This is a genomic window from Candidatus Methylomirabilis sp. (assembly GCF_028716865.1).
Taxonomy (GTDB): Bacteria; Methylomirabilota; Methylomirabilia; order Methylomirabilales; family Methylomirabilaceae; genus Methylomirabilis.
The window spans coordinates 113469-223777 of record NZ_JAQUOY010000001.1; the positions used below are offsets into that span (position 1 = coordinate 113469).

Here is a 110309-nt window from a genome sequence, read left to right on the forward strand (position 1 = left end):
TCCACATCGGAAGGGGAGGCCGGCAAGCCTGGCGCATCGGCCAGCAGCGCCTTTAGCAGGGTAGTTTTGCCGGCCCCGTTGCGGCCGACAAGCACGATCTTCTCACCCCGATGGACGATGGCGCTGAAGCCGGAAATGACAGGATTATTCGTGAAGCTCTTCGATAGGTTCTCGAACTCCAGCGCAACTTTTCCGGACGGCCGCTTCATCAGAAACTTGATGTACGGACGCTGAATGTTCGAGCGGGCCAGATCGGTCGTCCGCAGCCGTTCGACTTCCTTGCGTCGCGATGTGGCCTGGCTCGCGCGCGTGCCCGCCCCGAAACGCTGGATGAAGTCCTGCAATTGCGCGATCTTCTTTGCCCGTTGCGCGTTCTCGGACTCGATCTTCGACCGTATCTGCGTCTTGGCGACTACCATGTCGTCGTAGCCGCCGGTGTAGGTGATGATCGTCTGATAGTCGATGTCGGCGATGTGCGTGCAGACGTTATTCAAGAAATGGCGGTCGTGTGAGATAACGATGAGCGTGCCGTCGTACCGGCCAAGGAGTTCCTCCAGCCAATGAATCGAATCCAGGTCCAGGTGGTTTGTCGGCTCGTCGAGTAGCAGCGCTTCCGGGTGGCCGAACAGGGCCTGCGCCAGCAGCACACGCACCTTCTGCCCGCCCTGTAATTCCGACATCTTCCAGTCGTGGATGTCGTCGGGAATGTCGAGCCCCTGCAGCAGCAGGGCCGCGTCGTTTTCCGCCGAGTAACCGTCTTCGTCGCCGACAATGCCCTCGAGCTCACCGAGGCGCATGCCGGCCTCGTGGGTCATCTCCGGCTGTGCGTAGAGCTCGTCGCGCTCCTGAAGGGCCGCCCACAGGCGTGCGTTGCCCATGATGACGGTATCGATGACGCGGAACCGGTCGAAGGCGTATTGGTCCTGGCTGAGGACGCCGAGCTTACGCGGCCCGGACACCGTACCCACCTGCGGATCGATCTCGCCGGTAAGCAGTTTCATAAACGTCGACTTGCCGGCCCCGTTGGGGCCCGTCAGGCCGTAGCGCCGCCCTGCGGAAAACGTCGTCGTGACGTCTTCGAACAGGATTTTCGAGCCGAACCGCATGCACACGCCGTTCACTGAAATCATAGCGGTGTATTATAGCAGGAAGGCAACTACTTAGGTAGATAGACTGTAGTCTTTTAGACTGTAGGAACACGCACGGACTTCAGCCTACAGCCTAAACACCTGAGTCCGTTACGCGCGTCCGCGTGCGATGCGGGAATCGAGCTCATCCCAGCGGGCGTAGGCGTCGTGAAGCTCGTGTGCCAATGCCTCGAGGCGCGCGAGCGCTTGTGTGATGGAATCGGCCGACTGCCGGTAAAAGAGGGGGTCGGTGATCGAGGCGGTCAATTGCGCGTGCTCGCGTTCCAGGGCTTCGATCTGCGCCGGAAGCTGCTCGAGTTCCCTTTGCTCGCGATAGGTCGGTTTCTTTCGGGTCGCCACCGTCACGGGTGGTTCCGCAGAGCGTGCCGTCCTCTCCGGCTGTGCCTTAGCTGCTATCTCCCGGGTGTCGCGCTGCCGCAGCCAATCCTCGTATCCACCGACATACTCCTGCACGTGTCCGCCGCCTTCGAAGGCGAGCGTACTTGTAACGACGTGATCGATGAACGCGCGATCGTGGCTGACAAGCAGCAGCGTTCCCGGCCACTCGATGAGATACGATTCGAGCAATTCCAGCGTCTCGATATCGAGATCGTTTGTGGGCTCATCGAGGACGAGGACGTTGGCGGGTTGCGTGAACAGGCGTGCCAGCATCAAGCGATTTCGCTCACCGCCCGACAGCGTCTGTACCCGGGCATACGCACGCTCAGGTGGAAATAGAAAATCGCGGAGGTATCCGTGGACGTGCTGCGTACGGCCGTTTACCGTGACCGTGTCGTTTCCGTCGCCGACCGTGTCAAACACCGTGCGCTGGGAATCGAGTTGCTCGCGTTGCTGGTCGTAATACGCCACCTGGACGTTGGCGCCGCGCTTCACATCGCCCGTGTCGGGCGTGAGTTCGCCGATCAACAGTCGAAGCAGGGTCGTCTTGCCCGAACCGTTCGGACCGATCAACCCCACACGATCGCCGCGCATCACGCGTAACGACAGATCACGGACGACGGCCTTGTCGCCGAACGATTTCGTGATGCCGGTGGCCTCGAACACAAGCCGACCCGAGCGCTCGCTGATCTCGGCCTGCAGACGCACATTACCGACCTGCGCGCGCCGTGCGGCCCGCTCTTGTCGCATGGCCAACAGCGCACGAACCCGGCCTTCATCCCGCGTACGCCGCGCCTTGATGCCCTGGCGAAGCCACACCTCTTCCTCGGCGAGCCGCTTGTCGAACGTGTTGTTTTGCGCGGCTTCACTCGCAAGCCATTCTTCCTTCCTACAGAGGAAGGTCGCGTAGTCGCCGGGCCACGACGTCAGTATGCCGCGATCCAGCTCCACGATCCGCGTTGCCAGATTCTGGAGAAACACCCGGTCGTGGGTGACAAACACCACCGCACCTGCGTACGTCTTGAGAAACTCTTCGAGCCAGATCATCGCGTCGATGTCGAGATGGTTGGTGGGCTCATCGAGCAGGAGGAGTTGTGGTTGGGCCACCAGCGCCCGCGCCAGCAGCACACGCCGCCGCCAGCCTCCTGACAAGCTATCGACGATGGCCTCGGCCGGGAGGTCCAGACGCTTGATAACGGTTTCTACGCGCTGTTCGAGGCGCCAACCGTCCCGCTCTTCGAGTTCGCGCTGCAGCCTGCCCAGCTTGTCGAGCGAGATATCGGTGCCTCGCTCGGCTACCTCCACCGCCGCGTGATGGTAGGCGGCCACCAACTCGCCGAGGTTACCGAGTCCTTCCGCAACGACGTCGAACACAGGGCGGTTGGACGACAGGGGAACATCCTGCACGAGCCGCGCAACCCCAATCTCAGGCTGTCGCCACACCGAGCCGCTGTCAGGGGTCTGATCTCCACTGAGGATCTGGAGCAATGTGGATTTGCCGGTGCCGTTCCGGCCGATCACGCATACACGTTCGCCGGCTTCGATCTGCAGGCTTGCGTCGTCGAGCAGCGGGACATGTCCATACGCGATGGAGACGTGATCGAGTGTAATAAGAGCCATCCGTGAACCTACTATTTCAGATTGAGAGAGTGAATGATTATAGACCTATTGCGTGTGTGATGCGCCAAGGCCGGCCGCACGCCCCGTCGCCCACGCCCAGAGGAAGTTGTAGCCGCCGATCGGTCCGAAGGCGTCGAGCATCTCGCCGCACAGAAACAGCCCCTTATGAATCTTGCTTTCCATCGTCTTCGGATCGATCTCCGACAGACGCACGCCACCGCCGGTAACTTCGGCGTTCCTGTACCCCCCGTCTCCTGACCACGGCAGTTCGCAGCGCACGAGAATGTCGATGAGGCGGAGCCGCTCATCGCGGGTCAGTTGCGAGAGCGTTCGGCGGAGATCAATCCCTGCGAATTCGATTAGCGCTTCAGCGAGTCGACGCGGCAACTGAGCCGCCACAGCGTTCAACACCGTTCGAGAGCCGCGCGGTGCGAGAGCCGATTCCCAATCCTTATCGTTCAACGACGTCCAGCTCACAACGAGACGTGCGGGAGCGCTCATCTCGGCGCGTGAGCGTACGGCGACATGAGACACATCGAGCACGGCAGGTCCGCTGTAGCCGTGGTGGGTGAACAGAAATCCTCCTGTCGATGTGGACTCCAAAATTCCTGCGCGGGCGGTCAGTGTGACCGGCAGCGAGATTCCTGAAAGCGCGGCGAACGGCGCGCCACCCATCGTGCCCGGTTTTCGCCGGACCGTCGCCGTCAGCGAGGTCAGCGCCGGGTAGGTTCGGTTGATCGTGTGGCCCAGCGTCTCGACGATGCGAAGCCCAAGACCGTCGCTTCCCGTACCGGGAAAGGAGAGGCCGCCCGTGGCGACAACGACGGCATCGGCCCGTAGAGAGGGTCCTCCGCGTCGTTCGATCTGCCAGCCGTTGCTGACCGGCGTGAATCCGGTGACCAACGCGCCGGCCTCGATCACGACGCCTCTGGCGCGTGCGAGCACCAGCAGCCGGTCGCGAACATCGCGCGCACTCTCGGATTGTGGAAACAGCTTCGCCGACTCCGTTTCTTCCATCAGGGGGATCCCGGCTTCGCCTTCGAAGAACGCGATCTGTTCGCCGAGCGGCCAGGAGCGGAGCATCTTTCGAAGGGTGTGGGGTGAAGAATCGGTGACGAAGCGCGACTCATGAACGACGGCGGGCAGGATGTTGCACCGGCCGCCCCCGCTCATGAGGATTTTGCGTCCGCCGTCCTTCGTGCGTTCGAGGAGCAGTGTCTCGGCGCCGCCGGAGGCCGCAAAGATCGCGGCCATAGTCCCCGCTGCCCCCGCTCCAATGACGACAACGCATTTCATCGGGCCGGGTCGAGCGTCACGTCAGACCGACGAAGCGTCAGCTTCCTGGCGTGATTGAAGGTCACTTGGAAGAGATGGAGCTGGACTTATGCTTCTTTTCTTGTTTCAACTTTCGTTTTGCCTTTGGATCAAGCTGGGCCTTTTTCTGCGTTTCCCTTTTGCCTTTATCCTTTTTTCCACTGTCACCCATTGCTGTGTCTCCTTTCGTGAAAATAAGTTGCGCCGACAACCGTTGTGACTCCGCGCCCCGACTGAAGATGCGCGGCGTCTGGGGTGCGTGCCCGAGTGAACACAGGGTCAGGCCTGGTCACTTGGCAGCCTCATCTGCCATCGTGTCTTGACTGAATATGTTGACCCAGTCAGCACCGCGTTGTTTCCAGACTGACGATACGTACATGGTGTGGACCACCTGTAGATCGGCCTTGCCGGCCGGTGTAAAGGTTGCTCGATAGGCAAGAAGCACGGTGTCCGGTGCGAACACCAGGAGTCGAGGATCCTCGATGGCGAAGCTTTTAACAATAGGGCCGTTGCGCAGTTGCGCCACATGGTTATCTCTTGAACTGAAGCCCGTTGCATAGACGCCGACAAACTGGGGATCGAGGAGACTGGAATCGGCGCCGGCATCGCCATCTGCCAGCGCCTGCCAGACGCGGCGCTCAAGCGCGATGAACAGGTCTATGTCTGGTAACATTTCAGGACACTCCTCCGATTGTACGGCTACGATGCCTAACGCTCACCCCTATTGGTCGCTCATTGGTTATTGTTTGTCACGCGGCCGCCTGTTGCTGATACAGGTACTTCTGGAAGCCTGCGAAGACACGCCCAATCTCATCCGGCCTGCCCAGATCGGCCACGGCGTCGGCGATGGAGTTGTGATACTTCAGCCGCAATAGGGGAGTGAGCTTGTCCTGATCAAGTTCTTCCACCCCGACGCTGACGTAGTGTGACAGCACAAAATCGAGAAACACCTGCTGCTTACTGTTGAAACGCGTGCTGATAACGACCTTGGCCCTTGCGGCCCGTTCTTCAGCGATGAGGAACCAGTTTGTTCGTCCAGCCCTTGCGCTGGCGGCCGCGCTCAGCAAAAAACAATCCTTGTGGCGAGGTGCCATCTGGCCTTTCGGTGCGCGGCTCATCCACCTGTTCGATGACCTGGAAGGGCAGGACGATACTGCAGACCTCGCTGGACTTACCGTTCCAGACAAGTTCCACCTCGCGCTTGTCCTCGAAGAGCAGGAAACGAAACTTGTCCGGCAGCGGCTTGTCGGCCTCGATGTATCGGATGATCTCTTGTTGCTCTTGTTCAGCCAGTCATGGCATGAAACTTCTCTTTTCCCGACGTCCTACCTAGTGTCAAACTGAGGGGTGTGATGGAAAATGTAACGTTAAGCTCAGCGGGAAGGAGCTTTATCCGCATCCGCTGGAACACCTTGTGATACAGCACCTTTCTCGTTTTGTTGTTGCTGTTCAATTTCTCGCTTTTTCTTATTTGCATCGTCTACGGAGCGAATGTGATTGATGACGCCATGAAAATGAGAAACATCTTGAGAATAGAGTAAGCCAGGGAGAGTATCACCAGCGGCTCGGTTTGCCTTATATGCGGAAACAATACCAACAACCTTAACCCCATCGGTGCTGTGAAGAAATGTAACCGGACCTCCGCTGACTCCATTAATAGCGACACCGTCAATGAGGTAGGCTTTCCTGAAGTCTTGCCACGCACTGATGTTACCGGAAAAGAAACAAAGGGTATAGGGCTCGATAGCGGGAAAGCCGAGCCAACTGACCTCATTGCCGATGCTGAGAGGCGTGCCGAGTGGGAGAAGTTCTATAAGCTCACTTGGGAGTTCAAAGTCAGGCTTTTGAAAAAGTATTACAGCGGAATCAGTTTTCCAATCGGTGATGATGATATATTCCGAATCTTTTAAAAATAATTCCCTAGAGGAACTATGATGAGTCAAGCGAATTGGCTGTTTCCATGTATTAGCATACTCAACAACGTGAAGAGCGGTTGCAACGCCGCACCATGTCTTGGCATCATTATAAAGGAAATGGAATCCAGTTCCGTGGCCTGTTGGAGTTTCGATTTTAAAGATGTAAGGCGTAACTTTTTGAACTACCTGCTCCCAATTCACGTTTATCGCCTCCTGCTATACTGCCGCATAACAGAGTCGTACCTTCCTTTAGCGTTGGCCTCCAGTGCCTGATTAGATTTCAAAATTGCGCTCCTTCAGTTCCTCGCAAGCTCCGTCCAACCCCGGAAACAACGAACCTGCTGTGATGCCCATGTAGCCGAGTTCGCGAACCACCTGCTTACGGTCGCGAACAGGTAAATCAATTGCCGAGAGGTAGTTCTTGCCATTGGATTCCTTGGACTTAATGTACGACTCAATATCGTCAATATTCGTAAGCGTGGAGGCCGCCTGCTGTGGAATCATTCGCTCGTTTTCGATTGCCATGAACTCTCCAATCGACAAATGAGGCTCGGCGGCAAGCAACTGCAGCAACTGATTCCAGTCGGTCCTCCACTGTGCTTGATCGAATACCAAAATCCTCACTTTGTCATTGGGATCGGCTTCGGCAGCTTGCTCATTTGAGATGCCACGATATGCAAAGAAGGCGGCTACATAGGGAGAGTATGTCCAGTCCAAGAGCGGGGTAGGATACCCATGGTGTTGGACCAAGTTGAAGAAGGCCCCATTCTCATTTGGGATTTCTAAATTGAAGACATGCTTTGTCCTCGCGCTGAGATGCTTATATAGGACTTGAATATCTTCACTCAGAAATCTTGTCAGGTCAGCCCGCCCGGCGCGATGGAATGACGTGCGCAAGCGCCACGGTTTATTCTGTCCCCGAAATAAGTACCGCCTTCTTTCCAGGCCAGCGACGTACTCTTGATAAGCTCTCCATTCTTTGTTTAGCGCCACAAGCCCAGAAGGCTTATCTGCCATAGACCGCGGCAACACGGAGGTGCCTGTCGCCTCGATGTCCGTCGTCCATGACAGCGTCAAGGAATCATTTCCCCAGAAGCCGGCTACATCGGCATACTTGGAGACAGCCATACTGTCCGAGTAGTGATGCTTAACGCCATCCCACAGGGCGGTTGTTCCGGAAAGCGGATCAATCGGTAGTATAAGGTTGGTGCGAAATTGGAAGGCATTCTCCTTGTTTTCAGTCTTGAAGAACGCAGCGGTGCTGGGGACCGCCTTGTCGCTCTCATTGAGGTAGGCAACGCCTTGATAGTGCGAGGAGCGCTCGTCGATATTGACGATGATCGTACCAGCAGTTGAGCCGGTGTAGCTACCTATCCACTGCCCCTTCATTCCTTAAGCCTTTCTATCACTTGAAATCGAATCACTGCGTATACTGACTGGCATAGTATGCGGCTACAGCGCGAACACGTCCATGTGATTCTCGTTTCGATTCACACACTTGTCAACCATATCCCCAACGCTGGTGTGGGGAGAACGGTCTTTCTATACCCGGTACACGCCTTCTACGGGGTGAGTCACATGCAGGAGATGAATGCTAGCGGACACCGTCAGGAACCACTGTTGGTTCGATCCGCTTCTTCAATCAATCTTTCTACATCTTCGAGCAGTTTGTCCAAGTCTTCTTCGATGATGCCCCATACGATCGTGTGGTCGATGCTGTCGTAGCCATGTACGAGGATATTCCTGAACGATGCGATGTTGCGATGCTCCCGTATTTTGCCGAGTAGAGCGGGATTGTCCTTCCTGATTCTATTCAGTGCTTCTCCAAGAATCTCGAACTTCCGCTCAACACCACTCCGGAGTAATTCATCCTACTCATATTCGTCAAATGTCTTTCCACGGACGAACCGGAGAATGGCCGAAGCAGCTTCTCTGATATCGTAGAGGTATTGAGGAGTTCATCCTCCATAGATGTTCATCCTCTCCTTGAGAACCCTGCGGCGGAAATAGGGATTTCTGAGACCCCTGACCGTGAGTAGGTCAATCTTGCACCCCAAGGTATCTTCGAGATAATGGAGCAGTCCAAAGAATCTCTTGGATGGGTGCAGATAGGGCTCCTCGAACTCAACGAGGAGATCAACATCGCTTCCAGCAGTTCCCGCGCTGCGCGCGAGCGACCCGAAAAGGTCCAGCCTCTTTACTTTGAATTCCCTGCAAGCCGGCACTGCAACACTCTTAATGTCTTGCAAAGTCATCAATGCATCCTCCGAATCGACCCAGGCGCCCTGTAATCGAACTGTGTGGGCTGCTTTAGAGAACGATACAGGCCGATGGCCTATCTTCAAAGGCGGTACCACTATTCACCGGCGAATTTATTCGCAATATCGCACTCGTACCCCAATCGGTCAAGACTCTTCTGGCCGACAATCGCTGGTGGCTTCGGTGACCTTATCTCGGCCGCCCTATAGACGATCAGCGCGGCTATTGACCCCCAAGTCCACCCCGATTCAGGACTTGCGTAGAGATCATGGTCGTGCTGACATCTTTGCCCCAATCATTCCTGCCGGTCAAAGCGCATTCAGGCTGTTCCGTCCAGGCGGTTCACGCTCTCTCGCTTTGTGACACTTTTCTTGGCTTTCCCTGAAGGTACGTGCTTCAGCTTTCGGCGTGTCTGGCCTGGCAGCTTCATGTCTAGGAGCGGCAAAAGTAATTCTCGCCAGTTATCGACCGACCCCATGACACCGTTAATTTCAAGGCTGTCTTCTCCGTAATATACCTGGAGCTTTTCGTTGCAGCAGCCGCATTTAAATAGAAACCTGGGGTCTCGCTTCCCCTGTTTAGTCCTATGAAATACTCGGATATCCCAATAACCATCAGAGCGGGTTTGGGCAATCTTGCGATTCGTTCCCATCGGTTTCCTCAAGATCTTACCCCCTTCTATCTTCCCCCACCCACGCTTTCACGCGGCGCCCTGTCGCCATCGCTGTCCAGGCCGCTTACGGACTATAGCGGAGGTATGGCTCATCACTGGGGTATCTGTTCCCGCCGGCAGTCTTACGCCGCTGTCAGTCGGATATCGAGAGAGCTCCCGAGGACTCGCGGGACCTTCAGCAGCGTCTCGATAGTGACATTGCCTGCATTGTGTTCGATCCGGACGATCGCTACCGCGATCCGGGTCTGGCTGAGCTTTCGTTGCCGACGGAGCGCAGCGAAGCGGCGTCGAGTTCGATGTCCTCGGCCCCAGTGCCTCAAGGCCATGTCGCAAAGCCTGTCGTGAACATGTCGTAAACATTGTCGCAAAAATCAACCCGGCTCCGCCAGGCGGTAGAGCAGGTGGTGCGTTTCACCTTCGGTGACCAGCAGTCCGACATCGACCATGATTTTCAGGTCCCGCTGCAGAGACCGACGGTTGACCTCGGGACACAGACGTTCGAAGCTCTGGATAGTCAGGCTGCCGTGCTCAAGAATGTGTCCGAGGGCCTTGGCCTGGCGCCCCGAAAGATCATGCTGCTTGATGAGCACATCCCATCGGATGGCCTGCTCTCCGTGCTCTCTCGCCTCGGTGAGTTGGATGGTCAATTGCCCCAGTTACAGTATGATTGGCAATGCTGTCCTCCCCACCTGATCTGCCTGTGGCAGACAGGCGGCAGACAGACCCCTCCAAGGAAAAAAGGTGACTGACGATCTATTACGCCAAATCTGGGAGACGGTCAAGCGCTTTTCGTGGCTTTTTGTGGCGAAGCAGGCGTCGGGACTGGCTTTTCGAGGGAAAGCGTAAAGGCACCCAGCAATCCATCACGGTCGAGTAGTCGCCTGGTTGGGCCGTTAATAAATACATGCATCAAGGATCGATAACACCTCTTCAAACACGGCATCAGAAGCGGTGCCTATACGCCTGACCTTACGCGTACGATAATCTATCGACTTGACCTGCTCAACCATGACAAAGCCGGCCACATTCGGATCGTTGGGAACAGCCACATGAAATGGGAATCCTCGATCTGTCTTCGTGACAGGACAGACGATCGCAAGGCCGGTATGTTGGTTAAACAGCGTATTGCTGACCACTAAGGCCGGCCGTCTGCCCCTCTGCTCGTGGCCGGACTGGGGATCGAACGTCACAGTAACGAAGTCGCCTTTTTTTGGTATGTAGTCGGCCATTTACCACGATTCTCTGCCGACTGGTTGTCCCCAATCAATTTCTTCTGTTTCATAGTCGCTAGGGATGCGAGAGACCAGTTTCTGAAGGCTATGTTTTCCACGCACACGCCGCACAGGAGCAATGACGATGACACCATCTCTTGCGCGTACATCAACATCGTCACCAAGCGAGATGTGCGCTTCCTCAAGAACATGCTTGGCTAGGCGAAGTCCTTGGCTATTACCCCATCTTTGGATCTTGGTCACCATAATCGACCCTCCTTAGGATATACGCAGTATAGCCATTGACTTCAATCGTGTCAAGTCTTGTTAGGGTCCAGCTTGCTTGACAAGAACGAGGTTGGTTACTACATTCAATATGAAGGCGGCGATGTGTGAGTTGTGCCCCATGGAGAAGAGGTAGTCCATGGGGGTACGGGAAGTAGAAATGCCTGAACGTTCGAATTCGCAAGAGGTCGAGGTACAGGTTACAGCCCTTCAGGTCCTGCCGCCTACCTGAGGGGCTGTACTGTTTCTGAGGCGGGGTGGTCGGAGGGGAGGAGATCGCCCTTTTCATGTTATCCGGTAGTTGCAAGGAGGGATAGAAGATGAAAGTGCGAGAGGGTATGATGACCGAGTTGGTGACGGCTTCACCGTGGGAAACCGCCGCCGAGGTAGCGCGCAAAATGCGCGACCAGAAAGTGGGATGCGTGCTGATTTCTAACGAGGGTAAACTTCTCGGCCTCATTACCGACCGAGAGATCACGATCAAGTGCGTTGCCGAAGGATGGAACCCGCAAAATACACGGATCGAGGAGATCATGACCCGGAATCCTTACACGATCGCTCCCGATTTTGAGATGGCTGAGGCCGCGCGGCTCTTTGGCCAGCGCAAAGTCAGGCGCTTCCCTGTTGTCGAGGACGGCCAGAAGCTGCTTGGTATCCTCTCCATCGCCGATGTGGCCCCCGACTTTAAGACGTACTTTGACGGGATCTTCCACGAGCTCGTCGAATGGCGGCATGAGCCAAAGGGCCAGCACAGTGGATGGGAGAGCACCTGCACCCACTAGGAGGTCTTAGGTCAAACCGAAGTATCTCTGTTCGAAGAGGGACCACTACCGGCCCCAAGGGGTTGGAAAAGCAGCTATCGGCCATAAGCTGTCAGCTCAGCTTATGGCTGGTAGCTGCTTTTTAGAGGAGTCCAAGATTACACTGGGCGTCATGTTCGAGGAGCCGCCGCATGGTGGCGAAATCCTCCGGGGGTAACACTTCCGGCAAGTGGTGGAGGCAGAGCGGGTTTCGGTCGGCCACGATCTTCCCATCAATGACGTCAGCCAGGTAAAAGAGATGAGCGCCAGCCCCGGCATCGAGCACTGTCCTGACTTCGCACTCCAGGTAGCCGACAGTTCCCTGTAGGATGGGGCTGCCGGTCACCCCGCGCTCAAAGGGAACGGTCGCAAATTTGTTCATCTCTCGGCCGGACCGGAAGCCGAAGTGGGCCACCAATGGCCATTGATCCTTCCCGAGCAGGTTCAGTGCGAACTTTCTGCTAACCTCAATAAGTTCGCGGGTAAAGGTCGTCCGGCCAATCCCGACCAGAATACGAGGGACCTGTGGGACGATCGTCGCCGGCACTACCCAGCATACAATCTGGCCGCTGGATCGGTCCTGATGGGCTGCCGTCAGGACAAAGATCTCATAATCCAGCTTACCGAGTACCGCCGCAATACTGTTTTCGTCCATGGGCACCTCCTTGCTCGAAGGCGTCAAGTCAGCCAACTCTAACACACGTCCTGTTAGAGCCCAAGCCTGAGGATGGATATTACCAGCGACCACCCACCACCTCCCTGTCCGTCTGGAAAAGGAAAGCGAGAAGGGTTTGCTCCCCCTCCCGCTTCGTCAACGAAAGTTTCGTTAAATCCGCATTCCACGAAAATCAGCCCAAACGCCTCCGCGAGAGAACTCATCTCTCGCGGAGGCTTCAGGACACACTGAAACTTGTGTCTTTCAGTCGTCCTCGTCGGCGGCGAAGAGCGCTTGGAGGACTTCGCCGTCCACTTCGCCATACTCAGTGGAATCGGTGGTGCCGGCGTTGAATCCTCCCAAGGAGTTTTGCTGGGTCAAGAGGAACCCGACAGCGGCCTTGATCGCCGTCCTAGTCGGTTTGCCTTGACTGGTCTCGGCGAGACCCATGACTATATAAGCTGTTGTCTGCGTATCGCCTCCCCAGGAGCCATCCAGCGACTGTGCGGCAAGGAGCTGGCCCTTCCAGGCATTGCGGGTACTTCGAATTGTCGGATCGCCCTGCAGCTCGTGGGTGGCTGCGAGGAAGAGACCTTTGGACAGGTTCTCGCAGCCAGGACAATCCGGATCGACAACATCCCAGTCGGAGGCACGCGCGATGACCTGGAGCGCTTCGGCCAATGCATAGGCGCGTTGGTGTACATCCATCGCAGCGCGTATATCCAACGATGCATCCCACGCGCCGAGGTTATTCAAGCCCTGGCTAATGCGGCCGCTGATGCGGTTATCGGCGCGTGCGGCGGCGGACGGGAAGTCGGCCATCACGCAAGCGAACCACGCCTTGGCGACATTCCGATAGTTCTTTTTGCCTGCGGGGCCAACGATGCTCCCCACCCTTCCAAGATGGGAGATGTCCATTAGAAATGATGTATCCACCGTATATGGCCGATCCGCGCTTGTCGAAGGGTTACTGTCGCAGACAGGCCCGGCCGCGTGCTTCGCGATGAGCGCGTCTGCCGCACGCGCTGCAGCAGCCAGTTGAGCGCTGTCGTGCGTGACACGGTAGGCATCAACGAGGCCGAGCGCGGTCACGCCGAAAAGGTTAGGGCAGGATCCGCCGCAATCGGTAAAGCCGACGCGCCAGTCCCATCCTCCGTCTGGATTCTGGATATCGATGAGGCGGTCGGCGCCGGCATCGATTGCGGCCCGGATCGGATCGGGCGGATCAGCCATGACGGGCGTGACCGGCGCGGCGACGAATAGCGAGACCGCTAGAGCAGAAAGCAGTGTCGATTTCTTCATAGGATTCCTCCTCAAATGTTAACCCGCCGATATCGCGGGGCCTTCACCCAAATATCCAGATACACCCAACGGGATACCACCTCCTTTGCGGTCGCGAAAACGTGCCAACATTTGTTGAGAACTGACGAAGCGGCTCCTGTAGGATGAAGGGGCTTTCGTAAAGAAATCCATATGAATGGCTTCTATGCACCATTATAGAGTATTAAAAGGCTGAATATATCACTTTAAGATCCATTGTACCGATGTACGCGGTTAGCGATACTATTTTGGCAGTCTACAGTAGATATGTACTTCAGTCAATACGCCAAATGGCGAATATTTGTGTTGGCATACCTCTTGCTTTTAGCACGGTGAGGCTCTAGATTGTAACAAAGGGGAACATGTCCGTGAGAGCGATAGCCCATCAAAAGACCGGCATGAAGATCGTTCTGATAGCGTGTCTCGCCGTAGCCTTGTGCATGATGCCTTGCGGTATGGCCGAGCAACACGGATCGACGGGTACTCCATCTATGCTGTGTACTGTTGATCTCCCCAAGGTCTTCCAGCTTGTAATCCTGATGAACGTGCTTCTCTTTGCCCTCTCACCATTGGTCATTGTTCCCCAGGCCCCCGCTTTTGCTCTCCTTAAACCCCCTCGGTTTGCTTTACTCTAACTGACGGCTCGTTAGAACTTCAGCTTTACCCATTTATCCATCAGGGCGGCGCATGAGGTGTCATGCCCTGAAGGATTTTTGGGAACTACTCTAAGACCGTAACCCCTAGGGACTCGTCTAGGAGGAGGTGAGCACCATGACAATACGCCGCATCATTGTTGTGACGATCAGCCTACTGATTCTGGTTCCGATGGCCCTCTCTCCAGCGTTCGCCACTGACGAGGAGGTTGTGGTGTTGCTGGGTTCCCTCAGGGAGGCCCATATCACGGTCAATCGAGGGGATCATGTGACATGGAGGAACGCCTCGGGGGAGAAGGCGCACATGGCCTTTACAGAGGGCTTAGGCGCCCCGCACCCCGAAGTCTGGATCGAAGGGACCGTGACGGTGAGCTTCGATCAGCCTGGAACCTATGAGTATCACGTCCATCAGCCCCACGCTAAGATCCTTCATGGAAGGGTCATAGTGAAGTAACGAAGCACCCATCAACGAGAGACAACGGCGTCTCTCGCGCCATTATCATAATAGGATACGCTAGAAACATTAGATATTACTTGAGACATTACTTGATGTCGGATTAATCGGGATTATCGGCTGAGTGGCAGGATTGTGCGTGAAAATGGAGAGGTGGAGATGACCAGACTATTGAGAATCGGGTTTCTCATCCTTGTGACAAGCACTGTAAATGTTGGAGTGGGAGGAGTGGCGGTTGCAGAGGAGGAGATGCTCCGTCTTCAGCCGCTCGTCCAGGAGGCCCTCGCTGCGAATCCGGAGATCAGAGCTGAAGAGAGGAAATGGGATGCAGCGCGAGAACGTCCTTCCCAGGAAGGGTCGCTTGACGACCCGATGCTGAGCTTTGAGATTGAAAACCTCCCCACCCGCTCTTTCGGCTTTACCCAGGACGATATGACGATGAAGAAGCTCAGTATCTCTCAGGCGCTTCCCTTCTTCGGGAAGTTGGACCTACGAAGCGAGGTGGCCCAACGGGAAGCCAACGCGATTGGCTTGGTGTATCGGGATAAACGAAACGAGATTGTGCGGCGGGTCAAAGAGGTCTTCTACGGATTGTACGCCATCGATCGCTCACTGGAGATTATAGAGAAAAACCGTGAGCTACTGAGAGAATTCGTCAAAATCGCTGAGACGAAATACAGTGTCGGTAAGGGGATTCAGCAGGATGTTCTGAAGGCGCAGGTGGAACTGTCGAAATTGCTGGACGAGCAGATCCGGTTGGAACAGAGCCGTCAGGCTGCTGGCGCCAGGCTGAATGCGATTCTGAACCAGCCTCCCCAAGCGCCGCTCGGTCGGACTGAGGAGGTGGCGAAGGGCGAACTGCCGATGGAGCTTGCGGAGCTCCAGGCCAGAGCCGTGGAGAACCGGCCGCTGCTCAAGGGGCTTCAGGAGGAGATCGAGCGGAGCAAGGCGGCCAATGCGCTTGCCAGGAAGCGATACTTCCCGGATCTTACGATGAGCCTGGGTTATGCCTTTCGGGAAGACTCCGCTATCGTTAGGCGATCTGACTTCTTCTCAGCGGGGTTTTCAATCAACATCCCCCTGTACTTCAGAACCAAACAGGACAGGCAGGTTGCAGAGACCTCGGCCTTGATCAATTCGGCTAGGGAGCAGCATCAGGCCGCCAAAAACGAGGTGGTCTCGATGGTGAAGGAATTGGTGGCTGATATCGAGAAGGGACACAAGCTCATTGATCTGCTGGAGACCGGCCTGATTCCACAGGCCCGACTCTCCCTGGATTCTGCTGTTGCCGGCTATCAGGTGGGTAAGGTCGATTTTCTCACCCTGTTGGATAGCCGACTGACGCTCTTTAATTTTGAGAAGGAGTACTATCGGACGCTGGGAGAGTATCAGACAAGCCTGGCGAAGTTGGAGTGGGTTGTCGGCGCCTCGGGATACTGAGGAGGACTCCATGAAAGAACGGATACGACGGATGAGGTGGGTCATCGCCTGGAGTGTTGTGATCGCCGCCGTCGGCGCAATCTTCATCGTGTGGTATGGCGGCGGGATGCGACTCCAGGAGCGGCTGAGCGGCAGGACGCCGCCTCCTCGGGAGCCGATCGCCCAGGCCGTAGGCAATGGGGATCATGCCGGACATGAAGCGGCATCGACCCCTGCTGCGCAGGGCAAGCCGCCGGTTGCGTCCGAGATGCAGATAGCCCCTGGAGCGGTAATGGTCAGCCCGGAGCGACAGCAGTTGATCGGGCTGAAGACCGGCGTAGTCGAATACCGGTCGATTGAGCGGACGATTCGGACGGTTGGGGTGGTGGAGTTCGACGAACGACGCCTCGCCGACGTCAATATCAAGATCGAGGGGTGGATCGAGAGCCTGCTGGTGAACTTTACCGGGGAGCCCGTCAAGAAGGGGCAGCCGCTCCTCACCATTTACAGTCCGGATCTGGTCTCAACCCAGGAGGAGTACCTGCAGGCATTGCGGGCGAAGGAGACGCTCGGCAAAAGCCGCTTCCCCGACATCGCGTCTGGAGGCGATACGCTCCTCAATGCATCAAGGCGGCGCCTTCAGTACTGGGATATCAGCGACGAGGAGATCGCCGATCTTGAGCGAACAGGGACGCCACGCAAGAGTATGACGATTTACTCGCCCATCAATGGGGTCGTGATCGAAAAGATGGCTGTTCGCGGTAAGAAGGTGATGCCCGGTGAGAACCTGTACAAGGTGGCCGATCTTTCCACCGTCTGGGTCCAGGGGGAGATCTACGAATACGAGGTTCCAGTGGTCAAGCTTGGCCAAGCGGCGAGCGTGACACTGGCCTCCTACCCCGGAGAGCTCTTTCGCGGCAAGGTAAGCTACATCTACCCTGTCCTGACGGAGAAAACCCGGACGGTGAAGGTCCGCTTCGAGTTTCCCAACACGAAAGACTGGAAACTGAAGCCGCAGATGTACGCCAATGTAGAACTGAAGATCCCCTTTGGCAAACGTCTCGTCGTGCCGGACGAGGCGCTCCTGGACAGCGGGACGAAACAGCTCGTCTTCATCGACAAGGGGCAAGGGACCTTCGAGCCGAGGGACGTGAAGGTGGGCGCGCGCGTGGAGGGCTATATCGAGATTCTGGCCGGTCTTTCGGCCGGCGAGCGGGTGGTGACCTCCGCAAATTTCCTGATTGATTCCGAGAGCCAGCTTAAGGCCGCCGTTGGTGTGGTAGGGGGCATGTCCGGCATGGGGATGGCTCCGAAGAAGTGAGGAGCGAGCCAGCATGATCTCGAAGTTGATCGAGTGGAGCGCCACTAACCGATTCGTCATCGGCCTCTTCACCGTCTTCGCTGTCGCCTGGGGGGTCTGGGCGCTGCGACACACGCCCTTGGATGCCATTCCCGACCTATCCGATGTCCAGGTCATCATTCAAACAGAGTGGGCAGAGCGAAGTCCGACGCTCGTGGAGGATCAGATCACCTATCCGATTGTGGTTGCCCTCCTTTCAGCGCCGAAAGTGAAGGTGGTCCGCGGGTTTTCTTTCTTCGGGCTCTCCTTCGTTTACGCGATCTTCGAGGATGGTACCGATCTGTACTGGGCTCGATCGCGTGTCCTCGAGTACCTGCAAGGAGTCAAGGAGCGATTACCGCAGGGTGTGACGCCGATCCTGGGACCGGATGCCACCGGGGTGGGCTGGGGCTTTGAGTACGCCATCATGGATGAGACCGGGCGGCACGATCTGGCTCAACTCCGGACGGTCAACGATTGGTACGTTCATCACTGGCTGCAGTCAGTTCCAGGCGTGGCCGAGGTGGCCCGCGTCGGCGGGTTCGTCAAGCAGTATCAGGTCTCCATCGATCCGACAACCCTCTTGGGCTACAAACTCTCACTGGATCGGGTGGTAGAGGCGATCCGGAAAGGGAACAACGATACCGGTGGCAGGGTAGTGGAGTTCAGCGGGCGGGAGTATATGGTCCGCGGATTGGGGTATATCAGATCCCTCAAGGATCTCGAGGCGATCGTTGTCGGGACTGATGACCACGGGACGCCGATCCTGGTCCGGGACATCGGCCGGGTCGGTCTTGGGCCCGACATCCGCCGTGGCGTCGCCGAGTTGGACGGCGAGGGCGACGTGGCCGGCGGAATCGCCGTGATCCGGTATGGCGAAAACGCCCTGGATGTGATCCAGCGGATTAAGGAGAAGATCAAGACGATCACCCCTTCACTACCGGAGGGTGTCAAGATCATTGCCACCTACGACCGATCCGACCTGATTCACCGTTCTATCGCCACCCTCAAGGAGAAGCTGATTGAGGAAAGCATCATCGTCAGCTTGGTGAGCATCCTCTTTCTCTTCCACTTCCGCAGTGCTCTTGTGGCGATCCTCACCCTGCCAATTGCCATCCTCATGTCGTTCATCACCATGTACTATATCGGGCTCGGTTCAAACATTATGTCGTTGGGCGGCATCGCCATCGCCATCGGCGCCATGATTGATGCGGCCATCGTGATGATCGAGAATGCCCACAAGCGTCTGGAGCACGCCGCCCCAGGGAGTGACCGAAACCGGATCATCATTGAGGCCGCCAAGGAGGTGGGCAAGCCGCTCTTCTACTCGCTCCTGATCATCACCGTTTCCTTTATTCCGGTGTTCACCCTGCAGGCTCAAGAGGGGCGGCTCTTCCGACCGCTGGCCTTCACCAAGACCTTCGCGATGTTTTTTTCATCTCTCCTCTCGGTGACCCTCGTGCCACTCCTGATGGTTCTGCTGATCCGCGGGAAGATCCATTCGGAGCAGAAGAACCCGATCAGCCGGTTCCTGATCTGGGTGTACAACCCGATCGTCCATGCCGTGCTCAGGTGGCGGAAAGCGACTATCGCTGTTGCGTTCCTCTCGCTGCTGGCCACCATCCCGGATTTCATGAAGCTTGGGTCAGAGTTTATGCCGCCGCTGTACGAGGGGACCCTCCTCTACATGCCGACGGCCCTGCCCGGCGCCTCGATCACCCAGGTCTCCCAGCTCTTGCAGATCCAGGACCGGATCGTCAAGCACTTCCCGGAGGTCGAGTCGGTCTTTGCCAAAGGAGGCCGCTCGACAAGCGCTACCGATCCGGCGCCCCTGGAGATGATCGAGACGGTGATCAACCTGAAGCCGGAGGCCCAGTGGCGGCGGGGGATGACCGTGGAGAAGCTGATCGATGAGTTGGACAAAGCCCTTCAGGTTCCTGGCGTGACCAATGCCTGGACGATGCCGATCAAGGGAAGGACCGACATGCTGAGCACCGGCATCCGGACTCCAATCGGGATCAAGGTGCTTGGCCCGAAGCTGGAGACGATCCAGCGAATAGGGCAGGAGATCGAGGCATCGCTTAAGCCAGTTGCGGGAACGCGGAGCGTTCTGGCCGAGCGTGTGGCGGGCGGCTACTACCTCGATTTCGAGATCAAGCGGGACGAGATCGCCCGCTATGGCCTCACCGTGACCGACGTAGAAGACGTTATCGAGACTGCTATCGGCGGCAGCACCGTCACAACAACGATTGAGGGGCGTGAGCGGTTCCCTGTCAATGTCCGGTATTTCAGAGGCTTCCGCGATAGCCTGGAAGGGCTCAAGCGTGTGTTGGTGTCGACCCCCATGGGTCAACAAGTTCCGATCACCCAGCTTGTCGATTTGAAACTCTCCAGCGGCACCACCCTGATCCGCAGCGAGGCCGCTGAGCTGGTCGGCTACGTGTATGTCGATGTGGTCAACCGGGATATCGGAGGGTATGTTGCCGAGGCCCAGCGAGTTGTCGCCGAAAAGGTTAAGCTGCCTCAAGGGTATCACCTACTCTGGAGCGGTCAGTTCGAGTATATGGAGCGGGCGAAGGAGCGGCTGAAATACGTCATCCCATTGACACTGCTCATCATTTTCGTTCTGCTCTATTTTAACTTTGGTTCACTGGCCAAATGTCTGATCGTGCTACTGTCGGTTCCATTCTCGCTGGTGGGCGGGATCTGGCTTTTGTATCTTTTGGGCTATAACCTGAGTGTCGCGGTCTGGGTTGGGATCATCGCGCTGGCCGGGGTGGCGGCAGAGACCGGCGTCGTCATGATCGTCTATCTGGATGAGGTCTATGAGCGGCGGGTGCGAGAGGGGAAGATGGCGAGCGCTCGGGATCTGTACGAGGCGATCATTGAGGGAGCGGTCATGCGGGTGCGCCCCAAGATGATGACGGTGATGGCCATTATGGCCGGCCTGCTTCCCATCATGTGGAGTCATGGGGCCGGTGCCGATGTCATGAAGCGGATTGCCGCCCCGATGATCGGCGGGATGGTGACCTCGACCATCCTGACCTTGGTCATTATCCCTGTGATCTACGAGATGTGGCGCAGCCGCCAGCTCACGCGAACTGCTATACTACAGACTCCTCACGAAAGGGAACCTTAAAGTGATCAGACATCTCTCAAGGCTGATGACTGTACACCGGCTTTGCGCAAAGATCGACGTTCGTATGCCGCCCTTGCCTATATAGAAGAGGATTGATGCTTAACTTGCACCGGCGTACTATTTCTGCAAGCGTCAATCTCGACGCGCCAGGGATACGGGAGGGAGCACAAGCCTATGAAAACAACAGCCGCCTCAATCGCAACTCTGGTTGTTGCACTGCTGGCCGTGACGGCCTGCGCCCCGCACATGCAATACCGTACCGTCCACCCGGACGTGTGCATCAGCCCGAAGCCGAACCCCACCCCCGAGTGTGAGACCCACGCACTGCAACGCCTACCCAGCGGTAATGGTTCCAGCTACCTGCTCGGGTTCATTGAATTCGACGACCAGGGCCAGCTTTGGGATCGCACGCAGATGGACGATGTCCTGATGACACTCCGGACCGAGGCCGGAACCCGCGATCTGCTGATGGTGGTGTTTGTGCACGGCTGGAAGCACAGCGCCGCACCCGGTGATGCCAACATCAACACCTTCCGCCAGGTGTTAGCTAATCTGAGCGATACCGAGGCCCATCTGGCCAAGGCTGCCAACACCCCAGCCCGTCAAGTGGTCGGCATCTACTTCGGCTGGCGCGGCGGCTCGTTACCGGTAAAATATCTTGAAAACGTGACCTTCTGGGACCGTAAAAACACCGCCCAGAAGGTTGGGTACGGCGGGGTCGCCGAGGCCCTGAGCCAGTTGGAGGATATCAGGCTCAGCAAGGACAGCATGGAATGTCGCGAACATGCGGAGCGCAAAAACGACGACACGCTATGCAGCAGCAACACCCGGCTCGTGGTCGTCGGTCACAGCTTTGGCGGCGCAGTGATGCACACCGCGCTTGCCCAGATCCTCGAAAACCGCTTTATCAAGACCACCGCCCAGGCCGGCAGCAAGGGTGACGTCGAGGGATTCGGCAACCTGGTGGTGCTGATCAACCCGGCGTTCGAGGCCAATCTGTTCACACCGATGAGCGACATGGCTGCCGAGCGGCCCACCTATTTCCCCTCACAACTGCCGGTGGTACTGGTGCTGACCTCCGAGGCCGATGCCGCAACCCGTTACGCCTTTCCGTTCGGGCGCTGGTTCTCGACCATCTTTGAGCAAGAACATGATCGCCAGCGCCGGAATACGGCGACCGGTCAGACGGAAACGATCAGCGAACATGACGCCAATGTCCGCGCCGTTGGCCATTTTGAACCCTATCGTACCCACCGCCTCTACCCGACGAAGGAACGCAAACGCGAGGAACTCAAGGCCTCCAGCATTGCCGACAGCCTCCGGATGTTCGAGCGCTCCAGAACTGATTGGGTCTGCGACGCCCCCGGCAGCAAGATTACGTTCGGTGACGTGGTACTGGAACGCACCACCAACTCGGCTGGTCGCAACCCCTATCTCGTCGTCTATGTCGACGGGCGACTGATCCACGATCACAACGACATCGACGATTCTCGGGTCATCGAATTCGTCAAGCAGATGATCCTGATCTCGAGCCACAGCGAGAAGCAGGCTGCAGTAAACTGCGAAACACAGTGACGATCAGGCCGTAAAGCCTCGCTGACCGATTCGTGTGACCGTGAGGCGGCTCGTCGTAGTCGCAAGTTGTGGCAAACTGTGAGCCATATTGCGGCGAGCAATCAAATCGAAAGTAGAGTAAAATGTGAGTATGCTAATCTTTGATTGGCGGCAGGAACTGTCAAGGGGATTGTGCAATGTCATTCTTGCGATCACAATCCTGAGTGTCGGCAGGCAATTGAGATGTGTATGTTGAGCGGAGAGACCGGCTGGTATCGATGTATTGAGAACCCCTCTCGGAAGAAGGAGGAATAAGCATGAATCGTGTGAAGTGTGCGGGTGCATTGGCGGCAGCCGTAGTGTTGATCACGGCAGGGGCCGCGTCGGCGCAACAGTCTCAGCCCTGTGCGATGATGAAGGATCACCAAATGGGTGGTATGCAGCAGCAGGGGATGCCGGGTATGGGTATGGGCATGATGAAGCAGGATCAGCAGATGGGCGGGATGCAGCAACAGGGGATGTCGGGCATGGGTATGGGCATGATGGAGATGTGTCAGAAGATGCAGGAGGGGACGGCTCAGGACTGCAAGATGATGGAAGGAATGAAGGGACAGCACCAGTCCATGCTTGAGATGAAAAAACATCTACGCGAGATGAAAAAACATATGAACATGTTGGATGAGATGATGGACGGAATGATGGAAAAAATGATGATGCAGCGCCAGCAGGGGATGACACCCTCGGGATCAGGGTCCGAGCCTCAAGAGCACCACCCTGCCGAGGACAAGTAAGCCGAATCGCTTGACACATGCGCAATGACTCCGGTGTGCCGGCCTTGGATCATGGGTTTGAGAGTGCGTTGGAGGGTGTTGGGGGATTGGTCTAGGGAGTGAGCGCGATGGAAAAGCAGCAACGGCAGTTTGCTCTATGGTACTTCGTGGCTGCCTTCATGCTTGTGCTGGGGATTCACGATTTCCTGATAGCCCGCCGTACTGAGACCCTCTTGTACAGCGATTTCAAGGTCCTCCTGAAGGCCGGCAAGGTGGAAGACCTGACCCTCGGTGAGCGTATCATCTCCGGGCGGCTGAAGCGGGAGGGGCTGGAAGGGCTCCTCCCTAAAACGAAGGTGGAGGAGATTCAACGGTTGGCCGGTGAGGAACATCGATTCGTGACCATCCGGGTCAGCGATTCGACCTTGATCCAGGACCTGGAGGCCTCGAAGGTGCGATTCACCGGCGAGGTGGAGAGCACGTGGTTTATTACCCTGCTCTCCTGGGTGCTCCCTGCCCTGGTCTTCGTTGGTGTGTGGATGTTTCTCATGAAGCGAGTCGGGGGACCGGCGAGCGGTCTGATGGCGATCGGCAAGAGTAAGGCCAAAGTGTACATGGAGAAAGAGACCGGCGTGACCTTCGCCGATGTGGCGGGGATCGACGAGGCGCGCGCTGAGCTGATGGAGATCGTCGAATTCCTGAAGACGCCCGAACGGTACCGTCGGCTTGGGGGGAAGATTCCCAAAGGGGTGCTGATCGTCGGGGCCCCAGGGACCGGGAAAACGCTACTGGCCAAGGCCGTAGCCGGGGAGGCAGGGGTCCCGTTCTTCAGCCTCAGCGGGTCGGATTTCGTTGAGATGTTCGTGGGGGTTGGGGCGGCTCGGGTGCGGGACCTCTTCGCTCAGGCTCAAGAAAAAGCCCCCTGCATCATCTTCATCGATGAGCTGGATGCCCTCGGAAAGGCTCGCGGGCTCAACCCGATGGGCGGACACGATGAACGCGAGCAGACCCTCAACCAACTGCTGGTGGAGATGGACGGCTTCGACACGAACAAGGGCGTGATCATCATGGCCGCGACCAACCGCCCGGAGATCCTCGATCCGGCCCTGCTCCGCCCCGGGCGTTTCGACCGACAGGTGGCCCTCGACCGTCCCGATATCAAGGGCCGGGAGAAGATCCTCCAGGTGCATGTCAAGCCGGTCACGCTTTCACCGGAGGTTGACCTCTCGGCCATCGCCGCGAAAACCCCGGGGTTCGTCGGCGCCGATCTGGCCAATCTGGTGAATGAGGCGGCGCTGTTGGCTGCGCGCAAGGGCAGGGATGCGGTGGTGATGGCGGACTTCGATGAGGCGATCGACCGGATCGTGGGCGGCCTCGAAAAGAAGACCCGGGTAATGAATCCCGCAGAGAAGGAAACCGTCGCCTACCACGAGGCCGGCCATGCCTTGGTGGCGGAGTCGCGCCCTCGTGCCGATCGCGTCTCGAAGATCTCCATCATTCCTCGTGGCGTGGCCGCGCTTGGCTACACGCAGCAGTTGCCCACGGAGGATCGGTACCTGCTCAAAAGGGCCGAGATCCTTGATCGACTTGACGTGCTCCTGGGGGGGCGGGTGGCCGAAGAGATTGTCTTTGGGGACGTCTCTACCGGGGCGCAGGATGATCTTCAGCGGGCTACCGATATGGCACGCCTCATGGTAACCCAGTACGGGATGAGCGAACATCTGGGCTTGGCGACGTTCGAAGAACCGCGCACTTCCTTCCTCAACATCCAGAGACCTCAAAGGATACGGGAGTACAGCGAGCAGACTGCTCAGGCGATTGATGAGGAGATCCGGAAGCTTCTGACTGATGCCCACACCCGAGTCGAGCAGACGCTTGCCGGTAGACGCGGTGAGTTGGACGCGTTGGCCAAGCTGCTGCTGGAAAAAGAGGTGGTCGATCGAGAGGCCCTGACGCAGTTGCTGGCGTCCCAAAGGGTTTAGGGGCCTAGATTCCGTTTGAGGGTATGTCGGATTCCCTTCTGCTACTGGGACATCCAGTTTCTTCCTGGGGCATACGTGTCCCAAATGCCTTTCCTTTAGTTTTCAAGTAGTTACCTTCCTTCTCTGACTTTTCACTGGGACAGTTCCTCCCACCCTGGTACTGGGGCGCCAGAGCATGCCTTTAGATATCAGCGACCTCCTGGAAAAGGGATCTCATCATTTCAATAAGTTAGGCAACGTGCTTGGGCAGCAGAGCTTGTAGAATCGTTGGCCCAGGTATTGCTCCTCAAAAAATGAAAAGGCCGTATCGGATGACTATTATGAGTAACCAGCGAAAAGTTTTGATCGTTACGCCGGAATTATCGGTTCGGCAGCAGATCCTCAGCCGTGTGTCGGCGAAGGGGTATGAGGCCGTTGCTGCCGAGAGAGGTTATGATGCTCTCCTCACTGTTGTCGAGCAGAACGTCGGGTTGGTAATTATCGATCTTTCGATCGACGAGTCCGCCGGCGTCAAGACCGTGGAGATCCTCCGAAAGATTCGGCCTCGCTTACCCCTGGTGGTCGTATCCGGCGACCGGTCGCTCGAAGCGGGTCGCCAGGTTCTCCAGCATGGCGTTTTCTATTATCTGCTCAAGCCTGTTGATCTTGAGGAGCTCGACCAGATTATCCGGATTGCTCTTACCTCCAACAGGCAGCAGACTGCAGGAATGGAGCGGCAGGCTCAAGAATGGAGGCCGGCAGGAGAGAGGGGAGGGGTAGCATGACGGCAGTCCGGCGTGTCGTGACCATCGGTATCCTGGCGATAGCGTCACTGCTGATCGTTCGCTCGGCTGCGCTTGCGCACGGGGCAGGTGTGCGCGGCACGCAGGCGCTCTACGTCGCGAATGAGGGCTCGGATACGGTTTCGGTGATCGATCTTGAGTCAATGAAGGTGACCGGCACCATTACTGTGGGCTCCGGCCCGCAGCATGTCGCAATCAGCCCGGATCGCCGTCGCGCCTTTGTCACGTGTGGCCGTTCGGCTGAGGTCTGGATTCTGGACTTACCCACCCACGCTGTCCTGGCCACGGTGCCCAATGCGACCGGCCCAGAGGGCCAGACGGTTTTTGGAGCTGGCGCGACCTATGCCTACGTCACCAACAGTCTGTACAGCCGGGTTACGGTGATTGAGACTGCCACCGGAAAAAAGGTTGCGATGATTCCGGTGGGAGAAGCACCCACGAAGATCGGCATCTCCCCGGATGGTAGCCACGCCTATGTTCCCAGCGAGCGGTCCCATTCCGTCGCTGCGCTGAACCTATCGCTGAATGTCGTCGCAGCCGAGCTACCGATCGCCGTGAGACCTTATGCCGTCGAGATTTCTCCCGATGGCAAGTATCTGTTGGTCTCCAGTCCTGATTCAAACACCGTCACCGTCATCGAGGCCGCCACTCAGATGTCGTTGCGTAGAATCCCCGTCGGTGACGACCCGCATCACGTGGTGTTCGGCCCTGGTGGGGCCTTTGCGTACGTGCTGAATAGGGGCTCGAATAACCTGAGCGTGATCCAGATGGCAAATCATCAGGTGGTGGCGACCATCCCCGTGGGGAAGGAGCCAAGCGATGCCGACATCACGCCGTCCGGCCACTACATCTATGTGACGAATACGGGTGGGGACGACGTGTCGGTCATCTCAACGCGAACCAGCACTGTGGTAGGGACGATCCCTGTAGGGACCCGTCCGCATGATATCGTCATCTCGGGCGACGGGCGGTACGCCTTTGTGGCCAACACCGGATCGGATGATATCTCCGTGATCAACCTGCTCTCCCAGACAACGGTAGGGCGAGTGCCTGTCGGCAAGCGCCCCCGTGGGCTGGCCTTATGGTGAGGAGCAACAGATGACGCAGCTTTCGGAGATCATGAATCGGACGCTGATCACCGTGGACACGCGCACTTCCCTGCGCCGGGCTCAACGAATGCTGGATCAGCATCACATCCGCCATCTGTTCGTGATGGACGGCAAGCGTCTGGTTGGGATCGTCACCGATCGCGATCTTCGAAAGGCCGCCCCCTCCTCGAAGTCGCCTTTGACGACCAGTGAACGCGAGGAGTTCATGGACGAGTTGAAGGTCGTGGAGGTCATGTCGCGGAAGCTGATTACGGCCTCCCCTACGACGACTGCGCGGGAGGCAGCAAAGGTAATGGTCCGCGAAAAGATCGGCTGCCTGCCGGTGGTGGATGGCAATACACTGGTTGGGATCGTGACCGAGACCGATCTGCTCGAGATACTGGTCCGGGGAGAGGAGGCATCATGACCAGCGAGCGTTTTCGTTTTCCAGGCATCCCGGCCACAGCAGACGGCTCGGCTGCAGTCGTCTGGGTCGACTCGCATATTACGCAAGGCGCTTGCGCCTATCCGATTACCCCCTCCACCAATATGGGAAGCGGGTACCAAGCGGAGGTTGCGAACGGCACACGCAACCTTTGGGGCGAGCCGCTCTTCTTTCTCGAGCCTGAGTCGGAGCATAGTTCCGCGTCCGCGTGCGAGGGGTTTGCCTTGGCTGGTGGGCGGGTCTCGAATTTTACCTCCGGTCAGGGGCTGGTCCTGATGAAGGAGGTCCTCTATACCATCGCCGGGAAGCGGCTCCCGGCGGTCTTTCATATCGGTGCTCGCGCCCTGACCTCTCAGGCCTTAAACGTCCACGCGGGTCACGATGACGTAATGGCCGTGGCGGATGTCGGCTGGGGGATGCTCTTCGCGAAGAATGCTCAGGATGTGGCTGATCTGGCGCTCATCGCCCGCCGCGTTGCCGAGGAGGGGGAGACCCCGTTCATGACGGTCCAGGACGGTTTCCTCACCACCCACACGATTGAGAATCTCCTGCTTCCGGAACCGGAGCTGATGAAGGAATTCATCGGCGACCCGCATGCCGGCACGCGCCTGCGCAATCTCATGAATCCTTTGAAGCCGATCATGAGCGGTGTCGTGCAGAATCAGGACAGTTACATGAAGGGAAAGATTGCTCAGCGGTTCTTCTACGATCGACTGCCGGCGATTGTCGAGCGGGTGATGGAGCAGTATTACTCCCTGACAGGCCGCCGGTATGGTCCGGTGGAGGCGTACCGGCTGGAGGATGCCGACTATGCCATCGTGGGGATGGGAGGGCTGGTCGAGACCGCCATGGCCACCGTCGATGATCTCCGAGCCCGCCGCGGCGTTCGGGCCGGCGCGCTGCATGTCACCTGCTTTCGCCCGTTTCCGGGCCCGCAAATCGTCGAGGCAATGAAGCACCTGAAGGCCATGGCGATCATCGAGCGGATGGACAACCCCACCGCTCAGTCAAACCCTCTCACTGCTGAGATTAAGGCGGCGTTCGCCGATGCGCTGACGGGCACTCCGGGGTACCCGACGATTGACAGGATGCCGATCATCTATTCCGGTTCAGCCGGGCTGGGCAGTCGGGATATCCGTCCCGGTCACTTCGTGGCTGCTATCGAGCATATGCAACGGGACGATGGTGGATCTCGTTACTTTGTTTTGGGGATCAAGCACGACTTGGCGCTTGCGCCATCAGAGGATCCGAAGATCAAGCCGGCCGGCGCCTTCTCAATGCGCGGCCATTCGGTTGGTGGCTTCGGATCGGTGACGACCAACAAGGTGATCGCCACGATTGTGGGCGATCTCTTCGGCTTGAAGGTTCAGGCCTACCCGAAGTACGGTTCCGAGAAGAAGGGCCTGCCTACCACCTACTATCTGACTGTGGCTAAGGAGCGGATCCGCACCCATTGCGAACTCGCGCAGGTCGATTTCGTGCCTCTCAACGACATCAATGCCTTCAATCTTGGCAACCCGTTGGCCGGCTTGGCGGAAGAGGGGATGGTCTTTATCCAGACCGACAAGACGACGCCGGAAGAGGTCTGGGCGCGGATCCCTGACTATGCGAAGAGAATCGTCCGGGAGCGGCATATTCGGGTCCTCGCCCTGGATACCGTAAAGATCGCGCGCGAGGTCGCCAGCTCCGCCGATCTGGAGCAACGGATGCAGGGGATTGTTCTCCTGGGAATTTTCCTCCGCTGTACACCGTTTCTCCGCGAGCAGCATCTAACTGAGGAGCAGGTCTTCTCGGCGGTCGAGCGGTCATTGCGGAAGTACTTTGGCAAGCGTGGTGAGCAGGTCGTTCGTGATAATCTGGAGGCGGTGAGACGAGGCTATACCGAGGTCTTCGAACTCCCAATGAAGCTGATGACGGCGGTTGGGGCTGGTCGCATAGGGTGCTCGTTCTGAGTAGTTCGTCTGTGTAGGTCGGGTTAGCGTAGCGTAACCCGACATCCTCCGGTGAGCCGTCGGGTTACGGCCTTGACGACCTAACCCGACCTACTATACCAAACAAGGAGTGGCAATGGCGGAGGAGCTGGTCAGGGACTGGATGCACCGGGGTGTGATCACGTGTGGACCTGAGACGTCTGTCCAGGTAGTAGCCGATACGATGAAAACGCGCGACATCAGCGCCCTGGTGGTGGTGGACGAGGCGGGAGACGCCATCGGCGTCATCTCTCGCACCGATCTCGTCAACGCCCGGTTTGTCGAGCCGTATCTCAAGCATTGGCGGGGACTCACCGCCAAGCACCTGATGAGCTGCCCGGTCGTCAGCGTTTCGGACGATACGTCGCTTGCTGAGGCTGCGACATGCCTCCGTGACAGGAAGATCCACCGGCTGGTTGTGACCGAGAGGCACGGGACACACGAAAAACCAATCGGCATCCTCTCGGTGACCGATCTGGCCGGGAAGTTGTGACTGCACAGAAGAAAGGTTTCGTCATGGCAGATCAAGAGCGAGCATATAACCCTCTGGATGAGGAGCACGTCGAGCAGGCTGCCGGGACCAAGGCTCGCGGGATTGAGAAGGAGATCCACGAAAGCGCCTTGCCCCCGACCGGGGTTCTGGAGCTTGATCTTGAGCAGTACGTGGGCGACTTCAACGAGCGGATCATCGGGGCGTACGCGGCCGGGACAGGGGAACAGACACTTCCGGCTGATGTGGGGGTGGCCCGCAGTCTGATCCCGCCGGGGACCGGCGCGCTGCGAGACTTCAGTTACATTGCGCCGGAGATTCCGCGGTTCGATCGGGATCGGTGTGTCGGGTGCATGGCCTGCGTCACGGAGTGTCCGGACACCGCCATCCTGGGAAAAGCCATTCCCAAGTCGCGTCTGGAGGCTGAGCTGAACAGCATCACCGACGACCGGGAGCGGGAGGCAATCCGGGCCCAGTGGGGCGAGACGAAAAAGTACTATGAGCTTTACGAGAAGAAAGGGGAGGAAGGTGCCCTCTTCGGCATCTTCGTCGATCCGACCAAGTGCAAGGGGTGCGCCGAGTGCGTCGAGGTCTGCGGGACCCTCGGCTATCATGCCCTCACGATGGTGAAGAAGGACGAGACGACGATCCCACGCTATCGAAACTATTTTAACTTCTTCCGACAAGTCGGTGCCACTCCACGCAAGTATATCAATGAGCGGGCGCTCGCGGATATGATGCTCCATGAGGAGGCGGCGCTCCTTTACGTTGGCGGCGCCGGCTCGTGTATGGGGTGTGGTGAAGCGACGGCGATCCGAATGATGTTGGCCGCGACCGGATTCGTCTATGGCGCGGAAGCAATCGGAATCGTAGCGGCGACCGGGTGCAACACGGTCTACGGCTCGACCTATCCGTACAACCCGTTTCTGGTTCCCTGGACCAACTCCCTGTTCGAAAACGCGCCGGCCATGGCAATGGGTGTTCGCGCCAAATGGAATCAGCGCGGGTGGCAGGACAAAAAGCTCTGGGTCATCGGGGGGGATGGGGCGATGTACGACATCGGGTTCCAGTCACTCTCAAGGATGCTGGCCGCCGGGATGGACATTAACGTACTGATCCTGGATACGCAGGTCTACTCCAATACCGGCGGACAGGCCTCCTCGGCGACCTATACCGGACAGGACGCAAAGATGGCTACGTTCGGCAAGACGGTGCCAGGCAAGCAGGAGCGGCGGAAAGAGCTGGCGCTTATCGCCATGATGCACCCGGATACTCTTGTCGCGCAGACTACGGCGGCCCACGTCAACCACTTTTATCGGGCCATCATGGCGGCCAATGAGTACCCGGGGCCGGCCGTAGTCACTGTCTACACTACCTGCCAGCCCGAGCACGGCGTAGCGGACGACCGGTCCTCGCATCAGGCGAAGCTGGCGGTCGATTCTCGGGCATTCCCCCTCTTTATGTACGACCCACGGAAGGGAGAGAGGATCAAAGAGCGACTCAGCCTGGCAGGTAACCCGGCGATGGGCGAAGACTGGTATAGACTGCCTCACACCGGAGAGGTGATCGACTTTCTGACGTTCGCCAGGACAGAGGGCCGGTTCGCGAAGCAGTTCGACACGGAAGGCCGTCCGTCTGATATCTTACGCTACACCCAGACCGAGCGACTTCAGTACTGGCGGCGCCTGCAAGAGTTGGCCGGAGTGCGATAAAGACGGATTTATGACTCACTACACTGGGGAACTAGTTGAACACCGCGAAACGGAGAAACTTCCATTTTCCCGCTGCTGGCGGGTGGCTAAAGGAGGTTTCAATGATTACACTCAAGAAGATTCTTGTGCCGACAGACTTTAGCGAGACCGCGAAGGTGGCGCTCACGTATGCTCGGGCGCTCGCCTCCACGTACCACGGCTCGGTGCATGTCCTGCACGTGTTGCCGGACGCCTCGGTTCAGCCTTGGGCGTTCGGGGTCGAGACCGAGACCATGGGGCTTTCAACCTCAGAGCGGTTGAAGCGGTGGGAGCAGAAGGCAAACGAGCAGATGAAGAATCTGCTCTCGGAGACGGAGCGGAAGCAACTCGATGTGCGATTTGTGACGCAGGTGGGCCATCCGGTCCAACAGATTCTTCAGTACGCCAAAGACCAGGCGGTCGATCTCATCGTGATGGGGACACACGGTCGAGGTACCCCTGCGCCCACATCGGGCGGGGCGTTCCCATGGAACGTACCAATGGGCAGCGTTGCCGAGCGAGTGGTTCGCCAAGCCCCGTGTCCGGTCCTCACCGTTCGACATCCGGAGCATGAGTTCGTTACGCCCTAAACGTTTTCCGTAAAGTGTGGGCGACTGGCGCCGGGCTCTAGCCGGCGCCAGTGCAGGGCGGAGCGGGACACCGCGGTCTCCTGCCAGCTTGCCGACGTCGCCGCTTGCTCCGCCCCAGCACCACCGGGCGGGCCGGCGAGAGAATGCGTGCAGTGCGGTGATGAAAAGAGGGTTCTTGCGGGCACTGTGGTCCCGGCCATCGGGATTGCGTTAATAATCGGGATGTGCCTGATGGTCGGCAACCCCATACTGACTCTTCCCGGATTGATTGCCATGGCCGTGGGGCTGGTTCAGCAATCAGAACGATTCGGCTCGACTCCGTGGCATCCAGCGTATTGATATGGTATGCTTACATATATGATGCTGCCTTGTTGTGTGGGAGGATGGCGGGTGAAGGTAATGGATCGACCGATCCAGAGTCGGATAGGTAGGGCCCGGACCACGGTCTGGGTGGGAAAGAGGTCAGGCGTCAGTGTGCCGAAGGAGAGTTATGTATCCTGTTATTACTGCATTTGATCACTTGGTCTTTGCGGAGGCCCCGAAGCTGATCTATTGGGAGTTGACGCGGGCCTGCGACTTGGCCTGCACACATTGCCGTGCTGAAGCTATTGCGTTTCGCGACCCGTTAGAACTCAACACGGATGAGGCAAGGGCGCTGCTTGCGGAGCTTCGGGCATTCGGGGACCCGCCCCCACAACTGGTTATGACCGGCGGCGATCCATTGAAACGCCCGGATTTCTTTGATCTGGTGCGACACGGCAGAAGCATTGGGATGCCGGTATCCGTGGCTCCGAGCGGTACCCCGCTGCTCACACCGGACGCGATCGCGGTTTTGGCGGATAATGGCGTGATGAGTATGTCGCTCAGCATCGACGGCGCGACGGCCATGAGCCACGATCGGTTTCGCGGAGTCACGGGTTGCTTCGATACCACTATGCGTGCCATCCAGGCTGTCCGGGCAGCTGGGATCCCGCTGCAGATCAACACCCTCGTCACCCCGGAAACCATGACAGAGCTGCCCGGCGTGTTTCGGTTGCTGAAGGACCTGGGGATCATGCGATGGAGTCTCTTTTATCTGATCGCCACGGGGCGCGGTCGAGTACTGCGCGAGATCAGGCCCAGCGAGGCCGAGGCGTTGCACAACTGGATCTACGACATCGTGAAGACGGCCCCATTTGCCATCAAGGCGACAGAGGCGCCGCACTTTCGTCGAGTGGCCTACATGCGGATGCGTCTGGAAGGCCTGGACGATGCCGCGATCCGGCAGACGCCTATCGGACGGGGGTTCGGCATCCGCGACGGCAACGGGATCATGTTCATCTCGCACACCGGGGACGTCTATCCGTCCGGGTTCTTGCCGGTGACGGCGGGAAACGTACGCCGGCAGAGTCCCGTCACGATCTATCGCGATTCGGACATTTTTACGCGTCTTCGCGACGCTGATCAGTATGGCGGCAAGTGCGGCATGTGCGAGTTTCGCTGGGTCTGCGGTGGGTCGCGGGCCCGCGCCTTTGCTGAGACCGGCGATCCGAATGGCAGTGATCCGCTGTGCGCCTACAGGCCGGAGGCTGCGCTGGTAGGGGCGACGGAAGGCGATCGAGGATGGGCGACGGGCGAAGAGTAGGGGAGGATGGCGGGAGCCCAGGGGGAGGGTTTCATGGGCTCGGAGAGCCGATCTGTCCCTTCTTCGCGAGGGCCGGCACCGACTGGCTCTATCCGGTCACAGGTTATTGTCGAGGTCGGCCGGATGGGAAGCTCATGATTCCCAGCGTTGCCGAGTATCGCGATTTCTGTACAACCGAGCGCTATCGATCCTGCCGATACCGCGGCAATGGACAAGCCATTAAGGTCACAGGACTGGATGGCTGAGATGACGCCCGGCAGTTTTGCCTTCCGTCCCGGATGGATGTAGGGACATTTGTTGACCTGTATATGGAGTACGCCGGTCCATCAGGATCAGATCTGCGATTCTCACACGTGAAGCGCATCGACATCTGAGAGGTAAGGTGATGATGCTTCATCAGCGTGACCCTCAACAACGGTCGGCTCTGATGGCCGTCCGCAAACCCCAATCATTCCCTCAATCGACCTATTTTGGCATTCAGATGCTCTAGCCGATTAGTGGTATCCGGTATAGATTGTGTATAGAAGGTGCAGCGCGATAGTACCGGGCCGATAGTCTGTATGGCGTTTTAGCAAGGGCGGAAGGTCAGTGATTATAGCCGACAGGAGGGACGAATGCAGATCTCACGGATCCTTTTTCCGACCGACTTCTCCCATGATGCCGAACACGCGTTCCAGTATGCGCTGACCCTTGCTCGCCAGTTTGGTGCCGAGCTCTACCTTCTTCATGTCATCTATTTCCCTCCTCAGACGCCGGAGTACGATATCGGGCAGGTCATCGACGGCCTGGTCAAGAATGCGGAGGATAGCTTGGGCAAGCTGGTCGAGAGCGTTAAGGAGCCGAACCTGGTCTTCCACCGTGACGTGCAGGTCGGGGTAGAGCACGCCGAGATTACGAAGTATGCCGAGAAAGAAAAGATCGATCTCATCGTGATGGGGACCCGCGGACGATCCGGGCTGGCACATATCTTTCTTGGAAGTGTCGCCGAACGGGTGGTTCGCCACGCCTCTTGCCCCGTCCTGACCGTGAAGCTCCCGGTGACGAAAGGCGCAGAGGCGGCGAAGAGGGGATGAGTGAGGTGACGGTGCAGCGCCAGGCGTTGGTCCAGTATCTCGAAGCCGCCCTCAGTGGCATCGTACAGGTACAGGCCCTTCGGCCGCTCACGGGCGATGAGCCCACCCTTGCCGTAAAGGAGTCCGGATCTCTGCGAGGTCACGACCTGAAGGCGTTCGGCTATGGCCAGCCGATCCAGATCGACCTGCTCCTGGACGGAATTCCCCGTTCGTATGTTTTCTCCACCATGCGAGGTGGCCGGGGCTTCGGCCACGACCACATGGCCGATAGGGCGGGCACCTTGATCTGGGCGCATGACGCCTACGGGAAGCTCGCTCGCCACGTCAAGAGCCTTGATGTCGGTTTCTTCACGCGCGAGGGGCAGTTACAATCGGCTGGGCGCGCAGAGGAGTACTTCCTCCTCGTAGAGAAGGTCGAGGGGACCGCGTATCGGGTCGATCTCGAACGGATTCGGACCGAAGGGAATGTAGCTGTTTCCGACTTCGACCGCGCCAGGGCGCTCTCGGAATATCTGGCGAAGATTCACGCGGTAAAGGGTCAGGATGTCCAGTTGTACTTCCGTCGGATTCGAGATCTGATTGGCCACGGTGAGGGGATCATGGGGATCCTTGATGGGTACCCAGTCGATTATCCTCTCCTCCCTTCCAAGCAGCAGTACCTTGTAGAGAGCGGATGCATGGCTTGGCGACACTATCTGAAAGCAAAGGCCAAGCGCCTGAGCATCGTTCACGGCGATTTTCACCCCTGGAACATCCTCTTTCGAGAGGGGACTGATTTTACACTGCTCGACCGGAGTCGTGGGGAGTGGGGAGAGCCGGCCGATGATATCGCGGCCCTCAGTATCAATTTCCTCCTCTTCTCGCTCTTGCGGTCAGGACACATGGAGGGGCCATTCCAGGAGCTGTTTGATCTCTTCTACGGCGAATACCTTGAGCGGACCCACGATCTGGAACTGAACTCCGTAATACCACTCTTCTATGTCTTCCGGGCCCTTGTCATCGCGAGCCCGCGTTGGTACCCTGACCTTCCGGAGCAGGTACGCGTCAAACTGTTTCGGTTCGTCCGGGCGATGCTCCGTATCGAGCAGTTCGATCATAAGGATCTCAATCAATACCTGGTGTGAGGAGATCGCGGTGGCGTGGGTGGCGTGGCTCACAGGACTTCCAGGAAGCGGCAAAAGTAGCGTGGGGCGTGAGGTCGCTCGACGCCTGGAGGAACGCGGAATGCGAGTGCGGATGTTGGAGCTCGATGAGATTCGCAGCGTAGTGACCCCCTCACCTCGCTATACAGCCGAGGAACGCGAGGTCGTCTATCGTGCTCTTGCCTACATGGCGTGGCTGCTCCACAACGAGGGGGTGAGCGTGATCATCGATGCGACTGCTCACAAACGACATTTCCGTGATGTCGCCCGTGCGCTGATCCCTGCCTTTGCCGAGATCTTTCTCCGTGCGTCGCTCCCGGCTTGTCGGGCGCGTGCGGGGGATCGGCATGGCGGCCACGCCCCTGCCGATGTCTATGGGCAAGCGGGCCGCAAGGGATCGACCGTACCGGGCGTCGATGAGATATACGAGCCGCCGCTTCACCCTGAACTCGTGCTTGATACCGAGGAGCTTCAGGTGACGCAAGCTGCAGATCGGGTGGTAAGGTTTCTTGAGGCATTTCAGGTTGGCCAGGCGACAGGCTCGTTGAACAGGGGATCGTGAGGATTGACTGATCGCGGAGGAAGGGTGATGAGTGCGCCGTCGAACCTACGAGTGTTGGATGCTGTTGACGAGCAGGGAGAACGAGGCCGGGCGTGCCCTTACCTGCAACGGGCCACTCAAGTTTTCCGGTATCCCATTGAGGGATACTGTTTAGCGCATCCCTATGGAAGACTTCAGGTCGTCACGATTGCGGAGTTTCGCGAGCTCTGCACAACGATAGAACACGTTCAGTGCCAATTGTACCGCAGTCAGCGAAACCAAGCCCTGATCGAGGCGGATCCGGAACGCGCAGCAGCCTGATCTGAAACGGGGTCTCCTCACGCCCTTTCGGAGGGACTGAGCGCTGATTGCTGAACGCTATGTTCCAAGGAAAGGAGGAGCGACGATGGCGCTCGTAAAGTGGACACCATTCGGAGACTTAAGTACGTTCAGGCGAGAGATGGACCGGCTGTTCGATCGGTTTTTGGGCGAGATGCCTCGACTGGACCTGTCCGGGATGGGGTGGACTCCGCATCTGGATGTAACCGAAACCAAAGAATCTCTGGTTATCAAGGCCGAGCTTCCCGGTCTGGATGTCAAAGATCTGGACATCAGCATCTCCGGGAATATGCTGACCCTAAAGGGGGAGAAACGGCAGGCGAAAGAGGAGAAGGACGAGCACCACCACCTTATTGAGCGGTCCTATGGCGCCTTTACCAGGATGGTCGAGCTTCCGGCGCCGGTTGCCGCTGATAAGGTGAAGGCCGCTTTTAAAAACGGAGTACTGAGCATTACTCTCCCGAAGACAGAGGAGGCAAAGCGGAAGGCGATCTCGATTGAGGTTGAATAACACGGCGTTCCAAGGTCCTTGTTCAAGGGTCCACGTTTCAGGTTCTTCGAACCTGGTACCCGACACCTGGAACATGGCACCCCGTTATAGGGAGAGATCGATGAAGACACCCATGGTTGTACGCAGGCGTTACGACACCGCATCGTCTAAGAAAAGCGTGGGTTCCGAGACCGATTCTTACCTGGCCAGGGGCGCTCTTGGCAAGATGGCGGTATGTCACGGGTGCCATGCCATCTCGACGGGGAAGCGATGGTATCAGGATGAGGCGGTCTATGCCAAGCTTCTTAAAGCAGAAACGGTGAGAGAGGTGTTCTGTCCGGCGTGTGAAAAAATACGCGACGGCTACCCGAGCGGGCAGGTGACGCTCAAGGGCCCATTCCTGGCTGAGCATCGGGATGAGATCCTGCACATCATTACCAACGAGGAGAAACGGGCCAGAGAGCTCAATCCGCTTCATCGAATCATGAGCCTCAGTGAGGAGAACGGGCAGCTTGAGATTACGACAACCGATGAAAAGCTGGCCCAGCGGATCGGGCGGGAGCTTCGCAAGGCCTGCGGCGGGACCGTTGCGTACGGCTGGTCACACAATAATAAATTCCTCCGGGTTCAGTGGGAGCGTTGAGGGGCAGACCGATGCCGCCGATTCTTGTTCAGGCATTAGTACACCCGCCTATCGGCGAGCAGCGGATCGAGATTGTCGAGCGGAAAGGGTTGGGTCATCCGGACTCGATCTGCGATGCGGTGATGGAGGAGGTGGCGCGGGCCATCAATGCCGAATATCAACAACGCTTCGGCCGGATCCTCCACAACAATATCGACAAGGGGCTCCTGGTAGCAGGGCGGGTGCGCAGGCGGCTCGGCGGAGGTCGTGTGCTGCGACCGATGGAGTTGGTGATAGGCGATCGCGCCACCTTCCGCGTCGGCAGGGTGAGAGTTCCGATCAAGGAGATCGCGGTGGAGGCAGCGAAGGAGTGGTTCCGCAAGTCGCTGCGTCACGTGGACCCGGACCGGCACCTGCGCTACCGGGTTGTCCTCTCGGAGGGCTCAGACGAGTTGGCCGATATCTTCCGGCGGGAGGGGGTACGGGAAGCGAATGACACCTCAGCGGCCGTCGGCTACGCCCCCCTGAGCGAGACCGAACAGATGGTCCTCTGGGTGGAGCGATACCTGAACTCCCCCGGCTTCAAGGCGGCATTTCCTGAAACAGGGGAGGATGTGAAGGTCATGGGGGTGCGCGCGGATCGGGAACTGAGCCTCACGATCGCCATGCCGCTCCTGTGCGAGGCGATTACGTCTGAAGCGGCCTATTTCCGCAAGAAGGCGGAGATTACGCAAGCCTTACGTCAGGGACTACTCCCCGTCTCGCCAGGTCTGAACAGCGTGAACGTGGTCGTGAACCCGCTTGATCGAGAGGGTCGCGGGATGGGTGGCATGTACCTCTCACTGCTCGGGACATCAGCGGAGGATGCCGATTCCGGGCAGGTGGGAAGGGGCAATCGTGTCAATGGGGTAATTCCCCTGAACCGCCCGGTGAGCGGAGAGGCGGCGGCCGGGAAGAATCCGGTCAGCCACATCGGTAAGATCTACAATGTTCTGTCGCATCGGATGGCCGATCAGATCTATCGACAGGTCGATGGGGTGCGCGAGGTCTATGTCTGGCTTGTGGGTCAGATCGGCCACCCGGTCGATCAGCCGTGGGTAGCGGTCCAACTGATCCAGGCGTCTGATGCGGAGTGTGAGCGGATCAAGCAGGAATGTACGCTGGTGATCGATCAAGAACTGAACCGCTTGGACAATTTTTGTATGGAACTAACCGAGGGGAAGTATCCGGTTTGTTGAGGCCAAGGAAAGGAGCCGACGATGCGAGTGAAGGATCGAATGAGGCGCTCACTGGTGAGTGTCGCACAGTCCGATACACTGGATCATGCGCTGACAACGTTAAAGCGGTTCAATATCCGCCATCTCCCGGTGGTCAAGGGCGACCATGTGGTGGGGATTGTGTCGGATCGTGACGTGAAGAAGGCCGCCCCCTCTCCCTTTGACTATCCGACCGCGGAGGAGTTTCGAGCCTTTACATCCGCAGTGAGTATCAAGGAGATCATGACGAAGGAGGTGATTACGGTTGCTCCGCTCACCCCCATCGAGGAGGCAGCCAGTCTGATGAGCCAGAAGCGTATCGGCGCGCTGCCGGTCGTCCAGGAGGGAAGGCTGGTCGGAATGATTACCGAGACCGATGTCCTTGGTGTCATCACTGAGATGATGGGGGCGACACAGACCGGGTCTCGCATTGAGATCGAGATTCCCGCAAGTCCGGGAACACTCACCGAGGTGATCGGGATCGTCGAAGGGCAGCAGGTGGAGATTGCCAGTCTCGTGACGCTGCCGGCTCGTGAAGGAGCAAGGCGTCTTGTGATCTTGAGGCTTCGGACCATCAATCCGGATCCCGTCGTCAGAGCGTTGGAGGAGCGCGGCTATCCCCAGGTTGTCGGCGAGTTCGTGCACTCGTAGTATAAGTCCCCTCTCCCCACATTTGGGGGGAGAGGGTAAGGGGGACCATAGCCAGCGGATATCCGACGGTGGACACGAGTGTCGTCATGCAGAAGATCTTGATGATGGTAGATGGTTCATTCGCCGCAGAAGCGGGAGCGCGCTACGCCCTCGCCCTCGCCAAGGCCCTTGGTGCGGAACTCGATCTGCTCTTTGTCGCGGGCGACCAATCGGCGCCCGCGATGAAACGCGCCGAGGAGTCGCTGCTGCGCCTGCTTCGGCAGGCGCATGCCCTTGGTCTTACCTCGCGAAGCGTGGTAGAGATCGGTGATCCGATCCGAGTGATGCGGGACTACGTGGCGCGCGAAGGGATTACACTGGCCATGGCGTCCGTAACCGGACCGGAGGTGGCGCGTCGCCTCCTCCGGGAGGTCCCCTGCGCCATGCTGTTGGTGCGGGTGGTCCATCCCGGAAAGATGGCGTCACCGCACGAGATTCTGGTTCCGGTCTACGGCGGTGAGTTTGAAGGCGGTGGCCTCGAGGCGGCGGCCGATCTTCTGGCTCATCTCGGCGAGTTCTGGCATGCCCGCGTCGTTCTCTTCCGGTTGAGGCAGCCGCTGACGCGACTGTTCAATCGCCCGCGCTTTGGCGAGGAGACACCGGAACAGGCGGAACGCACGCTGCATCCGTTTATCACCGCGCTCGCCCGCCGTGGCCTGGCGCCGGGGACTCGGGTTTCGTGGGGCGGTCGCCACGGCCCGGGCATCACGGCTGAGGCTGCCGCCAGGCGCCATGATCTCATCTTTTTGGGAACGAAGGGGCCGCAGAGCTTCCTGCAGTGGCTGCGTCGCGGGACCGTTGACCATCTAGTGCGGAAGAGCCCGTGTGACCTGATGCTCTTCCGTCCCGCCGCGGCCTGAGATCTGAGATCTTACGGGCGGGAGATGAGCGACTATGCAGATTCACCGTCTGTCGGTCGAAGAGGCGCTGAAGGCCCTTGGAACCACCGATCAGGGGTTGAGCGAGGCCGAGGCAGCGAGGCGGCTCAGCGAATTCGGCCCCAACGAACTTCAGGCCGCAGACACAATACCGGTCCTTGCCATGCTGGGGCGGCAGTGTACGCACTTTCTGGCGCTTCTGCTGTGGGCGGCAGCGGCGCTGGCGTTCGTGGCGGACCGGATGAGGCCGGGCGAAGGGATGGATCTGCTCGGCTGGGCCATTATCGGGGCGATTGGAGTGAATGCCCTCTTCTCCTTTGCGCAGGAGTATAAGGCAGAGCGGGCGATCATGGCCTTACGGCGCCTCCTGCCGATGCGCGTAAAGGTTGTTCGGACCGGCGAGATCACGGAGGTTCCGGCATCCGATCTGGCGCCCGGTGATCTCGCGATCCTGGCTGAGGGCGATCGGGTGCCTGCCGATGGGCGGGTGATCGCCGCGGTCCAGTTCCGTGTCGACAACGCGCCGCTGACGGGCGAATCGATTCCTAAGAGCCGCACATCCGAGGCCGCGGCGGAGGGGCCGCTTGTCGAGAGCGCCAACGTCGTGTTTGCCGGTACGACCGTCCTCTCAGGGACGGCGAGGATGATCGTCTTCGCCACGGGGATGAATACGGAGTTCGGCAGGATCGCCCATCTGACGTCGGGGATCGAGGCTGAGATCAGCCCGCTGCAGCAGGAGATCCGAAAACTTACCCGACTGATCGCGGCGGTCTCTACGGGCATCGGGCTCGCTTTCTTCGGGTTCGGGGTGCTGATCGGTCGGAGCTTCTGGGAGAATTTTGTCTTTGCGGTAGGAGTCCTGGTTGCCAACGTCCCGGAAGGCCTCCTTCCTACGGTGACCCTCGCATTGGCGGTGGGAGGGCAGCGGATGGCCAAACGGAAGGCCTTGGTAAAGAACCTGGTATCGGTAGAGACGCTGGGATGCGCTACGGTAATCTGTACCGATAAGACCGGGACTCTTACGGAGAATCGAATGGCGGTGACACGTCTCTATATCGACGGTCGCGAGATTCGAGTCTCGGGCAGTTCCGTGACCACAGAGATAGGCGAACCAGTGGCTCCTGAACTACTGAGGCAGTGGGCGCCGCTCTTCGCCATCGCCGTCGGGTGCAACAACGCCAGTCGTCGTCGTAACCAGGATGACTCGGGATCGACGTTCGTCGGTGACCCGACAGAGATCGCCTTACTGCAGTGTGCGGGTGGGTTGGTGCCGAACGGACCAGATGTAGCGCCTCGAGTTGGGGAGTTTCCGTTCGATGCCGACCGAAAGCGGATGACCACGATTCACGGGGCGTCGTCGTCGAGCAAGGTAGCCTACGTGAAAGGCGCTCCGGAGACAGTGCTGCCCATCTGTCGCTCTATCCTCCACGATGGGCGCGCGGTTCCGCTGGAAGGGGTTGATCGTGAGGCAATCATGGAGCGGCTGAATCTGTTTGCCGGATCGGCCCTGCGGGTCCTCGCCCTGGCCTACCGGGAGTTGCCGGAGGCCGGTCGGCTGCCGTTGATGGAAGAAGCGGAGCGGGATTTGACCTTTGTGGGGTTGGTGGCCATGATCGATCCACCCAGGCCGGAAGTTGCCGAGGCGATGGCCCGATGCAGGAAGGCCGGGATCAAGCCGATCATGATTACCGGGGACAACAGCCGCACGGCGCTGGCCATCGCGCGGGCCATCGGGATGGTCCGGAACGAGCAGGCGTCGGTTCTTGAGGGGAGCCGGATCGAACGGATGCAGGACGAGGAGCTGAAGACCGCCCTTGCCGATCCGGAGATCCTCTTCGCCAGGATGACCCCCACTCAGAAGATGCGCGTCGTAACGCTTCTGAAGGAGATGGGAGAGGTGGTGGCGGTCACAGGCGACGGGGTGAACGACGCGCCGGCCTTGAAGAAGGCCGACATCGGGATCGCCATGGGGATCGCCGGGACCGATGTGGCCAAGGAGGCCGCCGACATCGTCCTGCTCGACGACAACTTTGCCACCATCGTCAACGCCGTCGAAGAGGGTCGGGCGGTCTACGAGAATATCCGCAAGTTCCTCAATTACATTCTGGCCCACACACTGCCCGAGTTGGTCCCGTATCTGGCCTCTGTGGTCTTCCGGCTCCCGCTCCTGCTGACGGTGATCCAGATTCTCGGGGTTGATCTGGGAACCGATCTGCTCCCGGCTCTTGGTCTCGGGGCCGAGCCGCCTGATGCGAACACGATGAATCGCCCGCCAAGGTCCAGAAACGAGCGCTTGTTGAATGTCCCTTCGCTGATCAGATCGTACCTGTTTCTCGGGCCGATCGAGGCGGTTGCGGCCATGAGTGCCGGACTCTGGTATCTCACGTACAGCGGATGGGAGTGGGGCATCGACCTGCCGGTCGCGAGTCCGCTCTACAGGCAGGCGACAACGGTGGCGTTTGCCGCGATCGTTGTGTGCCAAGTCGCAAATGTCTACGCGTGTCGGAGCCCGAGGGGATCGATCCTCTCTGCGGGTCTCTTCACGAATCGACTCATCGTATGGGGTATTGGGGTCGAGCTCTCCATCCTCGGCCTGATTGTCTACAGCCCGATCGGGCATCGGATCTTCGGAACCGACGTTTTTCTGGGAGGGTTCTGGTGGCTTCTGATCGGCTGTGCGATGCTGCTGCTTCTTCTGGAAGAGGCGAGGAAGGGGATCGTTCGCCGCTTCGATCCGGCGAAAGGACTTCGTTATCAGGAGGGAACCGCATGAAACCAAAGGCGACGCCGGCTCGTGGGCAGCGCTCAGGACGGACGCCACAGCGGCGAGAGCGATCGACAGCGGCTGAACCGTCGATGGATGTGGGGACAGAGGCGGAGAGGCCGCTCGATGCCGAGGATGTGGCGTTGGCCTCGCTCGATGCAAAGGTGCGGACAGAAGAGGCGCGGGCAGATCTCAGTTCGATAGAGCCGCACGCCGACTTGAGCGTGCGCCTTCCACGCGCTGTGATCTCCCGCCTCCTGGCAGAGGCTGATCAGTGTAACATTACCCCGTCAGAACTCATCAAGCGGGCCCTCATGCAGTATTTGCCCATGCAGAAGGGCGGGGGCCGCAGGTGATGACGGACACACAGGCATGGGCCACGACAGAAGAACGGCCCCCACGATACACGACAAAGGAGACTCTCTCATGCTAGTCGGATTTCCACAGCAGGTCACACTTCAGACCGGAACAGAGGTTACGATTCGCCCAATGGTCCAAGAGGATGCAAAAAGGCTTCACGAATTTTTCTGCAGGCTGCCGCGTGAGGATCGTCTCTTTCTGCGAGACGATGTGTCCCTCCGGGAGGTAATCGATTCGTGGGCGGAAGAGTTGGACTACGAGAAGGTCCTGCCGCTCGTGGCAGAGGTGGACGACACTATCGTGGCAGACGCCACCTTGCACCGCCGAAAGTTCGGTTGGACCAGTCATGTGGGAAAGGTGCGCCTGGTTGTCGATACCGATTATCGGGGGAAGGGTCTTGGGACGCTCATGCTCGAGGCGCTGATCGAAACCGCCAAGAAGGTGGGTCTTGAAATTCTTGTCGCTGAGATTATGAGGGATCAGACAGGTACGCTGAATGTCCTCAGGCGGTTGGGATTCGAAAGGGAGGCGGTCTTCTATAATTATGTCAAAGACCAGATCGGAGAGGAGCACGACCTCGTGGTCATGATGAAGAATCTGCAGATTGAGCCGGCCATGGTTCCCTTTTGATCCGGATCGTGAGGCATAATCGATGAAGCTGGTGATCAGGCTGAAGCCACCCAAGAGACGGGCCCCCCATCGGCCGACAAAGGTGGAGCCGCAGCGGGTCCGTTACGATCGCAAACGTGGCAGGCAAGCGATTCGGGATGAGTTGAAGAAGGCAGAGGGCGAGATCAACTGAGATAGATATGCCACAATACGACGAGAGTGAGACGCGATGATCGGTCCGTTGACACCTGATGCACTTCGTAAGATCTGCACGCCGGAGAGCCTCCCATTCGAAGGGACTGATGAGCTGAAGCCCCTGGAGGAGGTCGTAGCTCAGGACCGCGCGGTCGAGGCCATTACCTTCGGTGTCGGCATCCGCAGCGAAGGATTCAATCTCTTCGTCCTCGGGCCTGCCGGAACAGGCAAGACCACAGCGATCAAACGCTTCCTCGCCAGCGAGGCGGCCAAGCTTCCTACCCCTCCTGATTGGTGCTATGTCAATAACTTTGCTGATCCGCAACGCCCCCGCGCGCTCTGTCTTCCGTCAGGCCGCGCCCGCCTGTTCCAGGCTGACTGCGAGCGGCTCCTGGAGGAACTGAAGACCGGAGTCCCCAGGGCCTTCGAGTCCGAAGCCTATGAGCAGAACCGCCACATCATCCTGGAGGAGTTGCAGCAACAGACGAGCGACGAACTGGAGGCCTTGCGGAAGCGCGCGGAGGCCCTGGGGTTCGGTCTTGCCAAGGCGGCCAGCGGTTTTATCATCGTTCCCATGCTTCGAGGAAAGCCGCTGAAACCAGAGGGGTTTGAAGGCCTCGATGAAGAGACCAAGAAACAGGTCAACCTGAGAAGTGAGGAGGTACAAAAGGATCTGGCTGCCACGCGCCGCCGAATCCGCGACCTGGAGCGGGAGGCGAAGAATCGCCTCGACGGGATCGACCGGGAGGTCGCAACCTCTGCGGTTGATCACCTGATCGAGGAGGTGAAAGAGCGTTACGCAGATCACCCAACGGTCCAGGCGTACCTCGAGGCGATACGTGAGGACGTCATCGCCAATGTGGATCTGTTTCGTCGAGAGCAAAGCGGGGCACAAGGGCCACCGGAACTGACTGCCATGCTGCGGCAAGGGTTGGACCCCTTGGACCGGTATCGGGTCAATGTCCTGATCGAACATGGGGAAGATGGCGGCGCGCCGGTCGTAATCGAACCGCACCCGACGTGTCAGAATCTGCTTGGGCGAGTCGAACACCAAGTCCACATGGGTGCGCTCTACACCAACTTCCTGATGGCCAAGGCGGGCGCCTTGCACCGAGCCAATGGGGGCTTCCTGGTCCTGGAGGCTATGGAACTGCTCAAGCAATTCTTTGCATGGGACCAACTGAAGCGGACACTAAAAAACCGACGGATCAGAATCGAAGAGCCAGGGGAACAGTTCCGCCTCTATAGTACGGTGACACTTGAGCCCGAGCCGATTCCCCTCAATGTGAAGGTGGTCCTCATCGGCAGTCCCTGGCTCTACTACCTATTGCACGCCCTCGACCCGGAGTTTCAGGAGCTGTTTAAGGTCCAGGCTGAATTCAGCGATCGCGTGGCTCGAACCCCTGACACGATCCTGACCTTCGCCCGCTTGCTGTCGACCTGTTGCGAGGCCGAGAAGCTTAAACCGTTCGACCGAGGTGCGGTGGCGAAGCTGGTAGAGCACAGCTCTCGCCTGGTGGAGGATCAAGAAAAGCTCGCTACGACGTTCAATCATCTCCTGGATGTGGCCCGAGAGGCCTGTTTCCTGGCCGAGCAGAATGGGCATCAGCGGGTCATGGCGGAGGACGTGCGGAGGGCCATTAACGCGAAGATCCGACGCGCCAATCGACTTGAGGAACAGTTGCAGGAACTGGTCATTGAGCGGACCCTGCTTGTCGATACCGATGGGGCCGTAGTTGGTCAAGTGAATGGGATTGCCATTATCCCGCTTGGGGAGTATCACTTCGGCAAGCCGAGTCGAATTACGGCGCGAACCTTCCTCGGGCGCGGCGGCATCATCGACATCGAGCGAGAAGCTCGAATGGGTGGCCGCATTCACAGCAAAGGCGTGTTGATCCTTTCAGGCTATCTCGGCGGCCGCTATGTGCAGCAGGCGCCCCTTGCCTTGTCGGCGAGCCTCGCCTTCGAACAACTCTATGAAGAGGTGGAAGGCGACAGCGCCTCCTCAGCGGAGCTGTACGCGATCCTCTCAAGCCTGTCGGGGCTACCGATCAAGCAGGGATTTGCGGTTACGGGATCGGTTAATCAGCAAGGAGTGGTTCAGGCTATCGGGGCCGTTAACGCCAAGATCGAAGGATTTTTTGATGTCTGCCGCGCGAGGGGGCTGACAGGAGAACAGGGGGTCCTGATCCCGGCAAGCAATGTCCGACACCTCATGCTCAGGGAGGACGTCGTGGAAGCGGTCGCCGCGGGACAATTTCAGATCTTTCCCATTCATACCATCGATGAGGGAATTGCCTTACTGACCGGGCGGCAAGCGGGCGAGTGCGGTCCGGATGGGACCTTTCCCGAAGGAAGCGTGAATGCGCTGGTACATGGGCGGCTGCGCGAGATGGCGGAGCAGGCGAAGGCCTACGGAGCGGAGAGTCCGGCGCCGTCCCGCTCAGATTAGAATGACGAGCAGTCCGATGGATGACTTCGTGCGCTGGTTTGATGAGATCGACCTCACGGACATCTCGCTGGTGGGCGGCAAGAATGTGTCGCTCGGCGAGATGCATCAAAATCTCGAGGTGGATGGTGCCATCGACTGTCCGGTGATGGTCTGATGGTGCAAGTTCCCGAAGTCGAGGCAGGCGACGGGAAATGCTTCACAGAGGAGGTGAGAGATGGCAGGTCAGAAAGTTCCGGTCAAGTCGGTCAAGAAGGTTGGTTCGTTGCTGAGCGAGCTGCTTGAGGTCGAGCGGCGAGTGTCTGAGCGCGCCCATGAGCTCTTCAGAGATCAGGGTTGGCAAGCCGGCCGCGAGTGTGAGTATTGGCTGCAGGCCGAAAAGGAGCTGCTGTGGCGACCGTGCGCGGAGTTGGTCGAGACCGACGGAGAGCTTCGAGTCAGCTTCGCCCTGGCCGGCCTGACTGCCAGGAATGTAAAGGTGCTGGTTGAACCCAACCACCTGACAGTGCGAGCGGCCACAGCGCACGAAGACAGGAAAGAAGAGGGGGCCTGCCACTTCTGCGAGTTTCATCGAGGGGAGCTGTACCGGTCAATGGCGTTGCCGAGCACGGTCATTCCGGAGAAGGCTCAGGCGGAGATGAAAGACGGTATGCTGACCGTTGTACTTCCAAAGGGGAACGGATCAGGAGGCGGGAAGGTCAGGATAAAGAGAGCGTCGGCGAGGACGCGCGTGGAATCCTGACGTGAGCGGACCAACGACCTCATCACATTAACCTGTCGCTATCGGTCACGATCGAGTCGGGTGTAAGACCATCGTAACGGCGCGCAGAGGTCTCGGTACAGAGGCTATCGCCTGCGGGCAGGAGGTGCGATCATGACAATTCCAGCACGGATGCGCGAGTGGTTGGATCAGCAGCAGGTACGGTACGAGATCATTCCCCACAGGGAGGTGTACACGGCTCAGGAGGTGGCCGGCGCCACCCATATCCCCGGTCGAGCCTATGCCAAGGTGGTCATTCTGAAAGGGCGGCAAGGCCTGACGATGGCGGTCCTGCCGGCCAAGTGTCGATTGGATGTCGTTCGGGTGCGGCAAGTCTTGAACGACAGTACGGCGAGTCTGGACCCGGAGGCCGATTTCGCGCAGACATTTGCCGGCTGCGAGCCTGGAGCCATGCCTGCCTTCGGCAACCTCTACGGGATCCCGGTATACTGCGATCAGCACTTAACGAAGGAGACGATGATCGCCTTCCCAGCGGGAAGCCACCACGAGGTGATCCGAATTGCGTCCAAGGACTTTCTTCGGATAACGGGCGCTCAGGTACATGAGATGTGCACGATCGTGCACGAACAGGCCGCGTAAATTGAGTACACAAAGGCTCAGGCGGAAGGTCTTGCTTTCAGAGAGCGGGAAGCCATGGAGTAGTATGATGCACTGAAAGCGGAACAGGTGACGGTTGGCAAAGAGATGCAGGCGAATACTTCCAGCGTCCAGCGTGATGAGTAAGTCTCTGCGGCCCCTTGGGCGAAAGTGCCTTAAGGGGCCGTTTCGCCCTTAGGGACGAGAGACGGCATCATTCGAATGCATAGCTCAAAAGATAAGGCCCGGAAAGTAAGCCCTCTTGCAGGAAGACCCGCCAAACTATCGACGCTTTGGCAGCGTCCCCGCAGCAGTGTGGGATTCTCTCCGAGACACCATTAAAGGAGAGTCTATGGGTAAACACACCCGTACCAGCCATCCAATCTACAACCTTCTCCCTATGGAAGTCGAGGGATTCGATGCCCTTGCCGAGCTGGCCTTGGATATGCGCTGGTCGTGGAACCATGCCGCCGACGAAGTGTGGCGGCAGCTTGATCCCGCGCTTTGGGAACTCACGCATAACCCATGGGTCGTCTTGCAGACGGTCTCGCGGGACCAGCTCGAGCGCGTGCTGGCCGATCCTATGTTCCACAAAAGCGTCGATGAACTTGTACAAGCCAAGCGGCAAGTGGCCGAGGCGTCCGCGTGGTTTCAGCACACCTACCCGCAGTCTCCTCTGACCTGTGTCGCGTATTTCAGCATGGAATTCATGTTGAGCGAAGCGCTCCCTATCTATTCGGGCGGGCTTGGCAATGTGGCCGGCGATCAGCTCAAATCCGCCAGCGATCTGGGCGTACCGGTGATCGGCGTGGGACTGCTCTACCAGCAAGGCTATTTTCGGCAGGTCATCGACGAGGACGGCGCGCAACAAGCCCTCTTTCCATATAACGATCCAGGACAACTGCCGATCACGCCGTTACGCCACCCGAACGGGGAGTGGTTGCGGTTGGAGATCGCTTTACCCAGTTACTCGGTCTGGCTGCGCGCCTGGCAGGTCCAGGTCGGCAGAGTACAACTCTACCTGCTGGACAGCAATGACGCGGCGAACTTTCCCGCTCATCGAGGGATCACAAGCGAACTCTATGGAGGGGGGCCGGAACTGCGCCTCAAGCAAGAACTACTCCTCGGGATCGGCGGATGGCGGCTGCTCAGCGCGCTCGGCATCCAGCCGGAAGTCTGTCACCTGAATGAAGGACATGCAGCCTTCGCCGTGTTGGAACGCGCCCTGAGCTTCATGAAAGAGACGGGGCAGCCCTTCGACGTGGCACTAGCCGTTACGCGAGCGGGAAACCTTTTCACCACCCACACGGCAGTAGCCGACGGCTTTGACCGCTTCGATCCTGCCCTCATCAAGCAATACCTCGGTGGCTACGCCGAGCAGAAGCTTGGCATCACACTCCACGATTTGCTGGCCCTGGGCCGGCAGAACCCGGACGACTCGTCGGAACGTTTCAACATGGCCTATCTGGCGATCCGCGGAAGCGGGGCGGTCAATGGCGTGAGTCGATTGCATGGGAAGGTGAGCCGGCTCCTCTTTGAGTCTCTCTTTCCGCACTGGCCGCAAGACGACGTGCCGGTTGGACACGTGACCAACGGAGTTCATATGCCGAGTTGGGACTCGGCGGCAGCCGACGATCTGTGGACGAAGGCCTGTGGAAAAGACCGCTGGCTGAGGACAACAGAAACCCTGGATCAGGACATTCGCCGTATCTCCGATTCCAGGCTCTGGCAATTTCGCACCGCTGCCAGCCAGTCTCTCATAGAATACGCTCGGGAGCGGTTGTCCCGGCAACTGGCCGCCTCCGGCGCGTCGCCCGAGGCGGTTGACGGGGCGACACATCTATTTGATCCCCACGCCTTGACACTAGGCTTTGCGCGGCGCTTCGCGACCTACAAGAGACCGAATCTGCTGCTGCACGACCCGGAGCGACTGCTTCGCCTGTTAACCAATCCAGAGCGACCGGTGCAACTCATCATCGCCGGCAAGGCCCATCCGGACGACCGGGCGGGGCAGGCCTTGATCCATGAATGGATACATTTCATCCGCCAGCCAGATGCCAGACCCCACATCGTCTTCTTGAGCGACTACGACATGTTGTTAACGGAGCGCCTGGTGCAGGGGGTGGACGTCTGGATCAACACCCCACGACGACCCTGGGAGGCCTGTGGAACGAGCGGCATGAAGGTGCTCGTCAATGGCGGCATCAATCTGTCGGAATTGGACGGCTGGTGGGCGGAAGCCTACACCCCTGAAGTGGGGTGGGCGTTGGGGGATGGTCAGGAGCATGACGAGGATACTGCCTGGGACGCGGTTGAAGCCGCAGCGCTCTACGATCTGCTCGAACGCCAGGTGGTTCCCGAGTTTTACACCCGCAATGGGGAGGGCATCCCCACCGCCTGGGTGGCGCGCATGCGGGAAAGCATGGCGCGGTTGACACCGCGCTTCTCCGCCAACCGCACGGTGCGCGAATACACCGAGCAACACTACCTTCCGGCTGCGTTAGCCTTTCGTGAGCGCGCTGCCGATCAAGGCGCAGTGGGAAGGCAGATGGTCGATTGGCTGCACAGTCTGGAGCAGAAATGGGCCTCGCTACACTTCGGCGAAGTGAAGGTTGAGACTCGTGACGAGCAGCACGTATTTGAAGTTCAGGTCTGTCTCAATGACCTCGACCCTAAGGCGGTGCGGGTAGAGCTGTACGCCGACGACGTCATGGGCAGTGCTCCCGTGCGGCAGGAGATGAAGCGCATTCGTCAACTGGCCGGCGCGTCAGGCGGCTACGTGTACAGCGCGGCTGTATCTGCTGCTCGCCCTTCAGCGGACTATACGGCGCGAGTCATGCCGCACTGCGACGGCGTTGCGATCCCACTGGAATGCGCTCACGTACTGTGGCGGCCCCGGTAACGTGACTCGCACACCTCGTATGCCCTTACAGTTTATAGCCGAACCGGCGGAGCAGTGCCTTTCGTTCGGTGATGTCGGTCTCCTGCTCAATCCCCTTCGACGCCAACCCATCTACGACCCCGACGATACCACGTCCGGTGGCCGTTTCAGCCAGTATCACCTCTACCGGATTGGCAGTTGCGCAATAGATACCGCAGACCTCCGGCACCTGGCGAATCACTGGCAGGACGTTGATCGGAAAGCTGTTCTGAAGGAAGATCAGAAAACTGTGACCGGCCCCGATCGCGTAGGCGTTGTTGCGCGCCAGCTCTACCAGCGCCTGGTCGGTCCCGCTCCATCGCACCAGGCACGGCCCTGACGACTCGCAGAAGGCGAGGCCAAAGGCGATACCAGGCACAGCCGTCACAAGGGCTTCGTGCAGGTCCTCAACAGTCTTGATAAAGTGGGCTTGTCCCAGGATCAGATTGATCGATTCAGGTTTCTGGATGGTCACGGAAATAAAATTGACCGCCATGGTTTCTTCCTCCGGGATGTTGTCTGGCCGATGATTGAGTATGCGATGTCGCCTAGGACTGCTCGCTGGCCTCGTATCAACCTACGCTCGATTGCCGTAGTGAGTTGGGTAGCGGGCTCATGGCGCAAACATCTCTTGCAGAACCGCAAGCGTCCGGCCCAGTGTGGCGGGCGACAACTGTCCGAGTCGGCGCACCAGGCGTTCGCGATCGACCGTGCGAATCTGGTCGAGCACGATGCGACCCACCCGCCCTCCGAAACGGCATGGCACGCGAAATGGGTACGCCTGACCGCCCGTGGTCAGCGGTGCGACGATCACGGTGCGCAGGTGCTCATTGAGTTCGTCCGGGGAAACGACGACACAAGGCCGGGTCTTCTGAATCTCACTGCCTCGTGTAGGATTCAGATCAACCAGGAAGACCTCACCGCGACGGATGGCCTCGAAGGTTACCACCGCCACTCCCACTCCTGCTCATCAAAATGTGTCGGAGTAGGCGGATTAAGTAAACTGTCTTCGTCTCGCTCGCGCAACTGTTTGGCTGCTTCCGCCCATCCTGAGCGTGGGGTTGCTGAGGGCGCGATGATGATAGCCCCCTCTCGTACCCGAACCTCTACCTCATCGGTGAGGCCGGCCTCCTCGATGATGGGCTTTGGCAAGCGGATGCCGCGAGAATTGCCGATGCGAACCAAGCGAGTCTTCATGAGCGCACACCTCCCATCAAGGTAATTACATTATAATCACACCCGCGTAGATGTGTCAACGGTGGGCAGTCTGGCTAACCAGCGGTTGGGTCTGTCGGACTTCCTATAGATAGTGGCCGAGCGTGGAGTCCTGTTGTGGCACAATCTGGCGCAGGCGCTTGCCGACCTCGGCGTACTCCCGCTCCATTGTCTCGGTGACAGACGGGAGTGTCTCGGCAAGAGCGGCCAGGAAGTCGGCGTGTGTGACCGCCTTGGCCTCCAGGTCCTTCCGCAGGGCAAGCTGGGCAGCCCGCATACAGACTAAGGCCAGGTCGGCCCCGGTAAAGTGGTCGGTCCTGCGGACAAGATCCTTCAGGTCCACATCATCGGCGAGGGCCATACGATGGGTGTGCACAGCAAGGATTTCGTGGCGGGCGGCGGCATCCGGGACCGGAACGTACACCAGCGCATCGAAGCGCCCTGGCCGCAGGAGCGCCGGATCGATGAGATCGGGCCGGTTCGTGGCCCCCAGGATGACCACTCCGCGCAGTTCCTCCAGGCCGTCCAACTCGGAGAGGAGTTGGTTCACGATCCGCTCGGTGACGTGCGGTTCGCCTGCCGCCGTCCCACGTCGCGGCACAAGGGCATCCACCTCGTCGAAGAACACGATGGCGGGGGCCACTTGGCGGGCCTTGGCGAAGAACTCTCGAATCCGCTGCTCCGACTCGCCGTACCACTTAGAGAGCAGGTCGCTCCCTTTGGCCAGCATGAAGTTGGCCTTTGCCTCGTTGGCGACCGCCTTGGCCAGAAGCGTCTTGCCGGTCCCCGGCGGACCATAGAGCAGGACCCCTTTTGGTGGCTTGATGCCGAGGCGCTCGAAGGCCTGAGGATGGGTCAGAGGCAGCTCCACAGACTCCCGAAGGGCCCTTTTCACGTCGGCCAGGCCGCCGACATCGTTCCAGGTGACCCGAGGGACCTCGATGAACAACTCCCGAAGGGCAGAAGGGCGGATCCGCCGCAAGGCCTGGTTGAAGTCCTCATGAGTGACGACCAGGCGCTGCAACACCTCGGCCGGGAACGTCTCAAGCCTCAAATCCAGATCCGGGAGAACGCGCCGCAACGCATTCAGGGCGGCCTCACGACAGAGGGCAGCCAGATCTGATCCGACGCATCCATGCGTAAGGTCCGCCACCCAATCCAGGTTTACGTCCGGGGCAAGCGGCATGGCCCGCGTGTGGATCGTGAGGATCTGGCGCCGCCCATTGCGGTCCGGCACACGCAGCTCAATCTCTCGGTCGAAGCGGCCTGGGCGGCGCAATGCCAGATCGATCGCGCCGACTCGGTTCGTGGCCCCGATGACAATCACGTTGCCGCGTGGCATGAGGCCATCCATTAATGTCAGAAGCTGGGCTACGACCCGCCGTTCCACTTCACCCATCACCGCCTCACGCTTGGGGGCGATGGAATCAAGCTCGTCGATGAAAATGATGGCGGGTGGGTTGTCTTGCCCCTCCTGAAAGATGGCTCTCAGCCGTTCCTCCGATTCGCCATAGAATCGCCCCATGATCTCTGGTCCATTGATGGTGGCGAAGTGAGCCTTGGCCTCATTGGCCAAGGCCTGGGCCAGGAGGGTCTTGCCGGTCCCCGGCGGACCGTGCAGAAGCACGCCCTTGGGCGGTGCGATTCCAAGCCGATCGAACAGCTCCGGATGCTTGAGCGGTAGTTCGACGACCTCCCGAATTTCACTGATCACCTCGCCCAGCCCGCCGATGTCGTCGTAGGTGATATCCGGGAGGCGGGTCTCCTTGGTCTCCACGTACTCCGGCAGGAGTTCCACCTCGGTTTGGGGATTGATGCGCACAATGCCGGACGGGACGGTGCCGGCGACGACCAGGCGCACCTCGCCAAGCCCGATCGCCAGGGAGCCGAGTAAGCCTCGGAAGAGCTCCTCCGGATACATCCCGGGTGGGACGATCTCCTTTGAGCGTGAGGCTGTTCCGACCGAGATCAGGTCGCCACGAACCACAGGACGGTAGAGGAGCGCCTGGCGGAGCACCTCGCCCGGAGCGACGGCGCGCAAGCCTTTGCGAGCGGGCGCCAGCGTCACCTTCTGCGCATCCCGCCAGGGAGCCTTTCGCACCTGCACGTAATCCCCTATACTGGCATGGGCATTGGTGCGAATCACGCCATCGACTCGGATCACGTCCAGGCCTTGATCGGCCGAGCGAGCCGCCGCCACCAGGGCAGCCGTTTCCCGCTCTCCGATAATGGAGACGATCTCACCCCGCTCCAGCTCCAGGACGGCAAAGGCCGCATCGCTGACGCGGACAATCCCGCGGCCGACGTCTTCCTGGCCTGCCTCGGCCACCTTCAGGCGGATCCCCTCCGTCACTTGAGCCTGTTGCATCTGTTCTTACGCCCTCCTGGCCTGGAAACGGATCTGACGATTACCGAAATATGCGAACTTGGTAGGCAGTGTTCATTGGATCTTTCCTTGTCTCACGCACGGACTCTACCAAGGGCGGCAAGTTGCGTCAAGGCCGGAGTTATGTGGGCTGTGCCGGAAAGCCTGAGGAAAAGCAAAAGCCACAAGGCGTCAGAAGTTACATCACCTCCGGGCAGAAGCCCGACACCTTATGGCTCTCTCGAGGAAGCCTCACTCGAGCGGGTTCTGGTCCGGGGCTAAGCCCTCTTGCTCTGCAAGCCCACCTACTTAAGGCTTGCTCGCGGTTTCTTCGGCCATTGCCCAACTCACTAGGGCTTCCTCACTATTAATATGGTGCGATGCTCGATTATTTTCAAGGGCCATCCCTTCGACCCCATAAGACCCATCAATTAAGCGAGGAAAGCCGTATCTCAGTAGTCCAGTGACTGTGTCTTCTTCACAAAGGCGGCGATGGAGGTTATACTTGGGAAGCTTTCTCGGATGTTAACCTGACAGGCACGCCAGGAGTCCTCAGGACGATCTTTCTAGCGGATAGTAGCATAACCTGCTTGACGGAAGGAGCCGACATACCATGATACCGAGGTATCGGAAACTGCTGGTAACAACGGATTTCTCGCTCCTCGGAAACGCCGCCATCCCCTTCGCGTATGCTGTTCTCATGGAACAGGGCGGGACTATCATCCTCTGCCATGTGACTGAAGTGCACGGGCCGCCGAACCCCCTCTACGCCCATTACTCGCCATGGAGCGCGCTCTCGGGGCAGGAGCGAGCAGAACTCCGGCAGACAATGCTCCGCTCGCTGGAATCACTTGTGCCTGCGGAGGCCCGCGCAGAGAAGATGGTGACAACGGAGGTACGGGTGGTAGAGACCCCTTTGCTGGTCCACGAGGCGATCTGCCAGGAGGCTACGGCCCTGGATGTAGACCTCATCGTGATGGCATCCCATGGCCATTCCGGGATAGCTCACCTGCTCCTGGGCTCGGTGGCAGAGCATGTGTTGCGGTCAGCCGATCGCCCTGTCCTCATTGTCCGCGGGGCGGGGTGAGGTCTCTCGCGTTGGGGAAGACGCAATACTATTTGCCGGCGTCAGGTAGACATCGCCCTTGCGTCAAGTCTTGGTGGGAATCTATAATGCTTTTGAGAGTAGGCTGTTTGGCAAACAGAGGTGGCGAACCGGATGACTCTCCCGCAGTACCTGGTATAGGAGGGAAGCGATGAAACGAATGGTGATGGCAGCGGTGGCAGTAATGATGCTGCTCGTCGCGACCCCAGGGTTGACCCTGGCTGTGGACTATGGTAACCCACAGTTTCTCGTGGACACCGACTGGTTAGCCACACACCTCAATGACCGGGATCTGCGGATTATCGATATGCGCAACAGCACAGAGGAGTACGCGGCCGGACACATTCCGGGCGCGGTTCACCTTGCGGTCAATCAGGCCCGTCTGATCTTGAAGGAGTCCGGCTTCGCCCTGCCCCCCGATTATGAAATCGAGGAGCGTATGGGGCAGCTTGGCATCACCAATGAGACGATGGTGGTTGTGTATGACGACCAGGGAGGGCTCAACGCATCGCGTCTTTTCTTTACCCTCGAATATGCCGGCCACAAAAAGGTGGCGCTTTTGAATGGAGGTATCGCGAAGTGGGCAGCCGAGAAGCGGGCCCTCTCTACTATGCTGCCACAGGTGAGTACGACGGTGTACCGGGTCCATACTGAGACCCAACGAGTCGCGCCGGCGAGTTGGATCGTGGCCAATCTGGGAAAGCCGAATCTTGCCTTGGTGGACGCCCGGTCATCCGGTGAGTTTCGTGGTGAGGATCTGCGGGCTAAGCGGGGGGGTCACATCCCAGGGGCCGTCAACATTGAGTGGACGCGAAACCTGACCGGCGGCAAGACATTCAAGCCGGCCGATGAACTCCTGGCCCTCTATAGCCAGGCAGGGGTGACGAAGGACAAAACGATCGTGAGCTACTGCCAAACCATGCATCGCGGAGCCGTCACCTACTTTACGCTCCGACTCCTCGGATATCCGGACGTTCGAGGGTACGACCGCTCATGGAGCGAGTGGGGTAACGACCCTACGTTGCCGGCGCAGCAGTGAGTGGACGGTGGAGGTCAAAGATGCGCTGTAGCCGACGGCTGGAGGCGCGGTGTGCCACCACCCGTGCAGGCTGCGTCCTTTTGCGGTGGCATAAGGAGAGATATGGGTGAGTTGCGGCGCGATCCCGTGACGAATCGTTGGGTAATTATCGACCCAGAGCGGCCAGATCGAGAGGCGGCCCTGAAAGTAGAGGCGCAGCCACCTCCAGAGCTCTCTGAACCATGTCCGTTCTGCCCAGGCAATGAGCTGATGACCCCGCCAGAAATTGCGGCATTTGGCGAGTCTTCGCGCCAGCGGAATCAGCCTGGTTGGCTGGTTCGAGTCATCCCGGACCTGCACCCTCTTTGTCGGATAGAGGGTGATTTCGATCGAAGGCCGGAGGGGCCCTTCGACGTGATGAACGCTGTGGGGGCTCATGAGATCGTCGTAGAGACTCCACAGCATCATTTAACGTGGGCAGAACTCCCGGAGCAACAGTTGGAGCGGGTCCTGCACGCCTATAGGCTGCGAAGCCTGGACCTGCGCCTGGATGAGCGATTTCGATCGCTGATCGTGGTGAAGAACCATGCAGACGCAGCGAGCATCTTCCGGCACCCCCATTCCCATGTGCTGGCTTTCCCGTTCGTTCCGTACGGGATTGAAGAGGAGTTACGCGGCTGTCGGGAATTCTATGCGAGAAAGGACCGCTGCGCCTTTTGCGACATCATGCTCCATGAGCGGGTCTCCCGCGTCAGAAGGGTGGATGAGACCGACCACTTCGTGATGCTGGCGCCTTTCGCCTCTCGCTTTCCTTTCGAGACGTGGGTGCTACCCCTCCGTCACGCCTCTGACTTCGCGAGCATCAACGATAAGGAATTGGTCGATCTCGCCGGCCTCATGAAGCGGATGATGCAGATGATCGGGAAGGTCCTCGGCAACCAATCCTGCACCATAGCCCTCCACACCGCCCCGTTTGACGAACCACATACCAATGACTATCACTGGCATCTTGAGGTGTTGCCGAAGACCGCGGCTGTGGCAGGGTTCGGATGGGGTGCGCGGCTCTTTGTCAACCCGGTTCCACCTGAGGAAGCAGCCGCCCTGTTGCGGCAGGCGATGTAGGGTGGCCCGATGTGCCCGCTGGGACCTCAGACGCTCACCCTGAGCCTGGGTGACGCCCTGGTCGTGGTGGACGTCCAGAACGATTTCCTGCCCGGCGGCAGCTTGACGGTCTCGCGGGGCGATGAAGTGGTCCCGGTGCTCAATCGCTATCTAGCCGCTTTTATGCGCAGAGGGTTGCCGATCTTCGCCACCCGAGACTGGCATCCGCCCAATCACTACTCCTTTCAGCCCTATGGCGGACCCTGGCCTCCCCACTGTGTGGCGGGGTCAGAAGGCGCGGCGTTTGCCCCCGCCCTCGCACTCCCCGCTTCCAGTATCCTCATCACCCTCAAAGGCACGCTGCCTGAGCAGAACGCTTATTCCGCATTCGACGGAACCGATCTGGACGCTCGCCTGCGCGCCCTGGGTGTGAGGCGTCTTTTCATCGGCGGCCTGGCGACCGACTATTGCGTGCTGTGCACTGTGGAGGACGGCCTGAAGGTCGGGTATGCGGTTGTCCTCTTGCAGGACGCGATCCGGGCCGTCAATGTGCGACCGGGTGACGGGGAACGGGCGGAGGCGGAGATGATTCGACGGGGGGCCATACCGATCCGGCTGGAGATGCTGGCTGCATGAATCTTCCATCGAGCCTGCTGTTGACCGACCTCTATCAACTCACCATGCTGCAAGGATATGTCGAGCAGGGGATGGAGGAGCAGGCAACCTTCGAGTTCTTTGTGCGCAAGCTGCCGCCAACGCGTAATTTTCTGCTGGCGGCCGGGCTGGAGCAGGCGCTGTGCTTCCTCGAACAGTTGCGCTTCACGCCTGAGGAACTGGAGTGGCTGAACGGCTGCGGCCTGTTTCGGCGGGCACTTGTGGACTACCTTGAAAAGCTGCGTTTCACCGGCGATGTCCACGCGATGCCCGAAGGGACGGTCTTTTTCCCTGACGAGCCGATCGTGCGGATTACCGCTCCGCTCCCGCAGGCGCAACTCGTGGAGACACGCCTGATCAACCTCCTGCATTTCCAGACGCTGATCGCGTCCAAGGCAGCGCGTTCGGTGCTCGTCGCCCCCGGAAAGCTCCTGGTCGATTTCGGACTGCGCCGTGCTCACGGGGCGGAGGCCGGGCTGCTCGCGGCGCGCGCCAGTTACCTGGCTGGGTTTTCGGGGACTTCGGCGGTTCAGGCGGCGCCGCTGTTCGGCATACCAATCTACGGAACGATGGCGCACTCCTTTGTTCAGGCCCACGAGGATGAGACGGCCGCCTTCGAACGCTTTGCGTATGCCAATGCGGACAATGTTGTTCTGCTCATCGACACCTACGACACTGAGGCGGGTGCGGCAAAGGTGGTCTCGCTCGCGCCGCGGTTGCGGGAGAAGGGCATCGCCATCCAAGGGGTGCGCCTGGACAGCGGCGATCTTGCAGACCATGCCCGCAAGGTACGGCGTATTCTGGATGAGGGCGGGTTGTCCGACGCCGTGATCTTTGCCAGCGGGAACCTGGACGAGTCCAGTGTGGAGCAGTTGGTCGCCGCGCAGGCCCCGATTGATGGCTTTGGTATCGGGACGCGCATGAATACCTCCGCCGACGCCCCCTACCTGGATTGTGCCTACAAGCTCGAGGAGTACGCTGGGCAGGCACGTTGCAAGCGTTCGGAAGGGAAGGCCACATGGCCTGGCCGCAAGCAGGTCTATCGCCGGTATGACGCCGATGGCCGCATGTCCGGTGATATCCTGACCTTGGAAGACGACCCACAGGCAGGCGAGCCATTGATCCAGCCGGTGATGCGCGCCGGTAAGCGCCTAGCCGATACTACCCCCCTCTCAACGCTTCGTAAGCGCGCGCGCAGCCAACTGGCGCACTTGCCGCAGGCGCTGCGGACGCTTGAGAAAGGGCCGGACTACCCCGTCCAGGTCTCTGTTGCGTTGTACGATCTGGCCAAGGCCGTGGACGAACACCGTGTATGATGGCGGCTACCCTCTCCATCCCTGGATGGGACATACGAATCAGGATGGACTGGGGGACAATAGACGCGGTGATCGGCTATAGGGCGCCGAGACAGGTCGGCGAAGCTGGCAGCGTCTGTCGGCCAGAATAGCCTTGACCGGTTGGGGTAAGTATGGGATATAGCGAATAAATTCGCTGTTAAGAAGTGGACCGGCGCTTCACGCTGGCCATGTTATGCCCAATTTTTAGAGGGAGTGTGCTATGTCAAATATTAAAGAGAAAATGACCGAGGTGATCCAGTCGCAGCCTGAAGACGCGACCTATGAGGAAATCATGCGAGAACTCGCTTTTGAGCGAATGATCGAACGAGGTCTGGATGATTCACGCAAGGGGCGCGTCATATCCAATGAAGACATGGAGCGTCGAATTCGTACATGGCAGAAATAAGGTGGACCGAAGAAGCACATCGCTGGCTTCGGGACATACACGATTACATTGCCGAGGATAACTCAGCTGCGGCCCAGAAGGTCGTATCTGGAATCTACGAAAAGATACAGGTGCTGCGGAGGTTTCCGAAAATTGGGTACAAGTATCGCACAGAAGCAGAAGGTGAAATCAGAATTCTGCTCTATGGGCATTACCGGATTGCCTACCTTCTGAGGTCAACCTCAGGTATTGATATATTGGGTGTGTTCCATGGTGCACTTGACATCGACAGGTATTTCCCATGACGCAGTCTAATCCGCCGATGGACCAGACCGGCTTGATCTGCGCTGATCTTTGCGACGCATCCTGCGCTGGCGGGTCATCGCCAGGTCGTCGTTACAACTCTCAAGGAGAACCCGATGAGTAACCATGGATCATTTTCCGGCAATCCAAAGACGGAATGGCTGGTTGACGAAAGCGGTGCTGATCGTAATATGCGCCTTCTTGAAGACTTCTTGTACACCGATCCCGATGGAAAGAAATGGCTCGCACCATCGGGCAGCATTATTGACGGGGCAAGTATTCCGCGTCCCTTATGGTCTACGGTGGGCAGTCCATATACCGACGATTACCGGCGTGCGTCAGTCGTTCACGATGTCGCCTGCGACAGCCCAACCATTCCACGAAAGGACGCTGACGTCATGTTTTACCACGCGTGCATAGCGGGCGGATGCTCATTTCTTCAGGCCAAGTTGCTGTATGCGGGTGTTCGCATTGGCGCATGGACAAGCAGTTCGCTTGCCCCCAATGCTCTATCAAGACATCGGCTTCTCTTTCGCGTCCCGTTCAAATCGGTGGCTGATGAACAATTTGTACAAGACAAATTTCAAGAGCTTGCTGTCGATATGAAATTACTGCGCGATGACGCGACGATTGCGGAGTTGGACGCTGTGATTGACAAGCACCTTCAGTTCTAACATCGCGGTTGGTCTTCCTGTTCGGTGCAGTGCTGCGCAGCGCGCTGAGGGCCAGGCTTTTTAAGCCTGAGAGATGGGCTTATCGAGCCCTGGGCGAGTAAGGCGACGTGTACAGTTTAAGGTCTGGAATTTGCTTGAAGTGCGTATCGAGAGTATACACCCGGTACCCATGTTCTATAGCAAGGGCACCGATGATAAGGTCTGACAGGGGAAGCGTGATGCCTTTCCGCCGGAGCGAAGCCGAAAACTCCCCGGCTCGCTTCCAGGTCGAGAAGCTGGTTTCCAAGTAGCGGAGGCCGGCGAGATTTGAGAGGATTGTATCGACATCCTCAGAGGATCGGCACCCCTGAAGTAGTTCGGCCAGCACTACGCCCACGAGCACGACCTGTTCAGTCCGGATCAGGGTCCGCAGTGCCGCCCGGGCCGACTCGTTGCCTCCTTTGAAGTACTCGATCCAGAGGGATGTATCAGCGATGACCACGCCAGCGTCCCTCGCGTTCTGCCTGGGCCTTCAGTTCCTGTTCTTCCAGCTTGCGCCAATCGAGATCCAAGTGGACCTTGCCCTCGAGGGCCAGTAATCCCTCGATCTTCTTTCTTCGAAGAAACTCAGAGATCGCCAGGTGGATGGCCTCCCTCTTCTGCTTGACCCCAGACACACGCATCAGCTCTTTGATGAGATCGTCATCTAGATTGATCGTGGTGCGCATCGCAAACATCTCCTTCTGATGCCTACAATATATGCCTCTAGGAAGTGCTGTCAAGGGAATCGGGTGGGCGACAGTCTGCGGCCCAAGTTGTCGCAGTGAGTTCGCGTCCGTTGTTACGCCCGCGCAAAATCGATGAACCCTTGCTCCACATTGGCGTCGATCAGCTCGACGCGGACCCGATCGCCGACATCAAGCCCCTCGAACCCATGGATAACCTTACCCTCTGCGGCAGGGTGAACGATGCGCACCCAGGTCCCCTTCCTGGACGCGCCGGTGACGATGGCGTCGAAGTGCTGCCCGATCTTCGATTCGAGGAGCAGCGCGGCCGCCGATTTCCGGACCCGCCGCTCGACCTTGCTCGCATGGTCTTCCTGTTCGGTACAGTGCTGCGCGAGCACGCCGAGTTCCTCAAGGCTGTAGGGGATTCGGTGTCCAGCCAGCGAGGCCTTGAGTAGTCGCTGCGTCAGCAGATCAGGGAAACGCCGGTTCGGGGCCGTGGAGTGCATGTAGGCCCGGACCGCCAGGCCGAAGTGGCCCGGCGCCGTCTTGTTGTCGGGATCCTCCACCACGTACTCGCCCCGTCCGATCAGCTTGACGACGGTCAGCGAGAGATCGGGAAACCGTACCGGGTCTATCCGGCGCCGCTTCGACAGAAACGCCTCCAGAGCAACGGCGTCCGGCTCGGGTGGGAGCCGCTCCCCCAGGTGGGCCGCCAGCTCTACGATTCGCTGCCATCGGTCCGGCGAACGCAAGATTCGGCGCAGCGACGGCAGGCCTCGCGACTCGAGGTATCGGGCCGTGACACGATTCGCCGCGATCATGAGGTCCTCGATCAGCTCCTGGGCCCGGTTCTTGCCCTCTACGCGAAGATCGGTCAGCATATCGTTCTCAAACACGGCGCGCGGCTCGATCGTCTCCAGACTGAGCGCGCCGTGCATGTGTCGCACGGTCCGAAGTGTCTGAGCCGCCTGATCCTGGATGCGCAACTGCTCGTCGAGCCCGGCCACGGTGGCTACTCGCCCTGGGGCGGACTCTCTGCCATCGAGCCAGGCGGCCACACTGTGATAGGTGAGCTTTGCGTGGTTGACGACCCAGGCGCGGTAGATATCCGAACTCCCGAGCGAGCCATCCTGGTTGACCACTACCTCGATTACGATGGCCGGCCGGTCTCCATCCTCGTTTAGCGACGTGAGATCGGTGGAGAGGGGCAGGGGGAGCATCGGAAAGATCTCGGCCGCCGTGTAAACAGACGTGGTGTTGTGCTGAGCGTGGGCATCGGTGGCGGACCCCTTGCGTACCAGCGCGTCGACGTCCGCGACCGCCACGAGGATCTTCACTGTCCCGCCGCCGAGGGACTCCGCGACCGTAAGCTGATCGAGATCGCGGGAGTCGTCATTGTCGATCGAGCACCAGAGCAGGTTTCGCAAATCCCGAACGACTGGGGTAGACTTGGCTGCCGGAGGTGTAAGGCCGCTGAGCTCCCGGACGACTGCGGGTGAAAAATCCGGGAGCAGCCCGCGCGCCAGCATCGCGCGGCGCGCTATCGCCTGGAGATTATGGCGGTGTCCTTGTCCGGTATGACTCATCTTACCGTCTGCCTCCTTCGACAGCTCACCTGCCGGCGCTTCGAGGTTGAAGCACGAGAGCCAGTCGCGTCACTTGTTGAGTTTTTCGATGGCGACGGCGCAGACTTTGTACTCCGGGATCTTGGCGGCAGGATCGTAGACCGAGTTAGTCAGGATATTGGCTCCCGACTCGGCAAGCTTCACAAAGGGGATGAAGACCTCGCCTGCTCGCACGGCCTCGGTGATCTGGGCGTAGGCGGTCAGCTCGCCGCGACGGGAGGTGAGTCGAACGAGCGTTCCCTGATCGAGGCCAAGTCGCCGGGCATCGTCCGGGTTGATGGCGACCTCGAGTCGTGGCGCTAGTTCGAGGAGCCCCTGGACCCGCCGGGTAAGCGTCCCGCCGTGCCAGTGGTAGAGGGTGCGACCGGTGTTCAAGAGGAACGGGTAATCGCGGTCTGGTAGTTCGGCAGCCTCAGCCGTTTGCACCGCGGGGACAAATTTCGCCTTTCCGATGGGGAACGACTCATCATACAGGAAGCGGGTGCCAGGATGGTCCGATGTTGAGCAGGGCCACTGAATTCCCCCTTCCCGGTCCAGTCGGTCGTGTGAGATCCCACCAAGAAACGGGACCAGCCTCGCCATCTCGTCGAAGACCTCAGCCGGGTTGGAGTACCCGAATCCCGAATCTGGTACACCGAGTCTCCGAGCTACACGTTGCGCTAACTCGCCGGTAATCCACCAGTCCGGCCTGGCCTCTCCCGGTGGATCGAGCGCCTTTCTTACTCGCTGGACCCGCCGCTCTGAGTTAGTGAATGTTCCCTCCTTCTCGGCAAAGGTTGCCGTGGGGAGGAAGACATGGGCCAGCTCTGCCGTCTCGTGCAGGAACAGCTCCTGGACCACAAGGCAGTCGAGGTTGGAGAGCGCCTTCTTCGCGTGATGAAGATCGGGTTCTGTGAGGAGGGGGTTTTCGCCGACCATGTACATCGCCCGGATCGATCCATCCAGGCATCCGTCCACCATTTCAGTGAGGGCCATTCCTGTGCTGTTGGGAAGTCGAACGCCCCAGACCGAGTGGAACTTTTCCAACGTCTCAGGAGTATAGGTCTGGTAACCAGGGAGGTGAGTAGGGAGGCAGCCGGCATCACAGCACCCCTGTACATTATTCTGGCCTCGAAGCGGCGAGATGCCTGAACCGGGGAACCCCATCTGTCCGGCGACAAGGGAGAAGTTCAGGAGGGCATGGGCGTTGGCGGTGCCGTTGGTGTGCTGGGTTACCCCCATCCCCCAGAGTAGGCACGAGCCTGAGAAGGCGGGCTTGGCATACCAGCGGGCAGCCTGAACGATCTGCTCCTGTGGGACGCCGGTTACCTGTTCGGCGAACTGCAGTGTGTACGGTTCCAGTGACTCGCGCCATGCCTCGAACCCTTCGGTTCGGTTCCGCACGAACTCAAGGTTGGCTAATCCTTCACCCGCGATCACCTTCGCCATTGCGTTAAAAAGCGTCACGTCGGTGCCGGGTCGCTGCCGCAGCCAGAGGTCTGCCTGATCGCACAGCTCGATTCGCTTCGGGTTCACGACGATGAGCCTGGCGCCACGGCTGACGGCCTGCCGAAGGCGGACGGCGATCACCGGATGGTTCGACGACGGATCCGATCCAACGACCATGAGACAGCCGGCCTCCTCGTAATCGTCGTAGGAGTTAGATGTGGCCCCAGAGCCCAGTGAGCGCAGCATTGCCACCACCGAGGGCGAATGGCAGAGGCGCGCGCAGTGGTCGATGTCGTTGGTGCCCATCACCGCCCGGACGAATTTCTGGACGATATAACTCTCTTCATTGGTAGCCTTCGCCGAGGCCAGCGCGCCGAAGCGACCCCGGTTTCGAGCGATCCCTTCAGCCGCAGCATCCAGCGCCTTGTCCCACGAGACCTCCTGCCAGCGTCCACCATTCCGAATCATTGGGCGCGTAATCCGGTCGGTGGCATGAACGAATCCCGTTCCGAACCGGCCCTTCACGCACAGCATGCCGAGACTCGATCGATTCGTGGGTACGTCGTCGGCCATGACGGCGAGGCGCCCATCGGCGCGAACACGAAGGGTAATGCCGCAGCCGACGCCGCAGTAGGGACAGGTCGTCTCGACTTCCCGTGCGACGACTGCGGGCCATTCCTTCGGACGGAAGGCCCCCGTTGGGCAGGTGGCAACGCACTGCCCGCATGAGGTGCAGACGGAGGAGGCGAGGAAGCCGTCGCCGAAGACCCCGACCTTGGTTTGGCTGCTGCGCCCCAACAGGGCGATGGCGCCGATCTGCTGTACGTCATCGCAGGCGACAGTACAGCGGCCACAGAGAATGCAGGCATCCCGATCCAGGACGAAGAACGATTTGGTGTCGTCTACGGGCGTGTGTCGCGATGGCGTAGGCATATGGTGGCGCTGGAAGAACCCAAGTCTGGAGCAGGCATCGGAGAGATGACCGAACCCCGGTCGATCGAACGAAGGGATCGCCATACCACACGTGAGGTCAAGCACCCCCCTCCGGATCCGCGTGAGAACGGGATCGTTGGTTGAGACCACCATCCCCTCGCGGGCGGGGAGATGGCAGGACGCCGGGAAGCCGCGAACTCCTTCGACCTTGACCAGGCAAGTTCGGCAGGCGCCGAGGGGAGGCCGATCCGGATCCTTGCACAACTGCGAGAGCGGGATGCCGAGTCGGTTCACGGCGTCGAGGACTGTCGCGCCGGGCTGGACGGTTACGCTGGTTCCGTCGATAGTGAGGCTGATGACCGCATCGCCCATCTTTATCCCTTTCCGGAGATTTTAGGTGGGTTGGAGGCTATGTCTTCTGGAAACTGTTGGAGCGCCGAGAGGAGCGAAAGCGGCGCTGATTGACCGAGACCGCACAGCGACGCCAGCCGTATCACCTCAGCCAGTTCCTCAAGCTCCCGCCTGCGACCCGAGTTGGGAGGCTGCTGGAGAAGCGAGAGCAGGCGGCCTGTTCCCTCCCGGCATGGCGTACATTTGCCACATGACTCCTGCGCATTGAAGGCGAGGAGCGTCCGGGTGACGTCGCCGATTGAGACGCTCTCATCGAGCGCGACCACACCTCCGCTTCCCGGCGAGAGGTTGCTGCCTGGAATCGGCGGCTCATCGAACCGACTGGAGTGTACGACGACGCCGGAGGGCCCGCCGACGAGCGCAGCCTTGAGGACTTGTCCATCCTCAGTTCCACCGCCGATCTTCTCAATCAGGTGACGGAGAGTAACACCCATCGGCACCTCCACGATCCCCGGTCGGGCGAGGTGGCCGGAGAGACCGAACAGCTTAGTTCCCTTCCCTCCGCCGAGGGCCGCAAACCACGCGGCGCCTCTGCCCACGATAAGCGACACAGCCGTGAGCGTCTCCACATTATTGATCACCGTTGGCTGTCCCCATAGCCCTGCCTCTACCGGGAATGGAGGCTTGGGGCGAGGCATGGCGCGTTTCCCTTCGATCGCTTCCATGAGGGCCGTCTCTTCTCCGAGGATAAAGCCGCCCGATCCGCGTCGAAGCTCAAGATGAAAGGAGAAATCGCTGTCCAGGATTCGCTCGCCGAGTAGACCGACGGCTTCAGCCGATCGAAGCGCGTGCTCCATTCGGCGCGCCGACAGCTCCGCCTCGCCGTTGATGAAGAGAATACCGCGGCTGGCATCAGAGGCGAAGGCCGCCAGGAGAATCCCTTCCATGAGCCGATGGGGGTCTCCCTCCATTAGATGGCGGTCCTTGAAGATACCGGGCTCACCCTCCTCACCGTTGATTACGAGATACTTGGGGGACCCTGTCGCGTTGCGGCAGGCCTCCCATTTGTGCGCGGCTCCAAAGTACGCCCCGCCCCGCCCGGCAAGGCCGGACGCCTTGACCTCGTTAATGACCGCCAGTGGATCATTCTGCTCCAGGACGCGAGCGAATGTCGCGTAGCTTCCCTGACGCAGGGCGTCGGCCAGGTCGTTGACATCCACCATATCGCAGCGCTCAAGGACAGCGCGGTGCTGGCCGCCGAGGAAGGGCTCCTGGTCAAGGCCAGAGATCCCGCGCCAGGATGATTCCTGCCAGGCCACCGCCTCAATTCCAGTGGGACAGCGGTCAGCCTTCAGCGCGGAGACCAACGAGGGGATATGCTCCAACGTGACCCTCTTGAGGCTGATTCGTGGCCAGCCAGGTCGGTACAGTTCTACGACGGGAGCGGCATAGCACATGCCATTGCAGCCCCCCTCCACGACGGTCGCGGACAACCCTTGGCGCTTAATCTCCGCTGTGAGCTGATCCATCAGGCGGTCGGCCCCGACCGACGCGCTACAACTTCCCACGCCGACGACGAGTCGGAGTTCTGATGGAAGATGAGCAAGCGATTGTTCGACGAGCCGCCCGAGAGCAGCTACAGGAGTATCGCCGATGGGCTTCAACAGAGAAGGGACGGAGGCAAGAGATTTCCGAGGAGATGGAGAATCAAAGATGCTGTCAAGTTGGTCGACGGTGAGCCGTCCATAGCAACGACGATCCACCTCGACCAGGGGGGCCATGGAACACCTGAAGAGGCAGTCGACCTCCTCGAGGGTGACGCTGCGATCCTGCGACGTTTCGCCGGCCCTAAGCCTAAGGCGGTCCTGCAGGGCGTGGAGCAGTGTAAGACCCCCCTGGATGCGACAGCTTACGCCTGTGCATACCCGAACCAGGCGAGATCCCGGCTTGGCAAGGCGAAACTCCGGGTAGTGGCCGGCAACGCCGTACACCTCGCTCTGGGGAACCCGAAGGTGCAGGGCCACCGCCGCGAGACTCTCCGGACTTAGCCAGCCCTCGGCCTCTTGCGCCGCTTGCAATGCCGGCAGGAGCCAGGTTCGCTCCCGTGGGAACTGCGCAATCAGGACGCCAACAGTATGTAGCTCCGGCGAGGCCACTAATACTTCCCTCACAGACTCAGCGTAATGTATCGGGTGACGAGCTTGCAGTACTCGGACAGTCGCATGAAGACCGCCTCCATGTCAAGAGTGATGACGATGTATTGTATCGGGTGCAGTGAGGGGGGAGATGAAGTGTGTTGGAAGATATTTATTTGTTGCAGTGTGGCTCTGAAGGTGCTAGATAAACTGTAAAGGTGTAGGGTTGCGTAGCTCTGTACGTCCTGTTCGGGTGAGGGTGTGACGCCTATCGTCCTAGGCTAAGGAGGGTGAGAGTGGCGGTATCTGCGTTCGTCTTCCTTGAGTGTACGGCCGGCCGGTCCAAAGACGTGGCCAAGCAGGTGTCCAGTATTCCCGGCGTGAGACTTTCTCATGCCGTGACCGGGCCACACGATGTCATCGCCTTTGTGGAGGGGCCCGATATCAATGCGTTGGGGATCACGATCATCTCAAAGATTCAGGCGGTGTCCGGGGTACTCCGCACCACTACGAATGTGGTTGTGGAATAGCGCTTTTCCTTAGTCGCCCTCGATTTTCTTTCCCCTGGCCGCTCTACACAGGTGACGGGCGGCCTATGCTAAAAGGCTAAATGATGGCATCGGTGGCTGGACTGTCAGAAAATACTTGACAAGGCTAGTCTTCGCCATCTAAAGTTACGCGCTGTGATTGCAAAGACAGATCGGGGTAGATCATCTCAATAACAACTGCTAATGACGGCACCGGTGGGTAATGGAGCCCACGGATTCAGTCGATGAAGGGGGGCGACGCATGCAGAAGCAGGAGAGACGGCCAACGATCATGACGCTGGAGGAGGTGGCTCGCTTCCTCCGACTCAACAAATCAACGATCTACCGGATGGCGCGGGAAGGGACGCTCCCGGCCTGGAAGCTAGGGAACGTCTGGCGGTTTAAGAAAGAGGCGATCGAGGATTGGATCGTCAACAGCCAGCGAGCCCACGAGCAAAAGTCTCACCGCAAATCTTAGGTTACCGCGCAGGGCGGTAACGGCCTGCACTTTCCCATTGACATCGCAGTCAGGCAGACTCGGAGGGGTCCCTGCTGCTTTCAATCCATCGGCGGGGCCGTAGCTTGGCGCCAAGCCCCTCGTCCCCCATCACCACGATCGCCTTGCCTATTCAATGAGTTATGCCTACGACGTCACCAAACAGTGCGCGGATGTGCTGAGCCTTCAGTTCGTACAGACCGGTTGAGATGCTGATATCGATGCCGATTCTCTGGTGTCCGTGACGAAGTCTTGGTAAGGTCAAGAGGTAGTGCCGGTTTGCCGCCACGCAAGAAATCAGCAAGCATGGCTTTACAAGAGAGATTGCGGTATGGCAGGGAGAGCTGAAAAGGGAGAGAAACCCAGTGCGTCGGAACTGAAAGGGCTTAGGCGACGTTGTGAGGAACTCAGCGCCTCCATTGAATCGATGCGGGCCTATTACGAAGATCTGCTGGGTAGCCTGCAAGACGGCATTATTATCGTCGAGCCGGATGGGCATATCCGCTCAATCAATCAGGCGGCGGAGGAACTGACCGGACTATCGGCCCAGACGCTTCACGGCAGACCCTTCGAGCAGATATTGCCGAATGATCGCTCGCTGCCGGAGTTGGTTCGAAAGACCATGGAGAGCGGCCGGCCCCATGCTGATTTCGATGCCAGACTGACGAGGCAGGATGGCTCGCAGGTGGTCATCAGCGCCGTTGCCTCCCTCATCAGTGATGGCATGGGGCAGGCGCGGGGCACGGTCCTAGCGCTCCGTGACCAGACAGGGATCAGAGAACTTGAGGAGCGTCTGCAGCGATCGGACCGCCTAGCAGCTCTCGGGACGGTAGCCGCGGGGGTAGCTCACGAGATCCGGAATCCGTTGGCCGGCCTCAGAGGAGCGGCGCAGTTACTCGAGGGCGATCGTGACTTTCCTCCCGCGCTGAGAGAATACACCTCGGTCATCGTGAAAGAGGTGGATCGGCTCGGCGCGATCGTCGAACAGCTCCTGTCGTTTGCCACGCCTCGAGGTCCGGTCCTTCGCTCATGCAACCTGCACGAGATCCTCGACAGCCTCCTCTTTTTGGAGCGGGCGCCGCTAGGCGCTGCCGATATCACTGTTCAGCGTCAGTACGACCCGCAGCTTCCTGAAATCCTCGCTGATCCCTCCGAAATCCGACAGCTCTTTCTGAACCTGATCCGTAATGGGATAGAGGCGATGCCGGATGGAGGGGAACTCATCGTTCGAACTCGGTATGAGCGGTCTGCCAAGCGCTGCGGGGGCCGATCGGTGGCCGTAGCCGAGATTGTGGATCAGGGAAGCGGCTTCGATCCTGAGATCGAGCGCCACCTGTTCACCCCTTTCTTTACCACAAAAGAGAGAGGGACCGGGTTAGGGCTAGCCATCTGCCTCCGGATTGTAGAGGACCATGGCGGGGCCATGGAGGCGACAAGCTCACCAGGCCGGGGCAGCCGGTTTCGAGTGTTGCTTCCCCTGGCGAAGCAATCCGAGACCGTTTCATCGCATGATGAATCTCATCGAACTATGCAAGGTGCCAGGCCATGATCGGAACACGACAGATCCTCGTCGTTGATGATGAAGAAAGCATCCGTTGGACCCTGCGCAAGGCGCTGGAACGCGAAGGGTATCGGGTCGCGTTGGCTGCCGATGGGGTAGAAGCGCTCAGGCGGGCAGCGGACCCGGATGTCGACCTTGTCCTCATGGACATCAAGATGCCGGGCGCAGATGGGCTGGAGACCCTCAGTCGGATCAAGGAGGCCCGTCCCGAGCTTCCCGTCATTATTATGACCGCCTTTGCCACACTCCAGGCTGCGGTCCAGGCGATGAAGCGCGGGGCCTACGATTACATTACGAAGCCGTTTGACTTCGATGAACTCACGATTCTGGTTCAGCGGGTTTTCGAGATCCGTGAGCTCACCGAGCGGGTGGCGCAGATGGAGGCCTCCGGTGGCCGGCCCTTTGACTTTGGAGGCGTGGTTGGCCTCTGCCCTGCTATGCAACAGATCTTCAAGCTGGTTGGAAAAATGGCCGCCAGCGACCTGACAGTCCTCATCAGGGGGGAAAGTGGCACCGGCAAAGAACTCCTGGCTAAAGCGATCCATTATAACAGCCGACGCTCTGCGCGTCCGTTTGTAGCCGTCAACTGCGCAGCCATCCCTCGTGAGCTTCTGGAGAGCGAGCTGTTCGGCCATGAGCGGGGCGCTTTTACGGGAGCCAGCGCCCTTCGACATGGCAAGTTCGAGCTGGCTGAGGGCGGATCAATCTTCCTCGATGAGATCGGGGATATGGCCATCGGCCTTCAGGCCAAAATCCTGCGCGTGCTGCAAGAGCGGCAGTTTGAGCGAGTAGGGGGCGAGCGGTCGCTCTCTGCTGATGTGAGGGTCATTGCTGCCACCAACCAGAATCTGGAGGTTGCCGTCGAGCAGAAGAGCTTCCGAGAAGACCTGTACTACCGCCTGAATGTGGTGGCCATCAACCTCCCACCCCTCCGAGAGCGAACCGAGGACATCCCGCTGCTTGTGAACCACTTCCTCCACCTGTTTGCAGAAGAGCAGAGGCAGGAGCCAAAGACCGTACCGTCCGAGACGCTTGAGTTGATGCTCGCGTATCGCTGGCCCGGAAATATCCGTGAGCTGGAGAATGCGGTCAAGCGGGCCTGCGTACTTGCCCCGACCTCTCTCATCCTGCCGGAGCATTTACCTGCCGCTCTCCTGGGCGCAGAGGAGCTCGGCGCTGCCGGTGGCAGATCGTCCTTTGAGCGGATGCTGTCTCAGGGGATTACGGGCGAACTGTCCCGCCTGAAACAGGAACGGGACGGACAGATCTATTCGCACTTCCTGTCCACGCTCGAGCGACCCCTCCTGTTGCGCGTCCTGGAGAGAACCGGCGGCAACCAGCTTCGGGCGGCTGAACTGCTTGGGATTAATCGCAATACGCTTCGCAAAAAACTCCGTGAGCTTGGAATCGCGCCTGTCCGCGGTGACGAAGAACAGACGGAAGGATGAGTGCCGAAGCGAGGTGGTGATCGCCTTTCTTGACAAGCGGCCGTTGCGGCTCAGTCGCGCGGGTGGCCTTTGACGCGCTGGGGTTGACCTGTAAATGCCAAGACCGCCTCGGCCGAGGTAAGGAGGAAGGCTTTGAAGGCGATTGCCGCTCGACTGAGATGCTTATCTTCTCGGTGTACCACAAACCACTGCCGCCGCAGGGGAAGCCCCTGAACATCCAGTACGACCAGGCGCTTGAGTGTCAATTCCATGCGAAGAACATGGCGGGAGAGCATGGCAATCCCGAGCCCGGCGGCCACAGCCTCCTTCACGGCGCTATTATCCCCCAGTTCTAATCCAACCCGTAGCTGTACCCCTTGCTGGCGGAAGAATTCATCGGCATTGAGACGGGTCCCGGAGCCTACCTCGCGCGCGATAAAGACCTCCAGGGCCAGGCGATCTACCGGAATCCGCTTGGCCGTAGCGAGCGGATGAGATGGGGCGGCGACGACCACAATCTCGTCGGCGAGAAACGGCTCTGCCACATGCGGAACTTCCTCGGGAGGACGCCCCATGACGACGAGGTCAACCTCATTGTGCAGGAGGCGGTCTCGCGCAAGCGCGCGGTTGGTGACCTCCAGGTTGATACTGATGCCGGGGTATCGCTTCTGAAACGCCCCGAGCAATGAAGGCAGGACATAGGCGCCGGCAGTACTCACGGCGGCGACGGCAATCCGTCCGCGCTTCAGGCCGTCGAGCTCTTCCATTGCAAGTCTGGCTTCATCGATCAGTACGCAGATCCTTTCGGCGTAGGCCATAAGCTCCTTACCCGCCTCGGTCAAGACAATGGTCCGACCAACCCGTTCGAAGAAGGTCGTATCGAGGGCCCGTTCCAACTCCCGGACCTGCGCCGAGACGGCAGGCTGGGTCAGGAGGAGCTCCTCGGCCGCGCGAGAGTAGCTCTGGTGTCTGGCGACCGCCAGAAAGACGCGAAGCTGATGAAAGGTCATAATGATAATCCGTCTCTCTATTTGTGCCTGCAATTATAAACAATTGTCTATAGATATTTCAAAAATTTCTTATTTGACTTTATACTGATACCGTTGCACACTGGGCAGCACCGGAGCGAATGCCGTAGCGCTGCGATGATTCCGCACCAGAATCTGAAGGTGCAGCGCATGATTGTATGTATAATTACGGGGCGTAGTAGAAACAACCTCGATTGACATGACCGAACCGGTAGTACATTACACGGAATTTCCGGACTTGGCCCTCTATGCGAGGGGGAAGGTCCGGGATATCTATGACTTCGGTGATCGCCTTCTGTTGGTGGCGACAGACCGGATTTCCGCGTTCGATGTCGTCTTGCCGACGGCTATTCCAGGGAAGGGAAGTGTCCTCACCGCTCTGTCGGCGTTCTGGTTCCAGATGACAGCGGATCTGGTGCCAAATCACCTCATTACCACGAAGGTGGAAGCGTACCCGAAGGCCTGCCAACCCTATCGAGAAAAGCTTGAGGGGCGGAGTATGCTGGTCAGGAAGACGAAACCCCTCCCCATTGAGTGTATTGTTCGGGGTTACCTCTCCGGATCGGGCTGGGCGGAGTATAAGAAGACCGGAGCAGTCTGCGGCATCCCGCTGCCGGCCGGCCTCCTGGAGTCATGCCGCCTCGACCCGCCGCTCTTTACCCCTTCAACGAAGGCGGAGCAGGGGGCGCATGATGCTAACATTACTTTTGACGAGGCAGCGGCTCAGCTTGGCCTGGAGCTGGCCGAACGGGTGCGGGACTTGAGCCTGGCTCTGTATGAACGGGCACGGGCATATGCGTTAGAGCGGGGAATCATCATCGCCGACACAAAGTTCGAATTTGGACTGCTTGACGACAGCCTCCTCCTTATCGACGAGGTTCTCACCCCGGATTCCTCTCGCTTCTGGCCGTGCGATACCTACGCACCGGATCGATCCCAACCGAGCTTCGACAAGCAGTTTGTGCGGGACTACTTGAAATCGATCGCCTGGGAGATGAAGGCGCCGGCCCCCGAACTGCCTTGTGAGATTGTGGAGCGGACCAGCGAGAAATACCGGGAAGCCCTTAGACGCCTAACCTGAGCAAATCTCTCATGTATAGCTTCGTCATCAGCACACTGAAACAGGCGAAGCGCGTCATCGTCATCGTCGTTGGCTTCACTGTCCTATTGATCGGCATCACCCTCATTGTGTTGCCCGGCCCTGCCACCCTGGTCATCCCCCTCGGCCTGGCAATCCTAGCTACGGAGTTTGTCTGGGCCAGAAGGTTGCTGGTTCGGTTTCAGCATGGGACGAGACGGCTGAAGGATGCCATCTCCAGAAAAGTACCGGGTGGTCGTCAAGAGAATTCACGACCTCGGTAACCGCCCCCTCTCATCAGGAGACAACTTCATCCGGCTTGATGCACGCACGCGATCTACGTTACACCTTCCTTTGTCTCATGCGAGTGTAAGGATGATCTCGCCCCCTTCCGAGCGAACCGGATAGGTCTGGATGGCGCAGCAGTCCTCCTGAAGGGATGCACCCGTCTTCAGATCGAACTTCCGGGCGTGAAGCGGGCAGATGACCTTTCCGGCCCCGATGATTCCGTCAGCCAGCGGGCCTCCTCGGTGCGGGCATGCGTGTTGCGTGGCGAAGAGCTGCCCATCGCGTTGGCGGAAGACGGCGATGGCGCGGCCGTCTACCACGTAGGTACGGCCTTGGCCGAGCGGGATCGCTTCGATCGGACCAAGCGACACAACGATCTCCAGTGCGGCGTATTTAATCCCCATTGTTCACCTCCAGACGTACGGGTTCACTGAACTGGGCCGGATGCACGGGTTCATCCGCCTCGGTCCAGGGATCTTTGTAGGCCTCGACCGCCCGTTCGATCTCGGCATCCAACCGGGCTCCGATCCCTTCCACATCCTTGACGAGAAGCTCGCGCAGCCGCTCAATTCCGATCCGTTCCACGAGCCCATACGCTCGCTCCAGGTACTTTCCGTGCTCCCGATAATACTGGATGAAGCGACCCATGTATTTCAGAACCTCTTCGTGAGTCGTGACCGTGCACAGGAGGTCTGCGGCCCGCACCCGAATTCCGGCGCCGCCGCCCACATACACCTGCCAGCCGCCCTCGATGGCGACGACCCCAAGGTCTTTGACTGTGGCTTCGGCGCAGTTTCGCGGACAGCCGCTGGCGGCGAGCTTCATCTTGTGCGGGGTCTCGATGCCCTTAAATCGCTGCTCGATCTTAATCCCCAGCGTAATGGAATCGCCTAGCCCGAATCGGCAAAAGTCGGACCCCACACAGGTCTTGCACGAGCGAACCGCCTTGGCGTAAGCGTGGCCGCTGGGCATTCCCAGATCCTTCCAGATATCCGGGAGCTGTTCCTTCCTTGCGCCCGCCAGGGCGATCCGCTGGCCGCCGGTCAGCTTGACCGCGGCGACCTTGTATTTTTCCGCCACGTCGGCGATGCGCCGGAGTTGCGCCGGCGAGGTGACACCACCGTCGATTCGTGGAACGACCGAGAAGGTCCCATCCTTCTGAATATTGGCGTGTACCCGGTCATTGATGAACCGGGCGTCACGTTCGTCCTCGTACTCCCCATCCCAGATGGTTTTGAGGAGCGACGCCAGGGCCGTTTTGTGGCCCGGTTCCTCTTGTCCACCGTTGAGCTCGCGAAAAACCGCGCTGACGCTCTTTAACTCTTTGGCCTTGATGGCGGCTACCAGTTCCGGCTTGGTCATCGGAAGGCTTGGCACATACCAGTGCTCGGCAGGGTCCTCTGCCACTTCGCCGGCATAGACCTCGAGGAGCTGCTCGATGAGCTTTTTGCAACCCCCGCAACTGGTGCCGGCCCTCGTGTGGACCCCGACCTGCGAGACCGATCGGCACTTGCCGAACTCGATCGCCTCCTTGATCTGACCCTTGGAGACCCCATGACAGTGACAGATCTGGGCATGATCCGGGAGATCAAACACCGAGAGGATCGGGGCACCGGTGGAGGTGCCGAAAAGCAGGTCGGCCCGCCGCTCCGGCAGCTCTGCGCCCAGCAGGAACATCTGAGTGAGTACCCCGGCCGTGTCCGTCTCTCCGAGCAGGATGGTGCCGACAAGCTGATTATTGCGTATGACCATTTTCTTATAGACGCCTCGCGATGGCTCGATGTAGCTGACGACCTCGTCTTGGGGATCAGTGGGGATCGTGTCGCCTATGGAGACAAGCTGCACGCCCATCACCTTCAGTTTGCTGACAGGCTTGGAGCCTTGATACCCGCCATTGGAGGAACTGCCGGTCAGATGCTCCGCCGCCACCCTGGCCTGGTCGTACAGGGGTGCCACGAGGCCGTAGAGCTTCCCGCGGTGCTGCGCGCACTCACCGACGGCATAGATGTCCGGATCGGAGGTCTGCATCCGGTCATTTACGAGGATCCCTCGATTCACCGGGAGCCCGGACTCCCCAGCGAGTTCGGCGTTGGGTCGGATGCCGCAACTTACTACGACCATATCGGTGTCGAGCGCCGTACCGTCCTGAAACGTGAGGCCCGTGATCCGCTCGGCCCCGAGCACACGCGTCGTAGTCTTTTCGAGGAGCACCTGCACACCCATCTGCTCCATCGTCTCTCGCAGGAGCGCGCCACCCTCGGTGTCCAATTGCTGCGTCATCAACCATGGCATCATTTCGATGACCGTGACCTGGAGTCCGAAGGAGAGTAGACCTCGTGCAGCTTCCAGACCCAGCAGACCGCCGCCGATGACGGCAGCCCTCCGGCATCCCCTCGCGTATGCCTCAATCGCCTGACAGTCATCGAGGGTCCGGAAGACGAAGACGCCCGTCTTTTCCGCCCCGTCCATGGGAGGCACGAAAGGTCTGCTGCCGGTGGCGATGATCAGTGTATCGTACGACTCCTCTACGCCACCGCTCCCACTCACCACCTTGTTGTCACGATCGATAGCTGTGGCGGTCACCCCGGCATGCAGCGTGATGTTGTGATCGCGGTACCAGTCGAGGGAGTTCAGGAAAATTCCCTTGGCGTCCTTCGCGCCGGTCAGGACATCCGAGAGGAGGGTGCGGTCGTAGTTGCCGTACGGCTCCGCGCCGAACATTACGACCTGAAACCGTTCACGATCCCGAGACAGGATCTCTTGAACAACCTTGGCCCCGGCCATGCCGTTGCCAATGACGACCAGCTTTTTTGGTCTATCCATCATCTCCCTCCGCTGCCCAAAAAGAAAGGCGCCACATGACACGTTCCCGTGGCGCCTTTGCCAGTTTTTCCGTCAGCTTCTTCGCTGGCTGTAAGATCATGTCTATCTTCTTATTAGAGGTAAGACTGCAAGAGGGGGACCAACTGTGCCCATCTGTCGAGGAGTTGGGAGCGCAAAGCCATTGAGGAGTGAGAATTGCTGGAATAACACAGAGTTAGGAAGACGAGTTGAGCGATTCTGCTGGTACAGGTGCATAGGAACGAAGGAATGGTTATGCGATGGCAGATCTTTCTGCCCAAGCCATCAGAAAAATGGTTATCCAACGTTCAATCTTTATGAGTGATGGCAACAATTGTGGCAGAGATCGGGAAGGGTTTCAGAAAAATGACCTATCACTTTCTGTGGTACAATGCCCTTCACGAATGGAGACAGCAATGAGTCTCTTTGCTGAGGCGAAATGAGGGGAGGGGAAGGGCATGGAACGACGGATGAGGATGATGGCCTTGCTTTGTGGCCTTGCACTCATCGTGCCTCGATTAAGCTGGGGCGAGGCTCAGACGGCAATCGAGAAAAGGTTTTCCGCCCTACTGGGGCAGGCCCGGTCGATACGTGACAAGGAAGAGCAGACCCAATCGGTTTCCGGCATCGGAAAGATGATGTGTCTGTCGTTTCCAAAAGAACCGGGGATTCGCGTGCTTCAGGAAGCCCTGACCCTCTCCCGAACCATTACCTCACCGATCGCCCGTTCCATACAACAGTACTGGATTGCCGTCTGGCTTGCAGGCGAATGCGGCGAGATCGATGAGGCGATTCACATCGCCCAGAGCATCGACGATCTCAACCAGCGCGTCAATGCCATCCAGGCCATAGAGAAGATTCGAAAAGAGGCTGAGAAAGAAAACATAAACGCCATGCGCCCTCAGGAAGAAGAGATGCGACGCGCGCTGGAGCAAGACCCGCCTTTCCTTGTGACCGTTGAAAATGTTGATAGTGAAGGGAGCGTCAAAGCCTTTGCGCACGGATTCATCGCTGACTCTCGCGGGTATGTGCTTACAAACGCACATCTGGACAAAGGGGGCAACATCCGGGTCATACACCTAAGTAAGGAATACAATGCGGAGATCGTCAGTCGTCTGGGGGGTTCCGACATACTGCTTCTTCGATTACAGAAGGTCGCTCGATCACTTCCGGCCGGTACCCTGCCCGATCGGCCGGAACTTCTCCAGAATGAAACGGTTGTTGGGACCGTGTGCGGTCCTATCGGGGGCGTCCGAAGGAGGGTCGGGATTTTCGAAAAGTCACTGAATGGTGGACAGGCCTTCAGCGCGGACTTTCAGTCCGACGGTATCGAACAAGGCTGCAGCGGGGCCCCCCTCCTCAACACCAAGCGTGAGGTGGTCGGGATGGTATATAGTGTTTCTCCCAATGATCGATTCGGCTTCGCGAAGCCCAGCACCGAACTTCGCAAGATTCTTGAGAAGGCCTTGAAGTAAAGGCGAGGAAGTGATCGTGACAGAACGTGGCAAACCGATCGCCCTTATCCAATCCATCAAGTCCGCAGAGCACGTCGTGAGCCTGGAGGCGAGGCTCGCCAAGCTTGCAGCCCAAGGCGTGATTACGTTGCCAACCGAAAAACCCGTGAAGACAGTCCGTCTGGTCAAAGTCACTGGAACCCCAATTTTAAGAACCATCCTCGAAGATCGTCGATAAACTATCTGGACACCAGCGCCCTTATCAAGCGGTTTATCACCGAAAAGGGCTCACCGACACCCTCTTCCTTGCGCGCGATCTGATCCGGCGACATCCCCTCAAAGGTTTCGATGCCGTTCATCTGGCCTCCGCCCCATCAGCCTCAAGAACGCACTCGGCGAAGACATCACGTTTGCTGCAACCGACGAGCGTTTACTTCGAGCAGCCGAAGCTGAGGACCTGCAGGTTCTCCACGTCGAAATCGCCCGAACTCCGTAATGCTTTGTCTACTTCCATTGGCAGGGGATACAAGTCTGGCTTGCGCTGACCGTCAGCCGCCGCTGTCTTCGGCAGTCGTCGGCTGAACGGGCGAGTTGGGGGACTCGGTAAAGAGATCAAATAGCGACGGAGGCTTGACTCGTAACTGAGCTGAGAGTGCTGCATGCACACCGAATATGGCTACGCCGAGTGGGGTAAAGATTTCTCGGAGTTCCTTAGTTGGTTGCCCAGGACTGTGGCGTTGGACAATTGCGATAAACTCCTCGATGGCTACATCAAGACCATCGGGTTCGAGCGCATGGCTGAGTTTGTTTCGTATGACGTTTAGCCGAGCAGCAGCATCCCATACCCAATCCTCGGGCAACATACTTAAGGCTCGCGCGACGTGTAGGCACTGGATGTAGGTTAGCCGTGCCTCGGTAAGATAGGAGGGATGCTTCACCTTTGAGCGCAGGAACTCACGGAGCAATTCCTCCGTCAGTAGGTGTCCCTTGAGTACGATTAAAGACATGTCTGGCGCCCGCAGGGGGAAGTGCTGGATGAAACGTGTCAGGTCCGCGAGCCACTTCGCGTTAATAGTAGGATCCATTGATACGTACGCTGTCCTCTAACGTGAATTAGGCGGAACTCTCTAATTCGTCGCAAGGCTGACCAAGTTGCAGTCTGATCTGGCTAGCGCGCTCCGCCAAAACCTGTTCACGTGCCAGAGGGCTGGCATGATTTCACCCTCTTCCTCCAGATAACAAGGGCGCTGTCGAAGTGGTCGCCAGCCATTCTTCCCAGTAGATGCGGGAGGTTTCTCAGTGACGGTGCTGCCAGCGCTGTTACGGTAGCCGGATGGTATTTCCCCTGCCGAATGACTGTCAAGCCGAAACTCACGCCTGAAAAAGGAGAAGGAAACGTAATGACAGAGACATTCATGAGCTGGATGGTGTCTGAGATTGTGGTACCCTGGCCAGGGCCGGGCGCCCCTTGGCGATCTGCACCGGGTCGTTACCCTGTGGGGGGGTGAACCGCGAGGGTAAGCGAGTCGGTTGCTTCCCGATGCTAGGCCGCACTCTCTTTGAACGGCGCCACAAGAATCTGCTTCGCCTTGCCTGCCGTGACGCGATTCTTGCGTATGCGGTCAATCTCGCGCGCAGTGTCAGCGGTAATGTACGACTCGTGACAGCTACTGCAAGAAAGCACCGGGATGTCTTCGATTACGACAAGACTGTGACCGCGACCGAAGCTCTTGGTGACCTTCTTGATCGAGACGGTCTTCTTGCCGCAGATTTGGCAATTCATGATGCGTCCTCTCGATAGACCGTTATGACCACCGCTTTGCCTGCCGCACCGATCTTGGCTACTAGCCCTACAGGATCGCCGGCGAGATCTCTGCCGAGAAAGACGTATTTCCGCTCTCGCGCCGCGCGATCGATCTGACGCTCAACGATGCTGCCCGTAAGGATCACATGTTCTACGTCTTCGGTCAAGACGTCGTCTTCAGCCATCTCTTCCAGTGCATGAATCGACAGGAGATACTCACCAGAACGGATGAGGGAACGAAAGCGGCCGAGCGTACGCTCAAACATCGTGGCACCATTTTATCCTCGGTTGGCACAGGGCCGCCGAAGCCATCGATCCGCCCGTACGGTCTAACCGGTAACGGTATCGTCGGCTCCGTCAGAGTCACCGGATGGTATTCCCCATGCCGGACGAGTGTCAAGCTGAAACGCACGCCTCAAAGGAGGGAAGGGATTTGTCGATGCGAGTGCGCTGAAACGATGGACACCGACGAGGGCATGAAGATTGGAAGTGCGATGTCAGAGGCGCTCCAGGGTGGGCCGAGATGCTCACCCGCACCCTGTCTTAGGGGGTCTTGACTTTGGAACGTGAACCAGAACTCCTCACCCGCTTGCCCTTGTAATGGAACGTATCCACAAGGTTCCCGCTCGGATCCGTGAGAAAGGCGGTGTCTTCTCTCGGATCCCAGACTGGACCCTGCGTAGACCAATGGACGACCAGTTGTCCCCTCGCATCAACGCCATTCGTTCCACTTCCGCTGGACACGATGACCGTGTAGCCCGGGTCTACGCTCACATCAGGGAAGATGTATCTCTGTCGCGCTTCATTCGATAGCACATAGCCCGCCAGCTTGAACACGGTGTTACTGAGATTGGCGATGCGAACGTAGGAGGGGTACTGGTCGTCCTGAGTTAGATCGACCGGGTGCACGTTGGTGATTTTGAGGTCTCTGACGCGACCTCGGGCGGACCAGATGCCGATCTTGCGTTGTTGCGCTTCGGCTTGGAGTCGAAGGAGTAAGGTGTGATGCGTCCGATTTGGCCCTATAAAGAAGGTATGCGCCAAGCCCTCCTGAACTAACCTGGCATTGATCATCTCGTTGCCCGCATAGACATAGGCTAGGACGCGACCGTAACCGTCGGTTCTCTCCTGATCGAACTCCAATCGAATTTCTCGCCCCGTGACGAGCGACTCGTTGAGCCGTTTGGCCTTCAGGTAGAATGGCTCCTGATATTCTGGTGCGTTGATGCCCAGATACCGAACGGTCCGGCCATCTTCGAGAAGAACAGTATCCCCGTCGTAGATCCGCTTGACTCGGACGAGTTCATTCGCGGCGACTGGAGCGGTGAGTGCTGCCGCACCTCGGCCCCGTTCGTCCCTTGCATAGCTGGTATTACAAGCAGCGCAAGACAGCACCCCGATCAGTACCAGCATCGGCAGTGATAAGCGGCGCCAGCTCATCCGCCAGGGACGCAATCTCTCAACCCATTTCGAGCGCCTCGTCATTTGTGTGATTCTCCCCCAGTAACCAGCCGCAGACCATTCCCTTGTCTGGGCAATAGAACAGCCTTTCATGGCCTCAGCTAGCAGTGAAGATACGGGGATTCCTTGTTGTGGTCAAGCGGAAGAGGGGCGAGGCCGGGGTCGATGACGTCTTTGATGAGTCAGTCGAATTCGGTGCGGTCGGTGGTGTGCTCTGAGAGTTGATTCAGGAGGCGACCGGCGCGCCCGAATCCTGGAGAGTCGATGATGCCCTTGTGCTGTTCATGCTTTGGTCGGTCTCCGGCCAGGTTTCGCAGGAGATGTCCCGATCAAAGATCGTATTGAGCGCAAGGGTGAGAGCGAGTGACGCCTTATTCCTGAAGCTGACCAGTCGCTGCAGATGGGCCATCCGGTAGAGCCACCACCCCAGCCGACCATGGAATTTGATGCCCAGCAGATTCACAAGCGCCATTCCGCAACCGAGCCCCACGATATTACCGGTAAAGTCGAATCGAAACGGCTCCCTGGCTCTTCCCTGGAGGACATTCATGATGTTGCCGGCAGCCCGGACACCTTGACGAATGGCCACCGGCGCTAAGGCTGGATACGGTCGCCCCTGGCGTCGGTCCATGACGGATGCGCCATCCCCGATGACGTACACCTCCGGGAATTCAGGGATCTTAAGGAATTCATCGACCACAATGCCTCCCTGTGGGCTCTTTGTGGCCGGCAACAGGGCCAAGACGGGATTCGGGGTAACGCCGGCCGCCCAGATGGTGGTACGGGTGGGGATGATCTCGCGATCGTTCAGCTCTACATATTCCGCGCTTGCTCCAGTTACCCGAGTGCTCGATCTGACATCAATCCCTCGTTTGATCAGCGCCTGCTGTCCGGTGTCCGCCAGTTTGCCGGCGAAGTCTGGGAGGATCCGTTCGCCCTTGGACACTAACACGATCCTGATCTCGGACGGATCGACCGGATAGAACTTGAGAAGGGCGGTCCTGATCAGGTGGTGCAGCTCAGCGGCCAGTTCAACCCCACATGGCCCGGCCCCGGCCACGACAAAGGTCAGGAGCTGACGCCTCCGGATCGGATCCGGCTCGACCACGGCTTGTTCAAAGAGCCTGATCACATGGTTTCGAATGCCCAGCGCATCGTCAACCGAGTTGAGCGTCAGTGTATGCGCCTCGATCTGGGGGTTGCCGAAGAACGAGGGTACGCCCCCCAGCGACACAATCAGATAATCATAGGAAATGGTTGTGGTCTCCGTTCGAATCGTGCGCTTAACAAGATCAAAGGCCTGAACGACCCCCTGAATAAAGTGAAACTGGCCTTTTTGAGCCAGGAATCGGAAGGGGTAGGTGACATGCGTCCGGCCAAGCGTTCCTGCCGCCACCTCAGGCAGAAACGGTGTGAAGGTGAAATAGTTGCGTCGGTCCACAAGGGTGACCTGGGCCAGGTCGGATCCGTCCAGCTCCCTCTGAAGCGTCATGGCGGCGTACAGGCCGCCGAACCCTCCTCCGAGTACTACGATCTGTGCGGGCTTTCGAGTCATGCGATCATTCCTTTCATCCGTCGATTCGTCCATGAACGTGATATGAGAAACGCCAGATGCGCGAAATGTCGTCTCATTATCCGTTGTACGCCAGGAGATGGGGATAGAAGACCAGCATCGTCCCGAGTGCGGTGACGGTCAATACCAGGAGGAAGCCCACCAGTTGAGTCGTCAGACACCAGGTCATAATCTTTGGGTCCTCCTGCAGATACTGAGGCTTCTTACGGCTTTGCCAGAGGAAGGCGCTGTAGATGATCACGATCAGCACAGCTAAGATGATCTTGACGTAGAGCCACTTTCCCAGCGGAGAGTTGAACGCGATCCAGTAACCCGCGAGCACATCCCGGAACCCTGTGGCCATGGACAGGAGGACGAACAGTAACCCGGCAGCGGTATTAAAGCGCGTGAGGCTATAAATCCGGTTTTCGAAGACCGACGTAGCCAACCCTCTGATCAGCCAATAGCACATCGTCATAAACGCCATGAACAGCATGGCGATAGGGAGATGTACGGACAGAGGGTGGAGAACCCCTTGCATCTTGCGTGTCCTTACGCTATGCCGTCATCACTCATTGTGGAGTCATACGATCACCGTTGATCGCATATATCGTAGTGTCATCGCAGCCACAGCGCTGCGGTCGGCCGCATTGGCCCCTTCACTTATGCCCTGCCGGTGACCGCTTCGCTCAGCAAGATGGCTTGAGCGATTTCGGCCATTGATCGCCGCGTATTCATGCTGGTTTTTTGTATCCGCGCAAACGCCTGCTGTTCGGAGATCCGTTCTCGTTCCATCAGAATGCCTTTTGCGCGCTCAATCAGCTTCCGATCCTCAAGGATCCGCTTTAAGTCTGCATTCTCTTTTCTCAAGGCGTTGAACTCTTCGAATCGGGAGATGGCGAGTTCAATCGCCGGCAGCAGTTCTTCCTCGCGAAGCGGTTTCAGCAGATAGGCCATGACGCCAGCCTCTTTAGCGCGCTGGATCAACTCCTGATCGAGATGGCTGGTCAGGATGAGGATCGGAAGCGGCAGGGTCTCCAGGATATGAGCAGCCACTGAGAGGCCATCCATATCCGGGAGACCCACCGCCAGGAACAGTACATCTGGTTTCAGCTCTTGGGCCAGACGCATGGCTTCGACCCCGCTGGCCCCCTCACCGGCTACCTCGAACCCAAGCCGCCTGAGCGCGCTGCTGAGGGTTGCTCGCGATCTGGGGCTGTCGTCAACGATGACCACGTACTTTTTCGACATCATCTCATCCTCTGACCAGGCTTCACGACGTGGCAGGGACAGGCCATCCCGAAAATGAGATGTTATAATACCTCCTTTGGAGCCCTGAGCAATTCCGGCCGGAACGCAGGCGCAGGGGCTGCCGGTCGGTCAATGGTCGGGGAGTGGTGGGCCGGCAGCACCGTAAAGTCTGGGTATGCCAGGACGCCCGTCTCCGGCTCATCAAGTCCGGCGATCTCATCTTCAGCAGAGACGCGAATTCCCATAATCGCATCCTGGACCTTGAAAAAGACCCAGGAGACGGAGAAGACGAAGACGATGTTGGCAAGCACACCGATAGACTGGGCGATAAGCTGGCTCGCGTCGCCGTAGAACAGGCCTTTGACGGTCCCTGCGACGCCGTTTAAGCCATCACCATATGCGCCGTCAGCGAACAGGCCGAGGCTCAGGACACCCCACATACCGTTCACGCCATGGACTGCGATTGCGCCGACGGGGTCATCCACCTTCAGGGTGCGCTCTACAAAGAAGACGGCCCAGCAGACCAGGAGGCCGGCCACTGCGCCGATAATAAAGGCCGAGACGGAATTGACGAAAGCGCAGGGCGCTGTGATGGCGACGAGGCCGGCCAGCATCCCATTGGCAGCCATGCTGGGATCGGGCTTGCGATAGACGAACCACATATAGAGGGTGGCGACGATCGCGCCGGAGGCCGAGGCGAGCATGGTGTTGGTCGCCGCCACGCCGATGCGCAGATCCGTACCGGCGAGCGTGCTGCCTGCATTGAAGCCGAACCACCCAAACGCGAGGACAAATGTGCCGACTAACGCCATCGGGATGTGATGACCAGGGATCGCATTCGGTGTGCCGTCCTTGTTGTATTTCCCGATGCGGGGGCCGATAACTAAGGCGCCGGCCAGGGCGCACACGCCTCCTACCATGTGAACGACCGAAGAGCCGGCGAAGTCAACATGCCCGTGGCCGAGACCGAAATTCTTCCCGAGTTGCGAAAGCCAGCCTCCGCCCCAGACCCAGTTGGCGTAGAGGGGGTAGACGATCATCGAGATGAAGAAGCCGTAGATAAAGAACGCAGAGAGCTTCCAGCGTTCGGCCATCGCCCCTGTCGGGATAGTGGCTGTCGTATCCATGAAGACCATCTGAAAGAGGAAGAGAGCAAAGATCGCCGTATCGTAGCTGACGCCTTGCAGAAAGAATCCCTTCGTTCCAAAGAGGCCGAAGTCCTTTCCGAAGAGGTGGACAACGAATTCACCATCCAGACCGGCAGTTCCACCCCCGAGGGGCGTTCCCCCGACGCCTCCCATCTGCAGCCCGAAACCCAGAATCCAATAGCCGGTCATGCCGATCGCATAGATTAAAAAGTTCATCAGCATGGTGTGGGAGGCATTCTTGGCTCGGCAGAACCCGGTTTCGACCATCGCGAAACCGGCCTGCATAAACATAACCAGGAACCCGGCGATGAGGGTCCACACCATATTGATGGCGATCTTGTTGTGACCGGCCGTCTCGGCTACCTCCTGCAGGGTCGGGTTGCCGGCCACTTTCGCCGGAACGTCGGCAATGGTCCCGGTAGCGGTTCCGGCTGGATCCGGTTTGGGCGGCGCCGGAGCCGCCGTCGCTGCGGCAGGCGCCGCCGCAGTCGGCGCAGGCGCCTCCTGGGCCCAGAGGGTGGTCGCTAAGCCGAGGAAGAGCAAAGCCATAAAGGCCACCGCTAAGCATTGTTTGCTTCGTAACCGCGTTAGCATCTTTACCTCCTGAGAGCGTGTCCGCACGCCGTTGTGGGGAATGCGGCGGTTATCTCATCACTGAGCCGCCGTTGCCCGTTGCCTTTAGAACTGATAGATCAACTCACCCTGGATAGTATTTTGCGTGTTGGCATTTTGCGTCCCATTGCCTCGGTCGAACACCAATTTGTTATCCTTTGCCTCATCGTGGCGGTACTCAATGCTGGCAAAGAGGTGATCGAAGAGCTTATACCTGCCGGTGAGTGTCGTCTCCCAGACCTCCAGTTGTTTCCCAGGCGTTGCGCCAGGAAGCCGGAAGCCATCCTGGTCTTTAAAGTACTCACCCCGCACACCCACCGAGATCTTATCGGTAATGTCGTAGACAGCATAGGCCGCCACTGCGTGCCAGACCGCGGACGGGCCGCCATCGACGAACGCCTCCTCCTGTCTTCCATAGTCGTAGTTCAGCGTGAGCGTGAGCGGCGCGAACGGCTTATAGGTGGCGATCAGATCGATGAGACCTCGTTTTGGCCCATTGCGGTTAATGTCGCGAGCAGGGTCAAACGCATTAGAGACTTGCTCGGCCCCCCATGTCCCACCGAGGGTGAGCGTGAAATCTTTTATGAAGGGAGGCGTGATGGTTGCTGCGCCGTGAAACGATTTGCCTCTGTTATTGTCGTCGGTGTTATCCCAGCCGTTCACGATGCCAAGGGTTGTTGAAAGCCAGTCAGTAACAGGATAGGTCGCCATAAGGCCGGTGTGAGTAAAGGGGATGGCCCAGGAAAAGGCTAGTGAACGGGAGATATTAAAATTGCCGGTTCGGCGGATTACCTCGGCGCCATGGAGAGTTACGAACTTCCCACCTTTTAGGTCGATGCCTTTGCCAAATGGTACTTTGTAGGTGACGTAAGCCTGCGTCAGGTCAAACGGCTGGTTGGTCTCGCCAAGGCCCGTCGAGTGAACCTTCTTCGCATCCCTTCCAAGGAGGACGTCAAAGCCAAAGCCGGCGGGCGAAGCCTCGCTGGTCGGTTTTTCGACATAGAGTTCAGCCTGGTTCACGTCGAACTGATTGGCCTTTTCGTCAAAGAGCCTGAAGGTATTATTTTGCGATTTCGGATCTCTGAAGTTGTAGTTATAGGACACTGCAACATGACCCCCGAATTGCCAGTCTTTCATCGTGGCCAGGATGGGGGTGCCCTTGAGAGCCTCCTCCAGATTCTTGATCCGATCGCCGAGGCTCTGGGCGGCCTCTGCTGACGCGGCAGGCGCTCCAGGCGCTGGCGCGACGGCTGCAGCCTCCTTCTTGAGCCCAACCCCTTGTTCGAGTTGGTTCAGCCGCTGGCCCAGTCGTTCTACCAGCTCCCTTAACTCTCTGATCTCTCGATCTTTCTTGTCCTCCGCCCATGCCGCAGGCGCAGCGATTGCGGCGGCTAGGAGGAGCACCCCACCCATCACGAATCCGGTTACCGTCAGATACTTCCACTTCTGCATTCTCATCGATCCCTCCCCTCTTTGGGTGCGACTACTTAGAAAGTCTCCGATGACCGAGTCGAATTGATACGGCTCGCAAGAAGCGAGCCAGCTTCCGTCAACGACAGAATACGGGCAGCGGCACCAATAGAAACTGGAGCGAGAGAAGGGGGGAAGCCGTGGAAACATGCGGTGTTAGGCGACCAGCATTGAGAGAAAACAGTTCGTATGGGGTGATTCAATGGGTGGGGTTACTGACACAAATGACAAAAATGTCGGATTTGCCGGGAGAGCGATTGGTTATCTTGTAGGCAGGGCTACGAGGGTGATGCTTAAGAGAAACGCACCTCCCCTATGCTATCCCAGGAGGCTCTCGACTTGCATCCGCGACGCCTTGTTGGCCCAGTCATGGTATCCGATCTCCTTGGCGCGAATGATGCCTTGACGATCGATCAGGACCGAAACCGGCAACCCGAGAACCCGGAACTTGCGAGTGACCTTCATGTCAGGGTCGAGCAGCACCGGGAAGGTGAGGCGAAGCTCCTTGATGAAGTCGCGGATCTCTTGCTGTGCATCCGACTCGATGTTGACGGCGAGGATCTCAAATCCTCTGCCCTTGTACTCGGAGTAGATCTGCTGCATCGTCGGCATCTCCAACCGGCAAGGGGGGCACCAGGTAGCCCAGAAATTGACCAGCACAACCTTCTGGCCGCGAAACTCTGAGAGTCGTACGGTTTTTCCCTCAAGCGTCCTGAGCGTAAAGTCAGGCGCAAGGTGTCCCTCTTCGGGTCGCACATCATTCGCCCATACGCCCGTTCCGCCTGGCGTGCTGCTCATTATGAGTCCGATGACGATGGGGATTATGGCAAGCGGGGATAGCAAGCAGGAGTGATAGCGCCCCATATTCCAATCCTTCCTCTGAAAATTCCAAAGTTCTCAAATCCCCCCGTAGCCCCCCCTTTGCTAAAGGAGGGTAGGGGGGGGTTCGCCTGTCGCAGCCGTAGGTTGGGTTAGCGTAGCGTAACCCGACACCACTCGGCTGACCGCTCCCTCAGAGTGGCATTTTCGTGCACTGTGGTGCGGTCGTACCGCACGGAGTGTTTTCTTCAGGTTTCACGTTGTCAGCTACCGCATGTCTTTTACCAAGATTGAAACTACCGGAAAAACTCCTGCCGGTCAAATCAAGATCGGCAATTGGGGTTCTGCGCCTTTACCCCGATTGAAGCCTTCGCTTTGCACAAGCAAACATCTTCATCGGCCGACGAGACCACCGGTGTCACCGATCATCTCGACTTTCGCGCCGCGCGCAATCGCCGGATTGAGAAGGCTGTGGGATGACCTCAGAACGGATCGATGTGGTCGGCGAGCGTGCTCTTTCCGCACTGGCGCGGGCCTACGAGGAGCACGGCTGGGAACGACCAGAGGAGGAACCGAAGACGATCGACCTGTTGTCGTTGGATATATTTCATACCATGCAGATTTGCACCTGAGATTCAAAAATACAAGATATACAAATCGAGTAGCGGCCGGATACAATAAGCCCGCATGACGCGAGGAGGACGATGAGTCGAGCTGAAGCGATCGCGGCGCTTGAGGCGGCTCATCACCGGCGACCGGCCAACCGGGGCGATTGGCTCCTATATGTGAAACACCTTAAGCACCTCGTCGCCGTAGTGGTTGATGACCTTGACGGCGATCTTGCCTGTCTCGGGTTTGGCGAATGGCCGGCTGACGGTGGTGTAGAGACTGCTCCATGCCGCTTCGTCGATCTCCGCCCGTAGCGCCCGCTTGAGCTTGTCGTAGGGTTCTTCCACGCCGGTGAAGTAGGCGTGGCGGACGAAGAAGCTCTCACCGTTATAGTCGGTATCGATGAACCAGCAGGCGATATCGTCTGTGGAGCCGCTGCGAATCTGCCCGGTGGTCGGATCGTAGACATCCACACCCTTGATCTCGGCGACGATCTGGCCGTTCTTCTGCTTCCTGATTTCCACGTCCGGCTCGCCGAAAACCATGAACAGGTTGCCCGCGCCGGTTTTCTTGAGCAGTTCGTCACCCATCGTGAGGTCCGGGTTCATCTTGGCGGGCAGCACGGTCAGCTTGCCGTAGCGCTTGACCTCTTCGGCGACATGCGGGTCGAAGGCGAAACCGCAGACGGCGAGGATGTCATAGCCTACGCCCTGCACCGCCTCCTTGGCGGCTTCCTTCACCTGCTGCGGGCCGACGGTGCCGTGCTCGGGGCCGATGGAGACGGCCACGCGCCGGGTTTTGCCGTCGGCGTCGGTGTATTCGCCCGCCGCATGCAGCCAGGCCCCGGCGTAAGGATCGAGCCGGTCGAAGGTGAGCCGCTCGCTTTTGCGGGTATTCTGTACGCCTGCCTTTCGGAGGTTATCTAAGATCATGGTGGCGAAGTCCTGCTGCTTGCGACCTTCCTGCTCGCTCACCGTGCCGTCCTGATTGTCGTCGGCGGTGGACAGGACGCGATGAGGTGACAGGCTTTCGACCGAGAACGGCCCGCACACCCGCACGCGCTTGTTGTCCTCGTAGGGCTGGTCGAAGAGTGTTTCGGTCTCGGCGTGGCGGGCAATGGCAGCGTCGATCTGCTCGCGCGTCATCCCTTCCTTGATGTCGGGGTTATTGGCAATCGATTTGAGCGTGACGTGCGGCACGCGCTTGTAGACGAATCCCTTACGGATGTCACCCTCCATATTCCCCCTCGCCCCCTGGGAGAGGGCTGGGGTGAGGGTGCCGGTCAGTTCTGCTTCCTTCTTGATGCCTTCGGGCGAGTCAGCCAGCAGGTAGTAAGGATACTTCGCGGCCATCAGGCGCGTGCGCGCCAGCGCCAGGGCGACGCGGCTGGTGTCGCATGTAATCCAGCGACGGCCCCACTGCTCGGCCACATAGGCCGTGGTACCGCTGCCGCAGGTCGGATCGAGCACCAGGTCGCCGGGATCGGTGGTCATGAGGAGGCAGCGTTCGATGACGCGCGGATGCGATTGCACTACGTACGTTTTTATATCGCCAAAACCAGACGTGACAGTATCGTCCCACATGTTCGTACGTGGCGACAGCGGAAAATCGTCGTGCATGCGGACATATCTAAGGCTGTTGCCGAGCAGCATCAGACGATTTGCAAAGCGCAACCGCGTCATTCCATCGGCGTTAGTTTTCCACCCGCCCTTGTTAGGCGCGATGCTCTTTCCTTCGAACGAAACGGCAAAGGTCGTCGTTACGCCAGACGATTGCGAGGTTAGGTTGTCGTGAGTGAACAGTCTCTCGTCCGACTGAATGTCGATCAGCGATTCCAAGTGCCGCCGTCCTCCATCTGATCTCTCTGCCCAGTCGTATTGCGTACCGCCCTCTTCTCCGGCACGTCGCTCGCGGTAAAGACGTCGGTACTTCACGTCTTTGATACTCTTTGCATACCAGATCAGATGGTCAAAAACAGATGGTGGCAGGTCGGTCGTTCCGCTTGGGCTGCCGGCACCAGTCGTCTTCTTGTATGCTATTGACGAGCAGAAGTTCTCGCTTCCAAACACCTCATCCATTAGGCACCGCACCAGGTGTACATTCTCATCCCCGATCTGCACAAAGACGCTGCCGGTCTCGGTGAGCAGGTCGCGGGCCACCACCAGTCGATCCCGCAGGTAGGCGAGGTAGGAATGGATGCCCAGCTTCCAGGTGTCGCGGAAGGCGCGCACCTGTTCGGGCTGACGGGTGGCGTCCTCGGCCTTGCCGTCCTTCACGTCGCGCTTGCGTGTGCTCACCTGCCAGTTGGAGCCGAACTTGATGCCGTAGGGCGGATCGAAGTAGATGGCCTGCACCTTGCCCTTGAGCCCTTCCTTCTCGGCCAGCGAGGTCATCACCAGCAGCGAATCACCGAGGATGAGGCGGTTGGACCAGTTCTGCTCGTGGTGATAGAAGTCGACCTTCTGATCGAACTCAACCGGACCGCCGTTGAAATCGGCGAAGAGGTTGATCTGATTGTCACCGGCCTTTTCAATCCGAGGCAGCGCGTCGATGATCGCCTGCGGGTGAATCTTCTCCTGGATGTAGATCGGCACCACGGGAACGGCGAGGTCCTCGCGGTCCTGTTCGTCCTTCCCTTTCCAGACCAGTTGCGGATCGAGGGAGGGATCGCGCGGGTAGAGCATGGTCTTGGGCGCGAGTTCTTCTTCAACCACGAAGTCGCGCAACTCCTCGGTAGGAATATTGGCGCGTTTATCCTTGTGGCGGATCGATTCGACCTTCGTCGGATTAGATTTCTTTGTTTGTGCCATCTTTTCCCTCAGATCAAGTAGCGCTGGCTGAAAGTGTGAGCTGTCCCGTCTTGGGCAACTCATTCCAAGTTCGACCTTCGAGCAGGCGGCCAGCTTTTTTCTTGTGAACACCGCCCCATTGCTTAAAGAAAAATGGCACACCTGCTCGCTGGCATTGGCTGCGAATGTCCACCACCCATGTCCGATCCATTGGCCGCGCCATCGGCCCAGATTCGCCGCCCACAATGACCCAATCAATGCCGGAAAGATTCAGATTGCAGAGTGGGCCAAGGAGCGGCTCCAACGATAAGAATTTTGTATGCGCGTTCGTTGCGCGAAGATGGTCCATTCGAAAAGACCATGCCTCGTTCTCAACACTCACGCCCATCCAGACGTTCGGTGACCAAGGAAGCTGTCGGCAGAGTTCCATCAGCCTTTCGGACCTCTTGGTCAAGACTTGAAACGTGTGCCAATGCGCCGCCCCCATCACGTCGAATATTCGCTGGATAAACCGGACCGGAACGTCCTCATGGAATAGATCGCTCATGGAGTTTACGAATATGGTCTGCGGCTGTTTCCACCTCAGCGGCGCCCCCAGCATGTGTTCGTGAATTGTCGGGCGGAACCCGTTCGCGTAGTTCGGCTGTCCCATCGCCTGCAGGCGCCTCGCCATCCGCTCGGCGTAACAATGCGTGCAGCCGGGGCTGATCTTCGTGCATCCCGTCACCGGGTTCCAAGTGGTCTCCGTCCATTCGATCGCGGAATTGGCGGCCATCAACGTTTTCCCCAATCGCGGTACTTATTGAAGATATCGGTCACGATGTCGTTGGCCGGCCTCTTCTGTGCTGCAAAGAAAAGGTAGTACACCACCGCCCCCGTTGAGATCTTCATCGGCATCGGGTCCGGCACATACTTGAATCCCGCCACTCTCTGAAGACGATCCTGAAATACCGCGGCGATGGCCTCATTCTCGACCTTCTCCGGATGTCCAAAGAGATCTCTTTTCGTGTCCCATGCCGCGTCTCGCCAGGACTCGTCACCCCAGAAGAACGTCATTCTCGCGGCTTGTGTGGGTTCAACAGCCTCACGATTCTTCCAGAGAACGTTTCTGTTCATGTCCATGACAGGGAAGTTGAGGAAAAGGTCGATCGCATTCGATTTTCCAGCCGCCTCGATCACCTTCCAGCTCAGATCAAGCCCGTATGGGTCTAGTAGGCACAGCCCTCTTCTGTACTGAACGTATTGGACGTTCGGGATTACATTCTGCAGTAACACTCGATTACAATCACCCTGATACACGAACACGTTCAGTCGATTCGATTGAAGTCGGCGAAGAGCCTCTACTCTTGACGGGTCGAGGTCGACTAGATGGTACTCTGCGAATGGCGGATCGATCTCGAGAGCTATCGAAGCGCTGCCGGGTACGACCGCCCCGCTCATGCGGGAAACATTTGCTCCAGTTCCCGCAAACCCATCGATGTAGACGTGGGTCAGCCCTGGTTGCATCGACAGGATAGTGGAGTATGCCTTGGCGTACTTCTGCACAATCTCGAGCTTTACTTCGGACCATGGTCCGATCTCATCGATTCCGGGATCGCTCATACCGTCACCGACGCCTTTTCCCCCAGAACGCCGCGGATTGCCGCCTTCGCGTCCCACGGGTCGGCGATTTCGATGAACGCCCAGCGACCGAAGCCGCCGTAGTTGTTGATGGCAGGCACCCACAACGTGCGCGCCGTAGCGACCTTGGCGGCCTTGTCCTTCTTCTTCTCGCCTGTCACTTCGATGATGAGGTTGATCTCATCACCCTCACCCCGGCCCTCTCCCTGGAAAGGAGAGGGAGATTGTTTCACAACGGCGATGAAGTCGGGGATGTATTGGTGTTCTTCGCCGTTCAGCGCGTAGGGGATGGTGAAGCCGAGATTGTGGTTTTTGACGTAACGAACGACCTCGGGCATGTCTTCGAGGGCTTCGGCCATCTTCTGCTCCCACGAGTCGGTATCCGCCACAACGAAATTGATGTGGCATTTGTCCTCGCGCGTGGCGAAGTGCGGCCGGGTGGTATCGAAATCAACATATCGGGTGGAGCCGATCGTATCATACGGGCGTAGGATGGGCTTGAGCGCAGCCGTGCCATCGGTCGAGGCGACGATCGCCTTGTAGATACGATCGGTTGCATCGTGCGCGAACTCGATCAGCAGCAGCAATTGAGGGAAGGTGTTGTCCTTGAGCGTAACGCATTCGGCCAGCCAGCGCTTGGCGACGCCGAGCAGTTGCGGGAAGAGCCAGGGTTTATCGTTGCCGTCATCGTCGCGGAAGTATTTTTCCAGCGTCAGCTTGGCCAGCAGGAAGGCGACCTCGTTGAGCCGGTGGCGTTTGAGATCATCGAGGGTATGGATACTGGATTCGCCGACGATGGGCGCATTCTCGGTCTTGGTGGGAATGTCGGCGGTGGACAGTGCGAGCCTGGATTCGTCGGTGAAGGTTACCGTGAGTCGGTCGCCGACTACGTCGTAGCGGTAGCCGAGCAGCCGGGGGAAGGTGATCTCGCAGGCGATGCGGTTTTCAAGGGCGCGGACGCGGGTGGGCAGCGGGCCGGGCTTTGGGTCCGTGGTTGCACCGCTGCACGGGATGAAGGAAAAGGGTACGCCGTAGACTTCAGCGTATTCGGGGTCGAACCGTCCATCGCCGTTGGCGGCGTAGCTCATGCGGCGCAAGGCGCGGCCGACCACCTGCTCGCACAGCAGTTGGGTGCCGAAGGCGCGCACGCCGAGAACATGAGTGACGGTATTGGCATCCCACCCTTCCGTGAGCATGGACACGCTGACCACACACTTGACGTGTTCGCCGAGCTTGCCTGCCTTGCCGACGGTGTTCATCACCTCGCGGAGCAGGTCTTCATCGGTGAGGGTGTTGGCATCGCGGCCGGGAAAGCGGGCGCGGTAATCGGCCTTGAATTCCTCGATCTCTCGGGCGGCGATCTTCTTGAAGTCGTCGCTCATCGATTTGCCGGACTCGAGTTGCTGGCTGTCCACCAGGATCGTGTTTGGGCGGTGCAGCCAGCCACCCTTACCGTCGTCGTTGCGAAAGATAGGCAACTGCCCAGCCTGGGCGACGGCTTGGTCGCCGATCTGCTTTTCCCACCCGGCAATGAAGTCGAAGACGAGTTTGGACACGTTGGTGTTGTTGCAGACGACGATGAACACGGGAGGCGTGATGCCACGGGCGCGGGCCTCGGCGTTCTGCTGCCACAGGCGGTAATATTTCTCGTAGTTGCCGTAGAGACTAAGAAGCGCTCCCTGAAGTTCGACCGGGAGCTTCGGTTCGCCCACTACCTGATCGGTCTTGCGTCCCTTTTTTGGCAGGTGCTCGCGGATGCGCAGCCACAGGTCGCGGTAAGTGGGCTGTTCGCCTGTCATTGAGTCGTCAGCCACTGGCACGCGGGGTACCTTGACGACGCCGGCCTCGATGGCGTCAATGAGCGAAAAATCCGAGATTACCCACGGAAAGAGCGTGCCTTCGGGGTAGCCTGAACCGCGCAGGAAGAACGGTGTGGCCGAAAGATCGTAGATAGCCTTCACGCCGATCTTGGCCTTTACGGCCTCGATGCCGGAAACCCAGACGCGGGCCTCTTCGTCGCGTTGCTTGGCTTCGATGCGCTCATCGCCGGTGAGCATTTCATCCTCGCCGTCGGGTTTGTGGCGGTAACAGTGATGAGCCTCGTCGTTGAGGACGATGATGTTTTTCTTGGCGCTCAACTCGCGGCAGACGCGGCGCACCATCTGGTCGGGAGTTTCGGTGAATGGGCTCGACTGGCTATCCGGCTGCTGGGCAGTCAGAATCGACTTCGTGATCTTGCCGGCTGCGACCTTTTCGCGCAATTGGAAGGCGTGGTAGTTGGTGATAATGATTTTGGCCTGTCCGAGCTGGTCCTGGAGTTGGGCCGGCACAATGTCACGCTGGCGGTAATAGTTGTCCGGGTCGTTCGGTAACAGCACGCGCAGCCGGTCACGGATGGTGATGCCCGGCGTGACGATCAGAAAGGTGTCGGAGAAGCGCGCGTCTTGCGGGTTGGCGCGTTTGTTGAGCGTGTGCCAGGCGATGAGCATGGCCATGACGACGGTCTTGCCGGAGCCGGTGGCCATTTTGAACGCCGTGCGCGGCAGGCCGGGGTTCGATGTGTCGTTCGCCTCGCGTAGCGCGTTCTCGATCCAGGCATCACCATATTTCTTTGCTACTTCGGTGATGTAGATGGCGGTTTCAAGGGCTTCGTTCTGGCAGAAGAAAAGTTTCTTCTCGCGAGTGGGATCGGTCCAGTAGGTAATCAATCGCGCGGTAGTCGGCGTCACGCCCACGTAGCCACCCTTACGCCACAGTGCGACGCGGCGGCGGATGTCGTTGACGAGCTTGTTCTCTTCGATGCGGTCTTGTGTCCATTCCGTCTCGAAGTGAAGTTGCTTGGACCCCTTCTTTTTTGGCTTGGCGATGGGGACGAAATAGGAACTGGTCCGGCGGTCGTCAACGATCTCGTCGGTGATGCCCTCGTCGGAAAACCGAAAATGGCGAGTGGGCTCGTCGAACGGCGAGTTAATGATCGGGTTCTCGATGACGACCTGGTTCATGCTGACACGCCCTCAGACCTTTTGTGCTCTAGGGATTCGGTTCTTTTACTGGGCAAGTGTTGCTGGAGAGCGCCCCTTCACAATGTACCGTTTCACCTTGATGTCCTTTTCTCTGCCGCGGGCCTCGGCAATCTCGTATGCGGTTTGCATACGAAGAAGCGTGTCCATCTTGGGGCCGAAGGCCTTCTCGATACGGAGCGCCATGTCGGGAGATAGCGCAGCGTGCCCGTTGAGGAGAGCAGAGAGTGCTGGCCTGGTCACGCCAAGAATTTCGGCGGCCTTGGTCACAGAGAGATCAAGAGGTTTGATGACTTCCATCCTGATGAACTGTCCCGGATGGGCGGGATTTGCCATACGCATTGTGTTGATCTCCTTCAATGGTAGTCTTCAAAATCCAGATCGAGGATCTCTCCTTCGCTCTGATTAATTCTGAATGTTATTCGCCAGTTCCGGGTGACGACGAGGCTCCATGTTCCCTTGCGATCCCCGGTGAGTTGGTGGGCTTTCCAACTCGGAATGTCGTAAAGTTCCAGGACTGCTCCCATCTCCAGTAGAAAGGTTACGATGTTGCGGACCTTCTCGACAACAGGCGGAGGCAACCCGGAAGCGTCGTTGCGCTCAATGAAGCGCCGCAATCCGCGATTGATTACGTTCCGAATCCGCATAAGACATGCTAACAGGTATGGTGTTGCCTGTCAAGTAACGCTTTACGGAATGGTGTATGCCGCTTGATATCCGACACAGTTACCCACACTCGCCGTCACCTCGCCAATCAGCGGAACGATTGACCTGCGCTGCGTACCCGCCTAGAATGATACCGGTGTGCTGGACTTCCCTCGTTTCATTATCCCAGGATGGCTATGCTATCAGAGCAGTTGAAGGCGATTCCGTATTTCCAGGACCTCGATGCGCGAGCGTTGGAGAGCATCCGGGCCAACGCATTCGAGGTGCGGCTGCAGAAGGGGGACGTCCTGTTTACGGAGGGGGAGCCGGCCCAGGCGATGTATGTGGTTCGGTCCGGCAAGGTGAAGATCTTCAAGCTTTCTCCGGACGGGCGCGAGCAGGTCCTCCGGATCGCAGAGGCCGGCGATTGTTTCAATGAGGTCCCGATCTTCGATGATGAGCCGAATCCCGCCAATGCCCAGGCGGTGGAGCCGGCTGCGCTTTGGGGCATCCGGCGGGATGGGATGCGGCGGCTCGTCGAAGAGCACCCGGCCATCGCGATCGGCTTCCTCAAGGCGTTTGCGGGGAAGCTCCGCTACTTCACCCGCAAGGTGGAGGATCTGTCGTTTCGCAGCGTGACGAGTCGCGTGGCCAAGCTCCTCCTGGAGATGGCCGAGGATGACGGCAAGGGAGGCCTGCGCCTGAAGCAGCAGCTCACGCAACAGGAGATGGCGTCCGTTGTGGGAACGGCCAGAGAGATGATCGGCCGGGCCTTTAAGGCCCTGGAAAAGGAAGGAGCCATCAAGCTCGATCGCCACCAAGTCGTGATCGTGAGCCGGGCCGCCATGATTCGCCTGCTCTGACCCCAGCTTTACCCTTCTTGCAATACATGAGACTAAAGTCGCAGACACCTCGAATTCACCCCCCTATACTACAATCGACGCTGAGTAAGTAACCTGAGAAAAAAGGAGGCATACAACCTATGACCAACGAGAGCAGTTGCCACAGCGATGCGCAATCGACGGGACCATGTATGCCGGAGGCACTCCGGGACCTGCCGGAGAGCCGTCTGGTGATTCTGGATGTTCGTGACCAGGTGCGGGCAGGAGAAGAGCCGTTTCAGAGGATCATGCAGACCGTCATGTCTCTTCGGGACGACCAGGTGCTGAAACTCTGTAATATCTTCGAGCCGGTACCGTTGTACGGGGTCATGATGCAGCGGGGTTTCGCTCACTGGACAGAGCAGCGCGGCCCGCAAGACTGGTGCATCACATTTTATCGAGCGTCGGCTGAGGCTGAGAAGTCTGCGGCGCCCTCTGCGGCGTCGAGGCCGGCGGAGCCCGTCGGAGACGCCATTGTCGTGGACGCCCGTGGACTGGAGCCACCACAGCCGATGGCGAAGATCCTGGAGAACCTTCCTCGGATCGCTGCCGGCGGAAAGATCCTGGCCATGACCGATCGACGGCCGATGCTACTCTATCCGAAGCTTGAGGAACGGGGTTTTACCTTCTCCACTGAGGAGACCGTGAATGGCTGGTTCGAAACCCGGATCTGGAAGTAGCGCCCCAGCCAGACAACCCTCCCTCTGGGTGCCGCTGCGCTATTTCGTGACGGCCCAGGTCGCCTTCGTGACTGCTTTGCTCTGGGCGCCTTGGCAGGTCGGCAATCTGTTGGACTTCTACTACCAGGGACATACCCTCGCCCTGACCCACCTGCTGACGCTGGGGTGGATCACGATGACGGTCATGGGGGCGTCGTTCCAGTTGGTCCCGGTTGCCCTGGAGACCACGCTGTGGAGCGAGCGCCTGGCCTGCTGGCAGTATTGGATCATGCTGGTCGGCGTTGCGCTGATGGTCAGCCATTTCTGGATCGGTCATCACCATGGTGTTGCCATCGGCGCAGGTCTGGTGCTGATCGCCGTGACGCTCTTCCTGATCAATATGGGCCGCACGATGTGGCAACTCCCCCGCTGGGATATTGTCGGACGACATGTGGCGGCCGCGCTGGTCTACCTGGCCTCTACGGCGATTATGGGCAATCTGATGGCGCTCGACAAGATGTTCGACTTCCTAGGAGGCCAGGTTCTGCGGACGATCCACGCCCACGCCCATCTGGGCGGCATCGGCTGGGTCACCATGATGATCTTCGGGGCGAGCTACAAGCTGATCGCAATGTTCAGCCTGAGCGAGCTTCACGATGAGCGGTCGGCCCGCTGGGAGTTCTGGCTGCTCAACGGCGGCCTCGTGGGCCTGTACGTGACGCTTCTGTTGCAGAGCCGGTGGGCGACGTTATTCGCCCTCCTGATCGCCGCAGCGGTGGGCCTGTTCCTCTGGACGATGCGGCAGGTCCTGCGGGCGCGCCGGCGCCCCCGACTGGACTGGGGGCTGCGGCATTCCCTGAGCGCCATGAGCACGCTGGCGGTCCTGACAATCCTGGGGCTGTGGCTGAGCACCGGTTGGGTCCCGAACGAAGAGTTCGAGGCGAGGCTGGCTTTCGGCTATGGGGTGCTGGCACTCCTGGGCTGGATTTCCGTCACGATCATCGGTATGATGTACAAGATCATTCCGTTCCTGATCTGGCACCACCGTTACAGCGATCTCGTAGGACTGCGGCCTGTTCCGGCTGCCACCCAGTTGCTTGGCGAATCAACGGCTCGGATGGAATTCTGGCTGCTCCACGCGGGCATCGCGCTCACCGTGGCCGGGGTGATCTTTGCGTCCGGGTTGATCCTCCAGGTGGGCACGCTCGTATTAGCCTTGGCCGGTCTGACGTTTGCTGTCGTCGTGTGTCGGATCTACAGCCACCTGGTTTCCCGTCTGAGGCCGCTTCCCGAGGCGCAGACCGTATGAACGTAGGACCCGCGGTGATCCGGGGGGTTTGAGAAGTAAAGGTACACGGAGAGGAGGCATGATGACCCAACCAGAAACATCACCAGTAACCGAAGAACAGATTTACAGCGCGCTTCGGAAACTTCTTGACCCGGAGTTGGGAGTCAACATTGTGGATCTGGGTCTGGTCTACGACGTGCAGATCGAGGGCGGAAATGTTGCTATCCGCATGACCCTTACGACGCGCGGCTGTCCCATGCACGCCAGCTTCGTCCAGGCAGTCGATCGCGCTGTGTGGGCGTTGGACGGCGTCACCGGCGTGACGACCGAGGTCGTGTGGGAACCGGCCTGGAATCCGGATATGATCTCGCCTGAGGGGAAGCGGGCTCTCGCCGGCGGAGGACGTGGGGTTCCCTCATGGTGACGCCTGTGTTGACGGTGGATACGGTTATCTCGGCGCTTCGCCAGGTCAAGTACCCGGGGATGAGTCGCGACCTCGTGTCCTTTGGCGTCGTCAAGAATACCCGGGTAGAGGGTGCTACCGTCTACCTCGAGCTCCAGGTCCCGACGGAGGATCGCGAGGTGATCGCTAAGGTGGAGACCGCGGTCCGTGAGGCGCTCGGTGGTGTACCGGGGATCGGTGAGATGCGGATTCAGGCCGTCCCGCGCCCCACGCCTCAGGATTCCGCTCCCGGACCCTCTCCACTCCCTGGAGTTCGACGGATCATTGCCGTCGCCTCCGGTAAAGGCGGTGTGGGCAAGAGTACCGTATCCGTGAATCTGGCTCTGGCCCTGGCGCAGTCAGGGGCTGCGGTCGGCCTTCTGGATGCCGACATCTACGGGCCGAATGTTCCCCGGATGCTGGGCGAGCCTGGCCGCCCCAAGGCGCATGAAGGCAAGATTGTCCCGCTGACGCGGTACGGTCTGAAAGTGATATCGGTCGGATATCTACTGGGTGACCAGTCGCCGATCATCTGGCGTGGCCCCCTGGTAGCCCAGGCCCTGAAGCAACTCCTGCACGAGGTCCACTGGGGCGAACTGGACTATCTAGTCGTCGATCTACCGCCGGGAACAGGCGATACCCAGTTGACTCTTGTGCAGGCCGTGCCGCTTACCGGTGGAGTCATTGTGACCACACCATCGGCTGTGGCCCTGATGGACGCCGAGAAAGGCCTACGGATGTTTCGCGAGGCCCGCGTCCCGATCCTGGGCATCGTAGAAAATATGAGTTACTTTATCTGCCCCCACTGCCAGGGAGAAACCGATATCTTCAGCCGGGGCGGCGGGCGCGAGGTCAGCGAAGCGCTTGGGGTCCCTTTCCTGGGGGAGATCCCCATCAAACCGGCTATCCGCGAGGGCGGGGATACCGGTGCTCCCGTGGTCGTTGCGACGCCGGAGTCCGCCGAGGCGTTGATTTTCCGCGCTATCGCGGAAAAGGTGTGCCTGGCGGCCGAGACTGCCGCCGAGGCGATGCCTCACGTGATCATCCGCTAACAACCAACAACCCTGTATCTCTCTAAGGAGGAAGTCACGATGTCAGAGAACTATGCAGCAACCGTAGATGCCCGTGTCCTGCCGATTCCGCAGAAGCACCCGACCATCTTTCGTGCCTTCGACGAGTTGGCGGTTGGGGAGACCATGCTCCTGGTCAACGATCACGATCCCAAGCCGCTCTACTATACATTCGCCGCAGAGCGGACGGGGGAGTTCGAATGGCGCTATCTGGAGAGCGGTCCCGAGGTGTGGCAGGTATCGATCCGCCGGGTTGCCGCTGCCGCAGGGCAGCATGCGCCAAGTGAAGGACATAGCTGTGGCGGGCACCACGAACACCACGAACACCACGCGCACCAGCATGCCCACGCCGGTTCTCCGACTCAGATCCTCAAGGACGAGCATACCCTGATCCTCCAGGCGTTGGATGGGCTGGAGCGAAAGCTGGCCGCGCTGGAGGCCGGCGCCGCCCCGGATCGGACCTATTTCGAAAAGGCGGTGAAGTTCATCCGGACCTTCGCCGATGAATGTCATCACGGTAAGGAGGAGGACCTGCTGTTCAAGACCATGGTGGACCGCGGCTTTCCGTTACAAGGAGGACCCATCGCGGTCATGCTGTCGGATCACGAGGCCGGTCGCGCATACATCCGTGAGATGGCTGAGGCCTCGGCGGCCGTAGGACAGGATCCAGCCGCGGCAGGGAAGATCGTCCGGAGCGGGCGTGCCTACATCCAGATGCTGCGGCCTCACATCGATAAGGAGAACATGATCCTGTATGCGATGGCGGACAATCTGTTAAGTCCGCAGGATCAGACGAAGCTTGGAGAGGCGTTCGAGCGCTTCGAGACTGAAAAGATCGGCGCGGATGTCCATGAGGAGATGATGGCCCTGCAGGCAGAGTTGAAGGTGGGGGCCTGATAAAAAGAGCAAGAGCGGACTGACCCGTTCGCCTCCCAGAGATGGGAGGCGAACGGGAACGTTCGGATACCGTCAGCCGTCGATTCGGAACTCTTTGATGATCCGGTACTTCTTCATCTTGTAGGCGAACTGCCGTGGCGTGAGACCCAGGCGAGCGGCAGCCCTCGCCTGGACACCGCCGTTTTCCCTTAGCGCCCGCATAACCAGCTCGCGTTCAAGCTCACCAAGTACCTGTTCGAGGTCGACCTGGTCGCTCAGGATCTTGGCCGCTTCATAGAGCGCCCTGAACCCGATAGTCCTTGGGTCGTGGCTCCCCTTTTTTTCCTGAACGGTCATGTTTACCATGCTATTCAAGATCGGTGCCAGCGCGCGGTGCCCGCACCATCCTTTCCTTAGAAGCCGTAGGCGTTCTCTTCGTGCTGGGTCAGGTCGAGACCGATCTGTTCTTCTTCACTACTGACCCGCAAGCCGACCAACGCGTCAACGAGTTTCAGGAGGATCACCGTACCTACAAACGCCAGGATCATGCAGGCCAGCACGGCGATCACCTGCACCACGAACTGGTGAGGGTTGCCGAAGAAGAGTCCATCGGCGGCGTCAGGGTTGACCGCCTTGGATGCGAACAGGCCGGTGGCCAGTGCGCCCCAGGTACCGCCGACGCCGTGGACACCTACAACGTCCAGTGAGTCGTCGTAGCCCAGCCGCGCCTTGAGCATACAAGCAGAGTAGCACAGGATCCCCCCGGCGGCCCCGATGGCGATCGCCGCCATCGGGCCGACGAAACCGGACGCTGGAGTGATCGCGACGAGCCCGGCTACGGCGCCGCTGGCCGCCCCCAGGACGGTCGGTTTACCCCGGGAGCTCCACTCGACGAACATCCAGGCCAGGGCAGCGGCCGCCGTCGCGAGATGGGTGACGACAAAGGCATTGGTGGCTAGCCGGTTGGCGGCGGTGGCGCTTCCCGCGTTAAAGCCGAACCAGCCAAACCAGAGCAGGGCCGCGCCGGTGACCGTCATCGTGAGGTTATGGGGCGGCATCGGTTCCCCGGGATGGCCGCGACGTCGCCCCACGATCAGGGATGCAGCCAGGGCCGAGATACCGGAGCTGATGTGGACGGCAGTACCGCCGGCAAAGTCGAGCGCGCCCATCTTGCGCAGCCATCCGCCCATCCCCCAGACCCAGTGTGCGAGCGGATCATAAATCAACGTCGCCCATAGTAGGGTAAAGAGTAAGAACGCGCTGAACTTCATCCGCTCAGCTACGGCGCCCATGATGAGGGCCGGGGTGATTACCGCAAACATCATCTGGTAAATCATATAGGCTTGGTGTGGGATGGTCGCCGCATAGTCGGGGTTGGGATCCAGTCCAACACCGCGAAGCCCCACCCAGGCGAGACTCCCGATGATCCCACCCGTATCGGGGCCAAAGGCCAGGGAGTAGCCCCACAGCGCCCACTGCACGCTGATTAAGGCCAGGATGATGAAGCTTTGCATGATCGTTCCCAGCGCGTTCTTTCGACGGACCAAGCCTGCATAAAACAAGGCAAGGCCTGGTGCGGTCATCAGCAACACCAATGCCGATGAGGTGAGCATCCATGCCGTATCTCCCGAGTCGATCTTCGGCGTCGGTGGCGTAGACGATTCGGGGGCCTGCACTGAAGAAGGAGCTTCAGGGGGAGGCGCCTGTTGAGCGAGGATCACTGATGGGGTGTGTAGTAGTACACCTCCCATAACCAGCAAGATCATGACAGTCATCATGAGGCGATTTGGCATGGCTGCTCCTTAGCTCGATGTGGAAGAACGAGAGGAATTAACAAGAGTGTAGGAGGCGACATTATTGTCGTTAACTCCGAACGTGCGGAGTAAGCAGTTTGCGTGCCAATGCCATATTGTCTTTTGCTTCCATGCGAAAGCTCGAAAGGTTCGAAAAATTCACTCATGGGGCTTCGAGTGATTGCGGGAGGGTTTCGACTGACCCCTTGTCCGCTCATTTTCGTGACCATGAATTAGGCAGACGAAAATCGTGCTGCTCATAACTTAGGCGCTACGAGAACCTACAATAGCAAGCCATGAGCTCAAAAAGAGGTCAGTGCGGCTGTAGATCTATTTTCATTGTGGAGGTCTAGATCTTTCCCACATTACGAGTATCGGCTCATACAATGTCTTTCCAAGCTTCAGGCTTAAGAAGTAGTTGCAGGGATGGATTTCGTAGTGGCGATTGTCCGCTGCGCATGGATCTGAGCCGGATCACATCCTCCTCGATGGCGCATTGTACGGACGCTTCCTGCCACTAGGAGATGTCCTGTTTGGTGCGGCGCTCTCCCCTTGTTGGTTGACCTTTAGCAGCTATTGACATAGTCTCCGCCTGTAGCAGTGGTTGTGCGAATGTAGTGGCTGCACCCGGGATCGAATCGACTCCGACATTACGGAATAGAGGAGAGGAGGCATACGCATGGCGGTGTCGAAACCGACACTCAGTAAGGCAAAAAAGCCAAAGGCCGAGGCGAAGCGGGAGTTGGAGGAGATCGTTGAAGAAGTGACGTCAGCTAAGGAGGCGTCGACCGCATATCGCGATCAAGGCTCTATGGGGGGGCTTCAGGCGCCAAGGTCTTGCCGCATGTTGAACAGATTGTTATGGAGCAAGCAAAGACGCGGGTGCAGCCGTAAGATTGGAGAGGGCCGCTTTGACGTTGACACCAGTAGTTTTTTTACGCTATCGTCTTCACTGGATCGAGGATTCGGTATAGCAATAGTGATGTCGGGGTAGAGATCTAATGAGCCCAATGAAGGTATCGCTTGAGTGGCTAGCTGAATATGTCGATGTCGCGCTTCCGGCCAAGGAGCTGGCTCATCGGCTGACCATGTCAGGAACCGAGGTGGGTGGGATCGAAGAGCGCGGCAACGGCTGGCCTGGGATTATTGTCGCGCAGATCGAATCTATCGGCCCACATCCGGCGGCCGACTCTCTTACCTTGGTGGGCTTGGGGTTGCGTGGCGAGACGATCACAGTCGTGAGCGGTGCGACGAATCTCAAGGTCGGTGACAGGGTACCGTTTGCGCCGGTTGGGGCGCGTCTAATAGACGCTCAGACAGGTCGACCCGCCGCGGTGGGGGTGGCCCAGATTCATGGGGTAACCTCGCGAGGCGTGCTCTGCTCCGAGAGGGAACTAGGTCTGTCGGAGGCGCACGAAGGCGTGCTGATCCTTCCCAGTGAGGCCGAGGTTGGCCTGCCGCTCAATACGGTGCTAGGGGACACCATTCTCGACCTCGAGGTCACGCCGAATAGACCGGATTGCCTGGGGATGCTCGGGGTTGCGCGCGAGGTGGCTGCCATTACGGAGGAGCCGCTCAATCTACCTGATCTGACATACCGAGAAACGGGTTCTGATATCAACGATGACGTTCAGGTCGAGATCCTGGCGCCTGATTTGTGCCCGCGATACAGCGCATCCGTCGTTCATGGGGTTACGGTCGGTCCCTCGCCCTCGTGGATCCAGAAACGCCTTATGGCAGCCGATGTGCGCCCGATCAATAACATCGTGGATATTACCAACTACGTCATGCTCGAATACGGACAGCCCTTACATGCCTTCGACTACGAGACGATTCAAGGCAGACGAATCGTAGTGCGGCGTGCTGCACCTGGAGAATCGTTTCGGACGCTTGATGGCACGCTGCGGACCTTAACGCCCGAGATGCTGGTGATTGCCGATGCCAAGCGTCCGGTGGCGCTTGCCGGGATCATGGGCGGCTCGGAGACAGAGGTGACCGAGTTGACGAAGAGCGTGTTGCTTGAGTCGGCCAACTTCAGTTCTGGCTCGATCCGCCAGAGCTGTCGCGCGCTGCGACTCAGGACCGAGGCCTCCCTTCGCTTCGATAAGGGGCTGCCGTCGGCCAACACGATCATCGCACTCCAACGAGCCACCAAGCTTCTCGTGGAGATCTGTGGGGGCAAGGCGTCGCGTGGGCTGCAGGATCTGTTTCCCGCTCCCAGAGAGGCGGTAGAGTTCAGGCTGACTCCGGCGGAGCTTCGTCGCGTCCTGGGAATTGAGCTGACGGTGACACAGATTCGCGACGTGCTGGGCGGCCGGCTCGGGTTCGACTGTCGAGAGGATGGAGATGCCATCCTGGTGAGGCCGCCGGCGCACAGGAGCGATATTCAGATCCTCGCCGATCTGGTGGAAGAGGTGGCGCGTCTGGTCGGCTACGACCGGATTCCAACCACAACGCTTGCAGGCCACCTGCCCGATCACCCGCCTCAGCCGATGCGTGGCCTTGTCGAACGGCTCAGTGACGTGCTCGTTGGCGCCGGCCTGCAAGAGGTGATGACGTATTCGCTGGTCGGCCGACAGCTTCTGAGTAAGATGGTTCCCACGAGTGATGCTGGGACGCCGGATGGGCTTCGCCTGGCGAATCCGATGACCCCTGATCAGGAGATACTTCGGATGTCGCTGCTTCCCAGCCTCCTGGAATGTCTGGCGAGCAACCTTCGCCAGGACGAGGCCGGTCCTTGTCTATTCGAGATCGGACAGGTCTATCTTCCGCGCCACGCCGACTTGCCCCAGGAGCGGCAGATGCTGGTTATCGGCATGGCGGGGTCCAGATGGCAGAGACAATGGAACCGGGCAACTGCGCAGATTGATTTCTACGATCTGAAAGGCGTTGTGGAGTTGTTGCTTGATCGCCTGAATCTTGGGGAGACGCGCTTTATTCAAATCACGGATCAGCGTCCGTTTCATCCCGGGCGAACGACGGCCGTCTGCTCGATGGGTGAACGGCTTGGAGTGATGGGAGAGCTTCACCCGACGGTGGCCCGCAACTGTGAGATTCGGGTCCCCGTGTACCTGGCCGAGTTCGATCTGGAACAGCTTCTGAGCATGGCCGGAGAGGAGTTCTTGCGGATCGAGCCGCCGCCCCGCTTTCCCGTAGTGCGACGGGATCTGGCGCTCGTCGTTCCAGAGTGCGTTCCGGTCGCGGAACTGTTCGAGGCCATCCGGCAAGCCGGAGGTCCGCTGCTCAAGCAGGTTGAGCTCTTCGATCTGTTCCGTGGGGAAGAGCTGCCACCGGGGCAGAAATCGTGCGGTATCGGGCTGGTCTTCCGTTCTCCGGATCACACCCTGACCGATGTCGAAGTAGCCCAGGTCGAGGCCTGCATTGTTCAACAGTTACAGCGGCAGACCGGGGCGCGGCTGCGGGGATAATTTTCGCTTTACAAGGGTGCATGGCTTTGGTAGGCTCTCAACCAAGCAAGGGCTGCAACCGCGGAGATCTCATACTATAATCCCACAGACCAGGGCCTGACGATGCTTGCTGAAGAACTGGAGGCGCTCGAAGATCGAGTAAGGAAGGTGGTTGCGCTTGTAGCGAAGCTCAAGGGAGAGAAGGCAGTCCTTGGGCAGCGGGTGGAGGAGTTACAGGATGTGATCAAGGCGCAGGTGGAGCAGGTTGGGACGCTCGAAGCCGCACGAAAGAAAGATCAGGAGCAACTCACTCACATACTGAAGGAACGTGAGGAAGTTCGATTCAAGATAGATCACTTGCTGGAGGAGATCGCGCGGATCGAGGCCTCTGTTGAATCTGGGGCTTGAGGGTTGCATGGAACAGCTCGTCAGTGTAGTGATCCGAGGGGAACAGTACACGATCCGTTCCGCAGAAGATCCGGCATATGTCCGGAGAGTCGCGGAGTATGTCGATGCGAAGCTGGATGGGGTTGTAAAGGGATCTCAGTCGCTTCCGCCTACCAAGGCGATCGTCTTGGCCTCATTGCATATTGTTGATGAACTCTTTAAAGTAGAAGGAGAAAGGGAACGGTCTGAGGGATTGGCAGCAACGAGGCTCGGTAACTTATCAGCGCTGTTGGGAACCGTCCTCGAAGAGAGGGCAAGCGGTCCTGAGGGTGGTGGATCAGGAGTTCAAAGTTAATGGAGCATAGGTGGAGAAAGAGGATTGCGGTGTGTCGTAGCGCACTGCATGAAGTCAGCGAGACCCCCTGCCGTGTTCGTGATGAGGGCACGTGTTTTGAACCAACAGTAAAAAATAGGGGCCCACTTTGCAGCGTGGTGTGCATAGCCCCACCTTGTGTGGGGAGAGCCTGAAACGCTGCCCGGGCAACCACCTGGTTATTCAGGTTCAAACCTCATCCCTCAAACGGCACAAAGGCGGGGGGTCCTCTTTTTCCCTCTCGTATGTGCTCACCCGTTGCCAGATCCGGTGACCTTTTGTACCCTTCCTGCCTCGGTCCGATGGCCTCTGCCTGTTCCTTTCTTGGCGATCCTCTCGTATTTCCAGCCATGTATGCAATGGCGTTGACATAGGTAGTTCGGAAGGAGGTGGACCTCCGTGGCAATCGGAATTGATCAGCTAGCGATCCTGTTGATCGTAGCGGTTGCAAGCGTTATTGTTGGGTACCTGCTCAGAAAACAGGTAGTCGAGAGTAAGGTGGCCGAGGCAGAGACCCTGGCCAAGCGCATCCTGCACGAGGCGGAGAAAGAAGCAGAAACCAAACTTCGGGGGGCTGAGCTTGAGGTTAAGGAACTTACCCTTCAGGCCAAGGCAGATCTGGAGCGAGAGACTAAGAGTCGTCGTCAGGAGCTCGAAAGCGCGCAGCGCCACTTAGGTCAGAAGGAAGAGACCCTCGAGCGAAAGCAGGAGCAGTTGGAGCGACGTGACCGCGAACTGGATTCACTGGCTAGCGATCTCGGTAACAGAGAGCGGGCTGCCGCCGACAAGGAGACCCAGTGCACCCAGTTAATGGAGGATGCGCAGCGGCAACTGGAGCGTATCTCCGGTCTCACAGCCGAAGAGGCCAGAAAGATCCTGCTCCAGAATCTGGAGCAGGAGGCCAGGATCGAGTCGATGGCCTTGTTCAAACGGCTTGAGGATGAGACGAGGGCGACGGCAGAGACGAAGGCCAAAGAGATCCTGGCCGTTGCTGTTGATAAGTG

General features: G+C 58.9%; 106 protein-coding genes, 1 other RNA gene and 1 pseudogene (1 of these 108 only partly in view). 63 read left to right on the top strand and 45 right to left on the bottom strand.

The window, feature by feature from the left end:
- The 13 genes and pseudogenes from PHV01_RS00585 to PHV01_RS00645 all read right to left on the bottom strand — a co-directional run.
- On the bottom strand, window positions 1-1130 hold the 5' portion of the coding sequence (locus tag PHV01_RS00585) for an ATP-binding cassette domain-containing protein (RefSeq protein ID WP_337289192.1). Its footprint begins 469 nt before the window's first position; only the first 1130 of its 1599 coding nucleotides appear in the window; it begins with the start codon at window positions 1128-1130; the stop codon falls past the left edge of the window.
- Between the two features lie 108 nt (window positions 1131-1238).
- Window positions 1239-3146 (bottom strand): ATP-binding cassette domain-containing protein, encoded by a 1908-nt coding sequence (locus PHV01_RS00590; protein WP_337289193.1) that lies wholly within the window; start codon window positions 3144-3146, stop codon window positions 1239-1241.
- Window positions 3147-3191: 45 nt separating this feature from the next.
- The gene (locus PHV01_RS00595; RefSeq protein ID WP_337289194.1) at window positions 3192-4442 is read right to left on the bottom strand and encodes an aminoacetone oxidase family FAD-binding enzyme; all 1251 of its coding nucleotides are present in this window, start codon (window positions 4440-4442) and stop codon (window positions 3192-3194) included.
- Window positions 4443-4503: 61 nt separating this feature from the next.
- Window positions 4504-4632 carry a hypothetical protein gene (locus PHV01_RS00600; protein ID WP_337289195.1) on the bottom strand — a complete coding sequence of 43 codons (129 nt, stop codon included), beginning with the start codon at window positions 4630-4632 and terminating at the stop codon, window positions 4504-4506.
- A 117-nt stretch (window positions 4633-4749) separates the two neighbouring features.
- Window positions 4750-5133 (bottom strand): nuclear transport factor 2 family protein, encoded by a 384-nt coding sequence (locus tag PHV01_RS00605; RefSeq protein ID WP_337289196.1) that lies wholly within the window; start codon window positions 5131-5133, stop codon window positions 4750-4752.
- A gap of 76 nt (window positions 5134-5209) precedes the next feature.
- Window positions 5210-5470 (bottom strand): annotated as a pseudogene (locus PHV01_RS00610) (type I restriction-modification enzyme R subunit C-terminal domain-containing protein); the annotation flags it as partial.
- A gap of 363 nt (window positions 5471-5833) precedes the next feature.
- Window positions 5834-6577, bottom strand: coding sequence for a serine protease (locus tag PHV01_RS00615; protein ID WP_337289197.1), 744 nt, complete (start codon window positions 6575-6577; stop codon window positions 5834-5836).
- A 72-nt stretch (window positions 6578-6649) separates the two neighbouring features.
- The gene (locus PHV01_RS00620; RefSeq protein ID WP_337289198.1) at window positions 6650-7765 is read right to left on the bottom strand and encodes an FRG domain-containing protein; all 1116 of its coding nucleotides are present in this window, start codon (window positions 7763-7765) and stop codon (window positions 6650-6652) included.
- A 569-nt stretch (window positions 7766-8334) separates the two neighbouring features.
- Window positions 8335-8631: a nucleotidyltransferase family protein gene (locus PHV01_RS00625; protein ID WP_337289199.1), complete on the bottom strand. Its 297-nt coding sequence runs from the start codon at window positions 8629-8631 to the stop codon at window positions 8335-8337.
- Between the two features lie 799 nt (window positions 8632-9430).
- On the bottom strand, window positions 9431-9634 hold the full coding sequence (locus PHV01_RS00630; RefSeq protein ID WP_337289200.1) for a hypothetical protein: 204 nt from the start codon (window positions 9632-9634) through the stop codon (window positions 9431-9433).
- A 45-nt stretch (window positions 9635-9679) separates the two neighbouring features.
- The gene (locus PHV01_RS00635) at window positions 9680-9955 is read right to left on the bottom strand and encodes a hypothetical protein (RefSeq protein ID WP_337289201.1); all 276 of its coding nucleotides are present in this window, start codon (window positions 9953-9955) and stop codon (window positions 9680-9682) included.
- Between the two features lie 246 nt (window positions 9956-10201).
- Window positions 10202-10537: a type II toxin-antitoxin system PemK/MazF family toxin gene (locus PHV01_RS00640; protein ID WP_337289202.1), complete on the bottom strand. Its 336-nt coding sequence runs from the start codon at window positions 10535-10537 to the stop codon at window positions 10202-10204.
- On the bottom strand, window positions 10538-10786 hold the full coding sequence (locus PHV01_RS00645) for an AbrB/MazE/SpoVT family DNA-binding domain-containing protein (RefSeq protein ID WP_337289203.1): 249 nt from the start codon (window positions 10784-10786) through the stop codon (window positions 10538-10540). It lies immediately after the preceding gene.
- A gap of 338 nt (window positions 10787-11124) precedes the next feature.
- Between PHV01_RS00645 and PHV01_RS00650 the strand changes: the two genes are divergently transcribed.
- Entirely contained in the window at window positions 11125-11586 is a 462-nt protein-coding gene (locus tag PHV01_RS00650) for a CBS domain-containing protein (RefSeq protein WP_337289204.1), read from the top strand.
- Between the two features lie 121 nt (window positions 11587-11707).
- Here the strand turns inward: PHV01_RS00650 and PHV01_RS00655 are convergent, their stop codons facing one another.
- A complete protein-coding gene (locus PHV01_RS00655) occupies window positions 11708-12259 on the bottom strand; it encodes a flavin reductase family protein (RefSeq protein WP_337289205.1) in 552 nt (183 codons plus the stop codon).
- 264 nt (window positions 12260-12523) lie between these two features.
- The gene (locus tag PHV01_RS00660; protein WP_337289206.1) at window positions 12524-13561 is read right to left on the bottom strand and encodes a hypothetical protein; all 1038 of its coding nucleotides are present in this window, start codon (window positions 13559-13561) and stop codon (window positions 12524-12526) included.
- Between the two features lie 789 nt (window positions 13562-14350).
- Between PHV01_RS00660 and PHV01_RS00665 the strand changes: the two genes are divergently transcribed.
- The 34 genes from PHV01_RS00665 (at window position 14351) to glgP (ending at window position 51275) form a co-directional block, all read left to right on the top strand.
- A complete protein-coding gene (locus PHV01_RS00665) occupies window positions 14351-14686 on the top strand; it encodes a hypothetical protein (RefSeq protein WP_337289207.1) in 336 nt (111 codons plus the stop codon).
- Window positions 14687-14845: 159 nt separating this feature from the next.
- Window positions 14846-16126 carry a TolC family protein gene (locus tag PHV01_RS00670; protein ID WP_337289208.1) on the top strand — a complete coding sequence of 427 codons (1281 nt, stop codon included), beginning with the start codon at window positions 14846-14848 and terminating at the stop codon, window positions 16124-16126.
- Window positions 16127-16136: 10 nt separating this feature from the next.
- Window positions 16137-17426 carry an efflux RND transporter periplasmic adaptor subunit gene (locus PHV01_RS00675; protein ID WP_337289209.1) on the top strand — a complete coding sequence of 430 codons (1290 nt, stop codon included), beginning with the start codon at window positions 16137-16139 and terminating at the stop codon, window positions 17424-17426.
- A 13-nt stretch (window positions 17427-17439) separates the two neighbouring features.
- Complete coding sequence (locus tag PHV01_RS00680) at window positions 17440-20583, top strand: CusA/CzcA family heavy metal efflux RND transporter (RefSeq protein ID WP_337289210.1); 3144 nt, start codon at window positions 17440-17442, stop codon at window positions 20581-20583.
- A 174-nt stretch (window positions 20584-20757) separates the two neighbouring features.
- Complete coding sequence (locus PHV01_RS00685) at window positions 20758-22158, top strand: esterase (RefSeq protein WP_337289211.1); 1401 nt, start codon at window positions 20758-20760, stop codon at window positions 22156-22158.
- A 296-nt stretch (window positions 22159-22454) separates the two neighbouring features.
- Window positions 22455-22928, top strand: coding sequence for a hypothetical protein (locus PHV01_RS00690; protein WP_337289212.1), 474 nt, complete (start codon window positions 22455-22457; stop codon window positions 22926-22928).
- Between the two features lie 107 nt (window positions 22929-23035).
- The gene (gene ftsH / locus PHV01_RS00695) at window positions 23036-24889 is read left to right on the top strand and encodes an ATP-dependent zinc metalloprotease FtsH (RefSeq protein WP_337289213.1); all 1854 of its coding nucleotides are present in this window, start codon (window positions 23036-23038) and stop codon (window positions 24887-24889) included.
- A 320-nt stretch (window positions 24890-25209) separates the two neighbouring features.
- Window positions 25210-25653: a response regulator gene (locus PHV01_RS00700; RefSeq protein ID WP_337289214.1), complete on the top strand. Its 444-nt coding sequence runs from the start codon at window positions 25210-25212 to the stop codon at window positions 25651-25653.
- Window positions 25650-26759, top strand: a complete 1110-nt coding sequence (locus PHV01_RS00705; protein ID WP_337289215.1) for a beta-propeller fold lactonase family protein — start codon at window positions 25650-25652, stop codon at window positions 26757-26759. Before PHV01_RS00700 ends, PHV01_RS00705 begins: the two co-directional genes overlap by 4 nt.
- A gap of 10 nt (window positions 26760-26769) precedes the next feature.
- Window positions 26770-27186, top strand: coding sequence for a CBS domain-containing protein (locus PHV01_RS00710; protein WP_337289216.1), 417 nt, complete (start codon window positions 26770-26772; stop codon window positions 27184-27186).
- Window positions 27183-29156 carry a 2-oxoacid:acceptor oxidoreductase family protein gene (locus PHV01_RS00715; RefSeq protein WP_337289217.1) on the top strand — a complete coding sequence of 658 codons (1974 nt, stop codon included), beginning with the start codon at window positions 27183-27185 and terminating at the stop codon, window positions 29154-29156. The genes PHV01_RS00710 and PHV01_RS00715 overlap by 4 nt, the downstream gene beginning before the upstream one ends.
- Before the next feature lie 115 nt (window positions 29157-29271).
- On the top strand, window positions 29272-29667 hold the full coding sequence (locus PHV01_RS00720; RefSeq protein ID WP_337289218.1) for a CBS domain-containing protein: 396 nt from the start codon (window positions 29272-29274) through the stop codon (window positions 29665-29667).
- A 23-nt stretch (window positions 29668-29690) separates the two neighbouring features.
- On the top strand, window positions 29691-31376 hold the full coding sequence (locus PHV01_RS00725; protein ID WP_337289219.1) for a thiamine pyrophosphate-dependent enzyme: 1686 nt from the start codon (window positions 29691-29693) through the stop codon (window positions 31374-31376).
- A gap of 101 nt (window positions 31377-31477) precedes the next feature.
- Entirely contained in the window at window positions 31478-31984 is a 507-nt protein-coding gene (locus tag PHV01_RS00730; protein WP_337289220.1) for a universal stress protein, read from the top strand.
- Window positions 31985-32474: 490 nt separating this feature from the next.
- Window positions 32475-33608 carry a TIGR04053 family radical SAM/SPASM domain-containing protein gene (locus tag PHV01_RS00735; RefSeq protein WP_337289221.1) on the top strand — a complete coding sequence of 378 codons (1134 nt, stop codon included), beginning with the start codon at window positions 32475-32477 and terminating at the stop codon, window positions 33606-33608.
- The gene (locus PHV01_RS00740; protein WP_337289222.1) at window positions 33587-33853 is read left to right on the top strand and encodes a hypothetical protein; all 267 of its coding nucleotides are present in this window, start codon (window positions 33587-33589) and stop codon (window positions 33851-33853) included. Before PHV01_RS00735 ends, PHV01_RS00740 begins: the two co-directional genes overlap by 22 nt.
- 369 nt (window positions 33854-34222) lie before the next feature.
- Entirely contained in the window at window positions 34223-34681 is a 459-nt protein-coding gene (locus tag PHV01_RS00745; protein ID WP_337289223.1) for a universal stress protein, read from the top strand.
- The gene (locus tag PHV01_RS00750; RefSeq protein WP_337289224.1) at window positions 34678-35805 is read left to right on the top strand and encodes a phosphotransferase; all 1128 of its coding nucleotides are present in this window, start codon (window positions 34678-34680) and stop codon (window positions 35803-35805) included. The genes PHV01_RS00745 and PHV01_RS00750 overlap by 4 nt, the downstream gene beginning before the upstream one ends.
- A 10-nt stretch (window positions 35806-35815) precedes the next feature.
- Window positions 35816-36385, top strand: coding sequence for an adenylyl-sulfate kinase (locus tag PHV01_RS00755; protein WP_337289225.1), 570 nt, complete (start codon window positions 35816-35818; stop codon window positions 36383-36385).
- 27 nt (window positions 36386-36412) lie between these two features.
- A complete protein-coding gene (locus tag PHV01_RS00760; RefSeq protein ID WP_337289226.1) occupies window positions 36413-36685 on the top strand; it encodes a hypothetical protein in 273 nt (90 codons plus the stop codon).
- An 85-nt stretch (window positions 36686-36770) separates the two neighbouring features.
- A complete protein-coding gene (locus PHV01_RS00765) occupies window positions 36771-37214 on the top strand; it encodes an Hsp20/alpha crystallin family protein (RefSeq protein WP_337289227.1) in 444 nt (147 codons plus the stop codon).
- 100 nt (window positions 37215-37314) lie between these two features.
- Window positions 37315-37836: a BCAM0308 family protein gene (locus tag PHV01_RS00770; RefSeq protein WP_337289228.1), complete on the top strand. Its 522-nt coding sequence runs from the start codon at window positions 37315-37317 to the stop codon at window positions 37834-37836.
- 11 nt (window positions 37837-37847) lie between these two features.
- Entirely contained in the window at window positions 37848-39053 is a 1206-nt protein-coding gene (locus PHV01_RS00775; RefSeq protein WP_337289229.1) for a methionine adenosyltransferase, read from the top strand.
- Window positions 39054-39074: 21 nt separating this feature from the next.
- Window positions 39075-39722, top strand: a complete 648-nt coding sequence (locus tag PHV01_RS00780; protein ID WP_337289230.1) for a CBS and ACT domain-containing protein — start codon at window positions 39075-39077, stop codon at window positions 39720-39722.
- A gap of 86 nt (window positions 39723-39808) precedes the next feature.
- Window positions 39809-40621 carry a universal stress protein gene (locus tag PHV01_RS00785; RefSeq protein WP_337289231.1) on the top strand — a complete coding sequence of 271 codons (813 nt, stop codon included), beginning with the start codon at window positions 39809-39811 and terminating at the stop codon, window positions 40619-40621.
- A 34-nt stretch (window positions 40622-40655) separates the two neighbouring features.
- Complete coding sequence (locus tag PHV01_RS00790) at window positions 40656-43412, top strand: cation-transporting P-type ATPase (RefSeq protein ID WP_337289232.1); 2757 nt, start codon at window positions 40656-40658, stop codon at window positions 43410-43412.
- Complete coding sequence (locus PHV01_RS00795; RefSeq protein WP_337289233.1) at window positions 43409-43759, top strand: hypothetical protein; 351 nt, start codon at window positions 43409-43411, stop codon at window positions 43757-43759. The genes PHV01_RS00790 and PHV01_RS00795 overlap by 4 nt, the downstream gene beginning before the upstream one ends.
- A 70-nt stretch (window positions 43760-43829) precedes the next feature.
- A complete protein-coding gene (locus tag PHV01_RS00800) occupies window positions 43830-44393 on the top strand; it encodes a GNAT family N-acetyltransferase (RefSeq protein WP_337289234.1) in 564 nt (187 codons plus the stop codon).
- A gap of 22 nt (window positions 44394-44415) precedes the next feature.
- A complete protein-coding gene (locus tag PHV01_RS00805; protein WP_337289235.1) occupies window positions 44416-44565 on the top strand; it encodes a hypothetical protein in 150 nt (49 codons plus the stop codon).
- 36 nt (window positions 44566-44601) lie between these two features.
- The gene (locus tag PHV01_RS00810) at window positions 44602-47019 is read left to right on the top strand and encodes an AAA family ATPase (protein WP_337289236.1); all 2418 of its coding nucleotides are present in this window, start codon (window positions 44602-44604) and stop codon (window positions 47017-47019) included.
- A 16-nt stretch (window positions 47020-47035) separates the two neighbouring features.
- Window positions 47036-47173, top strand: a complete 138-nt coding sequence (locus PHV01_RS00815; RefSeq protein ID WP_337289237.1) for a hypothetical protein — start codon at window positions 47036-47038, stop codon at window positions 47171-47173.
- Window positions 47174-47233: 60 nt separating this feature from the next.
- Window positions 47234-47758, top strand: coding sequence for an Hsp20 family protein (locus PHV01_RS00820; RefSeq protein ID WP_337289238.1), 525 nt, complete (start codon window positions 47234-47236; stop codon window positions 47756-47758).
- Window positions 47759-47890: 132 nt separating this feature from the next.
- Complete coding sequence (locus PHV01_RS00825; protein ID WP_337289239.1) at window positions 47891-48376, top strand: YbaK/EbsC family protein; 486 nt, start codon at window positions 47891-47893, stop codon at window positions 48374-48376.
- 349 nt (window positions 48377-48725) lie between these two features.
- Window positions 48726-51275: an alpha-glucan family phosphorylase gene (gene glgP, locus PHV01_RS00830; protein WP_337289240.1), complete on the top strand. Its 2550-nt coding sequence runs from the start codon at window positions 48726-48728 to the stop codon at window positions 51273-51275.
- A 25-nt stretch (window positions 51276-51300) separates the two neighbouring features.
- On the opposite strand, the gene PHV01_RS00835 is transcribed toward glgP, so the two are convergent.
- From PHV01_RS00835 to PHV01_RS00850, 4 genes are all read right to left on the bottom strand, one after another.
- Entirely contained in the window at window positions 51301-51789 is a 489-nt protein-coding gene (locus PHV01_RS00835) for an adenosine-specific kinase (protein WP_337289241.1), read from the bottom strand.
- Between the two features lie 117 nt (window positions 51790-51906).
- A complete protein-coding gene (locus PHV01_RS00840) occupies window positions 51907-52242 on the bottom strand; it encodes a type II toxin-antitoxin system PemK/MazF family toxin (RefSeq protein ID WP_337289300.1) in 336 nt (111 codons plus the stop codon).
- On the bottom strand, window positions 52236-52490 hold the full coding sequence (locus PHV01_RS00845) for an AbrB/MazE/SpoVT family DNA-binding domain-containing protein (RefSeq protein WP_337289242.1): 255 nt from the start codon (window positions 52488-52490) through the stop codon (window positions 52236-52238). Before PHV01_RS00845 ends, PHV01_RS00840 begins: the two co-directional genes overlap by 7 nt.
- Window positions 52491-52593: 103 nt before the next feature.
- Window positions 52594-54876 (bottom strand): CDC48 family AAA ATPase, encoded by a 2283-nt coding sequence (locus PHV01_RS00850; protein WP_337289243.1) that lies wholly within the window; start codon window positions 54874-54876, stop codon window positions 52594-52596.
- 610 nt (window positions 54877-55486) lie between these two features.
- Here PHV01_RS00850 and PHV01_RS00855 point away from each other — a divergent pair.
- The 8 genes from PHV01_RS00855 to PHV01_RS00890 all read left to right on the top strand — a co-directional run bounded on the left by PHV01_RS00855 (window position 55487) and on the right by PHV01_RS00890 (window position 61450).
- Window positions 55487-55960: a universal stress protein gene (locus PHV01_RS00855; protein ID WP_337289244.1), complete on the top strand. Its 474-nt coding sequence runs from the start codon at window positions 55487-55489 to the stop codon at window positions 55958-55960.
- A gap of 169 nt (window positions 55961-56129) precedes the next feature.
- A complete protein-coding gene (locus PHV01_RS00860; RefSeq protein ID WP_337289245.1) occupies window positions 56130-57017 on the top strand; it encodes a sulfurtransferase in 888 nt (295 codons plus the stop codon).
- Between the two features lie 102 nt (window positions 57018-57119).
- Window positions 57120-58118: a galactose-1-phosphate uridylyltransferase gene (locus tag PHV01_RS00865; RefSeq protein ID WP_337289246.1), complete on the top strand. Its 999-nt coding sequence runs from the start codon at window positions 57120-57122 to the stop codon at window positions 58116-58118.
- Window positions 58119-58127: 9 nt separating this feature from the next.
- Window positions 58128-58733, top strand: a complete 606-nt coding sequence (locus tag PHV01_RS00870; protein WP_337289247.1) for an isochorismatase family protein — start codon at window positions 58128-58130, stop codon at window positions 58731-58733.
- Window positions 58730-60067 carry a nicotinate phosphoribosyltransferase gene (locus PHV01_RS00875; protein ID WP_337289248.1) on the top strand — a complete coding sequence of 446 codons (1338 nt, stop codon included), beginning with the start codon at window positions 58730-58732 and terminating at the stop codon, window positions 60065-60067. The genes PHV01_RS00870 and PHV01_RS00875 overlap by 4 nt, the downstream gene beginning before the upstream one ends.
- Before the next feature lie 241 nt (window positions 60068-60308).
- Window positions 60309-60494, top strand: a complete 186-nt coding sequence (locus PHV01_RS00880; protein ID WP_337289249.1) for a hypothetical protein — start codon at window positions 60309-60311, stop codon at window positions 60492-60494.
- Window positions 60482-60778 carry a type II toxin-antitoxin system RelE/ParE family toxin gene (locus tag PHV01_RS00885; protein ID WP_337289250.1) on the top strand — a complete coding sequence of 99 codons (297 nt, stop codon included), beginning with the start codon at window positions 60482-60484 and terminating at the stop codon, window positions 60776-60778. Before PHV01_RS00880 ends, PHV01_RS00885 begins: the two co-directional genes overlap by 13 nt.
- 114 nt (window positions 60779-60892) lie before the next feature.
- Complete coding sequence (locus PHV01_RS00890; protein ID WP_337289251.1) at window positions 60893-61450, top strand: DUF1353 domain-containing protein; 558 nt, start codon at window positions 60893-60895, stop codon at window positions 61448-61450.
- Window positions 61451-61529: 79 nt separating this feature from the next.
- Here PHV01_RS00890 and PHV01_RS00895 read toward each other — a convergent pair whose 3' ends face one another.
- The 5 genes from PHV01_RS00895 to PHV01_RS00915 form a co-directional block, all read right to left on the bottom strand.
- Window positions 61530-61931: a PIN domain-containing protein gene (locus tag PHV01_RS00895; protein ID WP_337289252.1), complete on the bottom strand. Its 402-nt coding sequence runs from the start codon at window positions 61929-61931 to the stop codon at window positions 61530-61532.
- Window positions 61918-62157, bottom strand: coding sequence for a type II toxin-antitoxin system VapB family antitoxin (locus PHV01_RS00900; protein ID WP_337289253.1), 240 nt, complete (start codon window positions 62155-62157; stop codon window positions 61918-61920). Before PHV01_RS00900 ends, PHV01_RS00895 begins: the two co-directional genes overlap by 14 nt.
- A gap of 113 nt (window positions 62158-62270) precedes the next feature.
- Window positions 62271-63743: an RNB domain-containing ribonuclease gene (locus PHV01_RS00905; RefSeq protein ID WP_337289254.1), complete on the bottom strand. Its 1473-nt coding sequence runs from the start codon at window positions 63741-63743 to the stop codon at window positions 62271-62273.
- A 69-nt stretch (window positions 63744-63812) separates the two neighbouring features.
- Window positions 63813-66515, bottom strand: coding sequence for a formate dehydrogenase subunit alpha (gene fdhF, locus PHV01_RS00910; protein WP_337289255.1), 2703 nt, complete (start codon window positions 66513-66515; stop codon window positions 63813-63815).
- Between the two features lie 2 nt (window positions 66516-66517).
- Window positions 66518-68665, bottom strand: coding sequence for an NAD(P)H-dependent oxidoreductase subunit E (locus PHV01_RS00915; protein WP_337289256.1), 2148 nt, complete (start codon window positions 68663-68665; stop codon window positions 66518-66520).
- 260 nt (window positions 68666-68925) lie between these two features.
- On the opposite strand from PHV01_RS00915, the gene PHV01_RS00920 reads away from it, so the two are divergent.
- From PHV01_RS00920 to PHV01_RS00935, 4 genes are all read left to right on the top strand, one after another.
- A complete protein-coding gene (locus PHV01_RS00920) occupies window positions 68926-69159 on the top strand; it encodes an Lrp/AsnC ligand binding domain-containing protein (RefSeq protein ID WP_337289257.1) in 234 nt (77 codons plus the stop codon).
- Between the two features lie 259 nt (window positions 69160-69418).
- Window positions 69419-69634 carry a helix-turn-helix domain-containing protein gene (locus tag PHV01_RS00925; RefSeq protein ID WP_337289258.1) on the top strand — a complete coding sequence of 72 codons (216 nt, stop codon included), beginning with the start codon at window positions 69419-69421 and terminating at the stop codon, window positions 69632-69634.
- Between the two features lie 349 nt (window positions 69635-69983).
- A complete protein-coding gene (locus PHV01_RS00930) occupies window positions 69984-71201 on the top strand; it encodes an ATP-binding protein (protein WP_337289259.1) in 1218 nt (405 codons plus the stop codon).
- The gene (locus PHV01_RS00935; protein ID WP_337289260.1) at window positions 71198-72661 is read left to right on the top strand and encodes a sigma-54 dependent transcriptional regulator; all 1464 of its coding nucleotides are present in this window, start codon (window positions 71198-71200) and stop codon (window positions 72659-72661) included. The genes PHV01_RS00930 and PHV01_RS00935 overlap by 4 nt, the downstream gene beginning before the upstream one ends.
- Before the next feature lie 50 nt (window positions 72662-72711).
- On the opposite strand, the gene PHV01_RS00940 is transcribed toward PHV01_RS00935, so the two are convergent.
- The gene (locus PHV01_RS00940) at window positions 72712-73650 is read right to left on the bottom strand and encodes a LysR family transcriptional regulator (RefSeq protein ID WP_337289261.1); all 939 of its coding nucleotides are present in this window, start codon (window positions 73648-73650) and stop codon (window positions 72712-72714) included.
- A gap of 217 nt (window positions 73651-73867) precedes the next feature.
- Here PHV01_RS00940 and PHV01_RS00945 point away from each other — a divergent pair, with 217 nt between their 5' ends.
- Window positions 73868-74749 (top strand): phosphoribosylaminoimidazolesuccinocarboxamide synthase, encoded by an 882-nt coding sequence (locus tag PHV01_RS00945; RefSeq protein WP_337289262.1) that lies wholly within the window; start codon window positions 73868-73870, stop codon window positions 74747-74749.
- 11 nt (window positions 74750-74760) lie between these two features.
- Complete coding sequence (locus PHV01_RS00950) at window positions 74761-75030, top strand: PGPGW domain-containing protein (protein ID WP_337289263.1); 270 nt, start codon at window positions 74761-74763, stop codon at window positions 75028-75030.
- A 75-nt stretch (window positions 75031-75105) separates the two neighbouring features.
- Here the strand turns inward: PHV01_RS00950 and nirD are convergent, their stop codons facing one another.
- Both nirD and nirB read right to left on the bottom strand, forming a co-directional pair.
- The gene (gene nirD, locus PHV01_RS00955; protein ID WP_337289264.1) at window positions 75106-75438 is read right to left on the bottom strand and encodes a nitrite reductase small subunit NirD; all 333 of its coding nucleotides are present in this window, start codon (window positions 75436-75438) and stop codon (window positions 75106-75108) included.
- Window positions 75428-77857, bottom strand: coding sequence for a nitrite reductase large subunit NirB (gene nirB, locus PHV01_RS00960; protein ID WP_337289301.1), 2430 nt, complete (start codon window positions 77855-77857; stop codon window positions 75428-75430). Before nirB ends, nirD begins: the two co-directional genes overlap by 11 nt.
- A gap of 476 nt (window positions 77858-78333) precedes the next feature.
- On the opposite strand from nirB, the gene PHV01_RS00965 reads away from it, so the two are divergent.
- Both PHV01_RS00965 and PHV01_RS00970 read left to right on the top strand, forming a co-directional pair.
- Complete coding sequence (locus PHV01_RS00965) at window positions 78334-79350, top strand: serine protease (protein ID WP_337289265.1); 1017 nt, start codon at window positions 78334-78336, stop codon at window positions 79348-79350.
- Between the two features lie 16 nt (window positions 79351-79366).
- Window positions 79367-79567 (top strand): hypothetical protein, encoded by a 201-nt coding sequence (locus tag PHV01_RS00970; protein WP_337289266.1) that lies wholly within the window; start codon window positions 79367-79369, stop codon window positions 79565-79567.
- Between the two features lie 310 nt (window positions 79568-79877).
- Here the strand turns inward: PHV01_RS00970 and PHV01_RS00975 are convergent, their stop codons facing one another.
- The 10 genes from PHV01_RS00975 to PHV01_RS01020 all read right to left on the bottom strand — a co-directional run bounded on the left by PHV01_RS00975 (window position 79878) and on the right by PHV01_RS01020 (window position 89491).
- Window positions 79878-80414: a hypothetical protein gene (locus PHV01_RS00975; RefSeq protein ID WP_337289267.1), complete on the bottom strand. Its 537-nt coding sequence runs from the start codon at window positions 80412-80414 to the stop codon at window positions 79878-79880.
- Between the two features lie 458 nt (window positions 80415-80872).
- The gene (locus PHV01_RS00980) at window positions 80873-81112 is read right to left on the bottom strand and encodes a type II toxin-antitoxin system MqsA family antitoxin (protein ID WP_337289268.1); all 240 of its coding nucleotides are present in this window, start codon (window positions 81110-81112) and stop codon (window positions 80873-80875) included.
- The gene (locus PHV01_RS00985) at window positions 81109-81399 is read right to left on the bottom strand and encodes a DUF4258 domain-containing protein (RefSeq protein WP_337289269.1); all 291 of its coding nucleotides are present in this window, start codon (window positions 81397-81399) and stop codon (window positions 81109-81111) included. The genes PHV01_RS00980 and PHV01_RS00985 overlap by 4 nt, the downstream gene beginning before the upstream one ends.
- A gap of 277 nt (window positions 81400-81676) precedes the next feature.
- Window positions 81677-82618 (bottom strand): thermonuclease family protein, encoded by a 942-nt coding sequence (locus tag PHV01_RS00990; protein WP_337289270.1) that lies wholly within the window; start codon window positions 82616-82618, stop codon window positions 81677-81679.
- Window positions 82619-82820: 202 nt separating this feature from the next.
- On the bottom strand, window positions 82821-84149 hold the full coding sequence (locus PHV01_RS00995; RefSeq protein ID WP_337289271.1) for an NAD(P)/FAD-dependent oxidoreductase: 1329 nt from the start codon (window positions 84147-84149) through the stop codon (window positions 82821-82823).
- Between the two features lie 76 nt (window positions 84150-84225).
- Window positions 84226-84687: a DUF2231 domain-containing protein gene (locus PHV01_RS01000; RefSeq protein WP_337289272.1), complete on the bottom strand. Its 462-nt coding sequence runs from the start codon at window positions 84685-84687 to the stop codon at window positions 84226-84228.
- A gap of 122 nt (window positions 84688-84809) precedes the next feature.
- Window positions 84810-85400: a response regulator gene (locus PHV01_RS01005; RefSeq protein ID WP_337289273.1), complete on the bottom strand. Its 591-nt coding sequence runs from the start codon at window positions 85398-85400 to the stop codon at window positions 84810-84812.
- A 59-nt stretch (window positions 85401-85459) separates the two neighbouring features.
- Complete coding sequence (locus PHV01_RS01010) at window positions 85460-86869, bottom strand: ammonium transporter (protein WP_337289302.1); 1410 nt, start codon at window positions 86867-86869, stop codon at window positions 85460-85462.
- A 354-nt stretch (window positions 86870-87223) separates the two neighbouring features.
- Window positions 87224-88615 (bottom strand): porin, encoded by a 1392-nt coding sequence (locus PHV01_RS01015; protein WP_337289274.1) that lies wholly within the window; start codon window positions 88613-88615, stop codon window positions 87224-87226.
- 330 nt (window positions 88616-88945) lie between these two features.
- On the bottom strand, window positions 88946-89491 hold the full coding sequence (locus PHV01_RS01020; RefSeq protein WP_337289275.1) for a TlpA disulfide reductase family protein: 546 nt from the start codon (window positions 89489-89491) through the stop codon (window positions 88946-88948).
- Between the two features lie 431 nt (window positions 89492-89922).
- Here PHV01_RS01020 and PHV01_RS01025 point away from each other — a divergent pair, with 431 nt between their 5' ends.
- The gene (locus PHV01_RS01025) at window positions 89923-90078 is read left to right on the top strand and encodes a hypothetical protein (RefSeq protein ID WP_337289276.1); all 156 of its coding nucleotides are present in this window, start codon (window positions 89923-89925) and stop codon (window positions 90076-90078) included.
- A gap of 147 nt (window positions 90079-90225) precedes the next feature.
- Here PHV01_RS01025 and PHV01_RS01030 read toward each other — a convergent pair whose 3' ends face one another.
- From PHV01_RS01030 to PHV01_RS01055, 6 genes are read right to left on the bottom strand one after another with little or no spacing between them, the layout of a single operon-like run.
- A complete protein-coding gene (locus PHV01_RS01030) occupies window positions 90226-92865 on the bottom strand; it encodes a site-specific DNA-methyltransferase (protein WP_337289277.1) in 2640 nt (879 codons plus the stop codon).
- Window positions 92866-92878: 13 nt separating this feature from the next.
- Window positions 92879-93619: a phage Gp37/Gp68 family protein gene (locus PHV01_RS01035; RefSeq protein WP_337289278.1), complete on the bottom strand. Its 741-nt coding sequence runs from the start codon at window positions 93617-93619 to the stop codon at window positions 92879-92881.
- A complete protein-coding gene (locus PHV01_RS01040; protein WP_337289279.1) occupies window positions 93619-94446 on the bottom strand; it encodes a three-Cys-motif partner protein TcmP in 828 nt (275 codons plus the stop codon). The genes PHV01_RS01035 and PHV01_RS01040 overlap by 1 nt, the downstream gene beginning before the upstream one ends.
- On the bottom strand, window positions 94443-97466 hold the full coding sequence (locus PHV01_RS01045; RefSeq protein WP_337289280.1) for a BPTD_3080 family restriction endonuclease: 3024 nt from the start codon (window positions 97464-97466) through the stop codon (window positions 94443-94445). Before PHV01_RS01045 ends, PHV01_RS01040 begins: the two co-directional genes overlap by 4 nt.
- A gap of 45 nt (window positions 97467-97511) precedes the next feature.
- Window positions 97512-97826 carry a HigA family addiction module antitoxin gene (locus PHV01_RS01050; RefSeq protein WP_337289281.1) on the bottom strand — a complete coding sequence of 105 codons (315 nt, stop codon included), beginning with the start codon at window positions 97824-97826 and terminating at the stop codon, window positions 97512-97514.
- 14 nt (window positions 97827-97840) lie between these two features.
- Window positions 97841-98131: a type II toxin-antitoxin system RelE/ParE family toxin gene (locus PHV01_RS01055; RefSeq protein ID WP_337289282.1), complete on the bottom strand. Its 291-nt coding sequence runs from the start codon at window positions 98129-98131 to the stop codon at window positions 97841-97843.
- Between the two features lie 195 nt (window positions 98132-98326).
- On the opposite strand from PHV01_RS01055, the gene PHV01_RS01060 reads away from it, so the two are divergent.
- The 6 genes from PHV01_RS01060 to PHV01_RS01085 all read left to right on the top strand — a co-directional run bounded on the left by PHV01_RS01060 (window position 98327) and on the right by PHV01_RS01085 (window position 103366).
- Complete coding sequence (locus PHV01_RS01060; protein ID WP_337289283.1) at window positions 98327-98992, top strand: Crp/Fnr family transcriptional regulator; 666 nt, start codon at window positions 98327-98329, stop codon at window positions 98990-98992.
- Between the two features lie 119 nt (window positions 98993-99111).
- Window positions 99112-99690: a DUF2249 domain-containing protein gene (locus PHV01_RS01065; RefSeq protein ID WP_337289284.1), complete on the top strand. Its 579-nt coding sequence runs from the start codon at window positions 99112-99114 to the stop codon at window positions 99688-99690.
- Window positions 99659-100978, top strand: a complete 1320-nt coding sequence (locus PHV01_RS01070) for a hypothetical protein (RefSeq protein WP_337289285.1) — start codon at window positions 99659-99661, stop codon at window positions 100976-100978. Before PHV01_RS01065 ends, PHV01_RS01070 begins: the two co-directional genes overlap by 32 nt.
- Before the next feature lie 58 nt (window positions 100979-101036).
- Window positions 101037-101381, top strand: a complete 345-nt coding sequence (locus PHV01_RS01075; protein ID WP_337289286.1) for a metal-sulfur cluster assembly factor — start codon at window positions 101037-101039, stop codon at window positions 101379-101381.
- Window positions 101375-102451: an Mrp/NBP35 family ATP-binding protein gene (locus tag PHV01_RS01080; protein ID WP_337289287.1), complete on the top strand. Its 1077-nt coding sequence runs from the start codon at window positions 101375-101377 to the stop codon at window positions 102449-102451. Before PHV01_RS01075 ends, PHV01_RS01080 begins: the two co-directional genes overlap by 7 nt.
- A gap of 39 nt (window positions 102452-102490) precedes the next feature.
- Window positions 102491-103366, top strand: coding sequence for a DUF2249 domain-containing protein (locus PHV01_RS01085; protein ID WP_337289288.1), 876 nt, complete (start codon window positions 102491-102493; stop codon window positions 103364-103366).
- Window positions 103367-103438: 72 nt separating this feature from the next.
- On the opposite strand, the gene PHV01_RS01090 is transcribed toward PHV01_RS01085, so the two are convergent.
- Window positions 103439-103702: a helix-turn-helix domain-containing protein gene (locus tag PHV01_RS01090; protein ID WP_337289289.1), complete on the bottom strand. Its 264-nt coding sequence runs from the start codon at window positions 103700-103702 to the stop codon at window positions 103439-103441.
- A gap of 56 nt (window positions 103703-103758) precedes the next feature.
- The gene (locus PHV01_RS01095) at window positions 103759-105138 is read right to left on the bottom strand and encodes an ammonium transporter (RefSeq protein WP_337289290.1); all 1380 of its coding nucleotides are present in this window, start codon (window positions 105136-105138) and stop codon (window positions 103759-103761) included.
- 1010 nt (window positions 105139-106148) lie between these two features.
- Between PHV01_RS01095 and pheT the strand changes: the two genes are divergently transcribed.
- The 5 genes from pheT to PHV01_RS01120 form a co-directional block, all read left to right on the top strand.
- Entirely contained in the window at window positions 106149-108566 is a 2418-nt protein-coding gene (gene pheT, locus PHV01_RS01100) for a phenylalanine--tRNA ligase subunit beta (protein WP_337289291.1), read from the top strand.
- 102 nt (window positions 108567-108668) lie between these two features.
- On the top strand, window positions 108669-108953 hold the full coding sequence (locus PHV01_RS01105; RefSeq protein ID WP_337289292.1) for a hypothetical protein: 285 nt from the start codon (window positions 108669-108671) through the stop codon (window positions 108951-108953).
- Between the two features lie 7 nt (window positions 108954-108960).
- Entirely contained in the window at window positions 108961-109287 is a 327-nt protein-coding gene (locus tag PHV01_RS01110; protein ID WP_337289293.1) for a cell division protein ZapA, read from the top strand.
- Window positions 109288-109348: 61 nt separating this feature from the next.
- A non-coding RNA gene (gene ssrS / locus PHV01_RS01115) (6S RNA) lies at window positions 109349-109534 on the top strand.
- Between the two features lie 170 nt (window positions 109535-109704).
- Window positions 109705-110309 (top strand): Rnase Y domain-containing protein (locus PHV01_RS01120; protein ID WP_337289294.1); only part of this gene is annotated, 605 nt, incomplete at its 3' end.

Coding starts and splice junctions, on each gene's coding strand:
- PHV01_RS01045 (WP_337289280.1), bottom strand. CDS start 97,466: ATGAACCAGGTCGTCATCGAGAACCCGATCATTAACTCGCCGTTCGAC.
- PHV01_RS00880 (WP_337289249.1), top strand. CDS start 60,309: ATGTCAAATATTAAAGAGAAAATGACCGAGGTGATCCAGTCGCAGCCT.
- PHV01_RS00745 (WP_337289223.1), top strand. CDS start 34,223: ATGCAGATCTCACGGATCCTTTTTCCGACCGACTTCTCCCATGATGCC.
- PHV01_RS00780 (WP_337289230.1), top strand. CDS start 39,075: ATGCGAGTGAAGGATCGAATGAGGCGCTCACTGGTGAGTGTCGCACAG.
- PHV01_RS00865 (WP_337289246.1), top strand. CDS start 57,120: ATGGGTGAGTTGCGGCGCGATCCCGTGACGAATCGTTGGGTAATTATC.
- PHV01_RS01095 (WP_337289290.1), bottom strand. CDS start 105,138: ATGCCAAATCGCCTCATGATGACTGTCATGATCTTGCTGGTTATGGGA.
- PHV01_RS00595 (WP_337289194.1), bottom strand. CDS start 4,442: ATGAAATGCGTTGTCGTCATTGGAGCGGGGGCAGCGGGGACTATGGCC.
- PHV01_RS00625 (WP_337289199.1), bottom strand. CDS start 8,631: ATGACTTTGCAAGACATTAAGAGTGTTGCAGTGCCGGCTTGCAGGGAA.
- PHV01_RS01075 (WP_337289286.1), top strand. CDS start 101,037: ATGATGACCCAACCAGAAACATCACCAGTAACCGAAGAACAGATTTAC.
- PHV01_RS00890 (WP_337289251.1), top strand. CDS start 60,893: ATGAGTAACCATGGATCATTTTCCGGCAATCCAAAGACGGAATGGCTG.
- PHV01_RS01005 (WP_337289273.1), bottom strand. CDS start 85,400: ATGATGTCGAAAAAGTACGTGGTCATCGTTGACGACAGCCCCAGATCG.
- PHV01_RS00985 (WP_337289269.1), bottom strand. CDS start 81,399: ATGTTTGAGCGTACGCTCGGCCGCTTTCGTTCCCTCATCCGTTCTGGT.
- PHV01_RS00700 (WP_337289214.1), top strand. CDS start 25,210: ATGAGTAACCAGCGAAAAGTTTTGATCGTTACGCCGGAATTATCGGTT.
- PHV01_RS00600 (WP_337289195.1), bottom strand. CDS start 4,632: ATGGGTGACAGTGGAAAAAAGGATAAAGGCAAAAGGGAAACGCAGAAA.
- PHV01_RS00850 (WP_337289243.1), bottom strand. CDS start 54,876: ATGCAACAGGCTCAAGTGACGGAGGGGATCCGCCTGAAGGTGGCCGAG.
- PHV01_RS00875 (WP_337289248.1), top strand. CDS start 58,730: ATGAATCTTCCATCGAGCCTGCTGTTGACCGACCTCTATCAACTCACC.
- PHV01_RS00935 (WP_337289260.1), top strand. CDS start 71,198: ATGATCGGAACACGACAGATCCTCGTCGTTGATGATGAAGAAAGCATC.
- PHV01_RS00660 (WP_337289206.1), bottom strand. CDS start 13,561: ATGAAGAAATCGACACTGCTTTCTGCTCTAGCGGTCTCGCTATTCGTC.
- PHV01_RS00805 (WP_337289235.1), top strand. CDS start 44,416: ATGAAGCTGGTGATCAGGCTGAAGCCACCCAAGAGACGGGCCCCCCAT.
- PHV01_RS00690 (WP_337289212.1), top strand. CDS start 22,455: ATGAATCGTGTGAAGTGTGCGGGTGCATTGGCGGCAGCCGTAGTGTTG.
- PHV01_RS01020 (WP_337289275.1), bottom strand. CDS start 89,491: ATGGGGCGCTATCACTCCTGCTTGCTATCCCCGCTTGCCATAATCCCC.
- PHV01_RS00770 (WP_337289228.1), top strand. CDS start 37,315: ATGAAGACACCCATGGTTGTACGCAGGCGTTACGACACCGCATCGTCT.
- PHV01_RS00590 (WP_337289193.1), bottom strand. CDS start 3,146: ATGGCTCTTATTACACTCGATCACGTCTCCATCGCGTATGGACATGTC.
- PHV01_RS00735 (WP_337289221.1), top strand. CDS start 32,475: ATGTATCCTGTTATTACTGCATTTGATCACTTGGTCTTTGCGGAGGCC.
- PHV01_RS00795 (WP_337289233.1), top strand. CDS start 43,409: ATGAAACCAAAGGCGACGCCGGCTCGTGGGCAGCGCTCAGGACGGACG.
- PHV01_RS00630 (WP_337289200.1), bottom strand. CDS start 9,634: ATGGCCTTGAGGCACTGGGGCCGAGGACATCGAACTCGACGCCGCTTC.
- PHV01_RS00680 (WP_337289210.1), top strand. CDS start 17,440: ATGATCTCGAAGTTGATCGAGTGGAGCGCCACTAACCGATTCGTCATC.
- PHV01_RS00925 (WP_337289258.1), top strand. CDS start 69,419: ATGCAGAAGCAGGAGAGACGGCCAACGATCATGACGCTGGAGGAGGTG.
- PHV01_RS00810 (WP_337289236.1), top strand. CDS start 44,602: ATGATCGGTCCGTTGACACCTGATGCACTTCGTAAGATCTGCACGCCG.
- PHV01_RS00650 (WP_337289204.1), top strand. CDS start 11,125: ATGAAAGTGCGAGAGGGTATGATGACCGAGTTGGTGACGGCTTCACCG.
- PHV01_RS01110 (WP_337289293.1), top strand. CDS start 108,961: ATGGAACAGCTCGTCAGTGTAGTGATCCGAGGGGAACAGTACACGATC.
- PHV01_RS01065 (WP_337289284.1), top strand. CDS start 99,112: ATGACCAACGAGAGCAGTTGCCACAGCGATGCGCAATCGACGGGACCA.
- PHV01_RS00705 (WP_337289215.1), top strand. CDS start 25,650: ATGACGGCAGTCCGGCGTGTCGTGACCATCGGTATCCTGGCGATAGCG.
- PHV01_RS01035 (WP_337289278.1), bottom strand. CDS start 93,619: ATGGCCGCCAATTCCGCGATCGAATGGACGGAGACCACTTGGAACCCG.
- PHV01_RS00685 (WP_337289211.1), top strand. CDS start 20,758: ATGAAAACAACAGCCGCCTCAATCGCAACTCTGGTTGTTGCACTGCTG.
- PHV01_RS00655 (WP_337289205.1), bottom strand. CDS start 12,259: ATGGACGAAAACAGTATTGCGGCGGTACTCGGTAAGCTGGATTATGAG.
- fdhF (WP_337289255.1), bottom strand. CDS start 66,515: ATGGGCGATGCGGTCATCAGCCTCACTATCGACGGAACCAGCGTAACC.
- PHV01_RS01060 (WP_337289283.1), top strand. CDS start 98,327: ATGCTATCAGAGCAGTTGAAGGCGATTCCGTATTTCCAGGACCTCGAT.
- PHV01_RS00825 (WP_337289239.1), top strand. CDS start 47,891: ATGACAATTCCAGCACGGATGCGCGAGTGGTTGGATCAGCAGCAGGTA.
- PHV01_RS00715 (WP_337289217.1), top strand. CDS start 27,183: ATGACCAGCGAGCGTTTTCGTTTTCCAGGCATCCCGGCCACAGCAGAC.
- PHV01_RS00835 (WP_337289241.1), bottom strand. CDS start 51,789: ATGGCGGTCAATTTTATTTCCGTGACCATCCAGAAACCTGAATCGATC.
- PHV01_RS00710 (WP_337289216.1), top strand. CDS start 26,770: ATGACGCAGCTTTCGGAGATCATGAATCGGACGCTGATCACCGTGGAC.
- PHV01_RS00605 (WP_337289196.1), bottom strand. CDS start 5,133: ATGTTACCAGACATAGACCTGTTCATCGCGCTTGAGCGCCGCGTCTGG.
- PHV01_RS00775 (WP_337289229.1), top strand. CDS start 37,848: ATGCCGCCGATTCTTGTTCAGGCATTAGTACACCCGCCTATCGGCGAG.
- PHV01_RS00800 (WP_337289234.1), top strand. CDS start 43,830: ATGCTAGTCGGATTTCCACAGCAGGTCACACTTCAGACCGGAACAGAG.
- PHV01_RS00815 (WP_337289237.1), top strand. CDS start 47,036: ATGGATGACTTCGTGCGCTGGTTTGATGAGATCGACCTCACGGACATC.
- PHV01_RS01030 (WP_337289277.1), bottom strand. CDS start 92,865: ATGGCACAAACAAAGAAATCTAATCCGACGAAGGTCGAATCGATCCGC.
- PHV01_RS01055 (WP_337289282.1), bottom strand. CDS start 98,131: ATGCGGATTCGGAACGTAATCAATCGCGGATTGCGGCGCTTCATTGAG.
- PHV01_RS01070 (WP_337289285.1), top strand. CDS start 99,659: ATGGCTGGTTCGAAACCCGGATCTGGAAGTAGCGCCCCAGCCAGACAA.
- nirD (WP_337289264.1), bottom strand. CDS start 75,438: ATGGGGATTAAATACGCCGCACTGGAGATCGTTGTGTCGCTTGGTCCG.
- PHV01_RS00670 (WP_337289208.1), top strand. CDS start 14,846: ATGACCAGACTATTGAGAATCGGGTTTCTCATCCTTGTGACAAGCACT.
- PHV01_RS00995 (WP_337289271.1), bottom strand. CDS start 84,149: ATGACTCGAAAGCCCGCACAGATCGTAGTACTCGGAGGAGGGTTCGGC.
- PHV01_RS00980 (WP_337289268.1), bottom strand. CDS start 81,112: ATGAATTGCCAAATCTGCGGCAAGAAGACCGTCTCGATCAAGAAGGTC.
- PHV01_RS00765 (WP_337289227.1), top strand. CDS start 36,771: ATGGCGCTCGTAAAGTGGACACCATTCGGAGACTTAAGTACGTTCAGG.
- PHV01_RS00965 (WP_337289265.1), top strand. CDS start 78,334: ATGGAACGACGGATGAGGATGATGGCCTTGCTTTGTGGCCTTGCACTC.
- PHV01_RS00930 (WP_337289259.1), top strand. CDS start 69,984: ATGGCAGGGAGAGCTGAAAAGGGAGAGAAACCCAGTGCGTCGGAACTG.
- PHV01_RS01050 (WP_337289281.1), bottom strand. CDS start 97,826: ATGCGTATGGCAAATCCCGCCCATCCGGGACAGTTCATCAGGATGGAA.
- PHV01_RS01025 (WP_337289276.1), top strand. CDS start 89,923: ATGACCTCAGAACGGATCGATGTGGTCGGCGAGCGTGCTCTTTCCGCA.
- PHV01_RS00860 (WP_337289245.1), top strand. CDS start 56,130: ATGAAACGAATGGTGATGGCAGCGGTGGCAGTAATGATGCTGCTCGTC.
- PHV01_RS01040 (WP_337289279.1), bottom strand. CDS start 94,446: ATGAGCGATCCCGGAATCGATGAGATCGGACCATGGTCCGAAGTAAAG.
- PHV01_RS00785 (WP_337289231.1), top strand. CDS start 39,809: ATGCAGAAGATCTTGATGATGGTAGATGGTTCATTCGCCGCAGAAGCG.
- pheT (WP_337289291.1), top strand. CDS start 106,149: ATGAAGGTATCGCTTGAGTGGCTAGCTGAATATGTCGATGTCGCGCTT.
- PHV01_RS00885 (WP_337289250.1), top strand. CDS start 60,482: ATGGCAGAAATAAGGTGGACCGAAGAAGCACATCGCTGGCTTCGGGAC.
- PHV01_RS00740 (WP_337289222.1), top strand. CDS start 33,587: ATGGGCGACGGGCGAAGAGTAGGGGAGGATGGCGGGAGCCCAGGGGGA.
- nirB (WP_337289301.1), bottom strand. CDS start 77,857: ATGGATAGACCAAAAAAGCTGGTCGTCATTGGCAACGGCATGGCCGGG.
- PHV01_RS01080 (WP_337289287.1), top strand. CDS start 101,375: ATGGTGACGCCTGTGTTGACGGTGGATACGGTTATCTCGGCGCTTCGC.
- PHV01_RS00950 (WP_337289263.1), top strand. CDS start 74,761: ATGTATAGCTTCGTCATCAGCACACTGAAACAGGCGAAGCGCGTCATC.
- PHV01_RS00900 (WP_337289253.1), bottom strand. CDS start 62,157: ATGCGCACCACGATCAATCTAGATGACGATCTCATCAAAGAGCTGATG.
- PHV01_RS00640 (WP_337289202.1), bottom strand. CDS start 10,537: ATGGCCGACTACATACCAAAAAAAGGCGACTTCGTTACTGTGACGTTC.
- PHV01_RS00945 (WP_337289262.1), top strand. CDS start 73,868: ATGACCGAACCGGTAGTACATTACACGGAATTTCCGGACTTGGCCCTC.
- PHV01_RS00645 (WP_337289203.1), bottom strand. CDS start 10,786: ATGGTGACCAAGATCCAAAGATGGGGTAATAGCCAAGGACTTCGCCTA.
- PHV01_RS01105 (WP_337289292.1), top strand. CDS start 108,669: ATGCTTGCTGAAGAACTGGAGGCGCTCGAAGATCGAGTAAGGAAGGTG.
- PHV01_RS01015 (WP_337289274.1), bottom strand. CDS start 88,615: ATGAGAATGCAGAAGTGGAAGTATCTGACGGTAACCGGATTCGTGATG.
- PHV01_RS00720 (WP_337289218.1), top strand. CDS start 29,272: ATGGCGGAGGAGCTGGTCAGGGACTGGATGCACCGGGGTGTGATCACG.
- PHV01_RS00750 (WP_337289224.1), top strand. CDS start 34,678: ATGAGTGAGGTGACGGTGCAGCGCCAGGCGTTGGTCCAGTATCTCGAA.
- PHV01_RS00790 (WP_337289232.1), top strand. CDS start 40,656: ATGCAGATTCACCGTCTGTCGGTCGAAGAGGCGCTGAAGGCCCTTGGA.
- glgP (WP_337289240.1), top strand. CDS start 48,726: ATGGGTAAACACACCCGTACCAGCCATCCAATCTACAACCTTCTCCCT.
- PHV01_RS01085 (WP_337289288.1), top strand. CDS start 102,491: ATGTCAGAGAACTATGCAGCAACCGTAGATGCCCGTGTCCTGCCGATT.
- PHV01_RS01000 (WP_337289272.1), bottom strand. CDS start 84,687: ATGCAAGGGGTTCTCCACCCTCTGTCCGTACATCTCCCTATCGCCATG.
- PHV01_RS01090 (WP_337289289.1), bottom strand. CDS start 103,702: ATGACCGTTCAGGAAAAAAAGGGGAGCCACGACCCAAGGACTATCGGG.
- PHV01_RS00665 (WP_337289207.1), top strand. CDS start 14,351: ATGACAATACGCCGCATCATTGTTGTGACGATCAGCCTACTGATTCTG.
- PHV01_RS00990 (WP_337289270.1), bottom strand. CDS start 82,618: ATGACGAGGCGCTCGAAATGGGTTGAGAGATTGCGTCCCTGGCGGATG.
- PHV01_RS01010 (WP_337289302.1), bottom strand. CDS start 86,869: ATGGTGTGGACCCTCATCGCCGGGTTCCTGGTTATGTTTATGCAGGCC.
- PHV01_RS00760 (WP_337289226.1), top strand. CDS start 36,413: ATGAGTGCGCCGTCGAACCTACGAGTGTTGGATGCTGTTGACGAGCAG.
- PHV01_RS00675 (WP_337289209.1), top strand. CDS start 16,137: ATGAAAGAACGGATACGACGGATGAGGTGGGTCATCGCCTGGAGTGTT.
- PHV01_RS00820 (WP_337289238.1), top strand. CDS start 47,234: ATGGCAGGTCAGAAAGTTCCGGTCAAGTCGGTCAAGAAGGTTGGTTCG.
- PHV01_RS00940 (WP_337289261.1), bottom strand. CDS start 73,650: ATGACCTTTCATCAGCTTCGCGTCTTTCTGGCGGTCGCCAGACACCAG.
- PHV01_RS00725 (WP_337289219.1), top strand. CDS start 29,691: ATGGCAGATCAAGAGCGAGCATATAACCCTCTGGATGAGGAGCACGTC.
- PHV01_RS00870 (WP_337289247.1), top strand. CDS start 58,128: ATGTGCCCGCTGGGACCTCAGACGCTCACCCTGAGCCTGGGTGACGCC.
- PHV01_RS00905 (WP_337289254.1), bottom strand. CDS start 63,743: ATGAGTCATACCGGACAAGGACACCGCCATAATCTCCAGGCGATAGCG.
- PHV01_RS00855 (WP_337289244.1), top strand. CDS start 55,487: ATGATACCGAGGTATCGGAAACTGCTGGTAACAACGGATTTCTCGCTC.
- PHV01_RS00620 (WP_337289198.1), bottom strand. CDS start 7,765: ATGAAGGGGCAGTGGATAGGTAGCTACACCGGCTCAACTGCTGGTACG.
- PHV01_RS00845 (WP_337289242.1), bottom strand. CDS start 52,490: ATGAAGACTCGCTTGGTTCGCATCGGCAATTCTCGCGGCATCCGCTTG.
- PHV01_RS00975 (WP_337289267.1), bottom strand. CDS start 80,414: ATGGATCCTACTATTAACGCGAAGTGGCTCGCGGACCTGACACGTTTC.
- ftsH (WP_337289213.1), top strand. CDS start 23,036: ATGGAAAAGCAGCAACGGCAGTTTGCTCTATGGTACTTCGTGGCTGCC.
- PHV01_RS00730 (WP_337289220.1), top strand. CDS start 31,478: ATGATTACACTCAAGAAGATTCTTGTGCCGACAGACTTTAGCGAGACC.